This is a genomic window from Niastella sp. sgz303648 (assembly GCF_059587045.1).
This window is the reverse complement of sequence record NZ_JCAPSW010000002.1, coordinates 461373-576715: the sequence shown is the minus strand read 5'-3', so window position 1 is coordinate 576715 and position 115343 is coordinate 461373. Positions and strand designations below refer to the sequence as shown.

Genomic DNA, 115343 nt, shown 5'->3' with positions numbered 1-115343 from the left:
GACGTTGCCCTAACCGCCTATGTTCCCCATGTATATCCAAAAGATCTTGAACCAGGCCTTGATTTCAGTAGTTTTTACGACCCGACCAACTTTACTTATCCGTTCGGTTGTCATATAGCGGTAGTTGAAGTAGATAAGGAAACAGGCAAAGTGACCCTGAAACGCTTTATTGCAGTTGATGACGTTGGCAATATCGTGAACCCCATGATTGTGGAAGGCCAGATACACGGCGGAGTGGTGCAGGGCATTGGCCAGGCATTGTTCGAAGGTGCTGAATACGATGAACAGGGACAACTCACCAATGCATCTTATATGGACTATTGCATGCCGCGTGCCGATGACTTTCCGATGTTTGAAACAGGCCGTCAGATAACGCCTTGTCCGCACAACCCGCTGGGTGTAAAAGGCGCCGGTGAAGCCGGAGCAATCGGCTCGGCCCCTGCTATTGTAAATGCAGTAATAGATGCCTTGTGGAGCGGCGGACATAAAGTAAAAGACATTCGCATGCCGCTTACGCCGGAGAGAGTTTGGAGAGCGATGACTGAGCAGTTGACAAGTTGATCAGTTGATCAGTTGACAAGTTAATCAGTTGAAAAAGTTGACCAGTTAACTTGTAAACTTATTAACCTGTCAACTTGTAAACTCATTTTCAAATTTTCAAATTATCACATTTTCAAATTTGCATTTATGATCCCCACTGCATTCGATTATACAAAAGTTAGCACCATAGATGAAGCCATTACCGCCTTATCAGATGGCGATGGTAAAATACTGGCCGGCGGACATAGTTTAATTCCGGCCATGAAACTCCGGCTTACGCGGCCGTCGAAGCTGGTAGATATCGGAGGCATTGCCGCCCTGAAGGGAATTAAAGAAGAAGATGGCGAAATAGTGATCGGCGCAGCTACCACGCATGCCGATATTATGCATGATGATCTCATTCATCACCATCTGCCGCTGTTTGCCGAAGGCGCTGCCCTTATCGGCGATGTGCAGGTTCGCAATTACGGAACTATCGGCGGCAGCCTGGCCCATGCCGATCCTGCAGCCGACTGGCCCGCTATGGTGCTGGCAGCCGAAGCCAATATTGAAGTACACGGCAGCAATGGAAGAAAAATCATAAAAGCATCCGATTTCTTTACCGGCCTGTTTACAACAGCCCTCAGCGATAATGAAATCATTACCGCTGTTCGTGTACCCATTCCTGAAAACGGCGCCCGCAGCACCTACCAGAAGTTCGCGCAGCCTGCATCGCGTTTTGCTTTAGCCGGTTGCGCCGTTATGCGTTTTGCCGATGGTAAAACCAATATCGCCTTCACCGGTGTAGGCGAAAATGCATTTCGTGATGTAGAGGCTGAGAAAATGCTTTCGGGCAAACCATTAAACAATGAGTCCATTACCGCAGCTGTTGATGCAGCTTTGCAGGGTGTAATGGTGTTAAGCGATCACTATGCATCGGAAGACTATCGCCGGCATCTGGCAAAAGTGTATTTGAGAAAAGCGTTGCAGGCAATCATGTAAGCAGTTACAGGTTTTAGGTTACAGGTTTCAGGTTACAAGTCACAGGTGGCGTACAGATTGTGTATAGTCAGGCAGACTGCGGTTGAAGCCCTGTAACCTGTACCCTGGAACTTGCAACAGATAATTTGGTTGATATGGCACATAACAGTTCGATACAGCTTCCCGATATTCAAACCATGTTGCAACAACACGGCTATATTACAGATAAGGCTGTTGCTATGGCTGTTTTTCTTTCACTGCAATTACAAAAACCATTACTGATAGAAGGGCCGGCCGGCGTTGGCAAAACAGAAATTGCCAAAGTAATGGCCAATGCCCTTCAAACAGATATGATCCGCCTGCAATGTTACGAAGGGCTCGATGCCACCCATGCCCTGTACGAATGGAACTACCAGCGGCAACTGCTGCATCTTAAAATGACGGAACACGATACGCACACCGTTGACGAAAAGGAAAAGACCATTTTCAGTGAAACATTTTTAATGAAGCGGCCGCTGCTGCAGGCCATCACACATACAAAAAAACCTGTTTTACTCATCGATGAAGTTGACCGAAGCGACGAAGAATTTGAAAGCTTTTTACTCGAAGTGCTGAGCGACTGGCAGATAACCATTCCCGAAATAGGTACCATAAAAGCCACTTATATTCCGCAGGTAATATTAACCAGCAACCGCACCCGTGAACTAAGCGAAGCCCTGCGCCGCCGTTGCTTATACTTATATATCGACTATCCTGATTTCGATAAAGAATGGCTGATCGTAAAGAACAAAGTACCGGGCATCGATGCAAAGCTGGGTGAACAGATCACCCGTTTTATGCAGGAGCTGCGCACTATGAAACTCGAAAAAACACCCGGTATTGCCGAAACGCTCGACTGGGCTATGGCCTTATCGGCCCTGCACATCGATCATTTGGATAAAACCACCATTGAGCAAACGTTAGGAGTTGTATTAAAAGAATGGAACGATACGCGGCAGGTGCAGCTATCGCTGGGGGAACTGCTCGCTAAAACAGGCATACATTCGAAGATTGAGGACTTGAAGTAAGAAGTAGGAAATAAGATGTTGACAAGTTAATAAGTTTACAGGTTTAAAAGTTAATGGGGTTTATCGAAACACGGGTAATTGCCGTTTCACGTTTCACCATTCACCATTGACTATTGACCATTCACCATTGACCATTCACCATGCGCCTCCCCTCCCTCTCTCAAAACATTATTCAGTTCTGCCGCTTTCTTCGGCAAAAGGGATTTACTGCCGGTATTGAAGAAGAAACCCTGATACTGCAATCACTGCAACATTTCGATTTCCGGGAACAGGAATCATTTTTCCTGTTGCTTAAAGCAATTATATGCAGAAGCAAAAATCAGATCGACGAATTTGAAACATTGTTCAGGGATTACTGGAAGCAGCTCGACAAAGAGCTGAACGCCAAACTTAAAGAAAGAACCAAAAAGAAAAAGCAACCAACTCCCCGTGCACAAATGGCCTCCCTGAACGCCTGGCTTAAAAGCAATCATAAAAAAGAAACAGAAGAAATAGCAACCTACAGTAATATAAAACAAACGCTTTCGCAAAAAGATTTTTCTGCCGTGCCCGACGATGATATTGAAGAGCTGATGAAAGTCATCAGCAATTTATCAAAACGGCTCGCCGCAAAAACCAACCGCCGGTACGAAGCGTCGAATAAGATCGATCTGCCCGATCTGCGGCAAACACTACGCAAAAATCTTCGCCGTGGCGGCGAACTGGTAGATATAATACATCGCAGGCCAAAACGAAACCGGGTAAAACTGCTGATGCTGTGTGATGTTAGCCAGTCGATGGAGTTATATGCTGTTTTTTTATTACAGTTCATGTATGCTTTTCAACAGGTGTACAGTAAAATGGAAACATTTGTATTCAGTACTTCATTGAAAAGGATCACACCTCAGCTGAAACAAAAAGAATTTCGCGAAGCCATGGATTGGCTGAGTATGGAACAGGATGAATGGCATGGCGGCACCCGTATCGGCGAATCGCTGAATACATTTGTGAACGACTATGGGGCCAAACTGATCGATTCAAAAACCATCGTTATTATTTTAAGCGACGGATGGGATACCGGTAATATCGACCTGCTTCAAAAAAGCATGCATACCATTCATACCAAAGCCAAAAAAGTGGTTTGGTTAAACCCGCTTGCAGGTTATACCGCCTGGCGTCCCGAAGTAGCCGGTATGAAAGCCGCCATGCCCTATATTGACGTATTTGCAGCAGTATACAATGCAGAAAGCCTGAGAAGATTATCCAAATGGTTGTAATAGTTACCGGTTACTGGTAACTGGTAACTGGTAACCGGTAACTGGTAACCGGCATCATTTCTTCTCATAATGCAAACAAACCACGCCCGACTTGAAAGTATTGCTTTTTACCAGTTGTAATTTGAACGCCTCTTTCACATCTTTAAATAAAGGAATGCCTTTTCCTAACACAACCGGGTTAATAAACAACCAGTAGCCATCTATCAGCTGATCTTTCATTAATGTATGGGCCGCAGAAGGACTTCCGAAAATGATGATCTCTTTTCCCGGTTGCTGTTTTAACTCGTTCACCTGCGCCGGTATATTATCGCTGATGATTTTTGTATTGGGAATATTTTGTCCCTTCATTGTTTTCGACAATACCACTTTCGAAACCTTGCTATACCAGGTCGAATGCTCTATATCATGTTTGGTTGCATTCGGTTGGTCGGCGGCGGTGGGCCAGTAGGCTTCCATCATCTGGTAGGTCACCCTTCCGTATAAGGCGGTATCAGCTTCGTTTGTTCGGTTACCTGCATAATCGAAAATTTCGTCATCAACGATAATCCAGTCCATTTCACCGTTAGGGCCAGCAACAAAACCATCCAACGATACATGCATAAATAAAACAAGGCGTTTCATAATAGTTAACAGGTTGATTAGTTAATAAGTTGATAGGACAAACTTAGGACTGAATTTCTACTTTAAAAAGGGTTAAATGCGACAATATGAAGGGGTGATTACGTCACAGATATGAAGTTTCTGGTTTATGGTTTGAGGTTTGTGGTTGCTGCCGCGCTTTGGAAAATCATTATGACTTTCCCGCACCTTAAAATTGTAACAGGATCAAAATCGCACAGTATGATTCACCGAAAGAACCACAAACCATAAACCTCAAACCACAAACAGATTTAAAGAACCACAAACCTCAAACTATAAACAGCCTTGCGTTAGTGCTGCTTCACCGAAAACTCTTTCACCACCGGGTGCACCAGCGAATCAAAATCTTTGTAACTCATTTTTACCAGTTCGGTATGTGAGCCGCCATTGAATGCGATTTCAGTATCGGCTGTTAAACTTTCTTCCACGATCACATGCAAATAGTACAAATTTCCAAACGGCGGCATAGCGCCGGTTTCGCAATCGGGAAACAGATCGCAGAACTCTTCTTCGCTGGCCAGTGAAACGGTATCGGCTCCTATGGCTTCTTTCAACATATTAAAATTGATCCGGTAATTGGCAGGTAAAACAGCCATTACTATTTCGTCATCCGCCCTGATCATAACTGTTTTGGCAAGATCTTTTCCGCGTATGTGAGCCGAAGCAGCAGCTCTTTGAGCAGTATTGGCAGGTGAATGATAGATTATACTATATTGAACACCTCTGCCATCCAAAAAGTCTTTTAATTTTTTAATAAGCATAACGACCTCCTTTTTGAAGATAGTGTGGGCAACAGACTGGGAGTGGATATTTGATTAATGACTGGAAGGGAACGGGGAATGTAATTTTAGTTATGTGAAGTTCCGAAATTTTATGGCTTTTTCAATAAAAAATAGGGGGAACGGGTAATCAATATCAAAAAAAGCGAACACCCGGTTTTCAATCATTCAGGGCTTTTCATAGTGAGCAACAGAAAATAAACCTCTTTTTCGCCTTCTTTTTCCAAAGAAATTATTTTTTCATGATAGCCTGCTTTCCTGAAACTGATCATTGATTTATTATATTTTCTGTCTAAAATAATTTTAAAATAACCGTCGTTATCCGTTGTTGCAAGATTTTTACTTTCCAAACCGATGGTTACTCCTTGTAAAGGAGTGTCTGTCGTGTCGTATGCATGCCCTGTTAAAACAATACTATCTTTATACAAATCCTTTTCAGGCAATGTGTATTTATAATTATATGTTTCCTTCAAATATTCTTCCATAGTAAATAAACCCATTGACTGCCGGCGTTTATTTACATTCGGTTCATCTCTTATGGGATAGTAATACAATTTTCCGGTTGAACTAATGCCAAGCTGAGTACCATATTCCTGCAATTTTCCAACACCGGTATTTATTCTGTCAAGCATGTATGCATAGTACAATCGCTTCACCTTTCCTTTATCGGCTGCATCTTTTAAAAGATGAACATATTTCTGTTGGGTTTTTGTATCTGAATGTTGAATAACAAGGTAAAGCGCTTTACTGCCGCTATCTGATGTTTCAGCAGGACTTAACCACCCATATTGATCAATAATTTTAGTAACTATTATTTCATTGCAGGAATCAACAGCTCGCATTACTTCAAGTTGTTTTCTTAGTTCTTTGGAATTGTATCCAAATTTACTTGCTATGGAATCAAGCTGAAACCTTACTACCTGATCTTTCGTATATATACTCTCCAGTAATTGGGTTACACTATCCAAAGAATGCCTGTTTTGGCCGGAAAGGCATCCGGTTACAAAAAAAAGAATTACAGCAGATAAACATTTAATAAGGCGGTCCATAATGTATGATTACAAATACATTCAATTTTCCCATGTATTTTTATACGGATCAAAGCTGCACATATCCGTTTTATAAAGTTTATCGTCTCTTATTTGTATATCAGAATTGTTTACACAGGCATACCTGTATTGGCAATCTCTACAAATTTCAATAGCATCGTTTGAAATATACCATTTGCGTTGAAACGCATTTGTGTTAATTACCTCGCTGATGCGATGTGTGTTAACATTCCCGAAAGAAACGGAATGAGCATTATAATTTTTTATTTCTCCTGTGCTGTCAACACAAACTTTCCTGTTCAGACCCAAATTATGATGCAATGCTTCAGCATATATTTGAATGTTTGCTCTAAACCGTTCTACTTTTATTATTTCATCCGACTCTGTTCTTATGTCCTTTTTTAAATAAATAATTGGCTTTTCGAATTTATCATCAGCTCTGTTAACAATGTTGTCTTCGTTCGCTCCATATACCAAAATCCGGTGTATCCCCGGCTGAAGTATTGTAAGGTTTAATAAATGATCATTGTTGATTTCAGGGTGTGCCGGTAAAAGCAGTTGTATATGACTAATGCGGCTATTAGTAAATGCATCAACAATTATTCTGTTCAATTCGTTTTCGTTAAATGGTTGCAACAACCTTAACTGAATGGCTTTACAGCCCAAATCGCTCAACTGGGAAACAACATCTTCAATATTATATTCGTTCAGGTCATTTACCTCTATAATTGAATTGCTGATATAACCGGGAAAGTCCCAGGTAAAATCCATTTCGGGGAATGCATCGGGCTCGGCAGTATAAAAACCTATTTCGTTTTGAACAAACTGATCAAAAAAAGACTGCACTATATCATTAGTTCCGGTATTTAAGATATTCTTTATTTCTGAAACATTCATGTTTTTGGCCATTTCAAGAATTTCTAAAAATTCATTAGGCAAATCATAAAAGGCAAAACGCTCAAGGTCATAAATAAGACTTTGTGATTTTCCGGTAACAACCACACATGAAGCAAATAACTTAAACCAAACAGACGAATTCAATGACGCCATTTAAAGAATATTTGAAATTGGTTTATAAAAAGGAAATAAGGCATATGCTTCTGTGTTATAAAACAGGCTATTCGTAACACGTGGGTTAGTTACGTTATTTTGATCTTTTACAAATAGAAAATAATTAACCGGAAGAACCGGTTTTAATGCAGCAGGCAGCGGTTGGTTTTGCGCCACGGCCATTTTGTTTTCATTCATTATTGATCATTTAGTAAATATTCAGCAATCTTTTTATCTAATTGATAATTACAAAAAAAAGAGCTCATATCATATTGGCCAACAGGATTAACTTCCAAAAAAACCAACCGGCCATCTGTGGTTTTTACCAGATCCAAACAACCCATATTCAATTCCATTGCCTTCATAAATTGCCTGATCTTATCTTCAATTTGATCCGGCAGTTTATAAGGCACATTCCGGTTGTTTGAATATTTTCGAAAATCAACACTGGTTTGCACTTCTAACTGTGAAAAAATGGCCATGGAATAGCATTTGTCATCCAGAAAAACGGTGCGCACATCAATCTCTTTGTTTAGTTTTTCCTGAAAAAGAGAATATAAAAAAGTATCGCTGATGCTTTCCATTATTTCATCAGTAATTTCTTCTGTAAAATTTACAAAGCCTTTTGTTTCGTTATTTTCATTTATTGTTACAACAAAGTTTTCGCTTATCGATTTTGTAATAACCCGTCCGTATTTTTTAATGAAAGATGCCAGCTCTGATTTATTATTGGTAATTATTGTTTCGGGAATATCCAAACCACATTGTTGAGCAGCCAGCAGCGTTTCCAACTTATTTATCCTGTACTTCTTATAATTCCCTAATACACGTGTATTCTTTGTTAAACTGCAAAAGAAACCGTTTTTACCATTCAACAATTCATTATTCAGATTTTTTAAAATATCCTTTTCCGGAAGACCGTCATAACCGGCCAGTAAGTGATCCGGTATAGTGTATGTTGCATCCCTTCTAAACCAGACAGATGAAATTTGAGTAACTTTTTGATCACGGGAAATGCCTACACTAAAAGAATGGTCTTTTCCCAATTGAAATGAAAAGTCGGAGCCAGGGGTTAACACATCACCTCCATTTATTCTGCAAAATGGAATCCCCTTATAATAAAGCCAATCGATAACTTTATCAGAAGAAGGATCATACACGGCGGATATAATTAAAACCATTGATTTGCAGGTAAAAGCATCAACCAAATAAAAGCCAAAAGATCTTAAAAGATCTTTTAGCTTTTAATCACTTAAATAGGAAATTAATCCGGAGATTTCCCTGCAATCTACTATGGAACAAGATCGCGGGTAATATAAGTTGTATTGCCAACTGTGGAGGTAGAGGTAACGTAGTGGCAATCTGCAGCAAACTCTTCAATTTCCCCTCCGCCCAAAAGCTTTTCAATATCAGAGCTGCCTTGAAGCTTTTTTAGCTTGAAATCGTCGAGCGATAATCTTTTTAAATTTTCCATGATAAAATGGTTTTTGGTTATTAATGAAACTAATCTATCGATAATTTTTTCCTGCTCAATTTAAGTTCATGACGCTTAACTTTTTTTTAACGATGGTTGAATATAAGTAAATATTTGGTTGAATTTAAATCGATACATAGATGATAAACAATAAATAACATATAAATATTAACGTTACCACACATACATATTGAAATGACGATTTAAATTATACAATTCATTATATTTTCTTATTTATCGTTTTATAATTGACGGTTGTTAATGTTTATGCAATTCTCTTATAGGCATATAACACATATCAGTATTTCTTTTTTAAATTTAAAAATGATTCAGTTAACCGAAATTAGCAGCATTGGCTTTGGCTCCTATCGTGTTTCTATTCATTCAAAAGAAAATGCGCTTGCTCTTTATCATGCAATTAACAGCGGGTGTAATTTAATAGACACTGCTTCGAACTACTCAAATGGCGATTCGGAAAAACTGATTGGGAGTGTGTTACGGGAAATGCCAAACAAAAAGGTATTTGTAATAACCAAAGCAGGATATATAAGCGGTGAAAACCTGAAACTGCTGCGGGATTTAAATAATTCAGGCAAAGGCTTCACAGACCTGATAGATATATCGGAGGATTTCAAACACTCGATTCATCCCGAATACCTGGAAGCACAAATGAATGTTTCTTTACAACGGTTAAACCGAAAGTACATCGACGGTTTTCTATTACATTCACCGGAATATTTTTTTGAAAAAAATAAGGAACCGGATTGCAGAGAAGAATATTATAAAAGAATAAAAAAAGCATTTGAATTTCTTGAAGAAAAAGTTGCAGAAGGTATAATCAGGTATTATGGTGTTAGCTCCAATACCCTTCCATATTTTGATCGATGGAACTCAACAGATATAACGCGGTTGATAAATTGCGCTAATGAAATTTCAACATCAAATCACTTCAAATTAATTCAATTTCCTTTTAACATTGTTGAACGGGCAGCTGCCGATACAACCAATAGCCAAAACAAAAGCCTGATCAATATAGCCAGGGAAAATGGAATCGTTACATTTTCAAATCGCCCGTTTAATGCCAATACAACTTCAGGTGTGCTCAGATTGATCACACATGATCTTAGCAACCTTCACTTTGATAAAGATCATGATCATAGCGTTCACGAAAAATGTTTTGGTTTAATTGAACAACAATTGAAAAAAGCAGATAAAGAAAGTGATCTTTCCGATTTTCCTGCTATTGCTTATATAAAAGACAACTGGATGATGCTATCATCAGAATCAATTTTTCAGCGCGCTTTTTATCAAACCTTTTACCCATTTATCGAATTAATTTATAATCATAATATACCCGGGGAAGATATGAATACCTTTACCGATTTTGAAACTACTTCAGCAAAGTATCTGGCCCGAAATACAACAGGCCGGGTTATAGATTACTTTAAGGAAAATAAACTGGATCGTTATTTACCAACTGTACCCGGTGAAACGCTTACAGCAAATTTGTGTTCCGCTTATCTGAACCTGGGCATCGATCACGTACTGGCAGGAATGACAAAACCAAAATATATAGACGATTTGCGACGTGTTTTCAGTAATTAAAGCAGGCCTGCCTGTGTTACACCAATAATAGATTGCCCTACCGGAATAAAATTAAACCCGCCCACTGAATATGTTTTCTTTTAGGAAAAAAACTTTCCCGTTTTACCGTCAGGTTGATCAATTTGATTGTGGCCCATCCTGTTTGAAAATAATTTCAAAATTCTATGGACGAAACTTCAGTCCCGAACAGTTAAGGGATGTTTGCAATATTACAACCAACGGAATTACTATAAAATCGTTGATGAATGGTGCAGAAACTTTAGGGTTTCAAACCGTTCCTGCTTCTATTAACTTTGAAACGCTGGCAAAACAGGCGCCGTTGCCTTGTATAGCATACTGGCGCAACCGGCATTTTCTGGTTGTGTATGATATAAAAGATGATATTGTACATGTTGCAGATCCTTCACATGGTTTGATCAAATATCCGAAACAGGAATTTATTCAGGCATGGCAAAACAATAAAAATGCGAATGACGAAACAGAAGGAGTTGTAATATTACTGGAACCAACGCCTAAATTCTATGAACAGGAAAACACCGACTTCGCAAAAGGCCTTGCAGGAATTTTACCTTATCTTAAAGGATATTCAAAATATTTAGTACAGATCTTTATTGGCTTATTTGTGGGTAGCATAATTCAGTTAATTATGCCATTCTTAACCCAAAAACTGGTTGATAAAGGGATAAATTTAAACAATATAAATTTTGTTTACGTATTACTGTCGGCGCAATTAATGCTTTTTTTTAGTTCTTCATTTATTACTGTGATCAGAGGCTGGTTATTGCTGTATGTAGCATCAAGGATAAACCTCATGATCGCTTCAGATTATCTGGTAAAGCTGCTCAACAAAACTGTTTCGTTTTTCGACACCAAAACTTCAGGTGACATTGTTCAAAGGATCAATGAATCATCAAGACTGGAAAATTTTCTTACCACCGTACCTGAATCTGTATTCTCCTACATCAATGCAATTATATTTCTGGGCGTATTAGCTTACTATAGTCTTACCATCTTTTTAATATTCGCAGCAGGAACGATAGTATATACTCTTTGGGTAAGATCTTTTATGAAAAAAAGGGAGGAACTTGACTTTAAAAGGTTTGACGCATCTTCGGGAATGAATTCGAATCTTATTCAGATAGTAGGTGGTATACAGGAAATTAAAGTAAATGGATCTGAAAGAAAACACATCAGGGCATGGGAAAAAGTCAGGATTCAATATTTTAAAACTGCCATCGATTCACTTAAAGTAACCCAGTTCCAAACGGTTGGGGGTACTGTAATAAATGAAGTTAAGAACATCCTGATAACCTTTACTTCCGCTTTATTGGTAATGAAAGGTCAAATATCAATGGGAAGCATGTTGGCTATTCAATATATTGTAGGCCAGGTTAACGCCCCCCTGCTTACTTTGGTGTATTTTTTCAGAACAATACAGGATGCAAGATTAAGCATGCAGCGATTTAACGACATTGATTATATCACACCGGAGCAGGAGATGCTTAATGACAATAAACTGATGAAATTACCCAAACAGGCATATGATATACATATCAGAAATTTAAACTTCTCTTATGTTAACGATAAAGATTCGCTGGTCTTAAAAAATATTAATCTCACAATTCCGAAGGGGAAAGTAACGGCCATAGTGGGCGATAGCGGAAGCGGTAAAACCACCCTGATGAAACTGCTGTTGAAATTATATCTGCCGCTTTCAGGAGAAGTAATTGTTGGCGATTATAATCTACGTCACATTTCATCTGATAGCTGGCGTACATTAACAGGCATTGTAATGCAGGATGGGTACATTTTTTCGGATACTTTAACACAAAATATTACTGAATCGGCCAGTGAACAGACTGTTGATGTTGAACGATTGCTAAATGCAGCAAAGATGGCGAATATCGAAGAAATGATCAACGCATTTCCGGCCGGGTTTAATACTATCATAGGAGCTCCCGGATCACCCGGCAGGGCATTAAGTGGTGGACAAAAACAAAGAGTATTAATTGCCAGGGCCGTTTATAAAAATCCTGATTTTTTATTTTTTGATGAAGCAACAAGCGCACTGGATGCGAATAACGAAAGATTAATTGTCGAAAATTTACAGGAATTCTATGAGGGCAAAACAGTATTGGTCATTGCTCACCGGCTCAGCACAGTTAGAAATGCCGATCAGATAATAGTGCTTGAAAAAGGCGAAATAAAAGAGATCGGAAATCATGATGAACTGGTACAAAAAAAGGGATACTATCATACACTCATAAAAAATCAGTTAGAAATTGCCAATTAACCAAACTAAAATAAACCAGATTAATACAAGGAGCGATTACTTTCAGGATATCCTTGATAGAATACCTCCGCGTATAATACGTGTGGGTAATTCGGGTATGCTTGTTATATTAATATTATTTTGCCTGGGCCTGCGGTTAATTAAATACCCCGATGTTATCACTTCCGATATAACTATAACTACAGAAACCCCGCCGATTGAGGTTTTTAGCCCTACAAGCGGAAGAATTACACATTTTCTGAAAAAGAATCTGGAAAAAGTAAACAAAGGCGATTGGATAATAGTATTGAACAACAGTGCCAATTTTACGCACGTTACAAAAACGCTGGAAACAATTAAGCAGCTTGATACTGCTGCTTTTTGGGATGTGATCAATAAAATTCAGTTAGATGAAACATTAAATGTAGGTGAAGTGCAGGTTGCGTATTCAAATTTTGTAAAAAGCGTAAACGAACTGAAACTATTCGGAGAATTAAATTCCCATTACAGGCAATTAAGTTTTAACCATCAAAGACAGCAACGCCTTGATTCTTTAATGAAACAATTAAATAACCAGTTGTACATACAGCAAAAAGAACGTGATTTGGCCCAAAGCGACTATGAACGGAATTTAAAACTGCTGAAAGATTCTGTTATTGCCAAAGTTGACCTTGAGCAAAAAGAGATAGCTTACTTAAGCATGCAAAACAAGATCAATGATTTAAATGGCAACCTCATTAATACCCGCATTCAAACAGAACTGATAAATAAAGAAAACGCCATCTTAAAAATAGATAAATCCAATGCATTTTTTACAATAAGGAATGATGTTTTGAAAAACTACAGCGCGTTGCTTTTTGAATTGTCGGTGTGGAAGAATAAATATGTAATTGAGGCTCCAATTAACGGAATACTGAACTTATTTGAAATAAGAAGCGAAGACCAGTTTATTACAGATCAGATGAAGCTTTTTACCATCACTCCTGAAAATACAAAAAATTATTTCGGCTTAATCAAATTACCTGTTGCTAACTCGGGGAAAGTTCGGTCGGGACAAAGTTGTGTTATAAAACTACATAACTATCCTTATACTGAATTTGGCATATTAAAAGGGAATATCCAATCTATCTCTGCGGCAGCCAAAGAAGGTTTTTATAGCGTAAAAGTACAATTACCTGATCAGCTTACTACGAATATTCATAAACAACTGTATTCAAAAAGCGAACTGGTAGGACAGGCAGAGATAGTAATTGAAGACCTGACCTTATTTGAAAGGCTCTTTAATTCACTTGTAAGCAAAAACTATTGATATGAACAATTATTCCGATTATGACAATGCTCATGTAATAGTAATTGATACTATAAAGCAATTACTCTATAATCGACATAACGACATATTTGAAAGACTTGATTTTAATGATGATACTATATATGAAGAACCTTTATTATTCAGATATTTAAGCCAGAATGATGATAAGTGGCTGGATTGCATTATTTACGGATACGAAAAGGAAAAAAAAACATCAATAGAGGTTTTCTCAAATTCACAGGGAGTACTATATATACCGGTTACAGGCTATTTTAAAACCAATCAGCCAAACCAAAAAATCACTTTTGAAACAAACGTGAACAACATAACATTAAAGCTCGGAGAAAAGGTGCTGGATTATACCTACGAACCGCTGTTAATTGTTGATCATGGAATAGAAATAGTAAAATATCAGCATCCGCTACTTGAATCGATTTTCGTTAAGCAGGGAACCCATGAAAGCGACATTATTATTGATAATATCTATAGCCGGCATATAAATTCTGTAAATAAAGCGCTAACATTACTGCAGCAAAACAATCCCGGGCTTTTTAAACTTATTAAAAAAAGCGTAAAAAAAATAATGCTTTTTTGCTCCGAAAAGCAAAATTCATTTGCAACCTTGTCTGCTCAAAATATGATCTTTTTGAATGTGCATGATTGGGACAACGAAATATTTTTTGTTGACCATATTTCTCACGAAGGATCACATGTTATCTTTTTCACTTTAACTTTTCAATCAAAAAAGATATTGTTTAACTGTGACTATAGTACTCCTTTTTCTCAGGTTACAGGCGATGACTGGGAACACAATACCATATACCTGCGATTTCACGGGCTGTTTACCTACATCGGAATAATCAATACCCTCATAAAATGCATGGAAGACTCAAATTTGCCTGCTAACCTGCTTCATGAAACGAAGGGAAGATTTGTTTTTTACATGCAAAAATTTAAACTATCGATCGATGTATTTGATGAATTTAAACCTTTTAAAGAGGAAGGATTAAAATGGTTCAGTTTATTTAAAGATCAATACGATGAATATCTAAAAATATATGAACCAATTAAAGATGTTTACAATATTCAAAACCAACCATACGATTTTAACAGCCAGGTTTTTGCAAAAAACAACACTCAGTTTTTTAAAATATAAACAATCGCCATAAGTGCCAAAAAATATTTATTATTGGCGTCTATTTTAATAAGATGCCGGTTACCAATCCTTTACTTGAGCTGAAGAAATCAGTTGTAAATGTACCTTTCGAGATACATACCATGGAATGGGTACACCAGAACCGCTGGCAGCAAAATGCTGTTCCGCACCGGCACAATTATTTTGTGATCATCTGGGTGAAAAAAGGCACAGGCACGCATTTGATCGATCTCGAAAAATTCGAATTGCAGGACAACACCGTGTATTGCATTACGCCCGGCCAGGTACATCAGCTTACTACCACAGGAGAGGCCGAAGGCTACGTAATTTCTTTTATGGCCGAATTTCTCGGCGCCGCCGAAGAAAACTACGATCTGTTATTCAATACAGGTCTTTTTTATACATTTTCCACCTCACCGGTTATTAAAGTAAACTCAGCAACCAGCGCCGAAATGGAAGATGCGGTGGCAAAAATGGTGAAGGAGTTCAGCAACTTTTTTTTATTACGGGCAGAAATTTTACGCGGCTTTCTGAAAATATTTCTCATTTACCTTACCCGCCAGTACGAAAGACCGCCCGAAACCGAAGCCCATTCAAAAAGCATCGACCTGGTTAAACATTTTTTCGCTATGGTTGAAAAGAATTTTACCACCAAAAAAATGGTAACCGATTATGCCGGTGAACTGGCCGTAACGCCCAATTACCTGAATGAAGTGGTGAAAAAAGTAACCGGTTTTCCGGCCAGTCACCATATTCAGCAACGTATTATACTGGAAGCAAAACGGCAGGCTGTTTATTCGAATGTTACCATGAAAGAAATTGCCTGGCAGTTAGGTTTTGACGACACGGCCCATTTCAGCAAGTTCTTCAAAAATGCAGCCGGCGAAAGTTTTAGCGATTTCAGGGCTAAGAGTGTAAAAGAGTAAAACCATACACCATTATGATCCGTTTATTAATTTGCTTATTTACGATTCTTTTTATTAATATCTCAGTTAATGCACAAGCTATACGCAATCAGCTACCGGTAATGGGTGCTGAAAGCGCCGGCTTTAGTGCTGACTTTTTTACAGATCTTGATAAAGAACTGGCCGATAGCATCCCATGCCTTGGTTCATTCATAGTATGGTCGCATAATGCCATTGTGCACGAAGGTTACTTTCATGAAGCTTCGGCAGCAACTTCATTCAATATTAAATCAATTACCAAAAGTGTGGTGTCGGCATTAGCCGGAATTGCCCATGAAAAAAAATTATTACCCGATTTAAATAAACCGGTGCTTTCTTTTTTTCCTGAATTTAAACAAACCAACCACATCTCATCTGCGGTTTGGTTTTCTAATGAAAAAGTAAGAAATGACAACATAAGGCGCCAGCTTACCCTTAAGCACCTGCTCACCATGCAACCGGGATTTGAATGGAATGATTTCGGACAATTGGTCAATGCTTTTATCAATTCCTCAGATCCGGTAAAATTTACACTTGATCTTGCTTTTGCAGATACACCCGGAACAAAGTTTGTTTATTGTTCTGCAGCTACTTCTGTTTTTTCGGCAGCATTGGCTAAAGCAGTTCGAACCGACCTGAAATTATTTGCAAAAACAAACTTATTCGATCCGGCAGGCATTACATTGCAACGTTGGGACGTTGATCCGGTTGGGCGCTATGTTGGTTGCTCTGAAATGTTTATGACTCCACGTGATTTGTTACGGTTTGGATTAATTTATTTGCATGAAGGAAAGGTTGGCAATAAGCAGGTACTAACGAAAGAATGGGTGAAAGAATCTACTGAACAACATGCTATATTAAACTATTGGGATGTAATACCCAATGCCAATGGCTATGGATATTATTGGTGGAGAAGAAAAACAAACGAACATCAGGCCTATATTGCCAGTGGAGCCGGCGGTCAATTGATTGCTGTAATTCCCGACCTGGATATGGTTGTTGTGGCTACCTGTTTTTTTAATGATAAAAACCGGGGCAGAGAGGAAATCAAACGCCTTCAATTCTATCTTGACAAAGTCACGAATGCGTCAAAGCCTTGAGCAAAGTAGCCGTGCCACGGTTTTGAACCGGCTTACCATGAATTATACATCAGGTTCCCTCATCCATCAATTGCCTTTAAATTAGTTTTTCTGTTATTTTGAATAATGTAAATAGTTATGGAAACGCAAACAAAACAAACAACCTGGGCCATCGATCCTGTTCATACAAAGATCAGGTTCGATGCAAAATACCTGCTGATCACCGCCGTTTCGGGCTGGTTCAGGGAGTTTGAAGGCATTGTGGTGAGTGAACAAAGCGATTTCAGCAATTGTACCATACAACTTACTATATATACCCAATCATTATACACGGGTAACGAAGAGCGCGATAATCATTTACGATCGGCCGACTTCTTCGATGCCAAACAATACCCCACCATACAATTTAACTCAACCAGCGTATCGGTACAAAACAGCGATATCCATATTAAAGGATTATTATCTGTAAAAGATGTGGTGCAGGAATATGCCTTCACCGCCCGGTTCCTGGGCACCTGCTCCGACCCACTCGGCAATACCAAAGCCGGTTTTGAAATGGATGCTGTATTAAACCGAAAAGATTTTCATATCACCTGGAACCAATGGTTCGATACAAATGGATTACTCCTCAGCGACGAAGTAAAAGTGCATTGCGACCTGCAGTTGCTAAAACTGTAATAAGTAGTAAGTTATAAGTTTTAAGTACATAGCGAAGGATTCCTGTCGCCTGTTGGCTTATTGGCTGTTTTTCACTTATTACTTATTACTTATTACTTAAAACTTACTACTTACTACTTACAACTTCCTGCTTACCATAAAATATACAACAGATTCCATTATATCACTATTCTCCGGCACCCGTTTTCGTTGGAAATTTGTGGAGTAAAAATTAATAACAAACAAAAAAACAAATAACAATGTCAACGATTAAATGGACGCTCGATCCTGTACACAGCGAAATTACTTTTAAAGTAAAACACCTGATGATTAGCACAGTTACCGGACAATTCAGGAACTTTAATGTAGTAGCCGAAACCGAAGGCAACGATTTCAGCAAACCCGGTAATATAAATGTTGAAATAGATGTAAATTCAATCGACACCAATAACGAGCAAAGAAATAATCACCTGAAATCGGCTGATTTTTTTGATGCCGCCAAATACAGCCAGGTTCTGTTTAAAAGCACAAAGTATGAAGCCAATGGCGAAGGCGCTAAATTGTATGGCGATCTTACCATTCAGGATCACACGAAAAGTATAGTATTGAATGTTGAACCGGGTGGAATTGTGGTGGATCCCTATGGTCAAACCAAAGCAGGGTTTACCGTAAATGGCAAAATAAGCAGAAAGGAATTTGGCTTAACCTGGGATGCAGTTACTGAAGCAGGAAATATAGTAGTAAGCGACGATATTAAATTTCATGGAGAGATACAATTGGTGAAGCAGGCATAAGTCATTGCAAGCCGTGCCACAATTCGGAACCGTAGCACGGCTGAACAAACAAAACAATTAAAGTTATGGACAATAAAATTTTGGGCATACATCACATCACCGCTATTGCCGGTGAAGCCCAGCGCAACTATGATTTTTATTCGAAAGTGCTTGGTTTGCGACTCGTGAAAAAAACAGTGAATTTCGATGATCCCGGCACTTACCATTTTTATTATGGCAATGAACACGGCACACCGGGCACTATACTTACCTTTTTTCCGTGGACGCATGTAAAACCCGGTCGCGTAGGTACCGGTATGGCCACCAACATCGGTTACTCAGTACCCGAAGGCAGCCTTGATTTCTGGAAAGATCGTTTTACTGAATATGGCGTATCGCATGGAAAAGTGATTGAAGAATTTGGCGAAGCGGTACTTCCTTTCGAAGATCCCGACGGATTGAATTTACAGTTGATCGTTGCGGCTAATAGCGATAACCGGCCGGCCTGGGAAACCGGTGATATTAAATCGAATGTGGCCGCAAAAGGCTTTCACAGCATCGCGCTTATAGAAAGAGATATTCAGCCTACGGCCACCATCCTTACCGATATATTTGGTTATAAACTGTTGAAACAGGAAGGGAACCGGTACCGGTTTGTGACAGACAGCATTGAAAATGCCGGTATTGTTGACCTGGTAGAATCGCCCACTGAAAAACCGGGGCTTGTTGCGGGAGGTACCAATCACCACGTGGCATTCAGGGTAAAAAATGAAGAAGTGCAGCAAACGTTCAGGGAAAAGATATTGAGCCGCGGGTTTAATATAACGCCTAAAATTGACCGCAATTATTTTTACTCGCTTTATTTCCGTGAGCCCGGCGGCGTATTGTTTGAAATAGCCACCGATAACCCGGGATTTTCGATTGATGAAAACGTGAACGAGTTGGGTATGCATTTAAAACTGCCTCAGCAGTATGAACCGGAGCGTTCGACCATAGAAAAAGTGTTACCCAAACTGGTTCAATAATATAACAATAACACATGCATAAAAAACAAATTATACATGCAGGTAAAGACCTGGAAGAAGCGACAAAAGCGCTGATCATGGTACATGGCCGTGGCGGCAGTGCAGAAGATATTCTGGGTCTTTCTGCTTATTTACAGGTCAATGATTTTGCGTTACTGGCGCCACAGGCTACCAATAACACCTGGTACCCGTATTCATTTATGGCGCCGGTAAAAGAAAATGAGCCCTGGCTGGTGTCGGCCCTGGCGCTGTTGAAAGAAGTAGTAGCCGATGTAAAAGCCAAAGGCATTGCCGAAGAAAATATTTATTGGCTGGGCTTTTCGCAGGGAGCGTGTTTAACACTGGAGTATGTTACCCGCAATGCAACAAAGTATGGTGGTGTGGTAGCCTTTACAGGCGGTTTGATCGGCGATAAAATATACAATGAAAATTACAAAGGTGATTTTTCGGCAACACCGGTATTTATCGGTACCAGCGATCCTGATCCGCATGTACCGGTTGAAAGAGTAATTGCCACCGAAGATATATTACTAAAAATGAATGCCGATGTTACAAAGAAGATCTATAAAAACATGGGGCATACCATCAGCCAGGATGAAATTAATCAGGTGAATGAATTTATCTTTGCTTTAAAGCAATAATATATGGATGATGTGACATTAAAGCTCGATGAAAACGGGAAAGGTGGTTTTTATATGCTGGATGGAGAAGAACAATTGGGCGAAATGGCTATCAGCATAGCACACAACCACCTGACCGTTTATCATACCGAAGTGGTGGCCAAAGCCGAAGGAAAAGGTTTGGCTAAAAAATTGCTTGAAACAATGGTAGCATATGCACGCGAAAACGGATTGAAGGTAATCCCCTTATGTCCGTATGTGCTGGCGCAATTCAAACGGCATCCCGAACAATATGCCGATTTATGGCAACCGAATTAATACATTCAACAAAACTACACTACCATGTATTCCTACGATACCATAACCGAAGCTGTTCAGGATCTGAAAAAGCGGGGATATAAATATGACTTCAATATTCGCAATAACCAGCTGATCTGTGAAGGTTCGAACGAACAATTCAAACACGACGATTTTGAAATAAAAGAACTGTACCGCTTTGAAGGACCTTCCGATCCCGCCGATGAGGCGGTGGTATATGGCATTGAAGCGCCCAACGGCCGGTTAGGCATTCTGGTAAGCGGTTACGGCGCCAATATGGATGATGACAATATAGAATTTCTGAAACAGTTGAAAGAGAGGATTAAATCGTGAATGGTGAATGGTCAATGGTGAATGGTCAATGGTGAATATTCACGATTGACCATTCGCGCTCATTAATGACTGGCATCTTTCTCCCTTTTATACTGCCTGAAAAAACTAAAGGCACATATAAGAGTAATTATAATCGCAAAAATATATTGGGATACTCCTGATTGTTCGTGCGTTAATAAGAGTTTGGTAAGTTTAATAGCAGCTAATACAGCACCCGTAATACACATCAAACCAAGAAGCAATTTTTTTTCTTTCATAGCGATTCTTTTCAATAAAAATTTAAAGTAAGAATTATTATTGAAAAAATCGCATGAAAACAAATGCACATATGTTCTGTGGGTTTTCTGCTTCACGAAGCCGCCCATTGCAGCCGGTGCAATAAGCCCGCTTTTTCAAAGGCGCTTTCTATTTCGGGGATGGATTCTGTAAAATGTTCCCATCCTTCAAAATGCAAAGGCACAATCTGCGCATTGCTGAAATATTGCGCTGCTTTTACACCCTCCTCAACCGTCATGGTTAAATGATCAGGACCTACTGCATTTACAACAGCCGCGCCTAAAAACAGCACAACAGTGCCAATATCGAAACGGCGGCCAACGGCTTCTACCCCTTCATACCAAACAGTGTCGCCGGTAATGTATACAGCCCCGGTATTTTCATTTTTCCATTGTAAAACAAATCCGGTAACCGGCCCACGGTCTCCATTAACCGGCCCATGCCGGCAGGGCGTACCGGTTATTGTTAATATACGTCCGTCTTTTGCCGCTATCTCAATAGTTTGCCAGTTTGCCAATCCTACCGCATTACCTCCTAACCGTTCAGCGCCTGCAATGGTGGTATATACCGTATCTGCCTTTGCCAGTAAATGCCTGCCTTCATTATCGAGGTTATCGAAGTGATGATCGTGACTGAGTAATACAAAGTCGATATTTCCAATATGACCGGTATCGATAGTTGGATCTGCTAACTTACGCAGCGTATATATGTTTGTTTTGTATTCAGATCCTTTGGCATCAAAAGTAGGATCGGTTAAAAAACGCAAACCACCCACTTCAAACAATGCGGTAGGCCCGCCAATGTATTTTATTTTAATTTCGGTTGATAACATATCGGACTTATTACTTACTACTTACAACGTACTACTTACCTGCTGCTTCCTTTATTACTATTGAAGATCCGTTCCGCACTTCTTCACTCGCCTGTTTTACAATATTATCGCCGGTTGAAAGATCACCGTACACCTCCAATTTACCATCGGTTTCACGTCCTTTTTTTACATCTACCCATTCTGCCTTGCCATTCACCACCCTTACCACAAAAACTCTTTCCTGCGAACTTACCACGGCGGTTTTGGGAACAATCCAGGTGCTGTCTTTCGTTGATAAAGGAATCTGCACATTGGCTACCATGCCCGGTAACAATTTTTTGTTCTCATTCGTAACATCCATTTCTATCCGTTGCGAACGAAGACGGTTATCCAGCGCACCGGCCAGCCTTTTTACCTGTGCGGTAAATGGTTGGTTCGGAAATGCATTCACATTAAAATTCACCTTATCCTGCTGATTCAGATAACCGGTATATGCTTCGGGAACAAAAATTACCAAACGCAGTTTCTTTTGTTCCTGCAAAGTGAACAACGGAAATTCTGAGCCCTTGCCCGAAGGTCCTACATACGCGCCGGGATTGGCATTACGCGTGGTGATAACGCCATTGAACGGAGCCCTTATTTCAAGGTAATTTTTTCTGTCGATGATTTCGTTGTAAGTAGCCTTTGCCGCATCCCATTGCGCATAATCAGAATTCTTTTTAGCCAGCGCCTGGTCAAGATCGTTTTGCGAAATGGTACCGGGCGTTTTGCTGGTTTCGAGCAGGCGGTCGTAATTCGATTTGCTTGCTACATAGATGGCCTCTGCAGATTTCAATCTCGACTGTGCTGCCGTAACCTGCGAGTTCAGCTCGGGCGCTTCCATGAAGGCCAGTAATTGCCCGGCTTTTACTTCAGAGCCAACATCAACATATAATTTTTTTACAAAGCTGTTCTCCTTGGCATACAAATCAACCTGCTGAAATGCGATCAGTTCGCCGGGGATCTGCAATGAAGACGACAACCTGCCTTTTTGCAGGGAAACCACTTCTGTTGCTGTTACAACCGAAGCAGCTATTTTATTACCGGTAGTTTCGCCATTTGATGAACTGCAGCTTTGCAAAATAACAGCAAGCGCTGCCCCGGCTATCATAAGCCGGCTGTTTACAATGCCGCTCATTGTTTTATGAATTAAATTTCTCAATTGCATATAGGCTGTTTTCTGTGATTCGATACAAAATTAATTATTGCTTAGTTTTTCATGCCGGGGTTTTGCTTTTCCCATGCAACGGCTTCCGCATCCCGGTTACCATTTGCCGATTGACTTTGTACGGTTGCCGGTTCCTGATAAAATTTACTTTCCTTATCCTCGGGGTCGAGCGAAACCGACTGGGTAGATGCTTTGCCTTGCATCCAGGTAAATACCATCGGCAAAATAAACAGGGCCGCAAAGGTAGAAGCGATCAATCCGCCGATCACTGCACGGCCTAACGGCGATGCCTGATCTCCCCCTTCGCCTAAACCCGAAGCCATGGGTATCATACCGGCCACCATGGCAATGGTGGTCATCAATATCGGCCGTAACCGCAAAGCTGCGGCTTCCTTTGCCGACTCGCGGGCATTGCCATTATGCATGCGCAGGTGCTCGGCATTGGTAATAAGTAAAACCGAGTTGGCGATCGATACCCCAACCGACATGATAATACCCATATACGATTGCAGGTTAAGCGTTGAACCGGTTAACAGTAACATAACCAGCGAGCCCAATACCACTGCCGGTATGGTAGCCAGTATCACCGTCGATACTTTAAACGACTGAAAATTGGCAGCCAGCATTAAAAAGATCACTACAATGGCAACCACTAATCCGCCCTGTAAACTATCAAGCGTATCAGTCAATACTTCACTCAATCCTTTCGACTCGATGCTTAAGCCGCGCGGTAATTCGCCGATCGACTGAAGCGCTTTTTGTATATCGCGGGTGGCTGTACCCAGATCGGTTTTATGTAAATTGGCTGTAACCGTAAGCATGGGCAGCGCTCCCACATTGTCGTTTTCGCCATAGGTAATATCGGGTTGTATGGTGGCCACATCACTTAATACGGGGCGCGGTGAATTGCTCAATACCGGTATTTCGCCAATATTACCAACGCTCGTCATTTTGTTTTCGGGCACCACCACCTGTACGCTGTACGCGAGGTTCGATTTTTCATCAACCCAGATATTTTTTTCGGTGTAGCGCGATGATGAAGTAGAAGTAATGAGCGAACGCGATATATCTGAAACATCAACACCCAGCTGTGCCGCTCTTGTTCTGTCGATATTGATATTGATCGCAGGATATTTGGTCGACTGCCCCAGTTGCACATCACGCAGATAAGGAATTTGTTTCAGCTTGTCTATTACCTTTCCGGCAAATTCTTCATTCAGTTTTTTGTTTCTGCCCGATACCCGTATTTCAATAGGCGTAGGCGAACCCTGACTTAAAATTTTATCTGTTAACTGAATGGGCTCAAACGACAGCTTCACATCGGGCATAATGGTTTTGATCTTCTGCCTGATCTTTTCTTTCAGATCGTCGATATCTGTTTTATAATCTTCGGCCAGCTGTACCTGTAAAATAGCTTCCTGCGGGCCGCTCATGAACAGGTAAATGGGGCTGGTGCTAAACAAACCCGGGTGCTGACCAATAAAAGCCGAAGTAACAGCAATATTCTTTTTACCCACCAGTTCATCGAGGGCATCGAGCGTTTTGATCATCATGCCTTCGGTGCGCTCGATACGGGTGCCCTCGGGTGCGCGTAACCGTACCTGAAACTGTCCTGAATTGGTGCGTGGCAATACATCGCGACCGATATTCGATAACAATAAAACAGCAGCGCCGCTCACCAATACTATATAAGCTATCACCAACGGTTTGCGATAAGGCATTATTCTGTCTAAAAACCGCAGGAACCTTGCACGCAGTTTTTCAAAACCGGTTTTATTATTATCGGGGTTCTGCAGCAGCATTTTCTTTTGGTCCCAGGTATCCTGACCGGGGCCGGTTGCAACGCCGGCAGTATTTACCCCCTCATTTTTTTTGTGATGCGCTTTCATGATCCAGTTGGCCAATATTGGCACAAATGTTTGCGCCAGCAGGTATGAAATGATCATTGAAAAAGCGATGGCCAGCGCCAGGGGCAAAAACAGGGAGCCCGGTATACCCTTCATGGTAAAGGCAGGCGCAAAAACCGCCAGTATACAAAGCAGAATAAGCAATTTGGGAAAAGCTATTTCCTTACACGCGTCCCATATGGCCATGGCTTTGGATTTGCCCATGGCAAAATGCTGGTGTATATTTTCAATGGTTACCGTACTTTCATCGACCAGTATACCAATGGCGAGCGACAAACCGCTTAACGTCATGATGTTGATGGTTTGATGAAACAACGATAAAAACAATACACCTGAAATAATTGATGTGGGAATGGTGAGTATTACAATCAGCGCGCCTCTAGGATCACGTAAAAACAACAACACCATTAACCCGGTAAGAATAGCGCCAATAACGCCTTCGCTTATTAAACTTTTAACGGAATTGATAACATATACGCTTTGATCAAATTCATACGACAGCTTTACATCATCGGGCAACTGGGCCTGAAAACGCGGCAATGCTTTTTTCAGGTTCTGCACCACTTCCCAGGTACTGGCGTCGGCGCTTTTGGTGATAGGCATGTAAACCGATCTTTTTCCATTTACCAATGCATAGCTGCTGGTAATATCGGCGCCATCTTCTACCGTAGCCACATCACGCAGATACAGGTTTTGCACCCCGCCTTTGAACAACGGTATATTTTCAAAATCTTTTATTGTTTTTATAGTGGTGTTGGTAGGCGTAATATAATTTTTGTCGTCGATGCGCACATTACCCGATGGCGAGGTTTGATTGTTTATACGAATAGCCTGTACCAGCTGATCGGGTGTAAGGTTATGCGCACGCATTAATTCGGGATCGGCTTTTATAACTACGGTACGTACGTTACCGCCAAAGGGAGCAGGCGACACCAGACCGGGAATAGCTGTAAATGACGACCGCACATACACGTTGGCCAGGTCGAGCAGTTCGTTGTTTGAGCGCGTGGGGCTGGTCAATACCAGCTGTCCAACCGGTAATGTACTGGCATCGAACCGCATGATGAACGGCGGTTGCGAACCCGGTGGAAAGATGGCCTGTGCCCTGTTACAATAAGCGCTTACTTCTGCAGCAGCCTGCGCCATATTGGTGCCTGGATAAAAGCTAAGCTTCATTAACGTTAGTCCCTGTATATTTTTTGTTTCAATGCTTTTTACGCCGGATACATATAATAACAGGTTCACGTATGCTTTGCCAAAGAACGCCTCCATTTGAGTGGGGGTATAACCACCAAACGGGTGTGAGATATAAATAACCGGCAGATCGAGCGAAGGGAAAATATCTATTTTGATATTACGCACGGCATTTACACCAAAAAAGAACAATCCCGCTACCAGTACCAGTATCGTTATCGGTTTTCGTAAAGCTAATCTGATAAGATTCATAAAATAAACTATTTAAATGCTGAACGCTAAACGCAAAACGCTGAACGCAAAACGCCGAATGCGTAACACGGAACGCTCAACGCGTAACGCAAAACGCTGAAAACATTGCCTATTGCCTGTTGCCCATTGCCTATTGACCATTGCCCATTGACCATTGACCTACTTCACCTGCTTCACAAACAAATCAAAATCACCCGAGGCAGCGGCTTTCAGCAACAGGGCCTGCCATACATTGATATAAGCTACGCTTCTGTCGGTTTCGGCCCTGTTCAATGCATACAGCGCCTGCTGCAGGTCTACTATATTGGTCAATCCGTTTTTATACAATACACTTTTTTGCACCCAGGCATCGGCGGCCGCTTTGTATTGTTGCGGTACCTCGTGCACACTTTGCAGACTGTTGTCGATACGCTGATCGGCCAATATTAGCTGGTCCTGCAGCTGTGTGGTTACCTGATCATATTCATTTCGTAATCCTTCGGTCACCAGTTGCTGTGCCTTTACCTGTTGTTTAATTTTAGCAATGCTCATGATGTTCCAGGCAATGGTCACACCTGCCAGGTAATTGCTGCGGGTGGGTTTAGCACCATCTAAATAACTTCCTGAATATTTACCATCTGTAACGGGTGAGTAATTATAGTCAAAACCCGAACCGCGGGTTTGAAATATGCCGAACAAATTCACTCCGGGTAAAATGCTTTTCTTAAGATAAGCCGTAGCCACATCACTTTGATTGATGCGTGTTTGATAAAATTTCACCTGCGGATTTTGGGCAACCGCAACAGTGGTATTTACCTGCGACGGAATGTTGTTGAAGAAAGTAGTGTCTAAACTAAATGCCACCGGCGTTACATTCAGTAACTGCGCCAGCTGGTTGCGTATTTGCAATTCGGCATTGCGGGCATCGATCAATGACAGTCTTGCACGACTTACTTCGGCATTGGCGATAGAAGAATCAACCCCTGCATTTAAACCGCTACGGGTACGTGCAGCTACTACCTGTTGTACCGACATGGCCCTGTCGAGATTGGCCTGTGCATTCTGCACCAGTTTTTGGGCTGTAAGCAGGGTGAGGTAAGCGCCGGAAATTTTTACACTGTGCACAAACTGTTCCTGTAACAGATCGGCTGAATCTTTTTGCACCTGCGCATTGGCCAGCGTAATTTTTGAATGCAGACGCCCGAAAGTGAAAAACTCCCAGTTGGTATTCACTACATACAATGAGCCGAATGCGGCATTCCAGTTCTGCGAACTGCTTACGGGTCCCGACGAGGCAACGCCCAGGCCGCCAAAACCGCTAACCGGTCCGTACTGGCCGTTGATGGTGCCATAATCCTGTTGTACCGATGCAATTACATTAGGCAAATATTCATTACGGGTATTTTGAACAAGCGCCGTAGAAGCACCGAGGTAATTGCGTTTTGCCTGAATACTCTGGTATTTATTAAGCCCTGTACTAATAGCTTCTGAAAGCAGCAGGGGGCGCGGTTCCTGGGCTATGGCCGGCGCCTGGCACATAAACAATATCAATACTATGATAGTGATAATGGGTGTCGCCGATCTGTAACTTGTGGTTCTGTAAGTAACAGCTGTTGATTCTTTTTCCTTTTCGAATAAGAGCATGGTCACCTTGTTAATTGAGCGTTAACAATGAAGCAGTCCTTCCTTTTCAGATGGTTCGTGCTTATCTTTTTAATCTTATTTTAATGGCAGCATTTCGTTTGCAGAAATAATCATGTAGCCTGATTCCTGTTGAGCTGGTCCTTATCGCTCAGGCTTTACCTTGATGCATATGTTCACGTTAGAGATGTAAAGTTGCGGGGCTATACCGAATATTCCCTTGTACAATTTTGGGTTTATTCTGTACAATTACAAGTACCGTCGTTAATGCTTTGCAAATCCCCCAATAAAATAGCGTGAATCTGTTCCTCAATGCTTCACAGCAAAGGTAGGTTGCTTCATAACTACGGCATTATAAAATTCAAACAAACATTTATAAAAAACAAAGATTGGCGCCGCCTTTTTGTTTTAATTGATTTTTAATTGCTAAACTTTTGCCATGATGATCAACTACCCATTTTGTTTGTACAATTGCAGGTTTATTCAGTATTTTTACAGGCATGAATACCGAGAACCTGCATCAGCCTTTTGAAATAGTGTATAAAGAAACAGACGAATGCCTTAAACCAACTCACAAACATAACTTCTTTGAGCTGGTATATATTATTGATGGTACCGGTACGCACTGCATCAACAAAAACAAGTTCGAATACAAAAAGGAGAATCTGTTTTTACTCACGCCGCAGGACTTTCATAAACTCACAGTTAAAACCACTACCAAATTTTTCGTTATCCGGTTCAACGATATTTATTTCAGATCGCAAAATGAACAACACGGACAAAACGAATGGATAAAAAAACTGGAGTTTATATTTCATAATACCACGCATTCGCCCGGTTGTATTTTAAAAGGCATGAGCGACCGGGTGCTGGTAAAAGCGTTGATAGAAGGAATTATAAAAGAGCACATCAATAAAGAACCTTATCACCAGGAGATCGTACACCAGATCATTAGCACCCTTATTTCTATTGTAGCCCGCAACATTTACATCAATCTCCCCAACAGCATTCAGGTTGATGCCAATAACGATGAAACTACGTTGAAAATCATTCATTATGTGCAGGCCAATATATATAAACCCGAGCTGTTAAAAGCCGAACAAATTGCAACCACTTTTCAGATATCTGTAAACTATCTTAGCGAATATTTTAAAAAGCATACCGGAGAATCATTGCAGCAATACATTACCAGCCACAAACTAAAGCTGGTTGAAACAAGATTACTGCACAGCGATATGCGCATTAACGAAATTGCCTTTGAATTAAACTTCACCGACGAAAGCCATTTAAACCGCATCTTTAAAAAATACAAAGGCATTAGCCCCACTGGTTATCGTAAGCAGGTTATATACAATCGCAAATCGATAGCTGCCGCAACTGCCTGAGTAATACGGTTGCCGGTTGCCAGTTGCCGGTTACCGGGAAACCCGGAAACCGGTAACAGGTAACAATTAGCTTAACCCATAAATATTTATAAGCGAATCATTACCATGGATAGTGCTCTTAAGGCTCGTATAGCTACTGCTGTTTTCTTTTTTGTTTCAGGATTTGGATTTTCATCATGGGCCTCGCGCATTCCTACCATTCAGCAAAATCTTCATTTAAACGAAGCACAACTGGGCGCCGTATTATTTGCTATGCCGGCCGGCATGATGTGCACCTTACCGGTTACCGGTTCTTTATTAAGACGCTTCAGCAGCCGCTATATTATGATGACGGGGGCCGTACTGTTTAATATCATGTTGTGTATGGTTGGTTTTGTTGAACACACCTGGCAACTGGTAGTGTTATTATTCTTCTTCGGATCATCGCGTAACCTGTTCAACATTTCGGCCAATGCACAGTCGATCGGTGTACAGGCTTTGTACAACCGTTCGATCATTGCCACATTTCATGGTATATGGAGCGTAGCAGGTTTTTTGGCAGCGGGCGTGGGTTTGGTGGCCGTGTCACTGAGCATTGCACCTTCGTGGCACTTTCTGGCAGCGGCTATTTTTTTGACCACCCTTTGCGCATTGTTCTTCAAAAATACTGTACACCAACGTCCAAAACCACACGAACGCGTACAAAAAAAAGCATTTCGTTTGCCCGACAAAGCTTTGCTGAAATTGGGTTTCATTTGTTTTGCCTCGATGGCCTGCGAAGGCACTATGTACGACTGGAGCGCCATTTACCTGAAAAAAGCGGTACATGCATCGAAAGAAATGGCTACTGCCGGTTTTGTCGTGTACATGGTTTCTATGACGTTGGGCCGGTTTACCGGCGACAGGCTGGCCAATAGCATCGGCATTAAAGCCATGCTCAAATACAGCGGCCTGTTTATATGCATCGGTTTATTATTAGCTTCCCTTCTGCCCTATACTATTACCGCCGGTTTGGGTTTTATGATGACTGGCTTTGGTGTATCGTGTGTGGTGCCAATGGTGTTCAGCATGGCAGGCAAAGTAAAACATATGAGTGGCGGCCCCGCCATTGCCGGTGTATCTACCATCGGTTATTTTGGTTTTCTGATTGTGCCCCCGATGGTTGGCTTTATAGCAGAACAATTTAACCTGCGCTGGTCATTTGCCATCATCGCTTTGTTTGGTGCATTGATAACGTGGCTGGTTAAAGCCCAGGATACACGCGACAAGGAACAAGAGGAGCTAAAGCAATGAGCAACAGACGATGCATCATGACCCAATTCCTTATCCGTATCACCTGAATTCCTTATTGCTCTCTTCAATAATGGTCATATAGAAATTAATACTCCGCTGCAAATCGCGCAGCGGCAATCTTTCATCGATGCCATGAATTCCCTTACCGTCGGTCATGGGTAAAAAATTCACTACACCGTTTGATATTTTCCGGTAATGCCTTGAATCGGTAGCTCCTATATTTAAATAAGGAGTAGGTATAACATTGGGAATGATCTTACAAACAGCACTTTCAACTCTTTTAAAAGCAGCCGATGAGGTACTGGTAATTGACGAAGGTTCTGAACCCAATTTGCTGATCTTTTTAATTTTTACTCTGTTGTCGTGAATCGCATTGCGAATAAAATCGGCTACCGTTTGACTTGTTTCACCGGGAAGAATCCTGGTGTTTATTATTGCTTTTGCATTTGTTGGTATTACATTCTCTTTAACACCGCTTTCGATAATAACGGGAACAATGGTTGTATGTATCATAGCGCTGCCTTCGGATTGTAAAGAGAGCACTCTTTTTGAAACCCCTTCAAACAACCACATATTGGCGCCTGCGAGCCGGTGAAAGAAATTATTGGAAGAAGAACTGATACGGCCTAAAAATTCCCTTACCGGTGGCGTAATGGTTGCAGGCGGCGTATGGCTTCTTAAGTTGCATAATGCAACAGCAAGTATATCTATTGCAGTTTCTTTATCCGGCATCGAAGAATGGCTTCCTTCTTTTTGTACAGATAGCTCAAAGGAAGCATATCCTTTTTCAGCCACTCCTATAGCCGCAATCGGACGATTAATTTCTTTTGCTTTTTGTTCGGTAATTGCTCCACCTTCATCAAGCACCATTTCGGCATGTACATTTTTTTGCTGCAGGTATTGTACTACATCCATAGCATTGCGGCCGCGTATCTCTTCATCATGTCCAAAACAAAGATAAATAGTACGGTCAGGTACAAACCCCTTCCGCAACATAGCTTCTGCTGCTTCGAGTATCGAAATCACACCACACTTATCATCGAGCGAACCACGCCCCCAGATACAGCTATCCTTAACAGCTCCACTGAATGGCGGTTGCTTCCACTGACTTACGGCACCGGCTTCTACTGGCACTACATCATAATGCCCCATGAGAATAACCGGCGGCTTTTCAGCATGTTGTCCTTTCCATTCAAAAACATATGAAAACTGATTAATGACTGTTTTGGTAAGATGCCGGTGAACCAGCGGATAAGATTGTTCAATAAAAAAACCAAATTTTGCAAATGCGGCGGTATCTACAGGAGCTGTTTCACTTATAGAAATGGTTGGTAACTGAACTGCCCGGCTCATATGTTGTATGGCCGAATCGGGCAAAGGTTGTAGCGTTGTGTTTGTGTTTTTTACCGGCCAGGGCTTTGCTCGAAAAGTATTAACTAGCAGAATAACAATTAACAGGAATGCAGCCAGGCTAAACCAAATGACTATTTTTTTGATCATGAAAGGACAGTTGTTGGTTGAAAGCAGAGAATCTGAATCCGTGGCACTTTATCTGATCAGCATTACAATTCCTTTACGGGATACGGTTCCGCAAACGGTTGTTGCTTTTATCTGGTAAACATATCCGCCGGATGGTTGCTGAATTCCGTTAAAGGTTCCATCCCAGCATTGGCTGGCATTGCTACCCGAAAACACCCGCTGCCCCCATCTGTTAAAAATGTCGAATTGCAAACTTGTAGTACCACCCCAGGATTTCAAACCGAAACAATCATTTTTTCCATCGTTATTCGGTGTAAATGCCGAAGGTACGGGGTACGTGCCTATTGCTTTGGTTATATCCACCGCAACAGTAACTGAATCTTTAACAGTACAGCCATTACTGCCGGTAACCTTTACATAATAAGTAGTAGTTTTTAAAGGATTAACAACAGGATCAGGAGAAGAAAAATCGGTTATACCCGCCGCAGCATCCCATGTATAACCGGCGCCACCACTTGCATGAAGAACCGCATTGTTGTGAGAACAATCAATATCATTGCTTTTTGTAATAGCAGGTTCAGGCAATTCATTCACGGTAACCGGCACGGTCAATGTTGAAGTCAGCTGGCAGGTATTGTCTTCAATCTGCACACGATAATCCTGCGTTGAATCGGGTTGTACCGTTACAGAAGCAGTGTTACCCACAACACTATTGTCTTTTGCAAACCAGGTATAGTTATCACCGCCCGACGCACTTAACAGTACTGATTGCTTTCCGCAAAGCGGCTGCACCTGGTCAACTGCAAATACAGGCGAGGCGTGAACCAATACATTTACACTATCCTTATTAAAGCATCCATTGCTTCCTTCAACCAATACTACATATTTGGTGTTGGCTACAGGAGCAGCCGTTGGATTGCCGATGGCTGAATTATCAAGACCCGTTTGAGGCGACCAGGCATACGATACGGCCCCGGGAGCAGTTGCATTCAGCTGCGTGTTTTTTCCGGCGCATATAGTTACATCATTCGAAATGCTGATGACCGGTAATTGTTTTACAGTAACGGGCACAGTCAATGTGGAACTCATCTGGCAGATATTATCTTTGATCTTCACACGATAATCCTGCGTTACATCGGGTTGCACGGTTACAGAAGCAGCGTTGCCAACAACACTATTGTCGCTTGCCAACCAGGTATAGTCATCACCGCCCGATGCACTCAATAGTACCGGTTGCTTTACGCAAACCGGCTGTACTGAATTAACAGCAAATACAGGAGTAGGATGAACCATTACGTTTACACTATCCTTATTAAAACATCCATTGCCGTCTTCAACCAGTACTACATATTTGGTGTCGGTTGCAGGAGTAGCCGTTGGATTACTGATGGCTGAATTATCAAGACCGGTTTGAGGCGTCCAGCTATACGAAAGGGCCCCGGCAGATGTTGCAGACAGCTGCGTGTTCTTTCCGGAACATATGGTTACATCATTTGTAATGTTAATGACCGGTAAGGGATTAACAGAAACCTTTACAGAATCTTTATTAAAACATCCGTTACTTCCCTGAACCAATACTACATATTCAGTATTAGTAGTGGGAACGGCGGTTGGATTGCTGATGGCTGCATTATCAAGGCCGGTTTGAGGCGACCATGCATACGAAACCGCGTTGGCAGCAACAGCCGACAACTGCGTGGTAGCACCCGAACATACGTTTACATCATTCGAAGTATTGATAACCGGCAATTGATTCACTGTAACCGGTACGGTTAATATCGTACCCATCATACAGCTATTATTTATGATCTTCACCCGATAATTCTGCGTTGCATTGGGTTGCACCGTTACAGAAGCTGTGTTACCCACAATACTATTGTCGCCTGCCGCCCAAACATAGTCATCACCGCCTGATGCGCTCAGCACTACCGATTGCTTTTCACAAACCGGCTGCACCGGGTTAACGGCAAATACGGGAGCAGGAAGAACAATTACATTTACACTATCCTTATTAAAGCATCCATTGCTTCCCTGAACTACTACTACGTACTTAGTAGTGACAGTGGGGACAGCCTTTGGATAATTGCTGGTTGGATCAGCAAGGCCGGTTTGGGGCGACCAGTTATAAGAAACCGCGTCGGGAGCAACTGCATAAAAGTAAGCGTCTCTTCCCAAACATATTGTTACATCAGGTGTAACGCTGACAAACGGTAATGGCAGAACGGAAACTGTTATCGTATCCTTTGCTTCACAGGCCTGTGGCGTAGAACCTGTAACAATGTATTTTGTTGTAACCGCCGGTGTGGCGACCGGACTGGCTATATTACCATTATCAAGATAACTACTGGTATTCCAGTTGTACTGCGTGGCGCCGGTGCCGGTTGTAGTTAATTGAACAGACTTGCCCGGACAAATTGATGTATCGGCAATAGTTGCAACCGTTATAGGAGCACATAATACAGCAGACGCTACAAAATAATCTTCTACCTCGCCATCCGGTGCATTGCCGGCGGCGCTTTGAACGCTCGCCTGGTCAGACGACAACCTGAACCTGAATCCATAACCGGTTGCTGTTCCCACCGGCAAATAAGCAGGCAGACCGGTCCACGTTAAGGTGGCAGTTGTTGCATTATTCGAAATTATGGCGGTTGCATTTTCACCAATATCAAATACGCCATTTCTGTTGTAATCGAACCACCCCGATAAATAAGCGTTGCTTCCGGTTGTATTCACCAGCGGTATCTGTAAACTATACGTACCGGACCCATTAGTATATGCGGGAAAGTTGCTTATGCACTCTTCATCAACGCCCGTGGCATTATCATTTGTTGTCTGGTATCCGTCTGCATCGCCCGGCACGGCGCCCAGGTAAAGTGATTGCACCGGGCTAATCGAAGGCAGCGGTGCTAAATAGTTACAACCATTATTTATATTGAAACCAAGCAGGTGTTGGGCTGTTCCGTACGTTGTTGGCAAATCGCCCCGGTCAATAGGGGCCATTATCCCGAATGCAACCGCCATTCCACCAAACACAGTATGATTCATTGCTACATCAACGGTCATCGATCCGCTTCCCGAACTCGTACATACAATCGGGTTCTGACCGGTTTGGGGTGCATTAGCATATGTATCGGTGATCGATACCGTTTGTGTGTTGCAGCCCGTTAAAGGATTAGTTGTTTGAGATGAATTCCTGAAAAGCGTAATGGTTTGCCAGTTACTTCCATTGGTTTTCAGCGTTGTTACTTCGCTGGGCAAACTTGCTTCGGCATCAGCACCAATGAATGCAAAAGGAACCTGCACGCCCGCACGGGATGCTGAAATATTCATTGTAAAGCTACAGATCCCGGGATTACTGGTACTAAGAAGAGCAGGTTTAACGGCAGGGTCCGTGAAATCGTATAACAAATGCAAAATAGCGCCATTCCACGTGTTCATAACCTCAGGTAACGGAACCAATGACGATACATTCGAAAATGAAATGGTTACTTTTAATCCATCGGTTGTGTTAAAAGTTCTGGAAGCACCATTCGTTATTGTTATCCCTGCCCAGTCGAACCACCATATTTCATTTCTAAGTGTGCCACTCCCCATTGTTGCATATTGTGCGGAAGAATATAGAATAGAAAAAGAAAATAGGATCAGCAGCAGTAATTTTTTTTTCATTTCAGGTCCAGGGGTTTTGCAGGGGTAGCTTTCAGTGTCAATTTGGCAACAAAATAATAAAAAATAGCCGGAGAGGCAAACAGGCACCTTGTTTTAACAATTTTGGCTTAAAGGGTCTGTTAGGGGAAGTAATGCCCTGACTACATGCGTTCTGATGCCTGAAATGCATTTTCATCTCCTGACGGGTTTTTAATGCCTGCACCGCAGGTTGATGCATTCGCAATGCAGGATCAGATGACCCCAACGCTATTTTATCCCTTGCCTGCGTGTGTTTTGATGTCTGCAACGCGTGTTCACACCCCTGCAACGCGATGTCTGATGTCAGCAACGCAATTTGATCCTCTCACCGTGTGCGTGTTAGTGTTGACAGAGCGAATACATACGACTGCAATCTGAGCCGAAACCCTGGCACACCGTATTTGAATCTATGCATCGCGGGTTTGAGCTTCCGCAACCTGAATACAAGTGGCGACAAATTGAATTCAGCTCTCCGCAAACCGGGTTTGAACCTTCACCACCTGAGTTGATGTTACCGCAATTTGAATTAAGGTTAATGCAAAGGGAGTTACAGCTTCAACCGGCCGGGAGTAAGCTCTGACCGTGCTGGTTATACCTGAAGTCATGCGTGATCATACCACCAACCCGCATGGTGAAAGGGATAAAATCGATATGCAACAGGTAAAACCCGCGTTGCAATGGAATAAAAACAACTTGTCGAAGCTTCAACTCAATTCGTCACAGGTTAAAAACGAATTGCAGGAGTCAACATCCGAATTGCATACAGCTAAACGCAACTGGTTATGAGTAAAAAATCAATTGCAAAGAGCTCAACGCAGCATGTCGTCATTCTCATGCGCACTACGATAAACACCAATTTTCGTTGCGGGGCATGGGGGTAACCTTAAACTGCAACCTATATGCCAGGAATTAATTACCTTTTGAAATCAAAAAACTACATTATGAGAACCTTTTCATCCCTCATATGCCTGTTCATTTTATGGGCAGGTTGTAATCAACCATTGGTAAAATCAACTGCTGTTGCAACCGATGGCAGTATGCCTGTATCAAAGTATTTTGATTATGGAGATACTACCGGCGTTCAATCGGCCGGCATTAAAATGATACCGATCAAAACACCTGCAGGCGAATTCAAAGTCTGGACCAAACGATTTGGAAACAACCCGCAAATAAAGATCCTGTTACTGCATGGCGGCCCTGCTGCCGGGCATGAATACATGGAATGCTTCGAAAGCTTTTTCCCCAAAGAAGGTTTTGAATTTTATGAATACGATCAGCTGGGCGCTCCCTATAGTGAACAGCCGAAAGACAGTAGCCTGTGGACAATTGAAAGATACGTTGATGAAGTGGAACAGGTAAGAAAGGCCATCGGCGCCGATTCAACCAATTTTTATATCCTTGGTAATTCATGGGGCGGTATTCTGGCTATGGAATATGCATTGAAATACCAGGCCAATCTGAAGGGCATGATCGTAGCCAATATGATGGCAAGCTGCCCGGCCTATGGAAAATATGCGAATGATGTACTGGCCAAACAAATAGATCCAAAAGTACTGGCAGAAATAAGAAGCATCGAAGCCAGAAAGGATTTCAAAAATCCACGCTATGATGAATTATTAATGCCTGCATTTTATCAGCAGCATATTTGCCGGTTACCCGAATGGCCCGATCCGGTTGTTCGTTGTTTAACGCACTTAAATACAACCGAAAGATCGAAGGAAATTTATGTAATGATGCAGGGCCCGTCGGAGTTTGGTATTGCAGGAAGATTGGCGAACTGGGACATCATGAACCGGTTGAAAGAAATAAAAATTCCCACACTGATGGTAGGCGCCAGATACGACACCATGGACCCGAAAGCCATGCAAGAGCAAAGTAAACTGGTTCAAAAAGGGCGCTATTTATATTGTGCCAATGGCAGTCATTTCAGTATGTGGGACGACCAGAAAACTTTTATGACCGGCGTTATTCAATTCATTAAAGATGTACATAACGGCAGTTTTAAATAAAAACCTCACCCCTGGCCCCTCTCCTGAAGGAGAGGGGTTGGAGTGAGGTCGTCCATCATCACATCGACCAGTGGTTACAGTTTAACCAACCGGGTAGTGCTCACATTTCCTGTTTTTCGATTTGTAATATAAACGATCCAGATACCTTTCGACAGACTGGCTGTTTCGATTGAAATGGTGTTTACACCGGTAGACGTTGCTACAAATTCCTTACGAATCGCTGCAAGGCCTTTCACACTTTGTACCACAACGCTTAACCGGTCGCCGGCTTCAGCATATTTCAATACCTGTGCCTGATTACCATTTACCGGATTAGGCACCACAGACGCACCGCTTACTGAAGAGGCGATGTTGGTTGCCACAGTGGCCAGGGTAGTTGCACTGCAGGCACCTAATGGCTGCCACCACCAGTCGGCTGTACCAGGTGTTACATTATACAATGCATCCGACAAACTTATGTACAGATAGCCGTTGTATGTTACTTTATCGCCTTTGTTGTAAATCTTCGGATACGGCTGGTATTCAGCAACGCCTGAGCAATTGCCGGTTCCGCCGCCACCGCTTGTGGTTACCGAAATGGCTACTGCAGAAGAAGTAGTTACAGCACCACTGTTGTCGGTAGCCTTTGCAGTAATGCTATAAGAGCCTGCGGCTACGCTGCTCCAGCTATAGCTGTAAGGAGCACTGGTTATTGTTGTTAAAAGCGTGCTGCCATTGTACAATTCAACTTTTGCAACAGTACCATCGGCATCACTGGCAGTGGCCGTAATGGTAACCGTTGCAGGTGCTGTAAAGCTTGCATTCGCAGCAGGTGAAGTAAGCGTTACAACAGGGCTTTGGTTAGTGCCGCCGCCACTGCAATCACTGATGTACTTCCACACTTGTCCATCTCCGATATGTGTATCGGGTTGCTCATTCTGCGTCCACCATTTGGCTTCGTAAATTTTACTGTTATATACTACCTGCATACCAGCGGTATAAACTGCGGTAGCGCTCCAGGCAGCAATACCACTACAACCGGTACCGCCACCATTGCCAACAACAATAGTTACAACAGAAGAAGTCGTAACGCCACCGGCGTTATCGGTTGCTTTGGCTGTGAGTGAATAAGTACCTGCTGCTACACTGCTCCAGGTAAAGGTATAGGGTGAAGCCGTTGCAGTACCCAACAGCGTGCTGCCATTATAAAACTCAACTTTGCTGATGGTTCCATCGGCATCGGTGGCAGTAGCCGCGATGCTAACAGAAGCAGGAGCTGTAAAGGTTGCGTTATTGGCAGGTGAAGTAATATTTACAACCGGCAATGTATTACCGGGGTTAGTACCTCCAAAGAAATAATCATAATAGTTATTCGCAAACTCATCGCCGTTTGTTTTATCCCAGTTGATCGACCAGGTCATGATACCACGCAAACCGGGGTAACCGCCTGCTTTACGCAACGTATAAGAACCGCCGAACGATGTTCCTTTGGTAAGATAGTTCAACGCCTGTTTTACACTGGCAGGCGCCAGGTAACCACCCGAAGGAGCTGCAGAAGAAACAGCAGGTAAGCCAAATGCCACCTGATCTTCGCGCAATGCGGGGAAGGTTTGACTGGTACCAGATACAGGAAATCCGGCCAGCAGCATTTCAGACATTGCTACAATGAAATCGGGCGTTGCCTGTGAATACACTTTGTTATCCATACCCATTACCGAACCGGTATTGTAATACTGGGGATGAATGAAGGTAAGTTCATTGCGTAAGCCGTATATGAGCGGCAGGTATGCTCCCACCAATGGTGAATAGGTAGCGCCGAAAGCTGTTTGCACATAGTATGTTTCGGGCGCCATGGTGAGCCAGCAATCTTTACCTTTTGCTTTGCGGTAGTTGATGATCTCTTTTACCGCAGCGATCAGGTTCACTACTTTAGCGGTAGTGGGGCTCATAAAGTTATTATCGCCATTGTCTAACTGCAAAGACAAACCGCCTTCAAGGTCAAGGTCAAAACCATCGAAGTTATACGTATCTATCAGCGATTCCATAGAACTGATAAACGCCTGCTTTTTCGTTGCGTCTGACAGAACAACGGTACCGTTTTGTCCGCCCAGCGACAGCAGCACTTTACGTCCCTGCGATTGCAGTGTTTGAATATCTGAAGTGAAATCAGCCTGTGTAACGTTTTCAGGCGCAAAGCTGATGGTAGCGTAATCTGATCCGCTTACACCAAAAGCTACCTGAATAACATTGTATTTTGAATTTACATCGCGTAAACGAATGTAGGGTGGCGATGCAGTGGTTGAACCCCAGTTATGCCAGTATCCTACAATTACTTTTCCTGTACCTGTATTGCCGCCGGTATTACCGGTTACAGTAACCGCAACAGCAGCAGATGTTTTTGTAGCGCCGCCGTTATCGGTTGCTACAGCTGTAATAGAGTATGAGCCGGCTGGTACATTACTCCAGTTATAAGTATAGGGTGATGTGGTAACCGAACCCAAACTGGTGCTGCCATTGAAATACTCTACTTTGCTAATGGTGCCGTCGGCATCTGTTGCAGAGGCTGTAAGCGTAATGGAGGCCGGCGCTGTATATGATGCGTTGTTAGCCGGCGCGGTAATAGATACATTAGGCGCAGTATTGCCTGTGCTGCCACTGGCAAAAACGGCATTGATCTTATTTACCAGCAATTCTTTGGTATTGGGGCAATAAATCAATTTGCCTTTTGCAACGGTGCTGCTGGTCATATCGGTCATATCGCCAAACACCTGCCACACAATTACACCAGCCAGACCATTATCTTTTATAAACTGTGCTTTTTCACCAATAGATCTTTCGTTATCGTAGCTCAAAAAATAATTGCCTTTTACTTTATAGGGAACTTTGGCATTATCATCCCAATACTCCGTCCAGCCCGATCCGCTGCCTGTATTTTGTAATATATAACTGTACGAGGGTGTACCATCCCACAGGTCTTTTGCCCAGTTGGTAAAATCCGCGCAGGTTTGAATGGGTCCATCGGGTTGCACAGTTTCGGCACGTTTTGTAGTAGCGCCATTTAAAGCAGCAGTGCCGCTTGTAACTACGCCTCTGCCATAGAAGGGAGCGCCGAGTGTAACCTTGCTGAGGTTAACGCCAATGGTTTTCAATCCCTGCAGCGTACCATTCAGCGAAAATCCCGTGTACTCCATACCGGGATAATCGTACAACGGTGCATTGTGACCGGCTTTGTTGCTCCAGCCGCCGTTGTAATCGTAGGTCATCATATCAATGTAGTTCAGCACAGCGTTCATGCGCGTCCAGTTAAAACCCGCCAGTTTTGAAGGCACTGCCGAAAAGCAGGCTGTGATCAGTTTGCTGCTGCCAATGGCCGCGCGAAGCTGTTCGAGCAAAGTGGCAAAGTTGTTAAAATCTGCCGTGCTGTAGTGCTCGATATTCATACCGGGATCGTTGGGATATTCCCAGTCGAAGTCGATACCATCGAATCCCATAGCGATCAGTTCCTGGCAGCTGGCTACAAATGCTGCTCTTTTGGTAGCATCGGCAGCCACTTCGGGATAGTGTTTGCACATGCTCCATCCGCCTACAGATGCCATTACCTTTACACCTTTCGAATGGGCCAGTTCAAAAATACCGGGCGCCCCACCCTGCTTGTGGACTGATAAAGGAAATGAACCGGTTTTACCTGTGTTTACATTCTTCCATCCGCTGCCTTCGTTGCGATACCCGATCGAGTATGCATAGCTGCCATCGGATATGTAATACAGGGTTTCGAGCTCACCATATAATAAATACATATCCCAGCTGCTGTAAATGTCTTCATTTACCAGCGGGGCAGGATCCTGAACGGCCCCTACCTGGTATATGTTTTTATTACGAAAATCGCCACTGTGCAGTGTACCATCTTTGGCTACACCAAAGAACGAAAAGTTCAGCATGGTGTATTGCGAGTAGTCGACATTCAAATGGTTAAAACCGCCTTTGGGAACAATGCCCGATACTTCTTTCCAGGCATCCCACTGGGTAATATAACCGATTACCTGTTTGGTGTGGTTTGCAGTGGTGGCAGTAACCGTAGGACTTACCTGCGCATGGCCAACTGAAAAGAACAACAAACTAATGAGTACGTGGATGCATTGCAGCAGTTGCCATCGGCGCCTGCTGAAAAGAGTAGATAACGCTTTCATACCGTTTTTTTTCATGAAGAATAAATGGTGTTTTAAAAGAAATCAGAAACCCATCCTTCGATCCGGTGCAAACAACTTCCCGGGTAAAATAGGTGCTTGCACACATACTTTACCCACAAGCATTCGCATGAATTTAATGGACAGGTTTAGTTGTTATTAAATAAAATGGCAATCCGACAACTATCGGCTAATGATGGAAATACAAAGACAGCCCGATGCCGGTTTGCATTTCAGGGATAACAAATGAACATGGATGAAATAATTGCTAACAGCCTGTAACAGCCCGCAGGGCAATACAGAAAAAGGTTGCTGCAACAACTGAAGAAGGTTAATTAAATGCAGTAATATTATTTTGAAGAAGCTGATACAAAAGTATAAACTCTTATTTTATCCTGATAACAAAATCGATTTTATTTTTTCCACATAATCGTTTATACGTACATGTCGCAAGCTGTATCTTAAATAAAAAACTTATTTGTTGCTGACCGTATAATAATAATACATATCATTTAGTAAAGAAAGTCTCGCGCAAAGGCGCCAGGCCGCAAAGTTGATCGCTTCGCGATCTATAAGAACGCTCTGCTCTTCGGGACTTGCAGTCTCGCACAGCATTGGTGCACTAAGAAAAAGCTTTGCGCCTTAGCGCCTTCGTGAAATAAATGACGTACGCCTTTGCGCGAAGTTTTCTTCTGCGGTGTTTGGGTAAAATTACCCCTTACTTATTTTTATTATATAACTGCGTTTACCCATTATAGCTACTTATAATATATTAAGCAGTATGATTCCTGCACAACCGCATTCAAATTATCGAGTATTTTTACTCTTTTTCGTTCTTACAATGATTAATAGCTTTGATGTTAATATCGATTTAGCGAATCGTATTTAATTGGAGTGATTTTTGCCTTCACCTTCTTTGCATAATCACTTATACATGCAGTAATATAAGTTGAAGCAGCATCCCTGGTACATGGTGGGCCTTTACCTTCTTCCCTGGTAACTGCGCCTTCCGGTTTCATTTTTTTCCCCTTACAATTTCTATTACCCGCCCTACATCGGGTGCATGGTAATGTAATGCCCTTTCACATTCTTCCCCTTGCAGATTAAGCCGCACAGGAGGGTTATCCTTCTATGCGCTTAACTATTGTAGTTCTTTTTATCACTGTATCTATTTTGAACACCAAACTATTTTCTATGAAAAGGCTTTTACCTAATTGTTTACTGCTATGGTTGCTTACCATAACATTCAAAGATGCCCGTTCACAAAACTGGCAACTCGTTTGGCAGGATGAATTTACCAACGGAATTAGTTCCGACTGGGTTTTTGAAACAGGCAATGGCAGCGGAGGCTGGGGTAATAACGAACTGGAATATTATCGGGCTGAAAATGCCAGCGTACAAAACGGAGAACTGGTGATCACTGCCAAACAGGAATCGTATGGCGGTTATAATTACACCTCTGTGCGTATGAAAACACAGGGAAAGAAATCGTGGAAATACGGAAAGATCGAAGCACGTATAAAAATGCCTGCCTTTCAGGGCATATGGCCTGCGTTCTGGATGCTTGGCGATAATATTTCTTCTGTTGGCTGGCCTTCATGTGGTGAATTAGACATCATGGAGCACATCAATGCCGAAAACATTAACTACGGTACCGCACACTGGTCAGATCCCAGCAACCAGCATGCTTCGTACGGAGGCAGCACGGCCGTTACAGTTACCGATTATCATATCTACAGCATTGAATGGGATGCAAACTACATCCGCTGGTTTGTAGATGGAGCCAAATACCACGAAATTTATATCGGCGGCGGCATCAACGGCACCAGCGAATTCCAGAATAACTTCTTCATTCTGCTGAATATGGCCGTTGGTGGCAACTGGCCCGGTTTCACTATCGACAACAGTGGCTTCCCCGCTAACATGTATGTTGATTATGTACGCGTATACCAGGATGCAGGTGGTACACCAACTGGTCCGGTAACCGTGTATAAAGATTGCAATTACGCAGGCACTGCTGTATCGCTTGCTGCAGGAAGTTATACACTGTCGCAGTTACAGACCCTGGGCATTTCAAACGATGATATTTCTTCGCTGAAAGTGCAAAGCGGTTACAAAGCAACGCTGTATTGGGATGACAATTTCGGCGGTAGCACACTGGTGAAAACTGCAGACGATGATTGCCTCGTAGACGACGGATGGAATGATAAGGTATCATCGATCGTGATTGGCACCAATACCGGCACCAGTACATTGATACAGGCCGAAAGCTACAGCAACATGTCGGGCATTCAAACCGAAACCACCACCGATGATGGCGGCGGTCAGGATGTAGGCTACATAGATGCAGGCGACTGGATGGCTTATAGCCCGATCGTTTTCCCCACCACCGGTCAATACAAAATCGAATACCGTGTTGCCAGCTTAAGCGGCGGCGGTAAATTATCTGCTGACCTGAATGCCGGTTCTATTGTATTAGGACAGCTGGATGTACCTTCTACCGGCGGCTGGCAAAACTGGACAACCATTTCGCATACTGTAAACGTTACGGCAGGAACTTACACGCCCGGAATATATGCAGTAGCCGGCGGCTGGAACCTGAACTGGATCCGTATTACACCATTGTCCTCAGCAAGAGCAGCAACCACCGATATGGTGAACACGCTCATCAATAACTCCATAAGCGACAAACCATTTACTATTTATCCAAATCCTGTACGGGAACAATTGAATATAGTAAGCGGCGAATCGCTTGCCGGCGGCCTCATACGCGTATATGACCTCACCGGTAAACAGGTGATCAGTGCCCGCGCTGCTACCAACCGCATCGATGTATCGTCACTGGCGCCAGGCGTATACACACTGGTATTTACAAAGAATCAAACAAAAATTGTAAAAGAGTTCATTAAATAAGTCAGAAAAGACCGGAAGACGGAAAGTCCGAAAGAATTGTTCTGTTTATGTATTTCTTTCAGACTTCCGTCCCGATCGCGATCGGGACGACTTTCGGACTTATCCAACTTTCGGGCTTTTAAATAAAACCAATCATCATGAAAAAAATTTTATCAGGAAAAATTTTCCTGCTGTTATTATCATTTGCCTCCTTACAACGCGCATCTGCCCAGTTCAAAGTAGTAGGTTACATGCCTTCATGGACCGGCGATGTTAGCACAGTACAATACTCCAAGCTCACCCATATTAATTATGCCTTTATATTACCCACCGCTACCGGTGGTTTACAGGCCTTAGACAATCCATCGAAATTGCAAAGCCTTGTTTCAAATGCACATGCCAATGGCGTAAAAGTGATGATCTCTGTAGGCGGCTGGAACAACGGCGACGATAGTCAGTTTGAAAGTCTGGCGGGCAATACAACCTACCGCACCACTTTCGTAAACAACATGATCAGCCTGGTAAATCAATACGGGCTCGATGGTGTTGATATCGACTGGGAATATCCCGACGATGGCACCTCAGCCAACAACTATGTTTCATTGATGACGCAACTGGCCACTGAAATGCATAACCGCGGTAAACTGCTCACCGCTGCGGTAGTAGGCACAGGCGGCAGCAGCATTCTCAGCAGCGTATTCAGTGTGGTTGATTTTTTAAACCTGATGGCATATGACTATAACGACTTTCAGCATTCTACCTATGATTATGCCAGTCAGAGCATCAGTTACTGGAAAGGACGCGGATTACCGGCCAGCAAAACAGTGCTTGGTGTTCCCTTTTACGGACGCCCCACCTGGGAAACGTTCGCAGCCCTCGTAGCACGCGGCGCTGATCCATATGCAGATGTTTTTGGGAATGTTGGTTATAATGGAATTACCACTATTAAAAACAAAACCAATCTGTCTTTTGATCAGGGAAACGGTATTATGATATGGGAATTGTCGGGGGATGCTACCGGAGCCAACTCCTTATTATCAGCTATTCATGAAGTAGTGTTGACCAGAGGCGGTGGCGGTGGTACTACCGGCGTAGCCACTTTTTACAAAGATTGCAGCTACGGCGGCACTGCGGTGTCACTTAATGCAGGAAGCTATACCCTGACACAGTTACAGGCCCTGGGCATTTCAAACGATGATATTTCTTCGCTGAAAGTGCAAAGCGGTTACAAGGTAACGTTGTATTGGGATGATAATTTCGGCGGTACCACGCTTGTTAAAACAGCCGACGATGATTGTCTCGTGGATGATGGATGGAACGACAAAGTTTCTTCATTAGTGATCGGTACCAATACCAGCGCTTCGAGTATTTTGATTCAGGCCGAAAACTATAACAACATGGCTGGCGTTCAAACCGAAACAACCACCGATGACGGCGGTGGACTGAATGTAGGCTACATCGATGCAACCGACTGGATGGCTTATTACAATATCAACTTCCCCGTTACAGGAACCTATACAGTTGAATACCGCGTAGCCAGCTTAAGCGGCGGCGGCACGGTTTCATGCGATCTGAATGCAGGCAGCATCCAACTCGGACAGGTTGCTATTCCTTCAACCGGCGGCTGGCAAAACTGGACCACCGTTTCGCAAACTGTTACCATTACTGCCGGCACTTACAATTTCGGCGTTTATGCACAGGCAGGTGGCTGGAATCTGAACTGGATACGTATCACACCGCTATCTACTACACGGGCTGCAACTACTGAAATGGTAAATACGCTGATAGAAAATTCTGTTGACGCAGGCAAAGCGTTCACCATCTATCCCAATCCGGTGAAGCAACAATTGAACATTGTGAGCGGCGAATCATTATCAGGCGGCCTCATCAGAGTTTATGATGTAAACGGTAAACTGGTTATCGATGCACGCGTTGCAACCAACCACATCGACGTTTCATCACTGTCATCGGGTGTATACACATTAATATACACTAAGAACAAAACGAAGATCACGAAGAAGTTTATTAAATAAGTCGGAAAAGACAGAAAGTCCGGAAGTCCGAAAGACAGTTCGTCTTTAAGGATAATTCTTCCGGACTTTCGGTCTTCCTGACTTCTGACTTCTGACTTCTGACCTCCGATTTCCAACATCCGCACTCAATCCATAAACTATGCATAAATTAAACACTATTTTGCTGCTATGCCTGTGCCTAGTATGCACCGTTTCCTATGGACAGGAAAAACGCTATCCTATCGGAAACAGCACCAGTGTGCTGAATACCTTTCGCCGGCAACTGGCCATTGAACGGCCAAACGGCGTACGTCAGTTGCAACTGCAGCTCTCGTCTACACTTAATTTACCTGCAGCAATCAGTTTCAGAAAATCTGTTGGTACTGCTTCGGAACAACTGATGGGTAGCATTGTAAATGAACCCAACTCGTCGTTTTACCTGATGATTGAAAACAAATCGGTACGCGGACATATATTGTTACGCAACAGCAAAAAAGCGTATGAGTATTATTCCGACAACACCGGGGCCGTATTTGTACAGGAAGCCGATATAAACAAAGTAGTTTGTATCGATTACGAAAAAGCGCCGGCAACGTCAGCCGCTGCTACTGCTAAAGTTACTACGGCAAACGCCGCCGCCGCTATTACCGACCTGCAAAGCTATCCCGGCGGTAATGGTTGTGTGTTGCTCGACTTCGACGGACAATACGTTTCAGGCACTCCCTGGAACAATGGAAATCCTATTACTGCTGCAGCTGCCGATTTAAACGATGCCGAAAAGCAGCAGGTATGGGAACTGATCAGTGAAGATTACCGGCCTTTTCATGTAAATATCACAACAAGTGAAGCCGTTTTTAATACGTACCCAAAAAACAGAAGAATGCGTTGCATTTTTACGCCTACCAATACAGCTGCCCCGGGAGCCGGCGGGGTAGCCTACGTAGGTTCTTTCAACTGGAATGATGAAACTCCCTGCTGGGTATTCAACAGCGGCGGCAAAGCCGCCGGTGAAGCAGGCGCGCATGAAGTTGGTCATACTTTTGGGTTAAGTCATGATGGAAGAACAAGTCCTGCCGAAGAATATTATGCCGGTCAGGGCAACTGGGCGCCGATCATGGGGGTGGGATATTATGTTTCGGTTGTACAATGGAGTAAAGGTGAATATGCCAACGCCAATAATACTGAAGATGATCTGGCGAAAATTTCCAGCTCTACCTATGGCGTAGGATACCGGGCCGACGATTACGGCAATACTACAGCTGCTGCGGCCGCTCTTACAGTTGATGGTTCGGGCAATGTAAACAACAGCGGTGTTATTGAACGCACCGGCGATATCGACATGTTTTCATTTACCACCAGCGGCGGTAATGTTAGTTTAAATTTCAATCCTAACCCAACATTCCCCGATCTGGATATTCTGGCAACTATATATAACAGTTCGGGCACGGCAGTTACTTCAGCCAATCCAACAACATTAAATGCTTCTATCAGCACTACGTTGGCAGCCGGCACTTATTATGTGGCTGTAACAGGCACAGGTTCAGGTACACCTTCTACTACCGGATATTCAAATTACGCTTCACTCGGCAGTTATTTCATTACCGGTACTATAGCAGGAGGTTCTACGCCAACCGGCACAGCAATATTTTATAAAGATTGTAATTACACCGGAGCGTATGCAATAGGATTACCCGTTGGCAATTACACCCTGGCGCAGCTGAACGCAAAAGGAATCCCCAACAAGGATATATCTTCAATTAAAATTACCTCGGGATACGAAGTGGTATTGTATAAGGGCGACAACTTTGCCGGCACTTATGCAGGATATACAGCAGATGTATCCTGTTTGGTAAGCAGTGGCTGGAATGATTCTACCACCTCACTTCGCATTCGTTCGGTTACCAACCAGTTGCCGGCTGTAAGCATTACTTCACCTGCCACCGGCACCGGCTTTACTACACCGGCCAGCATTGCTATTGCAGTAAATGCGGCAGATGTAGATGGCGGTATCAGTAAAGTAGAATTCTATAATGGAAGCACTAAACTGGGCGAAGACCTGTCGGCACCTTATGCCTACACATGGTCGGGCATGAACCCAGGTTCCTATACCATCAAAGCAGTGGCAACCGATGATCGTGGCGGACAAACTGCAGCATCAATCAGCGTTACAGTTACCAGCCCTGCAGGCGCTATTGTATACAAAGATTGCAATTACCTCGGGTATGCCGTTAATTTACCCGTTGGTTCCTATAACCTGAACCAGTTAATGCTGGCCGGGGTATTGAACGATGATATTTCATCGTTAAAAGTAAACAGCGGCTACGAACTGATCCTGTATCAGAACGACAATTTCCTCGGATCGGCTTACCTGTTCAGAGGCAATTTCGACTGCCTGGTTACTGTTCCATTATCAACCGGCACATCGGTAAATCTTAACGACTGGACAAGCTCTGTAGTGGTGCGTCAATCTACCGCTGCGGCAACACTGAGCGCAAGCGGTAGCATTGCCACTCCTGTATCAAAGAATGCTGCTACTTTGGTACTAACACCCAACCCCGCTTTGGATAGGGTAATGTTGCAATTTGGTGAACCCGGCAGCTCCTTCGACGTTAGCATTTCAGATGTTAATGGAAAAGTAGTATATACTGCCAACCACATTCAAAACGGGCAACAGGTAAATATTGCCAGCCTGAAAACAGGTTTATATTTCATCAAAATAAATACAGGAAAAGAAACAATTACGAAGAAGTTGATCAAGCGTTAATATTTAGTTGAAGAAACCTGAAAAAGATGAGCCATCCCCATTTGGATGGCTCATCTTTCATATACACAATTTACCGCGCAGACACCTTTCTCATTAATTTTTCGGACAATCCATAACGGCACTGTTACAACGCAAAAAGTAATAAAGCAATAAGAATAATAAAGAACAGGTTGGGAACTCCGCCCGATTGATCTTTTCATTGCCCGTATCAACGCTTGTTGGTACGGGCATTTTTTTGAACAGATATAAGGGATTTCTTTCAGGTTGATCGCAAGGCTCCTGTCGGGCCCGGAATTAAATACAAATTAAAACCCTGATTATTTTCGAAATGGCTACAATATACGTTTCAATTAACCGTCATACCATACATAGAAAAACAGATGAATTATGCATACAGTAGCTTTTCCAATCGTATCCGGGGTATTCCTCGTGGGTTTATTGATATCCTTCTTCCTGAACAAAAAGAATGGTAAAAACGACAACGACTTCAATATTTATTCCTGAATGCCCTGTTTTAACCGACAGAAACTTCTTCATTAACCATTGCTGATCTGTAGCGCCTTTTTATTTAGCCATTCAACGGGTATACCATTATTCCGATGCCCGCGTTAACCCAACAATTCCGATCACTATTACGAACATCGAAATAATTTTCAGCGCAGTCATTGGTTCTTGTCGTTCATGAATGTATTAATACTACAAAACCGGATAAATATGCGACTGGTAAAATTGCCATTTGGTAAGTAATTATCGGGACCACATTTCTTTAGCAGAGTCGAAAGTTTTAGCAGAGTCGCATTACCGTTTCACGATTGCCGATTGCCGTTTTATGCCAGGTCTTTTTGTTTTGTTTTCTGAATGAACTCGGGATTGTCGAACAAATGCTCGTAGCGTTCTTTGGCAGTAAGGGTTTGAAAGGAAAGTACTACCTGCGACAGTTTAAGAAATGCCATTTCCCAGGTTTTGCGCAGCAGATCGCTCCAGGCAGGATATTTCTCAAGCAACGCATTCATATTTTTTCTGGAGATATATAATATGGTAGTGTTTTCAATGGCTTGTATATTATATTTACTTTGACACTGATACGTATAGCTCTCCAGCTCGGTGAAGAAATAGCCTTCAAAAGCAAACCAGCTGGTAAATTCCTTTCCGTTGGTTTCGGTATATATGCGAAGCGAGCCGCTTTCAACAAAGTAATAATTTTCACAATATTGACCTGATTTGATCAGGTGCCCGTTCTTTTCAACGGTCATCGACTGAAATGAATACACCATATCCTGCAGTTCATTTTCCTGTACGGAAATGATATGGCTGATATGGGATTCAAGTTTATGCATTAAATTTTTTTGTTAACAGATGTGATGGCAGCAGGAGATATTCACATTTCTTCAGGCCCAAAACCTGACTCAAATGTATGACTAATAATTTCCGGGAAAAAGAGGTAAGAACATTTCTGAATTAATAATTTGTTTTCCTACACTTGTAAGTATCTGTTGTTTTTTACTTATAAGTTTGCACCCGACGCATACATTACCAAGACCAAGCGGAATCCCGGAAAAATCCCGGGATTTCCGTCTGGCACAAGCCGGGCCTATGGCCGCTCAGCCATTGAACAATTTGTTTCTTCTGATTTCCTTCCCCTTTCGCAATAAAACGGCATGGTATACAGTAGGTACATCGTTCGTCCATTTTCGTAAAAACAACAAAATGGCAATGATTTCCATACGGGTGAGCATTCCTGCGTAAAAACACCATTGAAACAATACAGGGGCATGGCAGGTAGCCATGATTTGTAAAAGGGTTGCAAATAATATTAATGTCCACAGTTTTGAAGAAATGGCATGGGTGGCCACTTCCTTTTTAAACTTCACAAAACTAACTACATAGGTCAGAGCTTCGGTTCCCAGTAATATAATCAGCTTAATGTAATTATTATAAAAAAACTGTTTGCACTGAATGAATGTGGCCACTGCCACCAGCACAAAAAATACCTGGTCAACGGAGGAGTCGAGCCGGCGAAGCTTTTCGGTTGATATATTCAAACGGCGGGCAATAATACCATCGAAAATATCAGTTAGCAGCCCGACAGTTAACAGAACAATGGCAATGACATTATAATGGTTTACCTGTATACAGCTCAGCAATAGAATACAAAGGCCCAATAAAAGTCTTGAATAAATTAATCCTATAGGAATCCTGCTCATATTATTTAAATAACGGATTCAATCTGAAATACGTTCCTCCTTCGAAGTTAATAGAATAATCAGATGCAAAATGGGTGCTCTTTTGATAATAATCGGTAGTTATGATCTGGGCGCCCGACCGGTACGCGGCCTCAAATTTCGTTTTATCATTTTTACGGGCTTCTTCAGTATCCGCATCTGCCCGTGTACGAACGATGTAGCCCTTTTTAACCAGTTCCTGTATTTTATTCAAATCCTTAACCGGATCATTCATTATCAAAATAGCCGCTTCGGGTGTTCCGGGTTCGGCATTCGCAAATAATACACGGCCCTGCAATGATGAATGCCCCTGTATATAAACCGAACGCTTTTCACCGGTTTCATCGAGTATAAATATAAATTTTCCTTTGGCAGCTTTCACCGAAGGCCACCGGCCTTTTAATACAGCAGTTTCTAATGTTGCATACTTACCTCTTACATCATCGGGCGTCATCACTTTTTCCCTGCCGAGTGTTGCCGTAATTATACTATCCAGTTGATCGAATAAAGCACTGTTGAATTTTTCGGGTACAGTAAATCCAGGCTTTTTAATTACATCATCCTTGGCATTCATGGTAATAAATACCGGATTGTGGCCGGCATGAGCATTGGACCAGCTTTTTAATTCCTGCAAACATTTTTTAAACGTCATGCAATTGCTTCGGAAATCGATATCCTGTATATGAAAAACTTTAAAACCCGGCTCTTTCATCAATCCTTCGGGGTCATAAGGCTTCGTTTCTCCCTTACCCGCCGTCCAATCCAATCCTTTGGGATGCGCATATTTACCCCCCTGAACATCGGCATAAATATCTATTTCAAGGTTCAGCAAACCTAAAGAAAGCTGATCGGATAATGGAATATGGCTGTAGTCGATATGCCGGGCCAGTGATGAGTCGGCCTGCTTAATCAACTGAAACAACGCCGGATCTATTTGCTGTTTATAACTATTATGGGAGCCAATGACCTGAATGTGATTGAGAGGCACATCATCTGCTTTTTTGAACAGTAATACAGGAAAAGTGAATACCAAAATACCGGCAATGAATTTCATAAATGTGAGGTTTTAAAAAATGCTGGCAATATATGGCTACAGCATTATGTGAAAGTTAAGCAATGCATTTTAAAATGTGCTGTATTTTTTGCGGCTCTTTGCAAACCAAACAGATTTTAAACAACCATTTCAGCAGCCGACACGATAAAAAACGCAACAGCCGCTAAACATTAGCCTTTATTCATATGCTCACTATTACCAATAAACTAAACTGATGATTCAAAATTAATATACAGGTTACATTCCGGTAACATCGAAGCATTCCCTTTGCACTTCCGAAAAAATGGCTCATATCATTCTATCGTTAACGAAGCTCGCCTGTTTTAATAAGTTAAATTTATAGTAAGTACTACGCATCTCAGGCAACAAAAAGCTTGCGTCTCCCTTATCCGTAAAGGCTTTCCGTGATGCCACTCAATGAGCCATGTAGTAACGGTATACTTTATCCTTCTTCATTAACACCAAACATTATTTTATGAGAAAGAAACTCATGCGTTTTTTTTGTTTCCCGCTTGCCCAAAAAACAACCTTATTACTAACAGCATGGCTGTTGTTATTCATCACACCACTTCTTGCCTTTCAGCAACAGGAACGCTCCATTAAAGGAAGAGTAACCGACGATGCCAAAGTGCCGCTTGCAGGTGTAAGCGTTACCGTGCAGGGCGGAAACAAATCGGTTATGACAGACGACGACGGAAAATTTGAGATCACCACCAATGCTTCGAAAGTTGTATTACAGTTTACATCGATCGGATATGTTGCACAGCAAATAGCTGTGGGAAATCAAAATACGATCAACGTAGTGCTGGTACTGCAATCGAAACAGTTAAGCGATGTGGTGGTTACCGGTTATGGTAAATCGAGCAAAAAAAATATAACCGGCGCTATTACCAGCGTAAGCAGCGACAACTTTAACCAGATTGTAACCGGATCGCCTACCCAGTTATTACAGGGCAAAGTAGCCGGTTTAAACATCACCCGCAGCGGCGACCCGAATGTAAAACCAACCGTTATTCTTCGCGGCCCCTCTACCCTGCGCGACGGCGCCAACGAACCCTTTTATGTAATTGATGGCGTGCCCGGTGCTGCCATTGAACTGGTAGCGCCTTCGGATATTGTATCGATCGATGTATTGAAAGACGCCTCTTCTACCGCTATTTACGGTGCACGCGCTGCCAACGGGGTTATTATGATCACTACCCGTAAAGCCAAAACGGGGCAAACCACCTTATCATATAATCCCTATGTAGCTTTCGAAACCATTTCGAAAAAGATAGATATGTTAAGCGGTGATGAGTTGCGCGACTACCTTGCAAAAAACGGTCAAACATTATTATCGCAATACAACGATTCGGGCGCCAACACCAACTGGCAAAAAGAAGTAACCCGTACCGGTATTTCGCATAACCATAACCTGGCTTTTACCGGTTCACAGGCCAACACCTCCTATGGCGCCAGCATTAACTATTTCGATAACCAGGGTATCATCAAAACAACCAACCTTAAGCGGATAACCGCCAGAGGAAATCTGGAGCAAAAATTCTTTAACGAGCGTTTAAAACTGGGTATTTCACTAACCAACAGCACTACCAAACATGTGGATGTTGATCAAAGCTCGCTGTTCAGCAACATGCTCACTTACATGCCAACCGTGTTCGTTCACCGGCCCGATGGCTCGTTTACTGAAGATTTCAGCCGGGGCGGTTATTTAAATCCGGTAGGTATTATTGCCAACAACGATATCGAAAGCAAGGAAGAAAAGACTTTGTTAACCGGTCTTGCCGAAGTAAAAATTTTGAAAGGACTTGTATACACCTTAAGCCTGTCATCACAAAAAGAAGCAACCATCCGTAATATATACAACAATGTATATTCAGGACAGGCCGTTGGCGCTAATGGCAGGGCCTATCGGGGTGATTATGAAAACACCAAACAGGTGATTGAGTCATATTTCAATTATGATAAATCTTTCGGCCTGCACAATATAAAATTACTGGGTGGTTATTCGTGGCAGCAGGATAAAATCGGCGACGGTTTTGGCGTTTCAACACAAGGCTATACCAACGACATGCTTACATTCTACAACCTGTATGTAAGTAATCCGTTTATTGTTGGTAATGTGAAATTCGACAACACCATCATTTCAACACTCCGGTTAATTTCTTACTACGGACGTATCAACTACCAGTACAACGACAAATATTTATTTCAGGTTTCTTTACGTAACGACGGATCATCGGCATTTGGTAAAAACAACCGCTGGGGTTACTTTCCCGCCGTTTCGGCCGGATGGCGTATTTCGCAGGAACCTTTTATGGACAATCAAAAAATATTTGATGAGTTAAAACTGAGAGCCGGTTATGGTGTATCGGGTAACTCAATTGGGTTCGATGCATTTACTTCTATTGTTCGCTATAGTTCGGGAGGAAGATTTTATTTAAACGGCAACTATCCAACCGGTTTATTGCCTGTTCAAAATGAAAACCCCGACCTGAAATGGGAAAGCACATCAATGACCAATATCGGTGTTGACTTTTCGATTTTAAAAAACAGGGTTAGCGGTTCTATCGATTACTATATTAAAAACACATCCGACCTGATCTGGGCTTATCCTGTTTCAACCACCCAGTATTTTGTAAACACCTTAACCGCCAATGTGGGCGAAGTAAGAAATACCGGTATTGAAGTAACGTTAAGTGCAACACCGGTTTCAACAAAAGGCTTTACATGGACTACAGCTGCCAACATTGCACATAACAAAAATAAAGTAGTGTCTTTAGGCAGCGACAAGTTCCCTGCATTGGCTTCAATACCTACCGCTTACCTCGGAGGTAAAGGACAAACCGGTAACTGGAGCCAGGTAATTATGGAAGGTCAGCCTATCGGTACATTCAGCCTGTGGCATTACATGGGCAAGAACGATGCGGGTATCAGCACCTTTCAAAAAGCCGACAAAAGCGTTATCGCTGCACAGCCACTCACATCTGACTACATTATAGCGGGTAATGCACAACCGAAGCTGACCTTTGGCTGGAACAACACTTTTACCTATAAAAATTTCGATCTTAATTTCTTTCTCAGAGGGGTAACAGGCAATAAAATTCTGAATAACACCCTGGCGCAATTGAACAACCCGGCCGATTCTAAAAACAACAACGTTCCCAAATTCACGCTTGGCGAGTCGTATAAAGATAATATAGCCTACCTCACTTCCGACAGGTTCCTCGAAGATGGTTCTTATGTACGCCTTGATAATGCAACGCTTGGCTATTCGCTCAAAACAAAAATTGCAGCTATCAGCAAATTGCGTTTTTATGTTTCGGGCAATAACCTGTTTACCATTACCAGCTATCGCGGTATTGACCCCGAAATAAACAACGGTGGTATAACTCCCGGTATCGATGCCAAGAACTTCTACCCCAAAACAAGAAGCATAATTATCGGTGCGAACATTGTATTCTGATTGCCATCAACAGCCAATAACTTTTAAAAGAATTTGTATGAAGAAAATATTATTCGCATTATCAGCTATAGCCATAACAGCTGGTGCATGCCGCAAACTGGATGTAAATCCCGAATCACAATATATAGATACCATTTTTCCAAAAACTGCAGCCGACTACCAGGCGCTGATAGGCCCCGTTTATACACAGCTGGCATCAAAGTACGCCATTGAGTATTTCAGAATGCAGGAGCTTACTACCGATGAAGCCATCATCCCCGGCCGCGATGGCAACTACGACGATGGCGGCCAGTACCGGCAACACCATAACCATACTTATACACCCGACCACTCGAATGTAAAAGATGTATGGGAATGGGGTTTTGGCGGCATCAACATGTGCAACCGCATCATCGGAACTGTTCAGTCAACGTTAAAAGAAACCGATCCCATTCGCATATCATCTGTTGCAGAAGTTACAGCCATGCGGGCGTTGTTCTATTTCTTTATGATGGATATTTATGGAAATGTTCCCATTGTTGATACATTTCCGGTTAAAACATTACCATCAACCAAATCGCGTAAAGAAGTATTTCAGTTTATCGAAAAAGATATAAAAAGTGTGATCAGTAAGTTGCCGGTAAAAACACTCACCAATAATAAACAGCTCTATGGCCATCCCACAAAAGCAATGGCCTATGCATTACTGGCAAAAATGTACCTGAATGCGCAGGTTTATATCGGTGAAGACAGAAAAACAGAAGCTGTTGCCTGGTGCGATAGCGTGATTGCCAATAAAAACTATCAGCTCGATGCAAGCTATGCAGCCGTTTTTGCACCCGAAAATGGTCCTGCCATACAGGAAACCATTTTCGCTATCCCTTATGATCCCCTGTTACTCGATGGCCAGCAATTTACCCGCCATGGTTTTATGGCTTATTTATATCCCAAATATGGTGTGCCGAATAACCTCAGTATTTCCATGAGCACAACACCTGAATTTTACGATCGCTTTAATTTACCGGGCGACGACAGAAACGATACCTGGCTCATTGGCAAACAATACAACTGGGATGGAACTCCGTTTACGCTTACCATCAAAAAGAAAGACCTGAATGCCAAATATACAGGCACCAATACCGACACCGTATGGCAGTTAGAGATCACCAAAAACATCGTTATGACCGGCACCAAACCATTTGATGTTGGCAACGATTACCTCGCCAGGTGCATGGGCGTGCGTTCTGTTAAATACTATCCCGACCAGGCCACTACTGCAGGTACGCGTATGAGCGGTAACGATATGCCGGTATTCAGACTGGCTGATATTTATTTAATGAAAGCCGAAGCCATTATAAATGGTGCAAGCCCAACCACTGTAAACGGCGAATTGCAGGATGCCGTTGTATTGGTGAACAAAGTACGCGCCCGCGCCAACGCACCGCAGGTAACATCTGTCACCCTTGATGAATTGCTCGATGAACGCGCCCGCGAACTGTATTGGGAAAACTGGCGCCGGAACGACCTGATCCGCTTTGGTTATTACGAAAAATATTATGCCATTCCCGGTGATGTAGATGTTCCCGGCTATACGCATGGTATGAATACAGACCCCCGAAGAAGAATATTCCCGATACCTTCTTCTGAATTAAAACTGAACACGAACCTTACACCTAATCCCGGATACTAATAACAACCTCGTTGTTTTAAAAATTAAAACCGTGCCATGGCCAAAAGCCGTGGCACGGTTCATTTATAAACCTGTCAACTTATCAACTTATTAACTTTTCAACTTATTAACTTACCAACCTACTTCAGCGCCTCCTCTATATCCGCTAAATAAACTGTATCCAATAACTCGCAATACGTATCGGTGAAATGATACCCGTCTGTTATAAACAACCGTTTTGCTTTTTTAAAACAGGCGATAGCTTCCTGCTCATGACCGGTTATGCGAAGTATCATTCCTTTATAATACCAGGCTTCAACATACTTATCGTATTTGGTCATTTGTTTTTCAAGATCGTCCAGTGCGCCTGCATAATCTTTTACCTGCATTTTGGTAACAGCGCGGTGTATATAATCGAAATAACCCACCCAGTACAATCCTTTTGAATTATACATACTGTCGATACCTTTGGCAAACCAGTAAAAAGCTTCGTTATAATGTCCCAGTTCGCGCTCGCAAAGCGCCATGATCACGTATAAATTATAAATGCCATCGCCGCTTTGACCGGGATAAAATTGAGTAAGGGTATCATATCTTTTCAGGTCTTCCAGCGCTCCTTCATAATCGCGCAGGAATTTAAACCGGCACCAGCCGCGGGTGCCCAGATAATCACGCGGCCTTAACCGTACTGCTTCATCCATATACTTGCGCCAGGTGAAAAAATCGCCGCGCTTTAAATAAGGAACGCTTATTTCGTGCCAGGCTTCGGCATAAGCCGGGCACAATTGAATAGCGCTGTCGAGGTATTGCTGGCACATTCGGGTACCCTGCGGAAATTTATCCGATTCGTTATATAGCCGGCAGGCGCGGGCGCAATTGCTATCGGTAAACAAGGTACAATTGGTTTGTGCCATGCTTTTCAAACCAAAGCAAAAAAGGAAAAGGTATGTGATAAATAGCTTCATGGAGTTATGCTTATAATGTTTCCGTTCCTGATGCGAAATGTGATGTATTGATAGCTGTCGTATATTTTTTCTTTATACAGCGCGGGTTGCCATCCTTTCAATTGTTTGGCAAGGGTCATTAACTGTTCCCCTATTTTTTCGTTAAAGTGAAACGGCTGGTAATTGGCATCCAGCTCGTATATTCTGAACCTGCCGGTTTCGCCTTTACAATTAATTATAAAACGAATGGTTAAATAACCGGTCTGGTGCAGCGTATCGGCCGGCCGCACATACCGGCTGGTAAAATACCGGGCAATTTCTTTTTTATGATCTTTATAATATGATCCTGTATTATAATATTGAAATACCGCTTTGGGATTGCACACGGTAAATGCAGCATCATCAATAGCAGGGTCGAATGGAATATCGCCTACCTGCTCAGGAAATTTTTGTACATCGGTACTGTTTTGCGAACAGGCTGCAAGGCAGTTTAATAAAAACAGAAAGATCAGCGCAGTTAATTTGTTTTTCGATAATTGGTTCATCAGAAACAGGTTTAAGGAATCGCAGGCTTTGCCCGCGCTTATAATAATAAAGATAAAAACTTCATCTATACAACCTTGTTAATATTCACAGCCGTGTTGTTTCGGCCAATAACTGTGCTTTTTACAGCCATAAGCGTGTATGTACCTTGCTTTGCTCACCGAAGCTTTAGCGGAGGTGAGTGCCTTGTACCTTGTGCCTATTTACCTTGTGCCTTGTTGCCTCGTTGCCTTTTAATACTTATCTTCAGGCATTAACCAATGCTAAGCATGCTGTCGAACTTTGAATTGTCTAAAAACAACACCACATTTTCTACCGAAGTCATTGCCGGCGCCTCTTCGTTCCTGGCCACATCGTATATCATTGTGGTCAATCCGGCGGTGCTTAGTCAGGCAGGCATGCCGTTCAGCGGCGTGCTTACGGCCACGGTGCTGGTTTCGTTTTTCAGCAGTCTTATGATGGGTGTATATGCCCGCAACCCCATTCTGGTTGCACCAGGCATGGGGTTAAATGCCTTTTTCGCCTTTTCGGCGGTCATCGGGATGAAAGTGCCCTGGCCGGTTGCTTTGGGCGCTGTTTTCTGGAGCGGCATTCTTTTCCTGCTGCTATCTGTATTCAACATACGAACTTACATTGTAAGGGCTATTCCAAGGCCGTTGCGATATGCCATTGCCGCCGGTATCGGATTGTTTATTACACTCATTGGTTTTGTAAACGCCGGTTTTATAATAAAAAATCCTGCTACCATTGTTGGCATTGGCCATTTAAATCCTGCACTGCTTACTTTTCTGGCGGGATTGTTATTCACGGCTGTTCTGGTGATCAGAAAAGTAAAAGGCGCTATTCTGATGGGCATTGTGTTTACCACACTGATCGCTTATCCCATTGGCCGCTGGTGGGCCACTACCCTGCCGCCGCTTATTAGCTGGAAAGGAATTTTTGCAGCGCCGGATTTTAGTTTGTTGTTTAAGCTCGATCTGGTGCATTCACTGCAATGGTCGGTTGTTCCGGTGATCTTTGCCTTTGTATTTACCGATATGTTCGACAGTCTTTCTACGCTTGTTGGTTTGTCTGAAGTTGCCAACCTGCTCGATGAAAACGGAGAGCCTCGCAATATAAAACGCGCTTTGATCACCGATGCCATGGCTACTACCATTGCGGGTTTAATGGGCTCAAGTCCGGGCACCGCGTATATTGAATCGGCTGTTGGTATTGAAGAAGGCGGCCGCACGGGCCTTACCGCTGTAACGGGCGCTTTATTGTTTTTACCTTTTTTGTTTTTGGCGCCATTGCTTTCGGTGGTGCCGGCCATTGCTACCGCTCCGGCATTGGTGTTGGTAGGCGTGTTCATGATCGGGCCGGTTATAAAAATCAATTGGTCGCAACTCGATGAAGCTATCCCCGCTTTTCTGGCCATGGGGTTAATTCCTTTCACCTATTCCATTACACAGGGTATTATCTGGGGTTTTCTCAGCTGGACAGCCATTAAACTAATCACCGGAAAAAAGCAGGATATCAGTATAGCATTATGGATAATTGATATTTTTGCGATATTGGCGCTGGTGCAAAGCAGTTTATAGTTTGAAGTTTGTGGTTTGTGGTTCTTTCAGTGAATCCACTGTGTGGTTTGTATCCTGTTACAATTTTAAAGTGCCTGAGGTAATAATGATTTTCCAAAGCGCGGTAGCAACCACAAACTTCAAACCACAAACAAACAAATTACGATTGCCCATTGCCGATTCACCATTCACCATTGACCATTGACCATTCACCATTCACGATTATGCGTAAAACAATATTTATACTCCTTTTTATTAGCAGTACTCTTGCTACCTTTTCTCAATCAAAAACCGCTATCACCGGCATACTCGGCGCTTTTGATGCAGAAGTAACATATTTATTAACGCAGATACAGCAAAAGAAAGAAGTTGTTATTCAGCAGGTGCATTTTACCGAAGGCATTTTGCAGGGGAAACAGGTGGTGATTGCACAAACAGGTATCGGTAAAGTAAATGCAGCGGTAACCACTACCCTGATGCTGGAACATTTTCAACCACATGAAATAATTTTCACCGGTATTGCAGGCGCCATCAATCCCCAATTATTACCCGGCGACCTGGTGATCGGCGCCCGGATAGCTTATCACGATTACGGCGCCATTGTGCCCGACAGTATTGTTCGAAAGCCCACCCGCAACCCGTTTACCTTAAAAGAAAACCCCTTGTACTTTACCTGCGATTCGCAACTGGTTGCGGTTGCCGGTATGGCAAAAAATACGGTTTCGCTCGAAAAAATCCATCGTACTAATGGCGACGAACAACCTTCTATCATTACCGGCACCATTGTAACGGGCGATGTATTTGTATCATCTGACCGTGCAGCGCAAAACCTGCAACTTCAGCTGCACGCCGATGCCACCGAAATGGAAGGCGCAGCCGTTGCTCAGGTTTGTTATCAGCAAAAAGTTCCTTTTGTTGTTATACGCAGCATGAGCGATAACGCCAATAATCATGCTCACATGGATGTAGCTTCATTTTACCAGATAGCCGCCCGTAACTCGGCTAAATTTGTAATGGGTATATTGAAGAATCTTCACGGCAATTGATATACCCTGAACTTCCTGATCTCCTGATGCGATTTGGTTGAACGAAAGCCAAAATAACCTTCTTTAAATGAAGCAGGATCTTTATAAGTGAAATAACACTGATCATCAACCCAAAAACCGGTAGTGCCGTTGTTTACAACAATGGTAATGTGGTATAGTTTATTGGCTTTTAGCAAATGGGCCGTATCGGTATATTCCTGTATGAGGGAGCGTTGCCCATTGCCTTCATATTTTCTGAAACGGTTGGTGCTATTGGTATTACCGCCCATGCCAACATAATATAACTGCAACGAATCGTATGACTCCAGTACGCCCGAACGGGTAAACAGGTTGGTATTGCGCGGGTCCTGCGCCATCCAGAACTGGTTCAGGTCAGATAGCCGGTCGTTAACACCGCCTGCTACCACTACCTGCCGATCGTATTCAATGCGCACATTGGTTCTTAGCCTGCGATTCAACCAAACGGTAAGGCCGCCTTTTGTATCAAGCACCATGTTACCATTTTGTACATATACCGATGAATTAGGAGCAGGCGCCATTTCAACAATCCATTGGGTTGAATCTAATTTGCCGGTAAATTCATCGGAATAAATCAATTTTCCCTTCGGATCATTAACCGGATCTCTTTTTGTTTGCTGTGCAAAACAGCAATACTGTGTTGCTACGATCATGATGGTGAACCATGCCATTTGCTTCATATACCGGTTATTTTTTTGTGGTTACAATAGTTGGTTTAGGTGCATTTGTCATGCCTTCGCCCAGATAAAAACCGGGATGCGGCGGCTGATTATAGCTTACATTTTGCCATGCGATAGCCAGCCGGTATTGCGGATCGTGCATCAATGTATAAAAACGATAATTGGTTGGAATGGTAGTCGTATAAATTCGCAGTTCACTGTTATCATTTGTTCGCCATATCACTTCTTCGCGCCAGTCGCCAAACAAATCGGCACTTAAGCAAGGGGTAGCCTTTGTGCCATTATTCGATGTGCATCCTTCGGCAGTAAGCAGGTTGATGGTAGTTTCATTTTTCCAATCCCATTTGTCGATGCGGTTCTTATCAAGCAGCTCACGGGTTAAATCGCCATCCCACCATACAACGAAGTTGGCTGATGAGGGTGTTTTTTCGGTAATCGTTTTTCCATGCACATCACGTAAGCCACCCGGTCCGCCCCAGTTCTCAAAACCGGCATGTGTGGGGTCAATATCTGCCGCTACACCCCTGCCTACATCAACACCGGGCGACTGGCTGAATAATATTTTACCGGTACGGGCATCAAACATAGCTACGCCGGGCGTTTGCAATGCCAGTGTTTTTTCTTCACTTTCATGAATGCCAAAAACTTCTTTACCGGGATGCGAAGGGTCCATGTCGGTCAAATGCAGGGCATCGCCGTGCCGTAAGCCGGTTGTGTATAATCCTTTGCCATCGTCATCAACCGTCATAGCGCCGATACAAATTTCATCTTTGCCATCATCATCAACATCGGCTATGCTTAAACTATGGTTGCCCATGCCCGAATACGGATTACTGCCGTCTTTTGAATCAAACACCCAACGATTGGTCAGCTTTCCGTTGCGCCAGTCCCAGGCAGCCAATACCGAACGGCCATACCACCCACGTACATATACAATTGAGGGGTGAACGCCATCGAGGTAAGCCACACCGGCTGTAAACCTGTCTGCCCGGCCGCCGTTATTATCATTGCCGCCATTACCACCAATGCCACCCCAGCCATTCAACGGATAGCGATCGGGGATAAATGTAGTAGTTGCCAGTGCTGCACCGGTAAGGCCATCAAAAACGGTAAGATATTCGGGACCATTCACAATTTTTCCGTAGGTAGCATCATTCGTATAGGTACGCCAGTCTTTGCTGCTATCGCCAATAACATGGCCGGCGCCATCTATGGTGCCGTCGGCTGTTTTACAAACCATTTCGGCCCGGCCATCGCCATCGAGGTCGTACACTAAAAACTGCGTATAGGCGGCACCGGAACGAATATTTTTACCAAGATTGATACGCCAAAGCAGTTTGCCGTTTAATGTGTAAGCATCCAGTAACTGCGGACCTGTAAAACCGGGTTGCGGTGGATTTTTGGCATTGGAAGGTTCCCATTTTAAAATGATCTCATATTCGCCATCGCCATCAAGGTCCCCAACGCTGGCATCATTGGCACTGTAGGTATAGGATTGTCCCATAATTTCCCCTGCAGGCGGTTGCTGCAATGGTATGGAAAGATATTGCCTGATGGTTGTTTGTGCCGGCAACGTATATTCACCTGCACCGGTGATTAGTTCTTTACCATTCACTACCGGTTTTATCAACCAGGTATTGACCACCGAAAAATCAGCCGATGAATCAATATAATTCGTACCGGCCGAAAGCGGTACTGTATTTAATTTAACCGGTTGCCCCGTGCCGGCTCTGCGGTATATATTAAATGCTGTGTTTTCGGATTCAGTACCCAATAACCGCCAGCTGATAAAAACATTTTTGTCGCTTGTACGAATAACCACTACGCCCCTGCCCAACGCTTCCATTTGCCGCTGGGCCTGAACAACTGTATCAATAAATATAAAGGATACAAGAAAATATAAAATCTTAGTAGCAGCTGCCTGATTTTTCATAAAGGGCAAATTAATCGTGTGTAATAACATCGAAATTTATACACATAGGCCGGAACACCATCCTGTACCAGCCTGAAGGGAATCGTCAATGGTGAATGGTGAATGGTCAATGGTCAATGGTCAATGGTCAATGGTCAATCGTGATCCGGCAGTCTTATGTTACAGGTTTCAGGTTGCACGTTTCAGGGCTTCAGAAGCAGTTATTCCCTGCAACTTGTAATCTGTAACCTGAAACCAGGAGCTCATACCCGTTAACTAATTACATCCTCCTCACTTACTACTTGCCCCTTACTACAGAATTGCCAATAATTAACAAATAAACTAAACATATACTTTGTGCATATCAAATATCCTACTAAATTTGTAGACTTATAATTCAAACTATGAAACGAATCATTCCATCTTTTTACGCCCTGCGTTGTATGCTGCGGCATACAAACACTAATCAGTAACGCGCCCTTCGGTTAACATTTGTAACCGCATTGTTATTTGACATCAATTTTGAAAGATTGGCACACTTTTTTAATAGTTGTGGCATCGTTAAACAAAACCGGGTGTTTTGGAAAATTTACAGTAGCTTTTTCATATTAATAATTAATAATATCATAATCAGGGTTTCAAAGGAAACTGCTTGTATCGGACTAATATTACAAACCATTTAATGCTTTAACTATGACAACATTCACCGCACGGATTGAGCTGCAAAACGCCAATCCGAATGATTATAAAAAGCTTCAAACAGAGATGCAGAAAGAATCTTTCATTGCTGACAATTACAGTACATTATCAGGCAATGTAGAGTTTAAGAGCAAAGATAAAGCATCGATCAGGGAGGCTATAGATGCCGTGTTGCGTGCTGCGTCGAAAACAGATAAAAAATTTTCATTCACTGTAATGAAAGAAAAGAACCTCGATAAACTCGAAAGCAGGGTTCGTTATCTGCAACATCATTAATCAGCCAGGTGCTGAGACCAGAAAGGTAGCTAATAAAAAATCCCGCTGCGGCGGGATTTTTTACGTCTGTTTCTCAATTTCCCCGTTATTTATCGGGCTTTTGGTTTTTCGCTAAAACCTTCGCCATCTTGTATATTCATTAAATGCATTTGGTTTCAGCCCGGTTAGCCGCAGCCAAATTAAATATTTCATTTATTATTTATCCCCGTATAAAAACGGTTTTTTAACTCCGTAAAAATTTGTAAATAGTATATACGGCACTGATGTAAGTCACCTGGCAACCCGAAAGCTGTTCCGGCATCACATATACTTCATTTTTCATATTGTTTCCTTCGCATTTTGGCAGTAATAAAAATTGGTTTTATCTTGAACGCGTACTACTGCTGCGCTACAATCAATTATTTGGTATGAACAACAGCCTACATGCAACCGACGCATCGTTTGCCTCTATTACAAACCGGTTTGTACAGTCAGCCTTTTGCCGGGTTTTATTTTTAGCATTGCTTCTGTTGCCCCGAACCGGCGCTTTTGCCCAGTTAAATACAAAAGCTTCTTATAGCCTCATACAGCGGGTAGTACCTAAACAGGCAGCCCATTTTGTAGTAGAACCGCTTGCTGCTGAAAATGGAAAAGATATATTTGAAATAGAAAGCCGCACCGGCAAAATAGTCCTTCGTGGCAATAACGGAACATCAGTAGCCTCGGCCCTGTATCATTATCTTACCGAATATTGTCATTGCCAGATCACCTGGAATGGCACCAACCTGCAATTGCCTGCCACCCTGCCGGTGGTAAAACAAAAAGTACATAAAGCAACTCCATATACTTATCGCTATTACCTGAATTATTGCACCTTTAATTACAGCATGAGCTGGTGGAACTGGGAGCGCTGGCAAAAAGAGATCGACTGGATGGCCCTGCATGGCATCAATATGCCACTGGCCATTACAGGAGAAGAATATACCTGGTATGTTGTTTATAAAGAAATGGGATTTACCGATGAGGAATTGAAAGACTTCTTTTGCGGCCCCTCGTATTTTGCCTGGTTCTGGATGGGTAATCTGGATGGCTGGGGCGGCCCGCTGCCCCTGAGCTGGATGAAAAGCCATAAAGAATTACAGGAAAAAATTCTGCAACGCGAGCGGGACCTGGGCATGAAACCCGTACTGCCTGCATTTACAGGCCATGTACCGGCAGCATTCAAAAAGAAATATCCGAAAGCGAAACTAAAAGCCACCAACTGGACGAATGGCTTTGCCGATACTTATATTCTTGATTCGGAAGATCCGATGTTTGCCCAGATCGGAAAACGCTTTTTACAAACCCAAACATCACTTTTCGGCACCAATCACCTGTACTCGGCCGACACATTTAACGAAAACGAACCGCCTTCAGATGATCCCACTTTTTTATCGCAACTGAGCGCCCGTGTTTACGAAGGCATGCGGCAGGCCGATACAGCAGCTACCTGGGTAATGCAGGGCTGGTTGTTTTACAGTGATCGAAAATTCTGGAAAGCACCGCAAATTGAAGCCCTGTTAAAAGCAGTACCCGAAAACAAAATGATATTGCTCGATCTTGCTGCAGAAATTGAACCTGTATGGAAAAGGACCAGCGCTTTTTACGGAAAGCCCTGGATCTGGAACATGCTGCACAACTTTGGCGGCAATGTAAATCTGTTCGGCCGTTTTGATGGGGTGGCCGCCGGCCCTGCCTCAGCACTTGCCGACAACACTTCAGGCAAACTGTGGGGTATTGGATTAACTATGGAAGCCATTGAACAAACCCCGGTGATGTACGAACTGATGATGCAGCACACCTGGCAAACAAACCCGGTTGATCCCGATACATGGCTTAGAAGCTATATATTGAACCGCTACGCATCAACCAGTGATAGTTTATATAAAGCATGGCAAATATTAAGACAAACCGTTTACAATGGTAAAGAAATTCGCGATGGCGCCGAGTCGATCATTACCGGCCGTCCTACTTTCGATTCAACCACTATATGGACACGAACCAAACTGAACTATACTCCGAAAGACCTGTTACCTGCCTGGGATTTATTTATACAATCAGCTGCCAAAGGAGTGAATGCCGATGGATTTCGTTATGATGTAACAGATGTTACCCGGCAGGTACTGGCCAATTACGCATTGCCCTTACAAAAGAAATGGAAAGAAGCCTTTGCTCAAAAAGACACCATCGCATTTGCAAAATACAGCAGTGCATTTTTACAACTGATCACAGATATGGATGCCTTACTGGCCACCCGTAAAGATTTTATGCTGGGTCCCTGGATCGCAAGCGCCCGCAGTAATGGCACCACTGCAGCCGAAAAAGCCCTGTACGAACAAAATGCCCGCGACCTGATCACTTTATGGGGTGATGCCAATAGTCCTTTACACGAATACGCCAATCGTCAGTGGAGCGGATTACTGAATGATTTTTATAAACCGCGCTGGCAACAGTTTTTCACCTTATTGCGCCAGCATTTGCGCAGCGGTACAGAGCCTGATCTGAAACAATTTGAACAAAGCATTCGCCAATGGGAATGGAAATGGGTGAATGCCCAAAAAGCATTTCCGGTTGAGCCGTCGGGCAGCAGTTTACAGGTTGCGCAGCAGATGTATAAGAAGTACAGGAAGGTGATTGAGCAGGCGTACGAATGAAGCCGAAGCAGGATGTAAGAAAACAGCAACTTCAATATGAGGTTGCTGTTTTCGCTTTCTTAAACTGCCTGATTAGTTTGAAACTTAGTATTATTGAAAGTATACCAAAGGGAAGTACAGTTATCATTAATACAAATTCATACGAATAGATTAAATAAATACATGCCGCCCACAAAATTATCAGTGCCGCAATTTTAACAATGATACCGGTTTTGACTGCTTTTATAAACATCGATGCTACTAATATAAGCTGACCTATCAACGAAAAAAAAGCAGCGCCAAAAATTATCGTTTCAGAACTAAAAGCCCAGTAAAGCATACCCTCAAGTACTCCCATAGGCGCTATTCCATGGCCTATGCCTATGATAATAAACAGGTTGGCAATAATTGTCCATAGAGTGAGTCTATTAAGCTGTTTCATGCGGGTCATTCTGTAAATATAATCACAATATTTTCTTTTGGCACGCACTCAATGAAACGCCTTTTGGCACCAGCACAACATGATCGTCTTTGCGGGTTGTTATCGTAAGATGATCGCCTGACATTGTTTTTTGCCGCTGGCTGTTGATGTATATGTCAACCGGTTTGTTTTTCCATGGATTTTTAATGCGGCATATTCCTCCCTGCAATGATTGTACTTCTACAAAGCCAATATTGCCTTTGCTGATAGATGATGTCACCAAAAATGCCCCACGACATAATAATGTAAAATCGGCATCCCAGGCTGCAGGCCAGGCGGGAAATACATGAATTACAGGATCGGCTCCGGGCATGGGCGGCACACTCTGACAAAGCGCGTATTGCAATGCCTCTGCTGCACGGCCAAGGCGTTGCACACTTGTTGTTTGATATCCCTCGCGCAGATCCAATCTGTTGGCAAGTGCCGGTATCTCTGCTGTTCGCAGTTGATTCGGAATTAAGTAGCGGGTAGCTTCTACCCTGCCTAATTGCACGCCGGCCAGCGGCAGCTTTGATAATACATTTATCCTGGTGCCTGAATCAATACCACGCGGAAAATAACTGTCGTAGGTATTATTGGCAATTTTTATCTGTACACTATCTTTTGTTTCCAGCGAACACAGATCAAAGAACCATACCGGCATGGTATTGCCATCGGGCAGGCGATTGGGATTTCCCTGCACAACAGGTAAAAGCGAACCGGCATATGTTAGCCTGCGTTTGCCGTTTGCATCTGAAGGCCTCTCAAAAACCGGCAACGGAGCAAGATGTGAAACAAATTCCTGCCATTGCGAACGAAGGTTTTCATCGGTATGTAAAATAACAGATGCTCTGATAGCCGCCGGAAAAATGCCCATCATGGAGGATATCTCTTCTATGGTATTATGTCCGCCCCAGATCGATTCATTATCATTCACATTATAAATATGGTATTTGCCATCGGCTTCTTTTTTAACACCGGGATAATTGCGATAAAACTCCGTTACACCCTTTATCATGGGATACGCATATTGCCGCAGCCACTGGGTATCCTGTGAAAATTCGAATTGCAGCCAGTATTGATAAGCGATCTTTGCACCGCACGAAAAAATATGGGTTACATGTCCGTAAGGACCGCCCCCTTTATCGATCGATACCCAGTGACCGGCACTCCAGCCGCTGTCTTTTTTCCAGTTCCAGCGGCTCAAATAAGAAATTTTCGTAGACGTATAATCGTTAAAGGCTGCAGAACGATCTTTCCAGCTTTTTTTCTGCAGGTACAGCTCACGCATTTCGGCTGCTATATTTTCCGGCAATGGGCTCAACCCATCGAAACTGGTTGTTTCGGGAATATAAATGCCTTTGCTGCCCCATTGCTGCACCGCGGCTTTGGCATACGAATCGTATGCGGCACTGTACATGCGAAACATGGGTTGCAATAATTCAGGGCGATTTGTTGGGAACAGGGCATTGTACAAACAACTTTGATTGGCGCCCCAGTACAGTGCCCCCCATTTACGGGCATCGCCTGCAGTTGTAAATAACATGCCGTTGAACTTGGTGGGATAATCACCCTGTGAACAACAGGCCATCACATACAAATAATAAGTATAATACCTTTCTACAAAATCGGCTTCGCCATCGGCACTGTGCAAATGCACAAACGCTTTTTGCCAGAATTGTTGCCACCATTGCCGGTTGCTGTTTAATAACGATACATAATTTTTTTGCCGGGCCGCAGTTAACTGATCAATGGCTTTTTGCACAACATCTTCCTTACGGTTAAAAGTGGCCGCGCTGCCCATGTATATTGTATACTCGTTATTTTCGGGGTTAACAGATAAGCGAAGTGTTGCTTCACTCACTGTTTCAGTAAAAGCTTTGGCAGCATCCGTTGCCACCACAAGCGCAGAAGCGCAATAATAATCATCTTCGGTAAACTCCTGTTTCAGCACTATATAATCATTTATTACCTGTAGCGTTGAAACAGCCGTATGATTGCCTCTTTTGGTAACAGGCATGCGCAGGGCCGATACATCAATATTTACGGGCAGCCGGTTGCTTCGTTTATCGGTAACATGCACGGCCATTACATCTTTTTCGTTAAAGGCCATCACCTGTGCCTGTACCTGTTTGGTTTGAACCGTTACAAGTCCATCGTAGCACGACAAATGCTGCGAAAAACCGGGCTTCGTAAAAACCGCTTCGCCAAAATCAATATGTACAGTGCCGGTACCACCGCAATAATCGGTATTGCGTTCGAAAAAATTATTCGTGGCAGAATTGTTGCCAAATACATCTACCCTGTTTATCTGAAATTGAAGGGCCGAAGGAATTGTCCATACCAAACTGCCCATGCGCCCGTTACCTACCGGTTGCCCATCCTCGCTTTTTTCAACAGGAGCATCATATTGCAGGTCGGCACGGGCAATCAATGCCGCATAATTTACATCTGCAAGGGAGTTTTTAGCTGAATTTGTATTCTGACCAAATGATATATACGCTATTAATAAAAGGTTGCATAAAATCCATCCCGATCGGCGTGTTATAGGTTGCATACTGACATTACTATATTTTTACAAATATAGCAATGCATCACCTGCGTGTAACGGGGCTATTAACCGGATTGTGAGCTATTTTAGCCTCTCTCGCAGCCTCTCGTTAATTAAACCGGTACACCACACCCGGCAACCATCTTCCCTGTAAATATTGTGGAGCAAATGAAACAGTATTTTTCTTACGTTTTGCGGCTTCCTCTAATTTAATCTTTGCAAACCGGTGGTAATTATTCACCACCTGGCGGCCGATGAGGTGCCCGAGTATACCGCCTATCAATACATCAGAGGCCCAGTGCTTATTTTCGGTTATACGGCTTAAGCCAATGAGCGATGCGGCGCTATAAGAAAGAATAGGTATAATTGGCCGGTCGCTGTATTCCATGGCATATACGGTTGCTGCCGCAAACGCCAATGTTGTATGTCCCGAAGGGAAGGAAGTATAAGAATAACTGTTCGGCCTGTTTCCATTGGCATCTTTTTTAAACTGGTAAAATGGCCCGTGCCAGGCTGGACTATTTTTATTCGTTACAGGATCGTAGTAATAGGGTCTTTGTCTTCCCGATAAAAATTTGGCTGCTTCAAATATCACTGCAGAGGTAATATAGGCCTGTGTGGCCAGAAAGGTGGTTGTTTTTATCTTTTCGTTTTTGAAAACAAATCCATAAGTGCCCAACGCCACCAGGGTATATGCTTCATAAGGCCCGCCGAAGTTGGTTACAAATTTACTGGTACCTACCAGAGAAGCGCTTTTTTCGCGCCATTCAACGGCTTCGCGGCTGATCGGTTTATCAAGCAGCAGCACACCTGCGGTTATAGCCACCACGCCTGCAGTTTTGGCCCAGTCTCTTGGCTTTGCATGAAAGGGTGATGTGATCTGCTGTTTTAAATCACTACCCATTAATGTCCAGTAAACAGGAAAAGTGATCTTTGTTTTTTGATTATAAAATTCTCTGCGAATGCTGTCCCGGTTTCGCCTTTTTAATTCAGGTGATTGTTGATTTAAACTATCCAGTTTTTTAATCAACGTATCTTTTTGTTTTTTTATTAATGTATCCTGCTGGGCTACCGCCGCAAATGGTAAAAACAATAATAAAAAAAACCCGTATTTAAAACACGTTTTCATCGCACTACATTTTGACTTTCAATGCTATACTTTCCCTTCGCTACCGGAGCACCAACATACTGGTATGAAAACTTTTCTATACTGCGATTGCATTAAAAAATTGTGCCATGCGCTGAAAATCGTGCATCATAAATCCCAAAATAAAAATCTCAAACTATAAACTCTTAACTATTCCCATCTCTAATCCTCTTAGTTCAGCCAGCCCGCGTAAACGGCCGATGGCGCTGTAACCGGGATAAGTAGTTTTCTGAAGATCGTCGAGCATCTGGTGACCATGATCGGGACGCATGGGTAAAGTTACACCTCTTCTTTTCATCATCAGCACTATTTCCTTTATCACTGCATACATGTCAACATCGCCGGTCAGGTGATCGGCTTCAAAAAAATTGCCGTTCTCATCTTTTTTTGTGCTGCGCAAATGAATAAAATGAATATGATCGCCATATCTTTTTACGATCCCCGGCAAATCGTTATCGGCACGAACGCCAAAAGAACCAGTACAAAAACACAATCCGTTGGCGGCAGAAGGTACCGCCTGCAACAGGTCTTTTACATCCTGTTCGGTGCTCATGATGCGTGGCAGGCCTAACACTGAATATGGCGGATCATCAGGATGAATAGCCATTCGCAATCCATGTGCTTCAGCCACCGGAACCACCTGTTGTAAAAAATAAAACAAATGCTCCTTTAGTTTTTTGGCATCGATGTGATGGTATGTTTTTAAGGCCGCCAGCACCTGCTCTTTGGTAAATGGTTCATCGCTGCCGGGCAGCCCCAATAAAGCATTTCGGTATATTGTGTCTCTTTTCTCGTTTGAAATGTTGGCAAGGTATGTTTTGGCAGCAGCCAGTTCTTCCTTCGTATATTCTTTTTCGGCTCCGGGCCTTTCGAGCATATAAACATCAAAAGCAATAAAGGCCATTCTTTCGAACCGCAATGCTTTACTACCATCGGGCATAGTGTAATTAATATCGGTACGCACCCAGTCGAGTATGGGCATGAAGTTGTAAGTGATCACCTGTAATCCGCAGGCTGCCACATTTTTTAAACTCTGCTGGTAATTCTGAATGTATTGCTGATAATTACCGGTTTGCTTTTTGATGTCTTCGTGCACGGGTAAGCTTTCAATCACCGTCCAACTCATGCCGGCCGATTCAATCATCGCCTTGCGCTTGTTGATTTCGTCTATCGTCCAAACATCGCCAACGGGTATATGGTGCAGCGCTGTTACCACACCGGTACATCCCGCCTGCCGTATATGTTCTAACGGAACGGGATCATTGGGCCCGAACCAACGCATTGTGTATTCCATTTAATAATAATGAATATTGTGAATGGTGAATGGTCAATGGTGAATCGTAAAACGGCAAACGTGAATCGTGAATCGGCAAACGGCAATTTCCTCCGGTTCGCTCATCGCATTTTAACTTATAAACCTATTAACTTGTAAACTTGTCAACTTCCTACTTCTTATCTCCTACTTCTTCCTCCCTACTCGCACCTTTGCGCTATTTTATTACTACGGTTGCTTCAACCGCTTTCGCCGCTCCCAACGCTTCGCTTCGTGTACCGGGCAATGAACCTGCAATGCTTACTTTCAGCTTACCGGCCGGTAACACGCTTTCGCCTTTGTCGTTAATCACTTTCATCATATCGGGGGTAATGGTAAAACGGAGCTGTGTGTTGGCGCCGGGCGCTAAGTTTATTCGCTTAAATGCTTTCAACGCATATAACGGTGTGGTTATACCAGTTGCGTCACTGGTAAGATACACCTGCACTACTTCATCGGCCGCATTTTTTCCGGTGTTGGTTACAGTAACCGTTGCTTCAACCGGCTCGGTCTTTTTTACGTTTATAGTTGTTTTTGATAACTGCAGATTACTGTAGTCAAAGCTGGTATAACTTAATCCAAATCCAAACGGATATAATGGCTCGCCGGTCATATAGCGGTAAGTTCTTCCTTTCATGGAGTAATCTTCATACGAAGGCAGCTGGCTTAACGATTTGGGAAATGTTATAGGCAATTTACCCGAAGGCGATACTTTGCCGAACAGCACATCTGCCACCGCATTGCCGCCTTCTTCGCCGGGATACCAAACCATCAAAACTGCATCGGCAATATCATGCACTTCGGCCAGGTTCATGGGACTGCCGCCGGTGATCACGGCAATAACCGGTTTGCTGTTGTTATTTTTTATTTTACGCAGATAATCTACCTGGTTCTTTGGAATATTATAATCAAGCCGGTCGCCGAAAGTAGGTGAAGCGATCGATTCGCCTTCTTCTCCTTCGAGCAATCCGTTAATACCTAACACCACAATAGTAGCATCGCAGGTATGTGCTTCGCCGCTCGACCAGTCGATGGGATTGAGGTTATCCCTGTCGAGCAGAGCCCCGGGCCGGTATTGCAACTGACTGCCGGGCTGCACCTGTGCGGCTATACCTTCGAGTATGGTAACGAGGTTATTGTTAACGCCATAATAATTGCCCAGCAGCGCATCAACACTGGCGGCGTTCGGACCGGTAATAAAATATTTTTTCAGATCATTTTTTAAAGGCAGCGCGCCATTGTTCTTTAACAATACGATGCCTTCGCGTGCTACCTGCCGCGCCAGGTTCCGGTGTTCGGTGCTGTTGACAACCGATACGGGAATATTGTTGTACGGATTATTGGCAGGCGGATCAAACAGACCGAGCTTAAAACGGGTGCGGTATAAAATGTATAACGAACTGTCGATCTGTTTTTCATTCACCAGCCCTTTTTTTACTGCTTCTGCCAGCGAAGGATAGGTATCGCCGCAATCGAGGTTCACGCCTCTTTTCAATGCCAGCGCAGCAGCCTCGGCAGCATTGGGTACAACATTATGTCCGTGATAAAAATCAACCAATGCCCAGCAGTCTGATAAAATATGTCCTTTAAAGGCCCATTGTTTGCGCAATACATCCTGCAACAAATACGTATTGGCACAACAGGGCGCGCCGTTGGTGCTGTTGTAGGCGCACATCACAGCTTCTACCTTTGCATCTACCAGGGCTTTGAAGGCAGGCAAATAGGTTTCCCACAAATCTTTCATCGAAGCCTGCGCATTGAATTCGTGGCGTAGTTTTTCAGGACCGCTGTGCACGGCAAAATGCTTGGCGCAGGCTGCCACTTTTAAATATTTAGGATCGTTGCCCTGAAGCCCTTTTACAAAGGCTACACCTATGCGCGAAGTGAGAAATGGGTCTTCGCCATAGGTTTCCTGTCCGCGCCCCCAGCGCGGATCGCGAAATATATTGATATTGGGCGTCCAGAAAGTTAGTCCGCCATATTTCATGCGGTAATCTTTTTTAACCGCTTCGTTGAACATGGCGCGGGCTTCATCAGAAACCGCATTGGCTACCTGGAATGCCAGGCTATCGTTAAAGGTAGCGGCCAAACCAATTGCCTGCGGAAAAACAGTGGCTACACCCGAACGTCCTACGCCATGCAGGGCTTCGCTCCACCAGTTGTATTCAGGAACATTTAAACGTGGAATGCCGGCAGAATTATACACCATCTGACTAATCTTCTCCTCAAGCGTCATACGCGATACGAGGTCCTGTACCCGTGCTTCAAGAGGGGCATTTACATCGAGGTATAATGGTTGTTGGGCTTTTGCAAAAAGGCCGAGTGACAATGCAATTGTCAGTAATACATTTTTTTTCATATCGGCGAATCGTATATTTATTGCAAGATAATATTTATACGCTGAACGCGAAACGCTAAATGTGGAACGCGGAACGCTGAACGCTAAATGCTGAATGCGGAACGCGGAACGCGAAACGCTGAACGCGAAACGCTAAAACTGCCATCGGCTCACGCCTTTGTCTTGTCCCCTACGGGACTCTACTAACACCTCTCTCTTTTACCAACATTCCGGTGCCTAACGGCACAATTAACCCCGCATTACATTTCTACCAACATTCCGGTGCCTAACGGCACCCTACCAATCATCCGTTCTGAACGATGAAGCAGGCAATCCTTCTTTATTGTACAGGTTAGCGCCATCGGGGTTATCGGCCCAGGCATAACGTACTGCCACCGGATTGCTTACATTGTCGTTCCACACAATTACTTTATTGCCTTCGATAGTGGCCTTTGCCCATACCAACTTTTTATCGGCCCCGGCAATGGCAAAATAACGTAATTCGCCGCCTCCTTTTGCCACTAATCCGCTGCCGGTATTGGTAAAGCTGATGACAATCTTATTGTCCTGTACTTTCATCGACTGGTATAACGGCCCTGAATAAACTATTTTTTTATCGTTATAGGCAACTTTTTGCGCAGCCAAAGCCAGCCTTTTGCCAACATCCTGTTTATTCAGGGGATGAATGTCGTTCCATTCGCCAATATCGGTAATTACTGCCATGCCGGTATTAGGTACCGATAAAGTTTTTAACTGTGCTTCGCGTAGCATGGCCCAGCCACTTTCTGACGGCTGCTCTTTTGCCTGCATAAAATTGGCCAGCTGTACAAATAAAAACGGAAAATTTCCCTGATTAAATTTTTGCCGCCAGTTATTTATTACTGCCGGAAATAATTGCCTGTATTCAACAGGCTTGCCGGCATTCGATTCGCCCTGGTACCATATAACTCCTTTTATGCGATAATTCAGCAAAGGCGCTATCATGGCATTGAATAAACCGGTTGGCTGATATTGAAAAAATGTTGGTCCGCGCAGGGGCGATGCTGTGGTACCTAATTTATATTGCCAGGCGCCGGTAAGATCAATGCTATCGTTACCTGCTGTCAGCCGGTAAGGTTTGTCGGTGATGAACCCACCCCGTCCGGCATTGTTGATCACCCGCACTACAATACTGTTTTTACCGGGCTTCAGCATACCCGCTGGCAACTCATATCTTCTGGGGGGATATTGATATCCGATAGTTCCTGCAAATTGACCGTTTACATAAACCGAATCCTGGTCAACAATTCTTCCCAATAACAATTTCGCCGGTTTGCCGGTCATGGCAACGGGCACTTCAATATCTTTTCTGAACCAAACTACTCCGTTTACGCCTTTTAAACCATGTTCATCCCAAAACGAAGGTACTGGCATGGTTGGCCAGTCTGTTGTATTATAACCGGCATTATACCAGGGCAAGGTATCGTGTAATCCTTTATCCTGCTGCCAGATGGTATTGTACCAGGTATCGCGCACCAGCCGGTCGTTATTTTTGATGCTGTCGATATACCCGTTGCGTTTAAATTTTAAAGCAGTTTCGTAGTATTGGGGAAATGCTTTTACGGCATCTTCACTTAACCAGGCATCGGCCGGTGAGCCGCCTACGCTGGCTCTTATTATACCAATGGGCACATGATATTTTTCGTACAACGACTTTGCAAAGAAGTATCCTACCGCTGTAAACTGCAGTACCGATTGCGGATTGGCTTCCTGCCAGTTGCCTGAATCGAAGTTTTTTCGCGGGCCATTAAATTCCCAGGTGGTGGCAACCGCAAACTGTCTGATAAACGGATTGGCCGATTGGGCAATTACATCGGGATATTTTTCTTTTACCCGTTCTATAGGCAGCTCCATGTTCGATTGCCCCGAACATACCCATACATCGCCGATCAATATATTTTTGAGGGTTATCTGATTAGTGGCTTTTATTTCCATATCGTACGGACCACCGGCTTTCATAGCTGGCATTATTACCAACCATGTGCTGTCGGCGCCGGCTGCAGCGGTATAAGTTTTTCCTGTAAAACGTAGGGTAACTTTTTCACCGGGTGCCGCCCATCCCCATATGGTTAGCTTTGTATCGCGTTGCAAAACCATATTATCGCTGATGAGGCGGGGCAATTTTACCTGGGCGGTGCTCAGTACAGGCAGGCACAGTAATAGCCATTGAAGTTTTTTTATTATCCGCATGGTTTCTTTAATTCGTTGATTCTATCTTATGGTTTCAGGTTACAAGTTACAGGTTACATGTTTCTGGTTACAGGTTTCAGATTACAAGTTACAAGGAAAAATCCCCTGTACCATGTAACCTGTAACCTGCAACATCCTACTCCATACTTATTACTTACAACCTGCCTTATTGCGCATATCCCGTATTCTGCGGGAACTTCGGCCCTTCAGTAACCCTGTCTATCTCGGTTTGCGGAATAGGTCGCAATATGTGAAAATCCTGAATATTGGGACCCGCCTCGGGATTCCAGTCTTTCACTCTTTTAATTAAAGATTGGGTACGGACTAAATCATGCCAGCGTTGCCATTCGCCATAAAACTCGCGGGTGCGTTCATCTAATATAAAATCCAACGTAACATCTGTTGAAGTAATGGTCATGGCGGCAGCTGCTGCTGCATTCTGAACGGATGTATTGTTTTTTCTATAAGCTGCCCTTTGCCTGATCACATTCAGCATATTGGCGGCATTGGTTAAATCGCCCAGTTTAAATGCTGCTTCGGCAGCTACCATGTACACATCTGAAAACCGGTAAATAACTACAGGCCTTGTTGATGGATCATTAAAATTCGATCCTCGGCTGGGGTCCATAAATTTCTTCACCGAAGGGAAATAGGAATTGGTCCACAAACTGGGTGGAATAATGATTCCCTTGAATGGCCGGCTGCCATCGAATTGCGGAGCGCCTGATACTTCATAATCGGGCATCCATATCGCGGTATCAACACCCGACGTTACGGTATAGCCAATACCACGGGAGTTGTTGGCTGCCGTTGCACTGTTGGTTAACGTTGTATTGGAAATCCACACTTTCTGAAATGTATTGTCGTACCGTGAATCATTGGTGCGATTTACAAAAGCCTCGTCAAGAATATAGCGTTTACCGGTATTGGGACCCGAAGAAAGTAAAGTAGTGTTGGGCCTGGTGCGAATATACGGACGGCCATTGGCTGCATCGCGTACCATATCAGATGTACCGCTGTTGACCAAAGCACCTGATGTATTTTTATAGGAATTGATTCCGCTGTTCGAAGGATAATTCCAGATATAAAACCAGGGTGTAAGATTTTGTGTAGCGCCGCCCGATGCCCCTGCACCAACCGAGTATTGACCGTATTTAGGATCGATGCTGTGATCGCTTACAAACATGGTTTCTTTTCCATAATCATTGGCCGGGTTAAAGGCATCGCCGTAATCCTGCCACAGATCAAGATCGTAGCTTGATCTATTGGTAATAATATTTGATGCAATAGTATATGCCTGTGTAAAATCGGCCGAAGTATTATTTAACCAGCCACGAGTTAAATAAACTTTCGCCAGCAGGTATAGGGCAACAGGTTTGGTAGCCGCTTTGCCCAGAAAAGGTGAGGTTGGTTTGTTGGGCAAATCAACAATGGCATCATTCAAATCTTTAATGATCTGTTCATACACCTGTGCTACCGGCTGGCGTGAGGCGCTTTTGGTAGCTACTGAAATAAACGATGTATGAAGCGGCACATCGCCCCATGTTTGCACCAAATAAAAATACCAGAATGCGCGCAAAAATTTTGCCTGTGCCAGATAAACTCTTTTGGTTGCAGGTGCCAGCGATAAAGAGTCGATAGCCGCTCCGTATTGCAATACACCATTTAATGTATTGATGTCCTGAAATGCAATGCCCCAGGCCGCACCAAAATTGCTCGAATTAAGACCATTATAAGTATATAACTGAATGCCGCTTGCGCTGGCACCTGCCAGATATTCATCGGTACCAGCTACCATTTCGGCGCTGAACCCTTCGGTGCCCCACTGGCTTCTGATATCGTTATACACACCTGCTATACCGCCCAACACACCGGCAGGCGTACTAAGGAATGACGGAAGCATGCTTGACTGCGGATGTTCTTCCAAAACTTTTTTACAGCTGTTACCAAACAATACTGCCACGAATAATAACAAACAGCCTGTTTTTTTATGTAGGTTCATATGGAAAGTTTTATTCGTTTAAAATTTTAAGTTTACGCCAACGGTATACTGACGAATGGAAGGATTGTTGAGGCTTACGCTCACTTGTCGGGTAGGCGCACTTACATCGGTAGAACCGGTTGGATTTACAGCGCCTCCGTAACCATTGCCTTCGGGATCGGGACCAAAACCATCACGTACAAAAGGAGAATAGATGATGAACGGATTGGTGGCATTTAAATAAACCCTCAGCGAATTAACATGTAATCTTTTCAGCACTGTACCCGGCAGTTCATAACCCAGATTGATACTGCGGCATTTGATAAATGAGCCATCACGGTAAGCCAATGTTGAACCAAAGTTAAGCCGGTCGGTTCCGGCATCAGGTGCAGGAAAATCGTTGGCAGGGTTGGTGCGTGTCCAGTAATTTACTTTTATCTGATTTAAACGTCCCTGATTGAAGAAAGGAAAACCCTGGTTGCCACCATCCGCTGATAAATAAGGAACCAATACTTTCATACCCATGCGGGCATACACCACTACCGACAGGTCGAAACCTTTGTAAGCAAATCTGTTTGTGATACCGCCTTCCCATTTAGGTTGAAAATTGCCAAGTATCTGGCGGTCGGCTGCTTCAATTTTACCATTGCCGTCTACATCTTCTACTCTGATCTGACCGGGATATGCCTTCGGTGAAGTTTGAGCAGCAGTTAATCCTTTTACAGAATCTTCGAGCTGCCAGATACCGATCTTTTTATAATCATAGATCACACTCAACGGCTGGCCAACAAACCAACCATTGCCTTTATTCGATGTTTCGTCGGGCGTGGTGAGTTCGGTTATTTTTTCCCGGCTGAAAAAGAAGTTCACATCGGTGCTCCAGGTAAAGCCACTCGCGCTTCTGATATTCACGCTGCTCAGTGAAATTTCCAAACCACTTACTTCTGTTTTTCCGAGGTTTTGAACCGTTGAATTAGCGCCATTGCTTTGCGGCAGATTTACAGGAAGCAGAATATCTTTTGTTTTTTGCTTGTATACATCAATCACACCGGTAATGCGGTTATTCAGCACACCAAATTCCAAACCAAGGTCGTACTGTGCTGTTGATTGCCAGGTAAGGTAAGGGTTAGCAACCTGCGTTACGGTGTAAGCCAGTTGCTGTCCTGCAGAAGTTTGTCCAAAATTGTAGGTAGAAGCTGTGAGCAGCCCCAGTGTTTGATAAGGCGCCACATTTCGGTTACCCGATTTACCCCAGCCGCCTCTTAATTTCAGGTTGTTTACAATATTTATATCATGCATGAACTCTTCATCGCTGATATTCCATCCCAAACCAAAAGCCGGATAGGTAAAATACTGATAGCCGGGTGCAAGCGTTGAAGATCCATCTACTCGCACCGTAGCAGTAACCAGGTACCGGTTATCATACGCATAATTCACACGGCCCATGTATGATAAAAGGCCCGATTCGGTAAAACTACCGCTGCTTGTTGGCTGGCCTTGTGCAAGGGCAAAGTTGGTGTTGGTGATATAATCAGCCGGCACACCGGTTACGTTAAAGGTGCTGCCAAGGCTGTGATCTTTATTTACCTCAAACAAACCGGTTACATTGATCCGGTGCTTATCGGCAATTGTTTTATCGTAATACAACAGGTTCTGAATGTTGTATGACCATGCCTCGGTATTGCCTACACTTGCATTTGATGATGCCTGTGAGGTAGCCGAATTGGTAAAGGTTAACGGACCGTTGTAGGTATTTGTATTTTCCTGTCTGAAATCGAGACCCACATTTAACCGGTAACGCAAACCGTCAATTATTTGTACTTCACCATATAAACTGTTAAAGGTGCGCATGCGTCTTGTGCGGTTCAGTATCGCGTCTTTTCTTGTTTTGAGCGTTAACGGAGAAATGATGCTTGCGTCGATAGAACCGAGGGCGGGATTAAGATTTAAAGTTCCGTCAGGAAGATAAGGCGAAGCCAGTGGTGTTAATCGCACCAGTGAATAAGGCACGCCTGCCCCGCCTGGTGTATTGGCATATGACAGGGTATTCAATGTATTTAAACCGATCTTTAACCGGTTGTTTATTTTGTGATCGATAGAAGCTCTTAATGAATAGCGTTCAAATTTTTGATTGGGTATAATACCTGTTTCGTTATAATAACCGCCGCTTAAACCATATTGGGTGGTTTCGGAACCGCCCGATAAGCTCAACTGGTGGTTGGTGGTAAAACCATTCTGATAAATAAGGTTTTGCCAGTCGGTTGATACCCCTGCGGCCAGCGCATCTTTTTCGGCCTGGGTAAGATTATAGGAAGATGTTCCTGCGCTGGTTGGCCAGTTCGACCGGTTGTAAGTTGCCGCATCGGCTTTAAACTGCGCGTATTCCTGTCCGTTCATTACTTTGTACTTACCCATGATCTGCGAAATGCCGTAATAGCCGTCATAGCTTATTACCGCTTTTCCGGGCTTTCCGCGGCGTGTGGTAATTAATATAACACCACCGGCTCCCCGTGAGCCATAAATGGCAGTAGCCGACGCATCTTTTAATATTTCAAGGCTGGTAATATCATCGGGATTAAGGTCGTTGATGCTGCCGCCGTAGGGAATACCATCTACCACCAGCAACGGACCATCCAATGCATCGCTTGAGCTTTGCGAATTGGTAATTGTACGGTTACCCCTGATGCGGATCTGTCCGCCGCTTCCCGGTGTAGAACCGTTACTTACAATAGAAACGCCCGGCGTGCGACCCTTTAACTGGGCAATAACATTGGGCGCAGGCACTTCTTTTAATGTTTTTTCAGTGACCGACACTACCGAACCGGTAACATCTTTCTTCTTTTGTGTACCGTAGCCTATCACTACCACCTGTTCAAGATCGTTAGCAACGGTAGCAACAGAAACATCTACCATTTCGCGACCATTAATATTTACTTCTTTTGTACCAAAGCCTATTGAAGAAATAACCAGCGTTCCGTTAGCTGACGCCTGAATTTCGTAATAACCGCCCACATCACTGGCAGCAGAAACCGAAGTTCCTTTTAAAAGAATTGTTGCATTGGACACAGGATGACCACCCTCGCTGGTAATGCGCCCTTTTACCTTAATGGTGTTTTGGGCGTACAACGATGAGGAAAAAAGAATGCCTGTAAATACACAGAACAGTAAAGGAAAAAACCGGGGTGAGCGCAGCCATTGCCTGGCAAACCCTGAAGGTGAACAAGGTGTAACCGGACTTTTCATAAACAAGCGTTTTTTAAATGTGAGGATTGAGTTTTGGCAATAAGCAGCCGGAAAACCTGTAACTACAGATTTTCAGCTTTATTAAAATGCTTTATACTTTAATTGGTCGGCTTAATTATATACAGTCAGTTTATGCAGCCATACTAACAGATTTACATTCAAAGTCGTTGAATCAGTCAATTATGCACATAGATGTATATACGCAGATTGATGAATAAATTCATTTGAACACTGCGCCTTTGTTTCTATGCGATTATTTACCAACGCCGGTGGACCGCCGGCATTAATTCAATGATATCAGATTTGCATTGATCAACTCCTCCGGGATAACCGGATGCCTGTTTGTTTGATGAAGACCGAAGACCGGAAGTCGGAAAGACCAAAAAAGTCCGGAAGTCAGTAAAGACCGAAAGTCTGAAAGAACTTACCCCGCTCAGAGGCATCTTTCGGACTTTCCGACTTTCCGTCTTTCGGACTTGATAATTTTCATCATGGCAAACAATAGCTTAGTGATTCGCAGCACTAATTTAGAGAGAATATGTGAAAATGTAACCGTTTACATTGTTTTTTTAAAAATAATTTTATTTTACCTTTACTATCAGCTATGTAAACGATTGTATGACAAAACCCAAAGAAATCACCATCTACGATCTTGCCCGTAGGCTAAACATCTCAATTGCAACGGTTAGCCGCGCATTGAAGGATGACCCCGTTGTTAGCAAAAAAACCCGGAAAAAGATATTTGACCTGGCCGAAGAAATGGGGTACCGGTACAATCATTTTGCCCGGAACCTTCGCGAACAACGCACTTATACTATCGGCGTTATTGTTCCCCGGCTGAACAGTTATTTTATGAGCACCGTTATTGCAGGTATCGAAAGCGTGCTAAACAATGCCGGGTATAATCTCATCATCAGCCAGTCGAGCGAATCGGCCGACAAGGAAATGGCCAGCGCCAAAACCATGTTCAACAACCGGGTCGATGGCATGCTGGTTTCGCTGGCATACGACACGGCAGACATTAGCCACTTTGACCCCTTTTTCAAAAAACATATCCCGCTTATATTTTTCGACCGGGTGGCTGATCATCCTAATTGCACCAATGTATTGATCGATAATCGCAAATGCGCTTATGAAGCCACCAGTCATTTAATAGCTCAGGGATGTAAACGCATTGTACATATTACGGCTACACCAAAACGCAATGTATATATCGACCGCCTGGCTGGTTATAAGCAGGCGCTGGCCGACCATCAACTTCCTTTCAGCGAAGAATATGTATTGATCAATAACCTAAGCCAGGAAGCAGGTATGCGGGCGGCAGAAACGATACTTCAAATGAACCCTTTACCCGATGCGGTTTTTGCAGCGAACGATAACTGTGCGGTGGGATGCATGCTTGCCCTGAAAAAAGCAGGACTGCACATTCCGCACGACATTGCCTTTGTGGGATTTAATAACGATCCTGTTTCAACCGTAATAGAACCGAACCTTACAACCATCAATTATCCAGGATATAAAATGGGCGAAATGGCAGCGGGCAGTTTAATCAACCATTTAAATGGTGTAGATAGCATTGACGCTACCAATACTATTTTATTAAGGTCGGAGCTGATCATAAGAGAATCGTCATTAAAAAAATAAAGGTGTTTAATTATCCCGTCAGGGATTACATATTGGTAGAAAAATCAATAATTGAAATACGGTCTTGTAGGGACCAAATATATTATATCTCGCAAAGGCGCTATGCCGCAAAAGTTGATCGCTTCGCGATCTGTAAGAACGCTAAGAAAGGCTTTGCGGCTTTGCGGCTTAGCGCCTTTGCGCGAGACATTATTTCGAATTGCATTTGTATGAAAAAATGGATCGCAGTTATTATTGGAGTTATTATCATCTACCCTTCAAAAGCTGAAGACGGCTATCGTTTATGGTTGCGGTATAACGCCGTTGATGATGCGCATTTATTGCAGCAATACCGGCAGCAGATTACCGGCATTGCCTGCAGCGCCGCCACCGCTACCCTGCAGGCTGCCAATAATGAATTGCTTACAGGGCTGCAGGGACTACTGGCAAAAAAAATACCTAACCAGGTTTCCATTGCCGGCGGAACTGTTGTTGCAGGAACGCCGGCCCATTATTCGTTTATAAGCGCCCTTATTGCCGATACCATCCTGAAACGCCTGGGTAATGAAGGATTTATTATTCGAACTACCACCACCGGCAATAAGAATATCATACTCATTACCGCCAATACCGATGCAGGCATATTATATGGCGTATTTCATTTTTTACGACTGTTGCAAACCCATCAGCCCCTGCAACACATTGCAATTACCAGCGTACCACAGATCACCCATCGTTTGTTGAACCACTGGGACAACCTAAACCGAACGGTTGAACGCGGATATGCCGGTTGCTCAATCTGGGATTGGCAGCGATTGCCCGGTTATATCGACCAGCGGTATATTGATTATGCACGCGCCAATGCATCCATTGGCATTAATGGTACGGTGCTTACCAATGTAAACGCCAATGCCATGGTACTAACCGAACAATACCTGAAAAAAGTAGCTGCCCTGGCCGATGTATTCAGGCCTTATAATATTAAAGTGTATCTCACCGCCCGCTTCAGCGCCCCGGTTGAAACCGGCGGATTGCAAACAGCCGATCCGCTGAATGAACAGGTACAACGCTGGTGGACCGAAAAAGCGAATGAAATTTACCGTTATATACCCGATTTCGGCGGCTTTCTGGTAAAGGCCAATTCAGAAGGACAGCCAGGTCCACAAAATTATGGCCGCACTCATGCCGATGGCGCCAATATGCTGGCAGATGCCTTAGCGCCGCATGGCGGTATTGTAATGTGGCGTGCGTTTGTATACAGTAGTGAACAACCCGACGACCGCTTTAAACAGGCGTATAATGAATTTAAACCGCTCGACGGAAAATTCAGAAAGAATGTACTGATACAGGTAAAGAACGGTCCTATTGATTTTCAACCGCGCGAACCTTTTCATCCCTTGTTCGGCGCCATGCCGCAAACACCGCTGATGATGGAGTTTCAGCTTACGCAGGAATACCTTGGCTTTGCCACGCATCTTGCTTACCTCGCTCCCCTGTTTAAGGAAGTTCTTTCTACCAATACCTATGCAAAGGAAAATAACAGCACGGTAGCGGATATTATCGATGGTGCCGCTGATGGACATACGCTGAGCGGAATGGCCGGTGTAGCCAATATCGGCAGCGATATTAACTGGACGGGGCATCCGTTTGGTCAGGCCAACTGGTATGCACTCGGGCGGCTTGCCTGGAGCTGCGATCTTACTTCGGCACAAATTGCCAGTGAGTGGATACGGCAAACCTTTACCAATAAACAACCTTTTGTTGACAGCGTACAAAAAATAATGCTGGATTCGCGCGAAGTACTGGTCAATTATATGACCCCGCTTGGCCTGCATCACATTATGGGATACAGTCATCACTATGGTCCGGCTCCCTGGTATAATAAAGCGACACGGGCCGACTGGAACCCTGTATATTTTCACAAAGCCGATTCAACCGGTATCGGTTTTAACAGAACGGCTACCGGAAGCAATGCACTCGTGCAATACCAGCCTGCCGTACAACAACAATTTAACGACCTGCACAACTGCCCCGAAAACTATTTGCTATGGTTTCATCATGTGCCATGGAATTATACCATGCGATCGGGCAGAACGCTTTGGGAAGAATTGTGCTTTAAATATAATACCGGTGTTGATTCAGTGCGGTGGATGCAACGCACCTGGAAACAGCTGAATAAGTATATAGATGAAGAACGGTTTAAACAGGTACAAATGCTGTTGAATATACAGGAGCAGGAAGCAGTATGGTGGCGCAATGCCTGCCTGTTGTATTTTCAAACCTTTTCACAAAAACCTATTCCGCCTCAATACGAACAACCCGACCATACGTTGGAATATTACGAAGCGTTGAGTTTTCCATATGTACCAGGCAATTGACCATTGACCATACACGAAATTAAACAACGAGAAAAATAAAAGTAGTCATGAAATCAGCAACCCCAACAACAGTAGCAATAGTAACCGGAGGCGGTTCAGGGATAGGATTAGCTATTACAGAAAAGTTTATACAAAATAAAATTACCACGGTGATCGTAGGACGCGATCCCGAAAAGCTGCATCAGGCAAAACAAAAACTGGGTGAACTTTGTGTACCAATTGTAACAGACTTAAGCGATCTGAGCGCCATTCCATCGCTCGTAAAACAGGTAATAAAACAATTCGGGCATATTGATATTCTGGTGAACAATGCAGGCATCAATATGAAAAAAGAATTCACCGATGTAACCGACGAAGATTTTCAAAAGGTAATACTTACCAATTTAACAGCAGTATTTGCGCTTACGCGCGAAGTGGTTAAAAACATGCTAACAGCCGGTAAAGGAAGCATCGTGAACATCAGTTCCATGGCTGCGCAGTATGGCATTCCCAAAGTAATAGCCTATTCTGCATCCAAAACAGCCATCGAAGGCATGACGCGCGCCATGGCGGTTGAATTATCACCCAAAGGTATACGCGCCAATTGCATAGCCCCCGGTTTTATAGCCACTGAAATGACATCGAAGGCATTCAACAACGACGCAGAACGAAAAAACAAAGCGCTGTCGCGTACGCCCATCGGTGCCATGGGAGCGCCATCGGATATTGGCGATGCGGCGTTGTTCCTCGCTACCGATGCATCGCGGTACATTACAGGTGTAGTGCTTCCGGTTGATGGAGGAAATTCGATTGGGTTTTAAGGCACAAGGACATAATTGTCTATTACCAGTACCTGCCGTGTTATGAGCATAAGCAATCATCTTACTAAAATAGCATGGAATGTTATAGTCGCCATGCGTACAACCGGAGCATGTTGAGGCTATAACATGCCCGGTTATATTGGCCACCTTGTTGAAATTTGAAAAACAAACCTGTTAGGTTTACAACATATCTTTCATATGAAAAAAATAGTACTGCTAACGATTGTCCTTATCCTGTACAACACCTTATCTGCTCAAAAAAAACCTGGGCAACCGGTAAAGGATGCATTTCCGTTGGTTACCCGCGAGGCAACAACGATATATGTTGACGGCAATGACCATTGGCTTGTTCAAAAGGCGGCGGCATTGCTTCAAACCGATATTGAAAAAGTAACAGGCAAAAAGCCCGATACCACTCATACGCTTGCACACCCGGCCAAAAATATCATTGTAATTGGTTCGCTCGAAAAAAGCACGCTCATCAACCAGCTGGTTACCACCAACCGGTTAAATGCCGACAGTATCAAAGGCAAATGGGAAGCCTTTCAGGTGCAGGTGGTGCAACAACCCTTTCCCGGTGTTGACAAAGCACTGGTAATTTGTGGCAGCGACCGTAGGGGAACAGCATATGGTGTGTTTGAACTATCGAAACAAATCGGAGTATCGCCCTGGTACTGGTGGGCCGATGTACCGGTAAAACAACAAAAGGAATTATATTTTCAAAACGATAAAAAACTATTCGAATATCCGGGTGTAACCTACCGGGGCATATTCATCAACGACGAAGCGCCCGCTTTATCAGAATGGAGCAAAGCCACATTTGGCGGCTTTAATCATAAATTTTATGAAAAAGTATTTGAGCTGTTATTGCGCCTTAAAGGCAATTACCTGTGGCCGGCCATGTGGGGTAATGCATTTTATGATGATGATACTTTAAACCCGGTGGTAGCCGATCAGTATGGCATCGTTATTGGCACCAGTCACCACGAGCCCATGCTGCGTGCGCACGATGAATGGCGACGCTATGGCTCGGGCAAATGGAATTACGACTCAAACGAAGCACGTTTAAAAACATTCTGGCAGCAGGGCATTCAGCGCAAACGCAATTATGAAAGTATAGTTACAGTAGGTATGCGGGGCGATGGCGATATGCCTATGAGCGCCGGCAGCAATATTGCTTTACTCGAAAGAATAGTAAGCGATCAGCGAAAGATCATTTCTGATGTTACCGGCAAAGATGCCGCCGCCACGCCACAATTGTGGGCATTGTATAAAGAGGTGCAGGATTATTACGACAAAGGCATGCGCGTTCCGGACGATGTAACCTTATTATTGTGCGACGACAACTGGGGCAATGTGCGCAAACTGCCCAATCCTGCTGCACCTGTACGTTCAGGCGGGTACGGCATGTATTATCATTTTGATTATGTAGGCGGACCAAGAAATTACAAATGGATAAATACCAATTCTATTCCCCGTGTATGGGAACAAATGCATCTTACCTGGCAATATGGCGTTAACCGCATCTGGATAGTGAACGTTGGAGATATCAAACCAATGGAATTGCCCATCTCTTTCTTTCTGGATTATGCCTGGAATCCCAATCAATATACAACAGACCCCGGTCCCGCATATACGCTAACATGGGCTACTGAACAATTTGGTTCAACCTATTCCAAAGCCATTGCGCAACTACTTTCAAAATATACGCAATACAACAGCCGCCGCAAACCCGAACTGTTATCGCCCGATACGTATAGTTTGACAAATTATCGCGAAGCAGAAAAAGTTGTAGAGGACTATAACCAACTGGCCGATGAAGCAGATAAAATTTACCACCAGTTGCCCGAGGCTTATAAAGATGCTTTTTTTCAGCTGGTATTACACTCGGTAAAGGCAAGCGCCAACCTGAACGAAATGTATGTAACAGCCGGCAGAAATCATTTATACGCAAAACAGGGGCGCGCCGCTACCAATGATCCCGCAGCTCGTTGTGCTGCATTGTTTGCAACCGATTCCCTGCTCAGCTATCAATACAACAAGGTAATGGCCAATGGCAAATGGATCCACATGATGGACCAAACACATATCGGTTATACGTACTGGCAGCAGCCACCTGTAAATAAGATGCCTGCGGTTACTACCATTACCGTACCGCAAAAAGCCATTATGGGGGTAGCTGTTGAAGGATCTGAATCGGTATGGCCCGATGATACATCAAATGCAGTATTACCAGAGTTTTCGGTGTATGATTCATCAAAACATTATATAGAATTGTTTAATCGCGGCAGCGAACCCTTCAATTATACCATTGATGCCTCTGCTCCCTGGTTGCAGCTTTCATCAAAAGCTGGCAGTATTGAAAAAGAACAACGCATATGGTTTTCTGTTAACCGCAACCTGGTTCCCAAAGGAAATCATCGTATTCCCGTTACTATAACCGGACCAAACAATACAAAAGTTGTTGTTTATGCTGTAGTTAAAAATTTCTCTATACCAGGCAATTTAAAAACACCGCTTTTTGTTGAAACCAACGGTTATATTTCAATAGAAGCCGATCACTATGCCCGCGCTGTGAATGACAATATTGTTACATGGCAACGTATAACCGATATTGGCCGTACCGGTGGTGGTGTTACGCCTTTCTTTTCGAAACCTGCGAGCCCGTTTAAAAGTTCTTTGGCAATAGATAAGCTTCCTCACCTTGAATACAACATCTACAGCACCGACACCGGCACTCTGAGTCTGATGGCGTATTGTTCTCCTACCCTGCCCTTTAATGAATCGAACGGATTGCAATATGCCGTGACTTTTGATAATGAAGCACCGCAGGTTATTAATCTGCATGCCGATAATTCAGAAAAAGCCTGGGGGCAATCGGTAAGCGATAATATACGCATCGGCACATCACACCATGCATTGCAACAACCCGGGCATCATGTTTTGAAAATATATGTTGTTGATCCCGGTTTGGTGTTCCAAAAGCTGGTCATAGATTTCGGTGGGGTGAAACAAAGTTATCTGGGGCCACCTGCCAGATAGCCAACATTTGATCCCGTAAGGCGGGACGCCATTTTTCAAGCCATTATTTATAACTACTCAAACAGGTGAACCCATAAATGACATCATAGTATAATCAACCTGTATGCAACCTCTATGGGTCCTTGTATTGTAGGGTCATCTTAGGGTCTTCTTAGGTTATTTTCAGGATTATATTAGGTTGAAAAACCAATAATGAACCTGAAATAAACCTATAATCACCCAAAAAGAGGAGGTATCAAAGAGGTTCTTCACAGTACCTTTAGTATATCATTTCATCATTGAAAAACAATTATTATGGCTATCAGTGAAAATATATTATTAAAAAAGCTGTCGGGGCAAATAGGCAGGCAGCTTGTAATTAAACAATATGGCGATAAAACGGTGGTATGCAAATACCCCACTATTAAAAAACGCAAACCAACCCGCAAACAATTGCGCAACCGGGAAATTATGGAACAAGCCAATTACGAGGCGCGGTATATTTTATCGGATGATGCACTCAGAAAAGAAGCACAGGTGCGCCTGAACGTAACCCGCAATAAATTGTATCATGCGCTTATACGGGAACACTTTGCAGCAGCGAAGAAGAATGAAGTAGAAAGTTAATTTGTGCCTAACGACACGAAGAAGCATTTGAGTTCTTAAAAGAGTTGATAAAAGAAACCTGACATGAAAAAAATATCCTTATACAGCATAGTACCGTTGCTGATGATTTTATTGGCCACCGGAACTACTGCTCAAGTTACCAAAGGTCTGAAAGATTATTACAAAGATTACTTTCCCATTGGCGTAGCAGTTAGTCCGCGGTCGCTCACCGGTCCCGATGCACAACTGATCGTACAACAATTCAACAGCATTACCCCCGAAAATGCCATGAAAATGGGGCCTGTTCATCCGCAGGAACACAGATACAATTTTGCGTTTGCCGATTCGATCGTTCAGTTTGCACAAACTAATGGAATCAAAGTGCGCGGACATGCTTTATGCTGGCACGAGCAAACACCAGCCTGGTTGTTCAAAGATTCATTGGGAAATACCGTAACCAAAGAAGTGTTGTTACAACGGTTAAAAGACCACATCACCACCGTGGTAAAACGTTACAAGGGAAAAGTGTATGCCTGGGATGTGGTGAACGAAGCTGTTGACGACGACAGTACCCGGTTGTTGCGCAACTCGCTCTGGTACCAGATATGCGGAGAGGATTTTATTGCGAAAGCATTTGAATACGCCCATGCCGCCGACCCCAATGCAGTTTTGTTTTATAATGATTACAATACCGAAAGGTCGCAAAAAGCAGAACGGGTATATCAGTTGCTGAAAAAATTAACAGATGCCAAAGTTCCCATTAACGGTGTAGGATTGCAGGCGCACTGGTCGTTATATGAACCAACCGAAAGCGAGCTTCGCAATACCATTGAAAAATTTTCATCACTCGGGTTAAAAGTACAGATCACCGAACTGGATATATCGGTATACCGGTGGGAAAAGAACCGGCGTTCAAAACAACCCGGCGAATCCGATGAACTTACTGCCGAACGCGAACAGCAACAACTGGAACAATATAAAAAAGTGTTCCGCATTTTGCGTGACTATAAAAATGTGATCACCGGTGTTACGTTCTGGGGTGTATCTGATAAACACACATGGTTAGATGATTATCCTGTTGCCGGCCGAAAAAATTATCCATTGCTGTTCGATCAAAATCTGCAGCCGAAAAAAGCATTTTATGAGGTTATAAAATTTTGAGTACTTCGAAGTTTTTTGCAGTTGCGCTAAGAGCTTAAAAGAGAAAAAGGAGAAAAAAAGAGAATACAGAACACTTTTTGCATACAGGCTTAAAAATCTTTTAGTACCCGACTCTTATAGCGGTAGAGACTCAAAGAGTAAAGGACTGTTTATAAAAATCTCTTTTTTTCTCTTTCAACTCTTATATCCTCTTAGCGCCACTGCATAGCTGAGCGCAGCGAAGCTAATAATTGCTCACAAACGCAATATACTTACCATCAGGCGACCACGAAGGCACGTTGATAGTTCCCTGTCCGCCATAAATGTAGGCAATAACGCGCGGGGCGCCAACAGCCGTTAATGGCATCAGGCGCAGCAATACTCTTTTATAAAAAGGATGATCGGCCGGATCGATCTCAGGCGGAAATGAAATAAAGGCCATCCATTTACCATCGGGCGAAATATGCGGGAACCAGTTATGGTATTCGTCAAATGTAATTTGCTCCTTGCCCGATCCATCGGGTTTCATACGCCAGATCTGCATGGTGCCGGTAACGTTCGCGTTGTAGTAAATGTATTTTCCGTCGGGTGAATATTCGGGGCCGTCTACATGACCGGTTTTATTGGTTGTAAGCGGCACTTCAGCGCCGCCAGTGATGTTCATTTTATAAATGTTATACACCCCGCTGTCGCGTTGCGCCACATACAACACTTCTTTATTATCGGCCGACCATCCATGCCAGTATGATGGCGTTTTTGTCGTGAGCATCTTTGGCGTACCGCCCGCCAGCGGCATTACGTACACCGAAGAACCACCGCCCGGCAATCCTTCCCTGTGATGACTTACAGCCAGCTGCTTTCCATCGAACGAAATGCCGTGATCGTTATTCATCTGGTCAAGATCACCAACGGCAAACTTTTCAGGAGTGCCGCCTTCAACCGGAATGGTGTATAGCAGGCCGCCGGCATTGAACAACAGTTTCTTTCCGCCGGGCATGAAATTGGGTGCTTCAAAACGGCCTGTTGATTCATGAATCACCTTTCTATGTCCATCCCAAACGTTCATTACTTCAAGACGGCTTTTTATAAACCCCTGCTTGTATGCATTATAATTGTCGGGTACCGGCTGGTCGATGCGCACATTCCATACGTGTGCTTCTTCAACAATATCCGCATCGTGCGAACAAATGAATAAGCCAGCCAGTGCCGAATCGGGCATTTCGGGCAATTCCTTCACACCCACCACCTGCAGCGGTTCGCCCGGATGTGCCACCCGCATGATAAATTTATTTCCATTGCGCTCCAGTTGAATGATCTGAAAATTCTTTTTTGAAAAGAAAAGTTCATCCTCGGGATCACGCATATAAGCGCCACGCAGAGGCCGCCATTGCATTACCGTTAATCCGTCGCCATGCGACACAGCGCTCATATGAATGGCTTCTGCATCGGTTGAGGCGCGCACCATCCACCCTATTTTACGATGGTGATTGCTACCCTGCCCCGCAAATTCAAAGTTGGCGGTTAAAATAAAATCTCCTTTTATTTTCTTATACGCATACTGAAACTCATCGCGGTTGAACCAGATATTATAGCCGGCGCCCTTCAGCGTATAGGTTTGTGAACCTGCATCATATTGAACTGAGCCTGCCTTTTTAGGATTGCCAACATCGGCCAGATAATCGAAAATACCAGCCGTTTTCGGTTGGGCCATGCCAAATGAATACAAAAAAATGAGAAAGAGAAAAGGTGATACCTTCATATAATTACAGTTAAAATAATTACAGGATGGATCTCGTAAACCACGCGGGACCCGACGGGTCATTGCGAACGCAGGAAAAAAGTGTTCTATAAAAATAAGAGTCTCCTTTTATAAAATTGTAACTTTTCATAAAATAATCTTTTATGAAGGGTTTGTTTGTAACATTCGTACTGCTGAGCGCCCTGCTGCCTGCGCCTGCAAAAGACACCCTTACTTATGAAGAACATAAAACCCTGGCCATCGGCTCACAGGCGCCAAACTTTACACTGCCCGGCGTTGATGGCAAAACGTATACGCTGGGATCATTCAAAAATGCCGCTGTGCTGGTAATTATTTTTACCTGTAATCATTGTCCTACTGCACAGGCGTATGAAGACAGGATCATTCAGCTCACCAATGATTACAGATCAAAAGGCGTTGCAGTGGTTGCTATTATGCCCAATGACCCGAAATCAGTACGCCTCGATGAGCTGGGCTACACCGATATGAGCGATTCGTTCGAAGAAATGAAAATACGTGCCAAACAAAAGCACTTTAACTTTCCTTATTTATACGATGGTAAAACACAGGAAACAGCCAAAGCCTACGGACCAGCAGCCACACCGCATGTTTTTATTTTTGATAAAGCACGTAAACTGCGTTACCAGGGGCGGATCGATAATGTAGAAAAGCCTTCCAAAACGCCCACCGGGTTTGATACCCGCGCTGCTATTGATGCTTTGTTACAAAACAAACCAGTGCCCGTTGAAACCACCAAAGTATTTGGCTGCTCTATTAAATGGGCCGAAAAAACCGACCTGGTAAAAAAGGGTTTTGAAGAATGGGCCAAAGAACCGGTTACCGTGAATATGATAGATGAAGCAGGTATAAAAGAATTGCTGAAAAACAATAGCGGTAAACTGCGGCTGATAAACTTATGGGCAACCTGGTGTGGCCCTTGCGTTACAGAATTTCCTGAATTTATTTCCATGAACAGAATGTATCGCCAGCGTGATTTTGAATTTATCAGTATCAGTGCCGACGATCCGGCCAAAAAAGAAAAAGTGTACCAGTTTTTGAAGAAGCAACAGGCGTCTAACACCAATTATCTTTTTTCGATAGATGATAAATACAAACTGATAGAAGCTATCGATCCCAACTGGCAGGGCGCATTGCCCTATACTATTCTTGTTGAGCCTGGTGGTAAAATCGTGTACGCCAAACAAGGACCCATCGATGAGGCAACCATGAAAAAACTAATTGTCGATAATCCACTCATAGGTAGATACTATTAGAAGGCGCAAGGTTCAAGGTCTTGCGGGTTAGTCACGCTGACTGAATTTTAACGGCTTGAGCCTTGTTTCCTGTGCCTTGCAATTTGTTTCTTTTTTCCTTTCAATCTTTTTTCGTAAATTTTGTAACTAACTTTGAAAGCAGGCATACATTATTCATTAAACATATTCAAGTAATTGATTATGCTTTATCCGATAGTGTAGCATCCGGTTATCCGCTGCCCGGTTTTACAATACACATATCATCAAACGAAATTCTCTTTTAACAAAAATTATTCGATTAACTGTTACTGTTGATGTATGGTTTTACGCAACTGATTTTCCTGCCCGCCCGGATGAGCAACTATATTAAGTAGTTTTTATTGTAACTATTATCAATCATGTACTATTCATAGTACTACCGTTTATCCCTGACTGTAAATAAATTTACTGGATTCAATTCCCATTTAAAACTGTAACCCAACCTCTAAACCATGATTAAAGTCGGCTTGATCGATGACAATTACTTTTTGTTAAACAGCTATAAAGAATTCCTCCAGGACTTTTCCGACATCTCAGTTGTGTTCACCTTCATGTCGCTCGGAGAACTCGCAAAAACCATGCGACAGGGGCTGCATGTACCTGATCCTGACATTGTATTGCTCGATATTAACCAGCCGAAACATGCCGGTAATGAAGGGTTGCAAACCATATTGGATGTATATCCCCATTGCAGGATCATAATGCTTAGCGGCGATGATGATGAAAAATACATTGTACAATCGCTGAAAGCAGGCGCCAGCGGCTTTTTGATCAAGAACTCGAAGCTGATGGATATTTACAGCTCAATCAGGGATGTATACAATTCAGGCGCCTGTTTATCGCCCAAAGCAGCCAAAAAACTAATTGATCATCTGAAAGGAAATGTATCGGAACAACTGGCTGCCAAACTAACAAAACGCGAAATGGAACTGGTAAATCTGTTAAAGGAAGGTCTTTCGTATAAGGAAATGGCAAAAAGAATGTATGTATCGGTGTATACCATCAATCACCATTTAAAAAATATTTACCAGAAGCTGGGTGTTGAATCGAAATCGGAGCTTATATCGAAGATATTACAGAAAACGATCTGAATCGGTTGTATATACCTGATATGTGTAAGTATTTACCGGTTCCTACATAAATACTATTAACTAAAGCAGGTAAATGAACATGATTCGCTAATTATTTTTGATTATTCATAGCCACCAACACACCGGGGCATAGAGAGAAGAAGGGTTAACAGCGCTTTCGCCGGGATAAATGAACTAAAAATACTACACCCCTCAAGGGACGGGGTAAGGGTCAATTGACGGATCTTAGGTGGAGCCATCTGTCACCCGGCGGATGGCTCACTCACCGGCCCCAAACAAATTCCACATCATTATTGAAAAACCAGTTAGAACCGGCATGAACGGGTTCACACGTATGTGCCGGGATATAGCTTCCATTTGGTAAAGTACACACTTATTCATGAGGGTGTTTCCACTACAAAACATACAACAGTTGGTTCCGGATGGAATATTGAAAAACCGCTATATCCCGGCCTTTTTTAAAGGCATACTGCTTAGTATACTAATTTATACATATACCGAGTGGCAATACGAATCGCAATTATTTAACCATCTTGTTGCCAACATACGATCATCACCCGCAGTTGCGCAACACGAAGACTCGTTTCTGTTACAGGCAATGCATGTAAGCCATTCTTTACTGGCAAACAGGCAACCGGTTTTCAGCGATCAGCCATTTACAGGATTTAAAGCCGGCATGGTATACCCCGTATCGTTCGATCTGATGACGGGCAGCGGCGCCTGCGGCAGTTATTCAAGGGTGCTGGCAGGTATATTGCAAACCGGCGGCATTGCCGTACGTTTTGCACAAATGACACCGAATGATCAGCCCGGCGGTCATATTGTTATTGAAGCGCATACTTCGCATGGCTGGGTAGTGCTGGATCCTTTATACGACCTTTACTTTATAACTCCTAAAGGTCAATTAGCCGGTTTTGCACAGGTGCAACAAAACTGGCCTTATTATGCCAAACAGGTGCCTGCGAATTACGACCATTCATACAATTATGCCGGCGTTCAATACACCAACTGGAACAAAATACCGGTCCTGTTTCCGCTGGTAAAAAAACTGCTGCAACATGTAATCGGCGCCGAAAGAACCGAACACATTTCATTACGCACTTATTTTTTGCAACCGTACCGCATGGCTTTTCAATGCACGCTTGTTATTTCATTATTTGTGCTGGCGTTTTCCCTTCGCCGCCTGTTCAAAATACATCGGTTAAGGCTACCCCAACGGCAAACCAATACCCTCCCTTTTCCGGTACATACTATTAATACCGGAAAGCGGCAGGCGTCCCAAACACCTGTAGCTGTTGAACACTCCTGACTTCAGCGGCCGTTTATTTCCCAAGCGAAACTGCCACCATCACGCTATTATCGGGCGTATTAATCTTTCGCCAGGCAAAAGCCTTCCAGTTTGGCCAGTTGCACTTCTTGTTGTAATAATTCAGCACACCGCGCAGGATGTCCTTCATGTCGGTCAGATTACAGGTGTCTTTGTTGGCAAAAGCTACTACCAGTTCGGCATAACACGGATTAAACATCCGCTTTTGCCGGTGGATGAAGTTGCTGCCTGCAAGAATAATATCCTGCAGGGCCGAATGATGTTCATCATCCGGCTCCGCATCATCCACGTCGAACCGGTAGGGCACAAAGCCCCTGGTAAATTGCCCTTCCATGCAAACTGAAAAAGTATACAACGTAACATACGTTTCAACTTTTTTAAGAGATGAGCGGCTACTAAGAAAAGTAGTCCGTACCTGCTGAATGATGCCGTTTTGGTTTAATAAAACTGAATTATACACGGTCATGCAGGGGGTAATAGTAGTGATAGAGTACAATAGATATTAGTTTTAAATAATTTTCGGATTGATGCAAAGATTGGTGACAAAAAGGCCATTAAAAACTACTATTTCAAGTCATTTTATGATTTGTGCGAAACTTTAGTTTTGTCCTGAACGCTATGCCTTGTGCCTTGTACCTTGGGCCTTGTGCCTTGATTCCTGTGCCTTCATCATATCCTGAATAAACCTATATGAAAAAAGTATCCTATACGTTGAACAGAGTGCTGGTCATTGACGATATACCCGTTATTGCTTTTGGCCTGCTCGAAACATTTACCGCCCTGAATACATCTGTAACCATCGACTACGAATCTTCTGTTTTTTCTGCTTTATCATCTGCTGCTAATTCGGGCAATACATTCGACTTACTGGTGATTGGCATATTGCCGGGTCATGACGCTGAATCGATCTGGAAAGCGCTGACCGCATTAAAAAAGCGGTTTGGCTATCCGAAGCTGATGGTGTATGCCAGTCATTATAACCACACTGTTATTGAAAAAATGGAGCAATTAGGCATCGATGCCTATGTTCACCGGTACGAATGCATGGAAGAAATACAAAGGGCCTATATACGCATATCGGCCAATGAACGATATATCTCCGAATTATTCTACACCCTGTACAATGATTATTGTCTTACCCGCGATTGGATGGCCCCCGGCGAATACTATGTTTCTATGAGCTCTCCCGAAAAGAACATCCTGCTGTTATTATGCCAGGGAAAAGATGTTACGGCAATAGCCGACATTCTGCACTTACCCGTTAATGAAATCAGCATGCACCTGAATACGTTTTGCAGCAGACTTGGCCAATAGGCAATGAGCAATTGGCAATTGGCAATTGGCAATCGGCAAGCCTTGCTACTGCATGCCTATTCCTACTTCTATTTGCCTATTGCTTATTGTCTATTGCTTATTGCCTATTGCCTGTTAAATAAAAAAGCCCTCCATCGAAATGGACGGCTATGGTTACCTCTGAAACCAAAATGTATATATGAAGCAGGTGCAAGATAGAATAAAGCTATACGTTCATCAACACTCGAATCAGTAGTTTTTATCATTGATAATGGCTTGAATTTTCAATATCATATTATCATTATATGCTATTGGGACTTTTGCTATTGTATAACTAAAACGTGTAAGCTAATTTGCAAATCAATCTTCATCCTTAATACTTTCCTCCTATGAAATATATACGTACTATTCTATTGATATTCATTACAGCATTTACTTCTTCACAGCTTATAGCTCAATGCACAGGAGGTTGCCCGTCGGGCGCCATCACTACTCTGCCGGCCGGGGTAGCTACGCTTGCCCAGGGCAGTACCTGGTGTGTTTCAACAACAACCGATTTAAGCAGTAATACCTATACTATTAACGGCACCCTTGTTATACAGGCGGGTACAGTTACATTAAAAGATGTGGTCCTTAATAAAACAGGTGTAATACTCGTAAAATTCGGTGCTAAACTAATTATTACCGGTACGTTTACAGGTAACAGTACAACTCCCGTTTCAACAATTGATAATTTAGTTATATGTAACGGTGGCTTTTTGAATATAACAGGGTCCTTTTCACAGGGGCAAACCAATATCGCTGTGAATGATTTTGCTGTAATGCAGGTAACCGGCGCCTGGACAGCCGGCGCTTCGGGCGCCACGGTAAAAATTGGAAACGGATCGGTAATCGAATTATGCTCTTCGTTTAACCTGAATAAAGATGGGTTCTTTACCGAAACCAGTACAGGTGTTTCTTACTTCGTAGTACATGCTCCCATGACACAAAGTGTTGTAAACGGATACTTGTCTGCCTCGAAAAACGACTCGCACATTAAGTTTACGGCCGCAGCAGGTGCAGCTTTTGTATCACATCCTGCCGCCTATACCTGCAATGCCTGTGGCAATTTTAATCTCGCGCCTCCAGGCACAACTTCGACCTGCGGCTCGGCAGCCAATTCGGTATTAACCGTTGTATTGCCGGTAACTATCCTTAAGTTTTATAGCCAAACGGCCGGAGAATATTTTCAATTAATCGGTGTAATTGATAATGAATTACCGGTATCGGATAACATACTCGAATACTCAGCCGATGGCCGGAATTTTACCACCAGCCCCTATGAACCAATGCTTACCCAATCAACCGGTACAACCACCTGCACATTTTCATTGCCTTTATCTGAAACCCCAAAATTTTTCAGGCTACGCATTAACAGTGCACAACTGGTTCAATATTCACCGGTTTTACTTCCAGGCGTTAATACTGAAGATAACAGCCTATTGGTATTTCCTAACCCTGCCCGGGAAGCCATATTTCTTCAATTACCGCAGAACCACTCCTATACAAATATGGCTATATTTAATCGGTCGGGGCAGCAGGTATATCAGGCAACCATCAGCGCCGCTACAGGCATAACGCGCTTCAATTTGCCTGCCCATTTAATACCGGGCATGTATTTTATAAAATTTACCGGAACGCAAACAGCGGTATTCAGGAAGCTGCTGATTGAATAACGATTTAATGCATCCTGCCGCCGTGCTCCCGGGATGAAGAAAAAGCACCCTTGCCAAAGCTTTTGAACCTGTACATAAAACTTACAAGGAAGAAGCGCTGCAGTACGCGTGTGTAGGTATCTTCAATATAGTTATCACCTACCGAGCGGTTAATACTTTTATTCTGGTTCAGCAGGTCAACCCCGCTGATACGCAATTCGCCATTTTGTTTTTTGAATAATAAACAGGATACATAAGCATTCCACAAGGGGATTGGCTGGTTAAAACCCTGTGCCCGCCCGGTGTTTATATAATAATCAAAATCGTTATTGATCATAAACCTTTTGAAAAACGTATAGGTTACATCTATTGCATAATGATGATTGAAATAGGTATAGTTCAAACTTTGCTGCACACTGTACCGGGCATCGTTATAATTAAAGCTTGCACTGGCCACCAGGTCGAGCTTGTCCTGAATGAAATACGTAAAGTGAAAACGCTGACCTATGCCGCGTGTATAGTTGAAGTTCAGCCGATCATCGAGCTTGCTCACATCGCGGTTGTACCGCAGGTATGTAGATAAATTAATATTCAGCGGACTGCGGCGGCCGGTAGTTACTTTTGAAAGCGGAATACCAATGGTGCCTGAAAAAGTAAGGTCGCCGGCGCCATTGAGGTTTTCGGGCCGGGTCAATTGCACTCCATCACTCAGCTTGCTGATGCTGTTTACAATTTTGTTGCTCACTATTGAGCCTGCCACATTCAGGTTCAGATACAGAAAGTTATTTACATTAAAAGTATTATAACTGATGTTTACATTATGCGTAAACTCCTGTTTAAGATCAGGATTACCGGTGCGGATATTTAACGGATTGCTTACATCCTGAACATCCTGCAATTGACTGATACTCGGAGCACGCGAACTGCCGCGGTAATTAAACCGAAAACTTGTTCGCGGCGCCGGATTATAGTTAAAAGAAGCATTCGGGAAAAAATTGGTGTACTGCTGCTTCATGCTACTGTCTTTTCCCGAGGTAGCGCGGTTGCTTAAATTCTGCAGCGAAGCAAATTGTACAGCGCCGCCAAACTGATAATCATATTTGAGCTTTTTTACCCTGAAATTAGAGCCCAGTCTGCTGGCAGTAAACAGGTTTTCAAAATAACTGGTAAGCGGTTTATTGATGCTGTCGAAGCGCTGCGTGGTTGAATCAAAATCGTACGTATTGCGATCGCTGTTGCTTTTATTGATGGTGTAGGCATAATTCAGTTCCCATATTTTATCGGTACCGAACATTTCGGTTAAGGATGAACTGATGATATTATTAAAAGAATGGGTAAGCTGATCATTTCGTTGCCGGCGGTTATCGAAACGGCTTTGGCTGCTGTCGGGATTATAAAAATAATACGGCGAAATATTAAACCCTTCGCCATCGCTGTTGTTGAGCGAGGTCGACCATCCCATAGTAAACGTGCGGCCCGGTTTATTAAAGCGATGACGGAACAACAGTTCATTGGTAAAAAGCTGACCGTCGCGTATATTCGAACGGTGGCTTTCGCCCTGAATGGCTTTATAATTGAATTTTGGGCTTACGGCCTGTGTGCCAAGCGTTTCATCACTGAACGATTCGGCATGTTGCAAATTCAGCGTTGGCGTAAGCAATATCGAATTCATGCTGTCGATCAGGTATTCGAACCGTAACCCAAAGCGATGGCTGGTGTTAACGTTCTTACTGTTCGATGTTGAACTGGCGAGCGCAGAGGAATCGTTGGCAAAAAAACTTTGCCGGTAACCTGAAGTAAAATTGCTGGTGCTTGTTTGCGATACAAAATAATTACCGCTGATGTCGATCTTCGGCCCCCATTCATCACGGTAATTAACACCCGCGCTCCACGATTTCGTATTGCCATTGTTGGTGCTGCCACCTCCTCCGCCTCCGCCACCACGGCCGCCTCGTCCGCCACCGCCACTCACATTGCCCATACCACCCATACTGCTGATGAGGTCGTTGCTGGTAAAACCTAACCGGTTAATGTTATTGGCGCCGCCCAGCACAGATAGCTGCCTGCTGTCTTTAAACATATTCACTGATGCACTGCCTTCGTACCGGTCGCTGGTGCCTATTGAAGCGCTGCTGCGGCCGAATATGCCGCGTTTGCTGTCTTTTTTAAGCTTGATATTAATAGTGCGTTTGCGGCTGCCGTCATCGATTTTTGTAAACTTCGCCTGGTCACTCATATCGTCAAAAACCTGTATGCTTTCAATCATATCCGACGATAAATTGCGGGTAGCCAGCTTGGGGTCATTGCTGAAGAATTCTTTTCCGTCGACATATATTTTGGTGATCTCTTCACCCTGCGCCTGTATTTTTCCATCCTTATCAACTTCAACACCGGGTAATTTCTTTAACAGGTCTTCGACCGTTGCATTGGGTTTGGTTTTAAACATGCTGGCCTTAAACTCAACAGTATCTTTTTTAATGGTGATGGGTGGCGCCGACACAATAACACTGGTAAGCATCGAAGTATCGGGCTGCATGTAAATGGTATCGAGATCAATAACAAACTGTGATAAAGTAATATCAAGGTTTTTTGTAAAAGGCCTGTAGCCGGTATAAGTTATACCCAGCTGATAGTTTCCCTTATGAAGATTCTTTATTTCAAACAAACCGTTTTTATCGGCCACGGCAAAGCCTGCAGCTGCCGAATCGACCGGATTAATCAGGGTAACAGTGGCATCCGGTAAAGGAAACCGGTTCATACCATCAACCACTTTTCCTGTAACCTTGTTTTGTGCAGTTAGTATATACGCAGAAAACAGCAACAGGATAAGCAGAACAGTTTTTCGCATGCAATTTCTTTTGGGTGTTACCTCACGTGACCATTAATTGACGACAGAATGCCAAAAAACAGTTGCAGGGTCGATAAAAATTATGTTTCTGGTTTGTGCCCGCCCGGATGACCCGGTCGGACGGGGTTTGAAGTTTGTGGTTGCTGCCGCGATTTGAACATTTTAGGTAATTCAAACACCTGAACAATTTAACAGGTGGCCCAATATTACAGGACATGATTCACCGAAAGAACCACAAACTTCAAACAATAAACCTCTTTGCGCGCGAAATCTATCGAAGCAGGGTAATGCTCATCAAACCTATAACCACATCATTGGCGAAAGTATAAAGGGAAATGGATTGAAGGTCTTTATTTGGGTCGAGCGGCATATCAGTTATAGTAGCGGCGCCGCCATCGATGGCCATATTGCTGAACCCTTTGATGGTAATATAGTCTTTCCATTCTGTAGCGGCTCTGCCCGTTTTTAAATAAACCCTTAGTGGATGCGGTGCATAGGTAGTAAATGCATAGCCGTCAACAAAATAATCCTGCTCAACAGGCCACCAGTTTTGCGGATTGATCAAACGCAACGTATCTATGGAGCCATCTGCGTAATGCACACGCAATTCGGCATTCGTTAATCGGGTTTGCATGGGGTTGGTACTTCCGGCCATCATAAACCAGGCATGTGTTGCGCGACCCGATACAGGTATTACGGCCGAATCGGGATAATTATCCCATTGAGATGTAAATACAATATTTTTTGCAAGCGTATCGCCGGGTGTAGCAAAAGGAATGCGTTGTGGCAATACTATTTCATTATTTACTGCGGCTTTTCGAAGGCCGGCATCATCAATGACCGGCTGTACCAAAGGGTAACACCAGTTGCCGATTCCCTGCACCGGTAATTGTAAGGTAGGCGACTGCGGGCGGGGCGACAGGTACTGTTGCTTAAAAATATTCGTCACTTTATCATTGTAATATTTTGTAAGATCGATCTTATCGAATCGCATGTCTGATGTAGCCTGCACCTGCCAGTTTATGATCGTTGTATCGGTATGTAATCCTTCGCCCCATTCGAACCGAATAAGAGTACTGCCCGGCACCAGATTAGTTGCTGCAACCACTATTTCGTTCGATAATGATTTTGCAGGAATTTGCAGGGCCTGTTGAAACGAATGCATCCCCGCCTGTAAGGCTACTGTTCCCGCAACGGCAGCGCCATTGTTTTTTATTCTGAAACGAATACCCTCACTATCGGGCTCCCCAACAGCAATAATTTCAACCGGATGCTTTACTTCAAAGCAAAGCGGAAACCACCACACCATTTCACCCTGCCGCACCTGTACAAATACGGTTTTATTGCCCGCAGGCCCCTGCACAGTGGCCTGCAACTGGTTACTGGTAAGCATAATGTTTTGCAATACCTGCTGTGGATCGTAAATAGATTGTATAAAGCCAGCCGGTGTAACAGCGGTAAGCTGATCGCCGGTTGCATACACACTGTCGTAGCGCATAGGCTGAACTGTTGTACCGGCCCATTTTATCACTATCGTATATTGTTTGGCTTTGCCGGTGGCAACTTCCAGCACCGGATCGCCCACGGCATCGTTGAGGCTGCGCCAGATAGCCGGTTGTCCGTTTATCAAAACTGATTCCACAGCATCTTTCACCGCGCGCAGCTGCAGCCGCAGGTTCATGGGTTTGGGGAAAGAAGGTTTCACTATAAACTGATCGCTTACCCCTGTACGTTTAAAATCAACATATATATCGGGTGTTTGTAAAGTAGCATTGTTCCAGGCATCGGGAAAACCTGGTTTAATGGTAAGCGTATCATTCAATGCATCGGGCAAAATGCCAAACAATCCTTCAACCAGCGACCGGCCTGCCATGCCAATAGGATCGGCAAAATCGCGGTACAACTCGCCGCGCATGGCATCATAAAACGACAACTGCTGAAACCCGCCGGGACTTGAACTGAGGTACATACTTTCAACCAGCGCGCTTTTCCATAACCGGTATGCCTCCCGGGGCCGGTTGCCCTGCCAGTAGGCTAATGCTGTATGCAGATTTTCGGCCAGCGCCACATTGTTTAACGACCATGTATAGGGTTGCCAGTTTGTTGTTGACAACAAATAATAACCGGTATCTTTTAATCCTTTCGCCTGAATTGGAATATGGGGTATCTGTTTATCAACATACCGCAGAGACTGATACGCTTTAAATGCATCAGAAATTTTTTCATCAATAGCATGATAGATCGTCCACAAACCCGCAGCCGGATGCAACAACTTTTCACCCAGGGCATCTTTGTATTCGGCATACCAGCCCAGGTCGGGCATCCACAACAGGCTATTCACCGCATCAAAAATTTTATTCGCTTCGTTGTGATAAGGGGCGGGATCATCGCCGGCAATGGATGCCAGTTGTGCCGCAACCATATTGGCGCGATAGTTATAGGCCGATGAATGCGTTACGCCTCCCCCGCTGTACTGCAAGGCGTCACTGGCCCATATGCAACAGTACGCATCGTATAAACCATCATTATCTGCATCGAAATTTCTTTTTTCCCAGGCAAGATGGCGCTTTACCAGCGGCCATTGTTCTTTGATGTATGTTGAATCGCCGGTGTAATAAAAATGCGTAAGCAACTGATCGATGAACACGAGGTTCATATCGTAATGGTGTGGACGAAGATCGCCATTGGGGTTACGGCAAATATATCCGCTGCTGAATAGCGAAGTGCCCATTTTTTCGAGTTGGCGTGCCAGATGCAGGGCAGTATCAAATACCACAGGCCCTGTTGCCGGCGAAATTACCTGCGATAAAGCGTAACTGTTGAAATGCATGCGAGCCCTGTCGTGCCAGCCTAATGCATCGGCTACATAAGCGCCACGCCATGCAGGCAGTCGCATGCGCCAGGCTACAGCGCCATGCAAATACGTTGGCGCCTCCCAAATAGCATCGGCCGCTACACTCAATGCACCACCCAATGTATTGATCCACGGATCGGGTGTAATTATTTTTATTCGTTCGGCGAGTTTTTTGCGGGCGGCTTCTGCTGCAGCTAATTGCTTTACGAGGTCTTTATACAACGTTGTTATGGTATCCGCAGCATTTAGTAAAAAATAATTTGTTCCGTTTGTAATGGTCATCTTACCTGCAATGGCCGGTGTTGCAGTTCCATTGCTTTGATACAACGCCAACGGATTTTCCTGTTGCGCAGCATCGGTTATATGTATCACCGAAGCAGGCGGCACAATGGCACACAAAACTTTACCTGCTCCATACGTTAAATGAAAATTATTATTAGAAATGGTGAATACATTGTCTTTACAATTATCAGGCTGAAGATAAAAGGAAGATTCAGGATCAGCGCCGATATCGCCGTCGCGCGAAAACTTTTTACCCGAAGCGCCGCCATACACCCAGCACAACGCGGCTTTGGTGATAACATTGATGAACTGTATTTTAACGATCATGCCTTCGGTATCGGCCAGTGCCAGCACAGAAATTTGCATGGAGCCATTACCCAGCAGCGGATCTTTTATTTCATACAGCATGGAACCGGGGCGGTAAACGGCTTTTATATATTTCGCATCAATTAGCCATTTACTATTGTTGCCTGCGATCAATCCGAATTTAAAATTACCACCCATGCCCGACATGTATAAAGCAAACTCAGGCAAATCGCCTGTTTCAATTCTGAAACCGGTATTTGTTCCATACAATGCGCGGTTAAAACGCATTTTTCCATTAATGGTTACAAAGTCGGTTCCCTGAGCATTATAGTGAAGTGAATGCAGCCTGCCTTCAGAGCCATTGTTAACAGTTGGCAATTTCCGGTTGGTACCGCCTTCCTGGCGCAACAGTTGATCGTTGACTGTTATAAATTGCCCATTGCCCGTTGCCTGTCGTTTATTGCCAATTGAAGCTTGCCCACTGCCTGCAGGTATCTGGCTTCTGGCAATAGTGATACTTATAAGAAGAATAATAAAGTATAAACACTTTCGGTACATGTTCAGCATTCTCAGCGAATTGAGCTACCTTAACCAATATCTCCGGTAACGATATATCATGTGGTATTCAAAAGACAATTTGTTCAAATTATCTGCTGCAAGGAAAAACACCATTAGTTGCAAATTGTGAATAATCAATTGGCAATTGTCCCGGTAGGGACATTATGTTGGTAGAAAGAAATTCAAGCAAGGAACGTCGTCCCGTAGGGACGAAATATCGAGGCCATAACATTGATAGCAAATGAATTTAATCAACAAAATCGAACATTCCTGTTGTAGCGCTCCAGGTTTCGTCCCTACGGGACAACATCAATCCGAACATTCTTTCTACCAATATATGGTGCCTAACGGCACTTTGTCAAAATATCTGCCACAACCCCTCCCACTTCACCTTCCAGCTTCCGTCATTGGGGAAACCGGGGTTCGCGGTGGTGCAACCATCATATCCGGCACACATCATGGCCACAGCGCTTAATACGCCGCCATTGCCGGGTAAATAAATGGTCAGGCGGTTGTCCTGATAATTATGGCCATTGATGAGATAAGTGTTTGTTTGTACCGGCATAAACAACGCATCGATGGCTTTACCGGGCATATGCAAACGGGTTGCCGTCATGGCCATTAACGGAAAATCCCAGCCCCAGGTGGTTTCCCATTTCCAAACTTTTAATATCAGCTCATAAGTGTTTTTCATTATAGCCGTATCGAGATGATTGCAGGCAGGCAACGTGCTGTATGCGGCCAGTACCGCAGGATGATCAGTTATATACCGGGGATTGGTATAACAATCGGGTGTGCTTTCGGTAGCGAGATAAACACCGTTGGCCTGTGGCAACGGAGCAAGATTATTAATGATGTTATCCCATTTTTTTTCGCGCGGCATGCCCAACCGTTCACGCCATTGCTGCGCTACCGACAATGCCCAATACCAGTAAGCCAGTTCATAGGTTGGATTGAAAGTGTTTACCGCATCAAAACATTCCTGTGCCGGTATTAACCCTTTGCCAAGGTTGTATCGTTTATGCGCAGCATCGTACGTAGCAAAAGAAGCCATAAAATCGGCTGTACCAAAAACAAGTTTTTTATATTTTTCCAGCACCTGTTTATTTTTTCCTGCGCGATAACAAAGCTCAGCCATGTATATCAGGTGCGGTTGCTGCCAGATCAGAAAAGCGCCTACTGAAGAAGGCGATTCCTTTCCGGCATGATCGGTCATTTTTTGCCAGCGCAATCCGTCGAATCCCTGGCGTTTGGCTATTGTCCGGGCCTCGCCGGCTACGGTAAAATACCAGTCAAGACTTTTTTGCATCAATTTAGTTCGTCCCCATAATGCATAATGTACGGCATGCCACCAGTGCATTTCCAAATGTGGTTTACCAAACCAGCTGTTGAAGGTTAAACCGGTTTCCTGTGGCGGATAAGCCGAAGCGCATTGTACTTTGGTAAGGTATTGCGATAATACTACCCTGCGTTCAAGCTCTATGGCTCGCGGATCGGTACTGCCTGAAAAATCAACGGCGCCACCGCTTTTCCAGAAAGCCGCCCATTGGGTGCTGCTGTTGTTTTTTGTGTCGTCAAAAGAAGGCACGTTATTGCGTCGTACTTCTGGTGTAAAATAAAAGGACGCTTCGAATGAATTGCCGGTGGTTTTTGGTTGTATAATAAAATCATGCGCCCGGCGCATTTGTACAGCGGCTTGTTGCCGGAAACGCATTTGTACAAAGTAAGTCGTTGTATCTAATGTTCTGCGAATAAAAGCGCTGTTGCCCGATTGCTGCGTAAGCACAGACTCATGTTTGCTGCTATCGCCTTCGTACAGACCCACATCTTTAAATTCTCCGTTGGGGTATGGAAAATGCAGCCGCACTTTCAGTCGTTGCTTTGCCAGCAGCGGCGAATTGATTTTAAAGGCAATCAGGTCCTGTTGCTGGTGGGCATATGTAGTAACTTCTACCGGTTCATCATCTACAGTAAAATTGCTTTGTAAAGCACCCGTCCACAGATCGAGTTGCTGCTGTATATTTTTGATATCTTCAATGGAGGCCAATGAGCCATCTTTTTTGGTGATCTCCAATCCTATGTTCCCCAGTTGCAACCGGTGTGGATTTTGTCTGAAATAATCACCCGCTTTTTTATTACGTTCCGGTTCTTTGTACTGTACGGCATAGGATATTTTCTTTCCTTCCAGCTCATATACTTTCAGCGATTCTTCGCGTTTGTAATTTTCGGTATTGGGAAAGCTGTGCCAGCCCCATTCAGATTGTGTTCCGAGCGGAACGCCTTTTTGATAAAATGCAGGAAAGCTTTGTAAGCCGGTTACATCAGCGGTAAAGGCAAATTGTCCGTTACCAATGGTGAGTGAAGAAAGCGAATCGGCTTTGGTGATATGTATGGTATGCCGGCGAACTACTGCCTGCCGATTGATGGCAGATTGCGAATGTGCGATAAGGTTAATAGAAATAAAGGCTGTGAGCCAGATGCTTTTTTTCATAATAAGGTAATTTCGAAGGCAACGAGGCATAAAGGCGCTATAAATATCGAAAATTGAATATTAAATGTAGAATGTTGAAATTGAAATAACTTCAATATTCGTTATTGGACATTCAGTATTCGATATTTCTGCATCTTTGCGAGATAATAATTCGTTTAAGGAACTTTCACTGCCTGCCGCGCCAGTAACTTCCATTGTCCTTTTTGTTTTTGCCAAACGAGCAGTATGTTCAGCTTTACGGTGCCGGGCGTGCCGCCATCATTTGTAGTTGCTGAAAGGGTATGACGAACAATGGCTGCATCACCGGCTACCGCCACGGTTTGATTGGTAAGATCGATGGTAACAAAATCTGATTTACCACTTACAATATTTTCAATAAAGGTGGCTTTATCTTCAACCCGGCCGCTGCTGTGTCCGTAACTTAACTGATCGGCGGTTATCTTTTGCAGTCCTGCTTTATCTGCATCGATCATTGCCTTGCGTAAAAATTCTATGGCTGCACATACAGCTGCAGAATCTTTGCTTTGTGCCGTTGTTGTAGTTACCATTCCTGTTAGCATAATAAGATAAATGAAATGTTTGATCATATGGAATTATTTAATAGATGGTTCAATTTAACCATCTATCGTTATTTAGCCAATATTAAAGGCGCAATCGTTACCGGCCCCAGCAATCCCGAAGGTTCGGGTTGCCAGTTGATGGCCGTGAATAACCCATCGGCGCCACGGTTGGCCGGAAGCCTTGCCGGGAAATCGACATTATAAAATTTCTTCCATTCTACACCGCGTTTTTCCATATCGATGATGCGGTTGGCCATGCCATTGCTTACTTTTATTTCGAGCACATTATCGTTTATGAGTTGTTCAGCAGGTATAGTTACCTGGTAAACCGGACCAATGAGGGTGGCAACTGATTTACCATTCAGCACCACTTCCGCTTCTGATGCCACATTACCAAGATTAAGCAAATACGCCGGGGCCGCCGCAGCCGGTTTTGCAAAATGAATGCTGTATTGCGCAGTACCCGAAAATATGCGGGCAGCGGTATCGGGTAAATCTGTCCAGGAACCTAATTGTGTAACGGTAGTTGATTTTGGCAAAACCGCACCACCACTGATAAATTGCAATGCCCATGTACCTTTTATTTCATTGGCATTGCCACTAACCGTGTAATACGGATATTCTTCGGCAGTTATGGCTGCGGCAGTTGTTTGCAGCACACAACTTTCGCCGGGTTGCAACTGAATATACACTTCGGCATTCCCATCGGCCGATTGTTTTATTTTGCCAACTCCGCTTTTTTGAAACATGGGATCGAAAACAATTACACCGGCCGCTTTGGTTGAAAGCGGCACCCATTCTGTTACCGCTTTATCAGATGAGTTGGTGATGAAATAATATTTACCGTCGTTAATGTTCCTGCGTATGCATTGCAACCCTTTATCGAACATTTGTTCGCGGGACACTTTTGCGAACGACAACAGTTCCTGCATATCATCGCCGTTCAGGATCATTCCTTTGCCGGTAACCGCCTTCTTTATATTCTCCTGCGATGAAAAATTTAAAGAAGATATCAATGCTTTAAACTGTTGTTGTTTTGTTGCCAGATCGCCATAACCGGGCACATCTATAGGCAAACTGTTGTATACAATGATCGTAGCGCCCATTTTGGCAAGAACTATCAGCTTTTGCAACGTTTGCAGCGGAATATATTTGGTATTGGCCAGTACAATGGTTTTGTAATTGCCGATACGCGTTTTTAATAACGATCCATTATTGCCAACCTGCTGCAGTTGTTTGTCGGAAATAAAATCGAATGCATATCCTTTCTGTAACAGTTCTTCGGCCACCGTATTGAATTCGGTGTTCTCAAAACCCTTCATACCATCGTAATGATGCAGCAGGTCGCGGCCGGCTTCGGAATTATGATCACTGAATGGAAAATACAGCAGGATATCGTTATCAGGTGTTCCGCTTTGTAAAAACGACTGACAACGGGTTACATAATTATTCAGCGTACCAAAGTCTTTCCATAATGGATTAACAGGTTGAAAATGCACGGCTGCATAAAACAACCATCCGGGCCAGGGATCGTTTTCGGGTGAATAACTGGTACCGTGATATACAAGATGATTTACACCCCCTATAAAATATTTGTCAACTGCTTTCTTTACATCGCCTAAGGTCGATTTGAAATGTTCATTCAGCCACGTTGCAGCCTCGGCAGAAGTGAGGGGTTTACCCAGTACATGCGCGGCAGATGCTGCAAATTTAAATCGTAATAATTCGGTGCCTTCGGTTTCGGGTATATCTACAGCGCCATATAAATCAAGGATGTTGGCCGGTGAACCATGGCTCTGGTTTCGTACAATCTTTCCTTTTGCCTGCGCCCAGTTATGCCAGGGAATGGTGAATTTCTCCAGCAACAGATCGGCTATGGTTTGCCGGTAATCGTATAAGATGCGCAAACCCGTTGCATCGGGTTGCTTGTTGAGTAATTCGGGTAAATGCAGTTTCAGATCGTATCCGCGGCGGCGTTTGAACTCTTCAAAAAAACCGGGCGTGTAATTGCTTTGTCCGCGTGCATCGTCTACTTCATACGAATCATTAAAAAAACCGCGCAGCTGGCTGATATCATTGCCGGTAAAAGCATTGTCGAACCGGCTGAGGTATTTTTTCAAGGAAGTTTCTGAAAAATGGTCAATGGCATTGCCTTCCGCGCCGGGTGCAGCGCGTTCTACCATTTTGCCGTGCCAGCCCATAAACAGCGCATAGATGGTCCAGTTACCGGCCGGTGCTTTCCAGTTCAATTTGCCTTCGGCATCTACATTGCCCGTTAACTCAATGGCCTGTCCGTTTTCACTGTATGCCATTACCACCTGCAGCGGCAGGTTCTTTTTAAATTTCACCTGGTTTAAGGCAAGCGCCTGCAGGTTTTTATTTTCGTAAACGGGATCAACCAGTTTGCCGATATCTGTAACGTGTGCGTATTCTTTCAGTTTATCTGCCGAAATGATACTGTTGGTGCCTGCATCTTTGTAAATCGATTTCAGGTTGGCAAGGTGATTGCCCTCCGTTTCAACATAAGGTTGCTGAATATAAGTAACCGGTTCTTTAAGGGTTTGATTGCCTTTTAGCGTGAAGGTTTTGTACACAAAATCCTTGCAGGCTTCGGCATCGCCGATAAGCGGACCGCCGCCGAAAGGCCAGCCACTGCCGGTGGCCATATCAATTTGCATATTCAGGCGTTTTGCTTCCTGTAAGGTATGCGTGAGCATTTTCATCCACTGAGGCGACAGATAATCAATAAACTGGTTTTCATAACCGGCTACGCCGTAAATGGGAGTAATTTCCAAACCGCCTAAACCTGCTGCTGCATATTTTTCCATATTGGCAGTGAGGTCTTTTTCGTTAACAGCGCTACCCATCCACCACCAGCGTGTCCAAGGTTTGGTAACGGGGGTAACGGCCGGCCATTTGATCTGTGCTTGTGTAGTTGTTAATGCCAGTAACAGTGCTGCTGCGTACGTGAACCTTTTTATCATATTCGTGAATAGTGAATGGTCAATGGTGAATTTCCACTGCATAAACTTCCTGCTCGTCTTCAAAATTAGCCCTGAATATAATCCATTTTCCATCGGGTGAAAAATGTACGTTGGGTTCCAGCTTATAATTGTGGTGTTGCATATTCACCAGCTTCTCGGCAACAAAATGATCATTATCGGGGCGGAACAAATAAATCCATTGTCCGTTGGGAGCTTTGGCCACCTGACCGGGGTCGCCGCCATCGCCTGCAAATAGTTTTTGATCGGGCGACAAGGTAAAGTGTATGCTCCACTCATCGCGTTGCAGGCGGTACTTTGTTTCCTGCAGCGTTTTTACGTTGGTACCGGCTACAAAAAAGGCCTCACCCCGGGGCATCTGTAAATCGAACCAGATGGTTTTGCCATCGGGCGAAAAAAATTCATGACCGGCAATTTCCATATCCATTGTTCGCCGGTGCATCAGTTGTGGTGCGGCGCGACTGGATTTGTTTACATAAATCGTCCATATGCGGTCAACTTTATGCCAGGGGCCTTCATGACAAAACATTAACAGGTTGGGATCTGTTGTTGAAAACTGCACATGATTCAGCCATGCGCTGTCGGTAAACAGCTTTCGTAATTGTTTGGA

Annotated in this window: 78 protein-coding genes (2 of these 78 cut by a window edge); 40 read left to right on the top strand and 38 right to left on the bottom strand. The window is 43.6% G+C overall.

What is annotated here, in order from left to right:
• The 4 genes from AC59IL_RS06865 to AC59IL_RS06850 all read left to right on the top strand — a co-directional run.
• Window positions 1-561, top strand: partial view of a xanthine dehydrogenase family protein molybdopterin-binding subunit gene (locus tag AC59IL_RS06865; RefSeq protein WP_496551362.1) — the 3' end only. The gene continues 1824 nt to the left of window position 1, outside the view; the window shows 561 of its 2385 coding nt (coding positions 1825-2385); its start codon lies beyond the left edge, outside the window; it ends in the stop codon at window positions 559-561.
• Window positions 562-687: 126 nt separating this feature from the next.
• Complete coding sequence (locus AC59IL_RS06860; RefSeq protein ID WP_496551361.1) at window positions 688-1521, top strand: FAD binding domain-containing protein; 834 nt, start codon at window positions 688-690, stop codon at window positions 1519-1521.
• Window positions 1522-1655: 134 nt separating this feature from the next.
• Window positions 1656-2567 (top strand): AAA family ATPase, encoded by a 912-nt coding sequence (locus AC59IL_RS06855; protein ID WP_496551360.1) that lies wholly within the window; start codon window positions 1656-1658, stop codon window positions 2565-2567.
• Between the two features lie 140 nt (window positions 2568-2707).
• Window positions 2708-3823, top strand: coding sequence for a vWA domain-containing protein (locus tag AC59IL_RS06850; RefSeq protein WP_496551359.1), 1116 nt, complete (start codon window positions 2708-2710; stop codon window positions 3821-3823).
• Window positions 3824-3877: 54 nt separating this feature from the next.
• Here AC59IL_RS06850 and AC59IL_RS06845 read toward each other — a convergent pair whose 3' ends face one another.
• From AC59IL_RS06845 to AC59IL_RS06815, 7 genes are all read right to left on the bottom strand, one after another.
• Window positions 3878-4444, bottom strand: coding sequence for a dihydrofolate reductase family protein (locus AC59IL_RS06845; protein ID WP_496551358.1), 567 nt, complete (start codon window positions 4442-4444; stop codon window positions 3878-3880).
• 308 nt (window positions 4445-4752) lie between these two features.
• Window positions 4753-5223 carry an aminoacyl-tRNA deacylase gene (locus tag AC59IL_RS06840; protein ID WP_496551357.1) on the bottom strand — a complete coding sequence of 157 codons (471 nt, stop codon included), beginning with the start codon at window positions 5221-5223 and terminating at the stop codon, window positions 4753-4755.
• Window positions 5224-5405: 182 nt separating this feature from the next.
• A complete protein-coding gene (locus AC59IL_RS06835) occupies window positions 5406-6290 on the bottom strand; it encodes a DUF6624 domain-containing protein (protein ID WP_496551356.1) in 885 nt (294 codons plus the stop codon).
• A gap of 21 nt (window positions 6291-6311) precedes the next feature.
• Complete coding sequence (gene gwsS, locus AC59IL_RS06830; RefSeq protein ID WP_496551355.1) at window positions 6312-7340, bottom strand: grasp-with-spasm system SPASM domain peptide maturase; 1029 nt, start codon at window positions 7338-7340, stop codon at window positions 6312-6314.
• Window positions 7341-7538: a hypothetical protein gene (locus AC59IL_RS06825; protein ID WP_496551354.1), complete on the bottom strand. Its 198-nt coding sequence runs from the start codon at window positions 7536-7538 to the stop codon at window positions 7341-7343.
• Window positions 7538-8521 (bottom strand): grasp-with-spasm system ATP-grasp peptide maturase, encoded by a 984-nt coding sequence (gene gwsG / locus AC59IL_RS06820; protein WP_496551353.1) that lies wholly within the window; start codon window positions 8519-8521, stop codon window positions 7538-7540. Before gwsG ends, AC59IL_RS06825 begins: the two co-directional genes overlap by 1 nt.
• Window positions 8522-8631: 110 nt before the next feature.
• Window positions 8632-8814 carry a hypothetical protein gene (locus AC59IL_RS06815; RefSeq protein WP_496551352.1) on the bottom strand — a complete coding sequence of 61 codons (183 nt, stop codon included), beginning with the start codon at window positions 8812-8814 and terminating at the stop codon, window positions 8632-8634.
• 324 nt (window positions 8815-9138) lie between these two features.
• On the opposite strand from AC59IL_RS06815, the gene AC59IL_RS06810 reads away from it, so the two are divergent.
• The 12 genes from AC59IL_RS06810 to AC59IL_RS06755 all read left to right on the top strand — a co-directional run bounded on the left by AC59IL_RS06810 (window position 9139) and on the right by AC59IL_RS06755 (window position 20905).
• Window positions 9139-10419, top strand: coding sequence for an aldo/keto reductase (locus tag AC59IL_RS06810; RefSeq protein WP_496551351.1), 1281 nt, complete (start codon window positions 9139-9141; stop codon window positions 10417-10419).
• Window positions 10420-10489: 70 nt separating this feature from the next.
• Window positions 10490-12712: a peptidase domain-containing ABC transporter gene (locus AC59IL_RS06805; protein WP_496551350.1), complete on the top strand. Its 2223-nt coding sequence runs from the start codon at window positions 10490-10492 to the stop codon at window positions 12710-12712.
• A complete protein-coding gene (locus AC59IL_RS06800) occupies window positions 12702-14000 on the top strand; it encodes an HlyD family secretion protein (RefSeq protein WP_496551349.1) in 1299 nt (432 codons plus the stop codon). Before AC59IL_RS06805 ends, AC59IL_RS06800 begins: the two co-directional genes overlap by 11 nt.
• Before the next feature lies 1 nt (window position 14001).
• Window positions 14002-15156, top strand: coding sequence for a hypothetical protein (locus tag AC59IL_RS06795; RefSeq protein WP_496551348.1), 1155 nt, complete (start codon window positions 14002-14004; stop codon window positions 15154-15156).
• 53 nt (window positions 15157-15209) lie between these two features.
• Window positions 15210-16082, top strand: a complete 873-nt coding sequence (locus AC59IL_RS06790) for an AraC family transcriptional regulator (protein ID WP_496551347.1) — start codon at window positions 15210-15212, stop codon at window positions 16080-16082.
• Window positions 16083-16096: 14 nt separating this feature from the next.
• Window positions 16097-17200, top strand: a complete 1104-nt coding sequence (locus AC59IL_RS06785) for a serine hydrolase domain-containing protein (protein WP_496551346.1) — start codon at window positions 16097-16099, stop codon at window positions 17198-17200.
• Between the two features lie 117 nt (window positions 17201-17317).
• Entirely contained in the window at window positions 17318-17857 is a 540-nt protein-coding gene (locus AC59IL_RS06780; protein WP_496551345.1) for a YceI family protein, read from the top strand.
• Window positions 17858-18096: 239 nt separating this feature from the next.
• Window positions 18097-18630: a YceI family protein gene (locus AC59IL_RS06775; protein WP_496551344.1), complete on the top strand. Its 534-nt coding sequence runs from the start codon at window positions 18097-18099 to the stop codon at window positions 18628-18630.
• 65 nt (window positions 18631-18695) lie between these two features.
• Window positions 18696-19634 (top strand): ring-cleaving dioxygenase, encoded by a 939-nt coding sequence (locus tag AC59IL_RS06770; RefSeq protein WP_496551343.1) that lies wholly within the window; start codon window positions 18696-18698, stop codon window positions 19632-19634.
• Between the two features lie 14 nt (window positions 19635-19648).
• The gene (locus AC59IL_RS06765; protein ID WP_496551342.1) at window positions 19649-20275 is read left to right on the top strand and encodes an alpha/beta hydrolase; all 627 of its coding nucleotides are present in this window, start codon (window positions 19649-19651) and stop codon (window positions 20273-20275) included.
• Window positions 20276-20278: 3 nt separating this feature from the next.
• Window positions 20279-20572: a GNAT family N-acetyltransferase gene (locus AC59IL_RS06760; RefSeq protein WP_496551341.1), complete on the top strand. Its 294-nt coding sequence runs from the start codon at window positions 20279-20281 to the stop codon at window positions 20570-20572.
• A 24-nt stretch (window positions 20573-20596) separates the two neighbouring features.
• Window positions 20597-20905, top strand: a complete 309-nt coding sequence (locus AC59IL_RS06755) for a phosphoribosylpyrophosphate synthetase (protein ID WP_496551340.1) — start codon at window positions 20597-20599, stop codon at window positions 20903-20905.
• Between the two features lie 62 nt (window positions 20906-20967).
• Here the strand turns inward: AC59IL_RS06755 and AC59IL_RS06750 are convergent, their stop codons facing one another.
• From AC59IL_RS06750 to AC59IL_RS06730, 5 genes are all read right to left on the bottom strand, one after another.
• On the bottom strand, window positions 20968-21162 hold the full coding sequence (locus tag AC59IL_RS06750; RefSeq protein WP_496551339.1) for a hypothetical protein: 195 nt from the start codon (window positions 21160-21162) through the stop codon (window positions 20968-20970).
• A 92-nt stretch (window positions 21163-21254) separates the two neighbouring features.
• Window positions 21255-22013, bottom strand: a complete 759-nt coding sequence (locus AC59IL_RS06745) for an MBL fold metallo-hydrolase (RefSeq protein WP_496551338.1) — start codon at window positions 22011-22013, stop codon at window positions 21255-21257.
• A gap of 31 nt (window positions 22014-22044) precedes the next feature.
• Window positions 22045-23199, bottom strand: a complete 1155-nt coding sequence (locus tag AC59IL_RS06740; protein ID WP_496551337.1) for an efflux RND transporter periplasmic adaptor subunit — start codon at window positions 23197-23199, stop codon at window positions 22045-22047.
• A 41-nt stretch (window positions 23200-23240) separates the two neighbouring features.
• On the bottom strand, window positions 23241-26552 hold the full coding sequence (locus AC59IL_RS06735; RefSeq protein ID WP_496551336.1) for an efflux RND transporter permease subunit: 3312 nt from the start codon (window positions 26550-26552) through the stop codon (window positions 23241-23243).
• A 159-nt stretch (window positions 26553-26711) separates the two neighbouring features.
• On the bottom strand, window positions 26712-28175 hold the full coding sequence (locus AC59IL_RS06730) for a TolC family protein (RefSeq protein ID WP_496551335.1): 1464 nt from the start codon (window positions 28173-28175) through the stop codon (window positions 26712-26714).
• A 497-nt stretch (window positions 28176-28672) separates the two neighbouring features.
• On the opposite strand from AC59IL_RS06730, the gene AC59IL_RS06725 reads away from it, so the two are divergent.
• Together AC59IL_RS06725 and AC59IL_RS06720 are read left to right on the top strand one after the other, a co-directional pair.
• A complete protein-coding gene (locus tag AC59IL_RS06725) occupies window positions 28673-29557 on the top strand; it encodes a helix-turn-helix domain-containing protein (RefSeq protein WP_496551334.1) in 885 nt (294 codons plus the stop codon).
• Window positions 29558-29662: 105 nt separating this feature from the next.
• On the top strand, window positions 29663-30829 hold the full coding sequence (locus tag AC59IL_RS06720) for an MFS transporter (RefSeq protein ID WP_496551333.1): 1167 nt from the start codon (window positions 29663-29665) through the stop codon (window positions 30827-30829).
• A gap of 39 nt (window positions 30830-30868) precedes the next feature.
• Here the strand turns inward: AC59IL_RS06720 and AC59IL_RS06715 are convergent, their stop codons facing one another.
• Together AC59IL_RS06715 and AC59IL_RS06710 are read right to left on the bottom strand one after the other, a co-directional pair.
• The gene (locus AC59IL_RS06715) at window positions 30869-32329 is read right to left on the bottom strand and encodes a M20/M25/M40 family metallo-hydrolase (RefSeq protein WP_496551332.1); all 1461 of its coding nucleotides are present in this window, start codon (window positions 32327-32329) and stop codon (window positions 30869-30871) included.
• Window positions 32330-32377: 48 nt separating this feature from the next.
• The gene (locus tag AC59IL_RS06710; RefSeq protein WP_496551331.1) at window positions 32378-35974 is read right to left on the bottom strand and encodes a CshA/CshB family fibrillar adhesin-related protein; all 3597 of its coding nucleotides are present in this window, start codon (window positions 35972-35974) and stop codon (window positions 32378-32380) included.
• A gap of 621 nt (window positions 35975-36595) precedes the next feature.
• Here AC59IL_RS06710 and AC59IL_RS06705 point away from each other — a divergent pair.
• Entirely contained in the window at window positions 36596-36778 is a 183-nt protein-coding gene (locus AC59IL_RS06705) for a hypothetical protein (protein ID WP_496551330.1), read from the top strand.
• Window positions 36779-36933: 155 nt separating this feature from the next.
• On the top strand, window positions 36934-38001 hold the full coding sequence (locus AC59IL_RS06700; protein ID WP_496551329.1) for a proline iminopeptidase-family hydrolase: 1068 nt from the start codon (window positions 36934-36936) through the stop codon (window positions 37999-38001).
• Window positions 38002-38075: 74 nt separating this feature from the next.
• On the opposite strand, the gene AC59IL_RS06695 is transcribed toward AC59IL_RS06700, so the two are convergent.
• Window positions 38076-42167: a glycosyl hydrolase family 18 protein gene (locus AC59IL_RS06695; RefSeq protein ID WP_496551328.1), complete on the bottom strand. Its 4092-nt coding sequence runs from the start codon at window positions 42165-42167 to the stop codon at window positions 38076-38078.
• Window positions 42168-43358: 1191 nt separating this feature from the next.
• Here AC59IL_RS06695 and AC59IL_RS06690 point away from each other — a divergent pair.
• The 3 genes from AC59IL_RS06690 (at window position 43359) to AC59IL_RS06680 (ending at window position 49832) form a co-directional block, all read left to right on the top strand.
• Window positions 43359-45077, top strand: a complete 1719-nt coding sequence (locus AC59IL_RS06690) for a carbohydrate-binding protein (RefSeq protein WP_496551327.1) — start codon at window positions 43359-43361, stop codon at window positions 45075-45077.
• Between the two features lie 137 nt (window positions 45078-45214).
• Window positions 45215-47089 carry a glycosyl hydrolase family 18 protein gene (locus tag AC59IL_RS06685; RefSeq protein WP_496551326.1) on the top strand — a complete coding sequence of 625 codons (1875 nt, stop codon included), beginning with the start codon at window positions 45215-45217 and terminating at the stop codon, window positions 47087-47089.
• A 139-nt stretch (window positions 47090-47228) separates the two neighbouring features.
• A complete protein-coding gene (locus AC59IL_RS06680) occupies window positions 47229-49832 on the top strand; it encodes a T9SS type A sorting domain-containing protein (protein ID WP_496551325.1) in 2604 nt (867 codons plus the stop codon).
• A gap of 827 nt (window positions 49833-50659) precedes the next feature.
• On the opposite strand, the gene AC59IL_RS06675 is transcribed toward AC59IL_RS06680, so the two are convergent.
• The 3 genes from AC59IL_RS06675 to AC59IL_RS06665 form a co-directional block, all read right to left on the bottom strand.
• Window positions 50660-51169, bottom strand: a complete 510-nt coding sequence (locus AC59IL_RS06675; RefSeq protein WP_496551324.1) for a Crp/Fnr family transcriptional regulator — start codon at window positions 51167-51169, stop codon at window positions 50660-50662.
• A gap of 264 nt (window positions 51170-51433) precedes the next feature.
• Complete coding sequence (locus AC59IL_RS06670) at window positions 51434-52036, bottom strand: CDP-alcohol phosphatidyltransferase family protein (RefSeq protein ID WP_496551323.1); 603 nt, start codon at window positions 52034-52036, stop codon at window positions 51434-51436.
• 1 nt (window position 52037) lies between these two features.
• Entirely contained in the window at window positions 52038-53108 is a 1071-nt protein-coding gene (locus AC59IL_RS06665) for a phosphatidylinositol-specific phospholipase C1-like protein (RefSeq protein ID WP_496551322.1), read from the bottom strand.
• 475 nt (window positions 53109-53583) lie between these two features.
• Between AC59IL_RS06665 and AC59IL_RS06660 the strand changes: the two genes are divergently transcribed.
• A complete protein-coding gene (locus tag AC59IL_RS06660) occupies window positions 53584-56571 on the top strand; it encodes a SusC/RagA family TonB-linked outer membrane protein (protein ID WP_496551321.1) in 2988 nt (995 codons plus the stop codon).
• 37 nt (window positions 56572-56608) lie between these two features.
• Window positions 56609-58240, top strand: a complete 1632-nt coding sequence (locus AC59IL_RS06655) for a RagB/SusD family nutrient uptake outer membrane protein (protein WP_496551320.1) — start codon at window positions 56609-56611, stop codon at window positions 58238-58240.
• Between the two features lie 119 nt (window positions 58241-58359).
• Here AC59IL_RS06655 and AC59IL_RS06650 read toward each other — a convergent pair whose 3' ends face one another.
• Together AC59IL_RS06650 and AC59IL_RS06645 are read right to left on the bottom strand one after the other, a co-directional pair.
• Window positions 58360-59133, bottom strand: a complete 774-nt coding sequence (locus AC59IL_RS06650; protein WP_496551319.1) for a tetratricopeptide repeat protein — start codon at window positions 59131-59133, stop codon at window positions 58360-58362.
• Window positions 59134-59180: 47 nt separating this feature from the next.
• Window positions 59181-59708, bottom strand: a complete 528-nt coding sequence (locus tag AC59IL_RS06645; RefSeq protein WP_496551318.1) for a hypothetical protein — start codon at window positions 59706-59708, stop codon at window positions 59181-59183.
• A 258-nt stretch (window positions 59709-59966) separates the two neighbouring features.
• Here AC59IL_RS06645 and AC59IL_RS06640 point away from each other — a divergent pair, with 258 nt between their 5' ends.
• Together AC59IL_RS06640 and AC59IL_RS06635 are read left to right on the top strand one after the other, a co-directional pair.
• Window positions 59967-61286, top strand: coding sequence for an NCS2 family permease (locus AC59IL_RS06640; protein ID WP_496551317.1), 1320 nt, complete (start codon window positions 59967-59969; stop codon window positions 61284-61286).
• A gap of 203 nt (window positions 61287-61489) precedes the next feature.
• Complete coding sequence (locus AC59IL_RS06635; protein WP_496551316.1) at window positions 61490-62311, top strand: 5'-methylthioadenosine/adenosylhomocysteine nucleosidase; 822 nt, start codon at window positions 61490-61492, stop codon at window positions 62309-62311.
• On the opposite strand, the gene AC59IL_RS06630 is transcribed toward AC59IL_RS06635, so the two are convergent.
• The gene (locus AC59IL_RS06630) at window positions 62299-63009 is read right to left on the bottom strand and encodes a DUF6250 domain-containing protein (protein WP_496551315.1); all 711 of its coding nucleotides are present in this window, start codon (window positions 63007-63009) and stop codon (window positions 62299-62301) included. The two genes, AC59IL_RS06635 and AC59IL_RS06630, sit on opposite strands and share 13 nt — an antisense overlap.
• 7 nt (window positions 63010-63016) lie before the next feature.
• Window positions 63017-64942 carry a rhamnogalacturonan lyase gene (locus tag AC59IL_RS06625; RefSeq protein ID WP_496551314.1) on the bottom strand — a complete coding sequence of 642 codons (1926 nt, stop codon included), beginning with the start codon at window positions 64940-64942 and terminating at the stop codon, window positions 63017-63019.
• 672 nt (window positions 64943-65614) lie between these two features.
• Here AC59IL_RS06625 and AC59IL_RS06620 point away from each other — a divergent pair.
• Together AC59IL_RS06620 and AC59IL_RS06615 are read left to right on the top strand one after the other, a co-directional pair.
• Window positions 65615-65896, top strand: a complete 282-nt coding sequence (locus AC59IL_RS06620) for a hypothetical protein (protein WP_496551313.1) — start codon at window positions 65615-65617, stop codon at window positions 65894-65896.
• Between the two features lie 407 nt (window positions 65897-66303).
• Window positions 66304-68568 carry an alpha-N-acetylglucosaminidase gene (locus AC59IL_RS06615; RefSeq protein WP_496551312.1) on the top strand — a complete coding sequence of 755 codons (2265 nt, stop codon included), beginning with the start codon at window positions 66304-66306 and terminating at the stop codon, window positions 68566-68568.
• Window positions 68569-68599: 31 nt separating this feature from the next.
• On the opposite strand, the gene AC59IL_RS06610 is transcribed toward AC59IL_RS06615, so the two are convergent.
• The 8 genes from AC59IL_RS06610 to AC59IL_RS06575 all read right to left on the bottom strand — a co-directional run bounded on the left by AC59IL_RS06610 (window position 68600) and on the right by AC59IL_RS06575 (window position 83808).
• Window positions 68600-68989, bottom strand: coding sequence for a hypothetical protein (locus AC59IL_RS06610; RefSeq protein WP_496551311.1), 390 nt, complete (start codon window positions 68987-68989; stop codon window positions 68600-68602).
• Between the two features lie 22 nt (window positions 68990-69011).
• Entirely contained in the window at window positions 69012-71564 is a 2553-nt protein-coding gene (locus AC59IL_RS06605) for a glycosyl hydrolase family 95 catalytic domain-containing protein (protein WP_496551310.1), read from the bottom strand.
• A gap of 103 nt (window positions 71565-71667) precedes the next feature.
• Window positions 71668-72687 carry a phosphatase PAP2 family protein gene (locus AC59IL_RS06600; protein ID WP_496551309.1) on the bottom strand — a complete coding sequence of 340 codons (1020 nt, stop codon included), beginning with the start codon at window positions 72685-72687 and terminating at the stop codon, window positions 71668-71670.
• Between the two features lie 154 nt (window positions 72688-72841).
• Window positions 72842-73987, bottom strand: a complete 1146-nt coding sequence (gene uxuA, locus AC59IL_RS06595; protein ID WP_496551308.1) for a mannonate dehydratase — start codon at window positions 73985-73987, stop codon at window positions 72842-72844.
• 208 nt (window positions 73988-74195) lie between these two features.
• The gene (locus AC59IL_RS06590) at window positions 74196-76376 is read right to left on the bottom strand and encodes a glycoside hydrolase family 3 C-terminal domain-containing protein (protein ID WP_496551307.1); all 2181 of its coding nucleotides are present in this window, start codon (window positions 76374-76376) and stop codon (window positions 74196-74198) included.
• Window positions 76377-76652: 276 nt separating this feature from the next.
• Window positions 76653-78584 carry a sialate O-acetylesterase gene (locus tag AC59IL_RS06585; protein WP_496551306.1) on the bottom strand — a complete coding sequence of 644 codons (1932 nt, stop codon included), beginning with the start codon at window positions 78582-78584 and terminating at the stop codon, window positions 76653-76655.
• Window positions 78585-78750: 166 nt separating this feature from the next.
• On the bottom strand, window positions 78751-80586 hold the full coding sequence (locus AC59IL_RS06580) for a RagB/SusD family nutrient uptake outer membrane protein (protein WP_496551305.1): 1836 nt from the start codon (window positions 80584-80586) through the stop codon (window positions 78751-78753).
• A gap of 18 nt (window positions 80587-80604) precedes the next feature.
• Window positions 80605-83808 carry a SusC/RagA family TonB-linked outer membrane protein gene (locus AC59IL_RS06575; protein WP_496551304.1) on the bottom strand — a complete coding sequence of 1068 codons (3204 nt, stop codon included), beginning with the start codon at window positions 83806-83808 and terminating at the stop codon, window positions 80605-80607.
• Between the two features lie 618 nt (window positions 83809-84426).
• On the opposite strand from AC59IL_RS06575, the gene AC59IL_RS06570 reads away from it, so the two are divergent.
• The 6 genes from AC59IL_RS06570 (at window position 84427) to AC59IL_RS06545 (ending at window position 93397) form a co-directional block, all read left to right on the top strand.
• Window positions 84427-85452 carry a LacI family DNA-binding transcriptional regulator gene (locus tag AC59IL_RS06570; RefSeq protein WP_496551303.1) on the top strand — a complete coding sequence of 342 codons (1026 nt, stop codon included), beginning with the start codon at window positions 84427-84429 and terminating at the stop codon, window positions 85450-85452.
• Between the two features lie 209 nt (window positions 85453-85661).
• Window positions 85662-87809: an alpha-glucuronidase family glycosyl hydrolase gene (locus AC59IL_RS06565; RefSeq protein WP_496551302.1), complete on the top strand. Its 2148-nt coding sequence runs from the start codon at window positions 85662-85664 to the stop codon at window positions 87807-87809.
• A gap of 47 nt (window positions 87810-87856) precedes the next feature.
• Window positions 87857-88609 (top strand): SDR family NAD(P)-dependent oxidoreductase, encoded by a 753-nt coding sequence (locus tag AC59IL_RS06560; RefSeq protein WP_496551301.1) that lies wholly within the window; start codon window positions 87857-87859, stop codon window positions 88607-88609.
• A gap of 198 nt (window positions 88610-88807) precedes the next feature.
• Window positions 88808-91651, top strand: a complete 2844-nt coding sequence (locus AC59IL_RS06555) for a glycosyl hydrolase 115 family protein (protein ID WP_496551300.1) — start codon at window positions 88808-88810, stop codon at window positions 91649-91651.
• A 294-nt stretch (window positions 91652-91945) separates the two neighbouring features.
• Window positions 91946-92257 (top strand): hypothetical protein, encoded by a 312-nt coding sequence (locus AC59IL_RS06550; RefSeq protein ID WP_496551299.1) that lies wholly within the window; start codon window positions 91946-91948, stop codon window positions 92255-92257.
• A gap of 63 nt (window positions 92258-92320) precedes the next feature.
• Window positions 92321-93397 carry an endo-1,4-beta-xylanase gene (locus AC59IL_RS06545; RefSeq protein ID WP_496551298.1) on the top strand — a complete coding sequence of 359 codons (1077 nt, stop codon included), beginning with the start codon at window positions 92321-92323 and terminating at the stop codon, window positions 93395-93397.
• Between the two features lie 223 nt (window positions 93398-93620).
• Here AC59IL_RS06545 and AC59IL_RS06540 read toward each other — a convergent pair whose 3' ends face one another.
• Window positions 93621-95135: a TolB family protein gene (locus tag AC59IL_RS06540; RefSeq protein WP_496551297.1), complete on the bottom strand. Its 1515-nt coding sequence runs from the start codon at window positions 95133-95135 to the stop codon at window positions 93621-93623.
• A 143-nt stretch (window positions 95136-95278) separates the two neighbouring features.
• Here AC59IL_RS06540 and AC59IL_RS06535 point away from each other — a divergent pair, with 143 nt between their 5' ends.
• From AC59IL_RS06535 to AC59IL_RS06525, 3 genes are all read left to right on the top strand, one after another.
• Window positions 95279-96409, top strand: coding sequence for a redoxin family protein (locus tag AC59IL_RS06535; RefSeq protein WP_496551296.1), 1131 nt, complete (start codon window positions 95279-95281; stop codon window positions 96407-96409).
• 470 nt (window positions 96410-96879) lie between these two features.
• Window positions 96880-97518: a response regulator gene (locus AC59IL_RS06530; protein WP_496551295.1), complete on the top strand. Its 639-nt coding sequence runs from the start codon at window positions 96880-96882 to the stop codon at window positions 97516-97518.
• Between the two features lie 379 nt (window positions 97519-97897).
• A complete protein-coding gene (locus tag AC59IL_RS06525; protein ID WP_496551294.1) occupies window positions 97898-98827 on the top strand; it encodes a transglutaminase-like domain-containing protein in 930 nt (309 codons plus the stop codon).
• A gap of 13 nt (window positions 98828-98840) precedes the next feature.
• Here the strand turns inward: AC59IL_RS06525 and AC59IL_RS06520 are convergent, their stop codons facing one another.
• Window positions 98841-99341: a hypothetical protein gene (locus tag AC59IL_RS06520; protein WP_496551293.1), complete on the bottom strand. Its 501-nt coding sequence runs from the start codon at window positions 99339-99341 to the stop codon at window positions 98841-98843.
• Between the two features lie 194 nt (window positions 99342-99535).
• Here AC59IL_RS06520 and AC59IL_RS06515 point away from each other — a divergent pair, with 194 nt between their 5' ends.
• Window positions 99536-100159: a hypothetical protein gene (locus AC59IL_RS06515; RefSeq protein ID WP_496551292.1), complete on the top strand. Its 624-nt coding sequence runs from the start codon at window positions 99536-99538 to the stop codon at window positions 100157-100159.
• Between the two features lie 368 nt (window positions 100160-100527).
• Window positions 100528-101853 (top strand): T9SS type A sorting domain-containing protein, encoded by a 1326-nt coding sequence (locus AC59IL_RS06510; protein WP_496551291.1) that lies wholly within the window; start codon window positions 100528-100530, stop codon window positions 101851-101853.
• 4 nt (window positions 101854-101857) lie between these two features.
• Here the strand turns inward: AC59IL_RS06510 and AC59IL_RS06505 are convergent, their stop codons facing one another.
• The 6 genes from AC59IL_RS06505 to AC59IL_RS06480 all read right to left on the bottom strand — a co-directional run.
• The gene (locus AC59IL_RS06505) at window positions 101858-104680 is read right to left on the bottom strand and encodes a TonB-dependent receptor domain-containing protein (protein WP_496551290.1); all 2823 of its coding nucleotides are present in this window, start codon (window positions 104678-104680) and stop codon (window positions 101858-101860) included.
• A gap of 271 nt (window positions 104681-104951) precedes the next feature.
• On the bottom strand, window positions 104952-108680 hold the full coding sequence (locus AC59IL_RS06500; protein ID WP_496551289.1) for a DUF4450 domain-containing protein: 3729 nt from the start codon (window positions 108678-108680) through the stop codon (window positions 104952-104954).
• A gap of 358 nt (window positions 108681-109038) precedes the next feature.
• Window positions 109039-111171 (bottom strand): hypothetical protein, encoded by a 2133-nt coding sequence (locus AC59IL_RS06495; RefSeq protein ID WP_496551288.1) that lies wholly within the window; start codon window positions 111169-111171, stop codon window positions 109039-109041.
• Window positions 111172-111326: 155 nt separating this feature from the next.
• The gene (locus AC59IL_RS06490) at window positions 111327-111758 is read right to left on the bottom strand and encodes a nuclear transport factor 2 family protein (protein ID WP_496551287.1); all 432 of its coding nucleotides are present in this window, start codon (window positions 111756-111758) and stop codon (window positions 111327-111329) included.
• A gap of 41 nt (window positions 111759-111799) precedes the next feature.
• Window positions 111800-114757 (bottom strand): glycosyl hydrolase, encoded by a 2958-nt coding sequence (locus AC59IL_RS06485; protein WP_496551286.1) that lies wholly within the window; start codon window positions 114755-114757, stop codon window positions 111800-111802.
• On the bottom strand, window positions 114735-115343 hold the 3' portion of the coding sequence (locus AC59IL_RS06480) for an oligogalacturonate lyase family protein (RefSeq protein WP_496551285.1). 585 nt of this gene lie beyond the right edge of the window; only the last 609 of its 1194 coding nucleotides appear in the window; the start codon falls outside the window, past its right edge — the gene reads right to left on this strand; it ends in the stop codon at window positions 114735-114737. Before AC59IL_RS06480 ends, AC59IL_RS06485 begins: the two co-directional genes overlap by 23 nt.

Excerpts from the sequence above, each read along its gene's own strand:
- AC59IL_RS06860 (WP_496551361.1), top strand. The coding sequence starts at position 688 with ATGATCCCCACTGCATTCGATTATACAAAAGTTAGCACCATAGATGAA.
- AC59IL_RS06855 (WP_496551360.1), top strand. The coding sequence starts at position 1,656 with ATGGCACATAACAGTTCGATACAGCTTCCCGATATTCAAACCATGTTG.
- AC59IL_RS06850 (WP_496551359.1), top strand. The coding sequence starts at position 2,708 with ATGCGCCTCCCCTCCCTCTCTCAAAACATTATTCAGTTCTGCCGCTTT.
- AC59IL_RS06845 (WP_496551358.1), bottom strand. The coding sequence starts at position 4,444 with ATGAAACGCCTTGTTTTATTTATGCATGTATCGTTGGATGGTTTTGTT.
- AC59IL_RS06840 (WP_496551357.1), bottom strand. The coding sequence starts at position 5,223 with ATGCTTATTAAAAAATTAAAAGACTTTTTGGATGGCAGAGGTGTTCAA.
- AC59IL_RS06835 (WP_496551356.1), bottom strand. The coding sequence starts at position 6,290 with ATGGACCGCCTTATTAAATGTTTATCTGCTGTAATTCTTTTTTTTGTA.
- gwsS (WP_496551355.1), bottom strand. The coding sequence starts at position 7,340 with ATGGCGTCATTGAATTCGTCTGTTTGGTTTAAGTTATTTGCTTCATGT.
- AC59IL_RS06825 (WP_496551354.1), bottom strand. The coding sequence starts at position 7,538 with ATGAATGAAAACAAAATGGCCGTGGCGCAAAACCAACCGCTGCCTGCT.
- gwsG (WP_496551353.1), bottom strand. The coding sequence starts at position 8,521 with ATGGTTTTAATTATATCCGCCGTGTATGATCCTTCTTCTGATAAAGTT.
- AC59IL_RS06815 (WP_496551352.1), bottom strand. The coding sequence starts at position 8,814 with ATGGAAAATTTAAAAAGATTATCGCTCGACGATTTCAAGCTAAAAAAG.
- AC59IL_RS06810 (WP_496551351.1), top strand. The coding sequence starts at position 9,139 with ATGATTCAGTTAACCGAAATTAGCAGCATTGGCTTTGGCTCCTATCGT.
- AC59IL_RS06805 (WP_496551350.1), top strand. The coding sequence starts at position 10,490 with ATGTTTTCTTTTAGGAAAAAAACTTTCCCGTTTTACCGTCAGGTTGAT.
- AC59IL_RS06795 (WP_496551348.1), top strand. The coding sequence starts at position 14,002 with ATGAACAATTATTCCGATTATGACAATGCTCATGTAATAGTAATTGAT.
- AC59IL_RS06790 (WP_496551347.1), top strand. The coding sequence starts at position 15,210 with ATGCCGGTTACCAATCCTTTACTTGAGCTGAAGAAATCAGTTGTAAAT.
- AC59IL_RS06785 (WP_496551346.1), top strand. The coding sequence starts at position 16,097 with ATGATCCGTTTATTAATTTGCTTATTTACGATTCTTTTTATTAATATC.
- AC59IL_RS06780 (WP_496551345.1), top strand. The coding sequence starts at position 17,318 with ATGGAAACGCAAACAAAACAAACAACCTGGGCCATCGATCCTGTTCAT.
- AC59IL_RS06775 (WP_496551344.1), top strand. The coding sequence starts at position 18,097 with ATGTCAACGATTAAATGGACGCTCGATCCTGTACACAGCGAAATTACT.
- AC59IL_RS06770 (WP_496551343.1), top strand. The coding sequence starts at position 18,696 with ATGGACAATAAAATTTTGGGCATACATCACATCACCGCTATTGCCGGT.
- AC59IL_RS06765 (WP_496551342.1), top strand. The coding sequence starts at position 19,649 with ATGCATAAAAAACAAATTATACATGCAGGTAAAGACCTGGAAGAAGCG.
- AC59IL_RS06760 (WP_496551341.1), top strand. The coding sequence starts at position 20,279 with ATGGATGATGTGACATTAAAGCTCGATGAAAACGGGAAAGGTGGTTTT.
- AC59IL_RS06755 (WP_496551340.1), top strand. The coding sequence starts at position 20,597 with ATGTATTCCTACGATACCATAACCGAAGCTGTTCAGGATCTGAAAAAG.
- AC59IL_RS06750 (WP_496551339.1), bottom strand. The coding sequence starts at position 21,162 with ATGAAAGAAAAAAAATTGCTTCTTGGTTTGATGTGTATTACGGGTGCT.
- AC59IL_RS06745 (WP_496551338.1), bottom strand. The coding sequence starts at position 22,013 with ATGTTATCAACCGAAATTAAAATAAAATACATTGGCGGGCCTACCGCA.
- AC59IL_RS06740 (WP_496551337.1), bottom strand. The coding sequence starts at position 23,199 with ATGCAATTGAGAAATTTAATTCATAAAACAATGAGCGGCATTGTAAAC.
- AC59IL_RS06735 (WP_496551336.1), bottom strand. The coding sequence starts at position 26,552 with ATGAATCTTATCAGATTAGCTTTACGAAAACCGATAACGATACTGGTA.
- AC59IL_RS06730 (WP_496551335.1), bottom strand. The coding sequence starts at position 28,175 with ATGCTCTTATTCGAAAAGGAAAAAGAATCAACAGCTGTTACTTACAGA.
- AC59IL_RS06725 (WP_496551334.1), top strand. The coding sequence starts at position 28,673 with ATGAATACCGAGAACCTGCATCAGCCTTTTGAAATAGTGTATAAAGAA.
- AC59IL_RS06720 (WP_496551333.1), top strand. The coding sequence starts at position 29,663 with ATGGATAGTGCTCTTAAGGCTCGTATAGCTACTGCTGTTTTCTTTTTT.
- AC59IL_RS06715 (WP_496551332.1), bottom strand. The coding sequence starts at position 32,329 with ATGATCAAAAAAATAGTCATTTGGTTTAGCCTGGCTGCATTCCTGTTA.
- AC59IL_RS06710 (WP_496551331.1), bottom strand. The coding sequence starts at position 35,974 with ATGAAAAAAAAATTACTGCTGCTGATCCTATTTTCTTTTTCTATTCTA.
- AC59IL_RS06705 (WP_496551330.1), top strand. The coding sequence starts at position 36,596 with ATGCGTGATCATACCACCAACCCGCATGGTGAAAGGGATAAAATCGAT.
- AC59IL_RS06700 (WP_496551329.1), top strand. The coding sequence starts at position 36,934 with ATGAGAACCTTTTCATCCCTCATATGCCTGTTCATTTTATGGGCAGGT.
- AC59IL_RS06695 (WP_496551328.1), bottom strand. The coding sequence starts at position 42,167 with ATGAAAGCGTTATCTACTCTTTTCAGCAGGCGCCGATGGCAACTGCTG.
- AC59IL_RS06690 (WP_496551327.1), top strand. The coding sequence starts at position 43,359 with ATGAAAAGGCTTTTACCTAATTGTTTACTGCTATGGTTGCTTACCATA.
- AC59IL_RS06685 (WP_496551326.1), top strand. The coding sequence starts at position 45,215 with ATGAAAAAAATTTTATCAGGAAAAATTTTCCTGCTGTTATTATCATTT.
- AC59IL_RS06680 (WP_496551325.1), top strand. The coding sequence starts at position 47,229 with ATGCATAAATTAAACACTATTTTGCTGCTATGCCTGTGCCTAGTATGC.
- AC59IL_RS06675 (WP_496551324.1), bottom strand. The coding sequence starts at position 51,169 with ATGCATAAACTTGAATCCCATATCAGCCATATCATTTCCGTACAGGAA.
- AC59IL_RS06670 (WP_496551323.1), bottom strand. The coding sequence starts at position 52,036 with ATGAGCAGGATTCCTATAGGATTAATTTATTCAAGACTTTTATTGGGC.
- AC59IL_RS06665 (WP_496551322.1), bottom strand. The coding sequence starts at position 53,108 with ATGAAATTCATTGCCGGTATTTTGGTATTCACTTTTCCTGTATTACTG.
- AC59IL_RS06660 (WP_496551321.1), top strand. The coding sequence starts at position 53,584 with ATGAGAAAGAAACTCATGCGTTTTTTTTGTTTCCCGCTTGCCCAAAAA.
- AC59IL_RS06655 (WP_496551320.1), top strand. The coding sequence starts at position 56,609 with ATGAAGAAAATATTATTCGCATTATCAGCTATAGCCATAACAGCTGGT.
- AC59IL_RS06650 (WP_496551319.1), bottom strand. The coding sequence starts at position 59,133 with ATGGCACAAACCAATTGTACCTTGTTTACCGATAGCAATTGCGCCCGC.
- AC59IL_RS06645 (WP_496551318.1), bottom strand. The coding sequence starts at position 59,708 with ATGAACCAATTATCGAAAAACAAATTAACTGCGCTGATCTTTCTGTTT.
- AC59IL_RS06640 (WP_496551317.1), top strand. The coding sequence starts at position 59,967 with ATGCTAAGCATGCTGTCGAACTTTGAATTGTCTAAAAACAACACCACA.
- AC59IL_RS06635 (WP_496551316.1), top strand. The coding sequence starts at position 61,490 with ATGCGTAAAACAATATTTATACTCCTTTTTATTAGCAGTACTCTTGCT.
- AC59IL_RS06630 (WP_496551315.1), bottom strand. The coding sequence starts at position 63,009 with ATGAAGCAAATGGCATGGTTCACCATCATGATCGTAGCAACACAGTAT.
- AC59IL_RS06625 (WP_496551314.1), bottom strand. The coding sequence starts at position 64,942 with ATGAAAAATCAGGCAGCTGCTACTAAGATTTTATATTTTCTTGTATCC.
- AC59IL_RS06620 (WP_496551313.1), top strand. The coding sequence starts at position 65,615 with ATGACAACATTCACCGCACGGATTGAGCTGCAAAACGCCAATCCGAAT.
- AC59IL_RS06615 (WP_496551312.1), top strand. The coding sequence starts at position 66,304 with ATGAACAACAGCCTACATGCAACCGACGCATCGTTTGCCTCTATTACA.
- AC59IL_RS06610 (WP_496551311.1), bottom strand. The coding sequence starts at position 68,989 with ATGAAACAGCTTAATAGACTCACTCTATGGACAATTATTGCCAACCTG.
- AC59IL_RS06605 (WP_496551310.1), bottom strand. The coding sequence starts at position 71,564 with ATGCAACCTATAACACGCCGATCGGGATGGATTTTATGCAACCTTTTA.
- AC59IL_RS06600 (WP_496551309.1), bottom strand. The coding sequence starts at position 72,687 with ATGAAAACGTGTTTTAAATACGGGTTTTTTTTATTATTGTTTTTACCA.
- uxuA (WP_496551308.1), bottom strand. The coding sequence starts at position 73,987 with ATGCGTTGGTTCGGGCCCAATGATCCCGTTCCGTTAGAACATATACGG.
- AC59IL_RS06590 (WP_496551307.1), bottom strand. The coding sequence starts at position 76,376 with ATGAAAAAAAATGTATTACTGACAATTGCATTGTCACTCGGCCTTTTT.
- AC59IL_RS06585 (WP_496551306.1), bottom strand. The coding sequence starts at position 78,584 with ATGCGGATAATAAAAAAACTTCAATGGCTATTACTGTGCCTGCCTGTA.
- AC59IL_RS06580 (WP_496551305.1), bottom strand. The coding sequence starts at position 80,586 with ATGAACCTACATAAAAAAACAGGCTGTTTGTTATTATTCGTGGCAGTA.
- AC59IL_RS06575 (WP_496551304.1), bottom strand. The coding sequence starts at position 83,808 with ATGAAAAGTCCGGTTACACCTTGTTCACCTTCAGGGTTTGCCAGGCAA.
- AC59IL_RS06570 (WP_496551303.1), top strand. The coding sequence starts at position 84,427 with ATGACAAAACCCAAAGAAATCACCATCTACGATCTTGCCCGTAGGCTA.
- AC59IL_RS06565 (WP_496551302.1), top strand. The coding sequence starts at position 85,662 with ATGAAAAAATGGATCGCAGTTATTATTGGAGTTATTATCATCTACCCT.
- AC59IL_RS06560 (WP_496551301.1), top strand. The coding sequence starts at position 87,857 with ATGAAATCAGCAACCCCAACAACAGTAGCAATAGTAACCGGAGGCGGT.
- AC59IL_RS06555 (WP_496551300.1), top strand. The coding sequence starts at position 88,808 with ATGAAAAAAATAGTACTGCTAACGATTGTCCTTATCCTGTACAACACC.
- AC59IL_RS06550 (WP_496551299.1), top strand. The coding sequence starts at position 91,946 with ATGGCTATCAGTGAAAATATATTATTAAAAAAGCTGTCGGGGCAAATA.
- AC59IL_RS06545 (WP_496551298.1), top strand. The coding sequence starts at position 92,321 with ATGAAAAAAATATCCTTATACAGCATAGTACCGTTGCTGATGATTTTA.
- AC59IL_RS06540 (WP_496551297.1), bottom strand. The coding sequence starts at position 95,135 with ATGAAGGTATCACCTTTTCTCTTTCTCATTTTTTTGTATTCATTTGGC.
- AC59IL_RS06535 (WP_496551296.1), top strand. The coding sequence starts at position 95,279 with ATGAAGGGTTTGTTTGTAACATTCGTACTGCTGAGCGCCCTGCTGCCT.
- AC59IL_RS06530 (WP_496551295.1), top strand. The coding sequence starts at position 96,880 with ATGATTAAAGTCGGCTTGATCGATGACAATTACTTTTTGTTAAACAGC.
- AC59IL_RS06525 (WP_496551294.1), top strand. The coding sequence starts at position 97,898 with ATGAGGGTGTTTCCACTACAAAACATACAACAGTTGGTTCCGGATGGA.
- AC59IL_RS06515 (WP_496551292.1), top strand. The coding sequence starts at position 99,536 with ATGAAAAAAGTATCCTATACGTTGAACAGAGTGCTGGTCATTGACGAT.
- AC59IL_RS06510 (WP_496551291.1), top strand. The coding sequence starts at position 100,528 with ATGAAATATATACGTACTATTCTATTGATATTCATTACAGCATTTACT.
- AC59IL_RS06505 (WP_496551290.1), bottom strand. The coding sequence starts at position 104,680 with ATGCGAAAAACTGTTCTGCTTATCCTGTTGCTGTTTTCTGCGTATATA.
- AC59IL_RS06500 (WP_496551289.1), bottom strand. The coding sequence starts at position 108,680 with ATGTACCGAAAGTGTTTATACTTTATTATTCTTCTTATAAGTATCACT.
- AC59IL_RS06495 (WP_496551288.1), bottom strand. The coding sequence starts at position 111,171 with ATGAAAAAAAGCATCTGGCTCACAGCCTTTATTTCTATTAACCTTATC.
- AC59IL_RS06490 (WP_496551287.1), bottom strand. The coding sequence starts at position 111,758 with ATGATCAAACATTTCATTTATCTTATTATGCTAACAGGAATGGTAACT.
- AC59IL_RS06485 (WP_496551286.1), bottom strand. The coding sequence starts at position 114,757 with ATGCAGTGGAAATTCACCATTGACCATTCACTATTCACGAATATGATA.